A 115,343-nucleotide genomic window follows, 5' to 3' on the forward strand; every position below is an offset into this window, starting at 1 on the left:
TGTGTTTGACGCTTTGATTAAAGCCGGCAGCGACGTCGATGCGATTAACGACTTCGGGGAGCGACCGTTTATCACGGCCGTCTACAGTAACAATCAGGAACTCGTCGCCTTGTACTTGAAACAAGGTGAGAAAATTGATCAGCAAGATGAGGACGGCTATACGCCGCTCCACCATGCCGTTGAAGGTGAAGGCAAGCAGACCGTAAAGCTGTTGCTTGAGAAAGGGGCAGACCTGACGATTAAGAACGAGGAAGGCTATACACCGTTAATGCTTGCGGAAGAATATGAACTCGACGACATCATTCTTTTACTGAAACAAAATGTACCGCAAACGTTATGAAAAAAGACGCTCTCCCGGTAAAGGGAAAGCGTCTTTTCGTTGTGTCTTGTCTCTTATTTGAGCATCGTTGCTGTATCGACGATGCGTCCTTCAATTTTGTAATCGACTTCTTTAAGTGATGCTGTAAAGTCGCGGAGGTTCTCCCAGTCCGAGAGACCGAGATCCGTGACGCGTCCATCTGCATAAGCAGTTGCGAATGGTGTGAGACCGTCGCCGCCCTTCGCAGTGAAAGCATTCGTCGCGATGACGTACGTCTTCGCAGGATTGATTGCTTCAAGTGTCCCGTTGTTGTCGACTTCCATCTTCGTGACACGTTCGCCCTTAACATTTTTGCTGTTGTATTCGAATTTCATACCCGATACATGGAGGAACCCACCGTTTTCGACTGGAGCGACACCGATGCTGATTTCAAGGAGGTCCTTGATTTCTGCACCTGTCATTTTCGCAGTCGCGAGTGTGTTACCGAACGGGAGTGTCGTTAAGACTTCACCGACTGTGAGTGGTCCGGCATTGATTGCTGCCCGGATACCGCCACCGTTTTGCATCGCGATGACAGCATCTTTGTTGTATTCTTTAGCTTTTTTGAGCATGCCGTCTGTGATCAAGTTACCGAGTGCCGTCTCGCTGTTACGCACACTGACTTCGCCACGCGGGTTTGTGAGTTCATTGACGATGTTCGCCCCGACTTCTTCGTTTTTCAGTTCAGCGATTTGATCCGCATATGGTTTGAGGATTTCCGCAGCTTTCGCGTCTTCTGCTGCTTTAGAGACGTCGATCAGCGAACCGTTGTACTCTGTTAATTTCCCTTTGTAGTCGAACGTCAAATCGAGATTTCCGAGGAAATCACCGTATTGATACGCTTGCGCGATGATTGTCGGTTCTGTTTTACCTGGAACGTCTTTTTCGTCGACGACGACTGGCGCTTCAAGTTTCGAGTGCGAGTGTCCTCCGACGATGACGTCGATGCCGTCAACATTACGTGCGAGCAGTTGATCATTGTCGACTGCAGCATTGTCATCGAAACCGATGTGTGTCAACGCGACGATTTTATTGACGCCACGGTCTTCAAGTTTTTTGACGGCTGTTTTTGCGCTCTCGATGTAGTTCGCGAAAGCGACCGTACCCGGACTTGAAATTTCCGCAGTCTCTTCTGTCGTTAACCCGAAGAAGCCGATTTTTTGTCCTTTGTATTCTTTAATCACACCTTGGTAAATCCGTCCTTTGTCAGGACCGGCTGTGATTGTTTTCGATTGGAGTCCCGCAAGCAGTTCGTTTTTGCTGAAATCGACGTTCGCTGAGATGAACGGGAACTTCGCGTTCGTAACGAAATCCTGAAGGGCTTGATGGTTGTCCTGGTCCCCGAGATCGAACTCATGGTTACCGAACGTCATCAAATCGTATTTCATGTAGTTCATCAACTCGAGGTCAGCTTGACCACGGAATTTATTGAAGTAGAGTGAGCCTGAGAAGACATCTCCTGCGTCAAGTAAGAGTGACGGTTTGCCGGCTGCTTTGTAGCTCGCACGGAGCTCCTTGATGACAGTTGCACGTTTCGCTGCTTTGTCGAGGTTCGCGTGTGTGTCATTCGTGTGGAGTAAACCGATTGAGAAATCATCCTTGTTGACGTCGAGGACATTGATTTTTGCTTTGAGTGTGATTGTTTTACCGAGACGTGTGTATTTTGCGACCGCATATTTGACGCCTGCTTCATCTGTATCGACTTTTGTCCAATGGACCGGTTTGTCATAGACACGGCCTGTTGCATAAAGAACAGCCAGTGTTTTCGGTAAGACCGGTTTTTCACCGACGTAGATCGTCTGTTCTTTCACGCTCTCGACGAACTTGACGGCATAGTTTTGGATATAAATCTTCACTTCGATTGGTGATTTCTTCTTCCCGTATGTCCCTTTTACCGTTTGGAAACGGTTAAAGATGTGACGGTCATACTTCTTCCACGTGATTTTTTCGCCCTTGTATGTAGCAGGTAATTTAACCGGGGCACCTTTCTTGAAGACGAGTGACTTGAGTTTGACCGTTTTGACTTTGACATGGGTTGCAGCAGAGACAGTAGTTTGCGCAACCGGCACGATTGCCGATGTCGTCAAGGCGACAGCGACAGCTGCCGCGTAAAGCGGTTTTGATTTGTACATACGTAAAAATCCTCCTTCAAAGTGGGGTATATGAATGCAAGGTCAAAATGCGATCGTTGACCTCTTCTTCTACTATAAGTGTTTTAGAAAGCACTGTGCGGATAATGTTTTGTAAAAAACGTAAATTCTTAGGTCGGACGACGGGACAACCCATTGGAGAGGTTTGCTTGTTAGACTGCAGACACTGAAAAAGTGAGTGAAAATTAAATGATAACGCTTTCATTATATGTCGGATTGATTCAAAAGGAAATAAAAAACTGCGAGAAGTTTATGTGTCATTCCCATTTTTTGATAATTTGCTTGTAGTTTTTAGTGCCTCTCTCTTGTATCATATAAAGTAATGGACTAACGTGTGAAAGGATGATCAACTGAAAATGAATGAAGCGATTCGAGGAAGTTTAGTCGTTTTGATCCTCTGTTTGATGATTGCCTTACTCGGATGGGGATTATCTTCACCTCCGACGACGATTGGTAGTATGCATGTAATTGATTTTGAGCTGTCTCCGTGACGTGTCCTAGGACATCGATGAGGGCAGTTTTTTTGTCGTTTAGAAAGCTACAGTTTAGTGTCGGTTTCCTCAATACATTGACACGATTTTTAACGATGGCTAGAATTGACTAAGTGTATGGTCGTTATCGACGACTTTTAATATGAAAGATTTGTTCAAGCAGAGAGGGGGAATAATCGAATCGGGCAGGCGAGAGGCACTGCTAACGGATCGCATTCGTTTGATACGATCGCGAATCGAATCCGTCATTTTTGACTGGAAGTAACTGAACTAAAATACATGTACCTCTACGGATCGGAAGGAACTTAACTTATGTTGAAAGAAATGAAAAACATCATCCGCGAACAAGTGGAGAATTTTCCACTGATTCGGCGCCTGGCACGGTACGAAATCAAATCGGCGCATGCGGAGCAACGGCTCGGTCTGTTGTGGGAGCTGCTCAATCCCGGATTACAAATCTTTATTTACTGGTTCGTGTTTGGTGTCGGTCTGAAAGGCAACAAGAACGTTGATGGCGACACGCCGTTCATCGTCTGGCTTCTTTGCGGGATTGTCGTCTGGTTCTTCATCAATGACGCGTTACTCCGGGGTTCGAACTCGATCAACAACCGGCTCGCGATGGTGACGAAGATGCGTTTCCCGATGAGTGCGATTCCGTCATATGTCATCTTGTCGCGGATGTACCAGCATTTCGCGATGTTATTGATCGTCTTCGTCGTCATCTTGCTTAACGGAATCCCGATGACGTGGAAGCTGCTCCAGTTGCCGTACTACATGGCGGCGACGTACATCTTCGTCTACGCGTTCTCACTTTGTTTCTCGACATTGATTACGCTCGTCAAAGACATTCAACTCTTTTTACAATCGATGATGCGGATGCTCTTTTATTTAACACCGATTCTGTGGAACATTGAACGATTCCCGGACGTCTTACATGGTCTGCTTCGTCTCAACCCGGTCTTCTACCTAGTCGAAGGCTACCGGTCGAGTTTACTGGGCGGTGCCTGGGTCTGGCAGGAATGGCCGACGGGACTTTACTTCTGGAGCGTGACGCTTCTATTGTTCACAGCCGGAACTTACTTACACATTAAGTTCCGTAAATCATTCACCGAGCTTGTTTAAGGGAAGGAAATCGCTATGTCTATGATAAAACTCGAACATGTCACGAAACGGTTTGACATGGTTACGACGACGAAAGAAAAATTTAAGTTGTTATTCAAAAGTAAAAGCAAGAGCGTGAAGACGTTCACGGCACTCCGTGACGTCACGCTCGACATCGGATCAGGAGAAGTCGTCGGTCTCGTCGGCATCAATGGTTCCGGTAAGTCGACGCTATCGAACTTGATCTCCGGTATCATCTATGCGAACGAAGGTGACGTCGAAATCAATGGTGAAGTCGCGATCATCGCCGTCTCGCAAGGACTGAAGAGTGTCTTGACGGGGCGCGAGAACATCCGGCTCAAATGTTTGATGCTCGGGATGGACGACGCGGAAATCGACCGCCGGATGCCCGGCATCATCGATTTTGCGGACATCGGGGACTTCATCGACCAACCGATTAAAAAATATTCGAGCGGGATGAAGTCGCGTCTCGGCTTCGCGATCGCCGTCAACGTCGATGCCGATATCTTGATCGTCGATGAAGCATTATCGGTCGGGGACCAAACGTTCTATAACCGGTGTATCGATAAGATGAATGAATTCAAGAACGAAGGCAAGACAATCATCTTCGTCAGCCACTCATTGTCACAGATTCGCAACTTCTGTGAACGTGTCATCTGGCTCGAGTACGGTCAAGTCAAACTCGACGGGACGACAAAAGAAGTCGTGCCGCAGTATAAGCAGTTTTTGACGTCATACAAGAAACTGTCGAAAGACGAGCAACACCAGTACCGCAAAGATCGCTTAAAGGAACAAGCAGAAAACGCGACACCGCGTAAGCAGAACGTCGATGCTGAAGATACGGTCAAACATCCAGGCTGGATCTTGTCCGGACTCGGGCTGCTCGTACTCGCAGCCGGCAGTGTGATGGTCATCGATGAAACGCCATCATTTGCATCACTGACTGACGCAATCGCCAACTTATTTTAAACACCAACGACCAGTGATACGTTTTGTGTCACTGGTCTTTTTTGTCGAGGAAACAGGGAAACGCGAATCAAAAAAAGAAGTAGTACAACGGACAGTACAGCGTTAGACGATTCAGCATAAGGGAGGGCGCGGGATGCAGAAGATTCGAAAAGCCATCATTCCGGCAGCGGGACTCGGAACACGTTTCCTGCCGGCGACGAAAGCGATGCCAAAAGAAATGCTTCCGATTTTGACGAAGCCGACGATTCAGTACATCGTCGAGGAGGCCGTTGCTTCAGGAATCGAACAAATCATCATCGTCTCGGGACGAAACAAACGGGCGATCGAAGACCACTTCGATCATGCACCGGAACTCGAAAACATATTACGGCAAAAAGGGAAGCTCGAGCTATTGAAAGAAGTCGACGCCTCGACGACGATGGCAGAAATCCATTATATCCGGCAAAAGGAACCTAAAGGTCTTGGACATGCGATTTGGAGTGCCCGTCATTTCATTGGGAATGAACCATTCGCCGTCTTACTCGGTGATGATTTGATCGTCGCAGAACGTCCTGGTCTCAAACAATTGATTGATCAGTATGAGACGACAGCGTCCTCCGTCATCGGCGTCCAACAAGTCGCACCGGAGCATACACATCGCTACGGGATCATTGATCCGATTGAACAAATCGGGAATCGGTACCACGTCCGGCAATTCGTCGAAAAACCGCCGCAAGGTACGGCGCCGTCGAACATGGCGATCATCGGACGATACATTTTGACACCGGCGATCTTTACGTACTTGGAGACGCAACAGGCGGGTTCAGGGGGCGAGATTCAATTGACGGATGCGATTGAACGCTTGAATGGAATTGAGGACGTCTATGCGTATGACATCAAAGGAGAACGGTTTGATGTCGGCGAAAAGATGGGGTACGTCGAGACGACGCTTGCCTTCGCGTTGAAGGACGAAGAGATTCAAGAGGATGTCAAAGCATTACTGAAGAAGTACGTCGCGGAGTGGGAAACTTAAAAAAAGAGGGGAACCCCCTCTTTTAAACAGTGATTAAGATTGTTTACGTTTGATCCGTATTCAAGTAGGACTTGACGTGAGGGGCTTCGTATTGACGAAAACGCTCGAGTAACGCTTCAGGTGTCGACTCGACGAGCAGCATCGCTGCATGCTCGGGGATGATGAATCCTTGGGTTTCCATCTGCTTGAACAACGCGATGAGGGAATCGTAGTACCCGTCGATGTTCAAGATGCCGCACGGTTTTTCATGGAGACCGAGCTGGGCCCACGTGAAGACTTCGAAAAATTCTTCCATCGTTCCGGGACCGCCTGGTAAGATGATAAACCCGTCCGCAAGTTCCGCCATCTTTGCTTTTCGGTCATGCATCGAGTCGACGAGGTGGAGTTCTGTCAGGTTCGGATGAGCGATTTCTTTTTCCTGTAAAAAGTGTGGTAACACACCGATGGCTTGTCCGTTCGCGGATAAAATGGCATCTGCGACGGCACCCATCGTTCCGACACGCGAACCACCATACACGAGTCCGTAATCCTGTTTCGCAAGCACCGTGCCGAGCGTCGCGGCGGCTTCCTTGAAAAGCGGTGATGCTCCATCTTTTGAGCCACAAAACACAGCGAGTTTTTTCATGACAATCGTTCCTCCTTCAAGACTGGTCTTTTCTCAACATACCATATCGCCGCGGGAAATTGAAAAGCGACCTCGTCTTCTTAGCGGGAACTTTACATTGATGACGCCATTAGAATGGAGGGGACACCAGTGAGACCTAAAACAATTGTCTGGCTTGTACTGATCATTGCCGCAATTAATTTACTGCTCGGCATTTTTATACCGGAATCACCGACACGGACGACGATCAGTACGATTTTATTAGGCGTGATTCTGCTGTTAGGGGTAGGATATTTCATTACACTGCGTCGATCTTCTAAATGAACAAGCGATCTCCCTGGCTGGATGTTTCAGTCAGGGAGACCGCTTTTTTTTGATGGATCAAGAACACAATAGGTATGAAGGAATATTCTAAAAAATCTATTTTTATACATATTTCCGACACAAAGGTGGATTAAATGTAAAAATTGCACAACTTTCGGGACGTATGACCCGCGACTAAAGTAATGAGAAGTGTAAATAATGTGCAAAATACGCATAATATTCGTATTCGAATATTTGGAGGGGGCCTAAGGTTATATGATGATATCAATAAGCCATATAAAAATATTAGGAGGTCATTAATCATGAACTTGAAAAATAAATTAGGTCTTGTTGTTGGCGCACTTACTTTAACTGCTTCAATCGGATTAGGGTCAATTGGTTCTTTAAATAAAGTAGACGTAGCAGGAAACAACCTACCGACAGAATTCTCAGTGAAGCGTGACGTGGCAGGAAACAACCTACCGACAGAATTCTCAGTGAAGCGTGACGTGGCGGGAAACAACCTACCGACAGAATTCTCAGTGAAGCGTGACGTGGCAGGAAACAACCTACCGACAGAATTCTCAGTGAAGCGTGATGTGGCGGGAAACAACCTACCAACAGAATTCTCTTATAAATACACTGTTTAAAAGTTACCTATTAATTTGAATGTAGCTTAGTTTATTTAATAAAATAATTTCTTTGTACTCTTTCATTCCTAGTAAATCAAAAAGTAAATATGCTTTTGTATAAGCATCTTTTATTTCAGTAAGATCTGCATTGCTAAATTCCAGTGCAGATGCTTTCTGAAATAATAATTGACCTAATAAAGACATATCTTTGAATCTTAAACTATCGAATATACCTTCTTCTATATATGTTAAAGCTTTTGAGATTTGATTCATGTCTAACAACATTTTAGAAAAATTGTATAGAATCCTTATTCTGTCAATCATTAATTCATCGTTATCAAAATTTAGCATTAGTAAATCTTTATAAACTGCTATTCCTCGTTTGAAGTTTTTATTTTCATAATAAAGTGTTGCGATTGCAGATTTTAAACGAATGAGCATTTTAGGAGAATAATACATCGTTGAATATACTTCAGAAAGTTTTTGCAGTTCAACGATGCATGTTCGATAATCGATTTTTTCTAGTCTATAGGCACATAGGTGAAAGTAATATTTGTAAAGTAGCGTGACTTCTTCTGAAAGTGAGTACTTGTTTAGTTTTTCTTTCGATTCATTGAAAATAATTTCGTATTCGAGATTTCTAAACTTCATGAGTAATGAGTCATCTAGAGTTCTTAAAGAATTATATTGTTCGGTATGATCTAAAAAAACGGTAATCGGAACTTGTAATCTCCGAGATAACGCAAACAACAAATCAACCGTCGGTGAATGTGTGCCGCTCTCAATCTTACTGATTTCCGCTTGGCTACAAATCCCGTTCGCTAGATCCTTCTGCGTCAAGTTATGCTTCTTGCGAAGACGGCGAAGGGCGAGGCCAATCTGGGGTGACGTGAATTGATCCATGGGTTCGGTCCTTTCTATCAAGTGGATTCGACTACGTGTCTATCTCCTTATTATAGAAGTGATGCCCGGACAAAACCAACTTTTTACTGTGATAATTCGTCAACGATTTTGATTATCCATTCTAAACGGAAGAAAGGGGTATTTCCTATGAATCTCATTTTTAAAGAATCGCGACGTACGATTTCATCTTGTGGCTGGTGTTTAAACGCTTCTACGGTTACGGTCGCACCCTTGGCTAGTCGGGAGATGGAACGCGTCAAACCGGTGACGAAACGTCGCACTAAAACATCTTAAAAAAACGTCCATTAACGGCGTGGCTTCATTCCGTTCGTTACGGTTTGAAGCCATTTTTTTACACACTCAGATGAAAGGAGAATGAACATGATTGGACTTACTGTACTCGCTGAGAGTGAAGGCTGGCTCCACCAGCTTGAACCGACAGCGGACTTCATCGCTTTTTGTCAGTCGCATCGTTTTTCGTTCGATCATTACGATTACAATGTGCACACGTTTCTTGATTTACTGGATTATATGGATTTTCAAGAATTTGAACACTATTTGTTCATTCTTCGGGGGACCGGCGAACGGACGATGCGACTCGTCGCCTATCTTCAACAACGGATGCTGCATGTCCAGTTTCATTTGATTAATGACCGGGGGGACGTTTTGTTTGGGGATCCGTATTTTTTAGACGGCATCACGGTACCGTTCGAAGAACCGCTCGCTGACTCACAACCGATTGCCTTACAAGATGCCTTGATGTCTTTATTCACAGGTGTCTATCCGGACGCGACGTCCCGTCATCCGCAACCACTCCGGCATATTTACGCAGAAGAGACGAGTCTACTGAATTCCATCAATCCGGCACTATTCGATCAGATGACGATCAACAGCTTACTGTACATCGACCAACCAACACGGCACGATTTACCGGTCATTGAACTGATGAGCCGCGTTCCGGTCTTGGTCGCCTTCTCGGATACCCTGTCGTTCGACATCAAGGCACACCTTGCCGTCGTCAGTCGAACGGCAATAGAAGCTGCCTTCGAAACGTGGCAGACGACGAGCCGCGTACCGAACCCGGGACACTATATGGGGATTCTCGATTATGCGACACTCACCGGGATGACCGTGTCTCATCGGCTATTTATTTTTAAAGACGGCGTCTGTGCAGATTACGGAAAACAAATCTGCTTGAGCGGGCTTGAAGAGATTGATATTTGTCAGTTGCGTCATCGTCAACGGGAGACATTCGCACCGATCGCGCCACACCTTCAGCTCGCATTGTATCCTTTACTGTATCAGCTGGCCTCGGCCTTCTTGACCGAAAGTCAGTTTGTCACTCCATATACCCAGTTGGATTTACCTCGGACGCCCGGAAAGCTCGGTCCCTTGACGATGATTGGCATTCAAAATCGCGAAGGGGCATTCGTGTTCGAACTGACGACGAACCAGCTGTTTGAAACAGATGAAGTCTTTTTATGGATTTTAGAAGCCGATCAAAAAGACCGGTTCGATGTATTGCCGGAACGCCTCGGTTCTGATTATGAAACAGCCATTCAAGCCTATAAGGAGTTGATGTATCATGGGTGACGTACCACTCTTTGGACCATTTTCACGAAAAGGAAGTTATTCGAGAGTGACCGTGCTCGATGATTTCAACGCAGATAACCGTTTCATGCGTCTGCATCAGGAAACGATGCAACTGGCAGAAATCGATGAATTGACATTTTATCGCCGGTATTTAAATCGGAATGACCGTGTCCTCGTTTATGGAACGTTTGATCCGGGCTTGTTCAACACGTTATCTGAGGAAGGATATGATTTGTATCTCGTCGAACCGGAAGCCGGCCGATTGAATGGAATTTCTTCACGGTTTATGCATAAAGTATACGGTCTTAGTTATGATTTAATCGACGCTGTCGGGTATGAAGCATTTGAGAAGCTGATTTTGCCTGGGACGACGGTTGCCCGGTATTCACGCGGCGAATTACTGTTATTTTTCCGAAACATCCGCCAGCTTCTGACGACAGATGGTCAACTGTTAGTGAATGTTCATAATGCCAAGCATTTAAAGCAACAGACGCAACCGATCGCTTCAAAACGTGTAAAGGACTGTGCTCTATTCTATGGACAGAAGGTGGAGGGGGAGCGGTTGATACTAAATCTTTATCTGAAATCTGATCAGGATGAGAAAGTCAGTTATGCTGTCGAGCATCTCTATGAACCAACCACTCTCTTTGAATTCGCGAAACTATCGAAATATGCAGGACGTACTCTATATGCAGGGAAAACCGTACACATCTTAGAATTTGATAAATTAGGATGAATTTTAACAGGGGGCAGATTAATAATCTGCTCCCTTGTTTTTGTTTAAGGATTAAAGTACGGATTAGACTTTTTAATGAAGAATGATTAAAAAAATATTTTAAATATTAGTTTGAATGGGTCTAAAGTCAGGGTATTATTTAAACTAGTTCATCACTTAGGGGCAGCCATCATGAAATTCGGAGGATCAATACGTTATGGATAAAAAAATGGCACAATCACGGACTATACAAGCCAGCTGTTTTGAATTCATCTCTACCTTATTTCCGGAAGAAACGTTTCAATTCATGGAAGAGCAAACCTTTCCGGATGCATTCGGTCAAATCGGCACATATTTGACGTTTAAATCGAAGGAGCGGGAACTAAAATTTAGCTTCGTTGAACAAGCCCACCAAAAGTTCGAGCGGGTTTTTCTTGCGGAAAAGAGTAAAGAGTCTTCTTTTTTTAGTCGTTTGTTAGAAGCCACATATGAAGAGGAAACATTATACATTCATCATATCGTCAAACCGGATTGAACTAAAAAAACACGATGAGAAGTGCACGGGAATAGTTCCTGTCTACTTCTCATCGTGTTTTTTAGACTTCGATTGATTCGAGACCTTGCTGTAGGGCTTGATTGACCGAGACAGCCATCTCTTCACGGACTTCATGTGATAGTAACCGACCGTTAAAGTAAACTTCATTCGAGAGTGTAAGGTGAACGAGTATATCTTCGAGGACAAACTTAAAGTCGATTGGTTTCGATGGTTCGAGCGATTGGCTCATGAAATCACTAAGGGTCGGATGCTGGACGTGCTCTGGATCAACCAAATCAATCACAGTCGTGTTGAGGGCGATGGCGAGCCGTTCAAGTGATTGCGTGCTTGGCATCCGTTGTCCACGTTCATAGGCAGAAATCGAGGTCGTCGATTCACCGCATCGCTCAGCGAGATACTTTTGTGTATACTTATGCTGTTTTCGTAGTTGCATGATTTTTTTCCCGAGAGCTCGGTTCATGTTATAGGTTGTCAGACGCTCAAGACGTTAGTCAGGAGAGGGACATCCTTCACCTCCTTTTTTAGAATGTAATCGATTTATCGGTAGAGCAGCTAATGATAAAGCTTATGGTCTGTGAAGCTCAACTCCTACTTTTAACGGTACTGCTATAGTACTAAATAACCACTTCGACTATATCGCAAACCTATCAAATGTAAAAAAAAGTTTTTTAGTAATTCAAATTACATAATTATGTAACTGAAAGGGTCTCTAGACAGTAGTTGTTCCATTGATTCACTGAGAAATTCAAGAAGAACTCATGGTATTCTAGAAGCGTATTGAATAAGGAGGACGAGTTATATGCGTAAAATCCCTTGGTCCGGTTACATCACCTTGGCTATTCTAATTATTTTATTTATTTCGAGTTCGATGCCGTATGAAGAGCAATCTTTAAAGCCCGGGCTGTCCCGTTATTTTAATTTGGATTTTGTGGAGGCGTTTCGCTTCATCTCATTTGATTATCACGGAGAAGTCAGTGTTGAAGCGCTTGGTGCATCCGGTTTTGTCGAATTCTTTATTCGAAAAGCAGCGCACTTATCGATTTTCATGGTACTCGGATTTGCCTTGGTCGACTTGACCGTTCGCTTGTTGCGTCCTTATGTATTGGCGGGTTTATTCGCCTATACGTTGGCAATCACGATTGCTGTCTTTGATGAATTCCATCAAATTGTAACAGGCGGACGAACCGGGTTGATTCAGGATGTCTTATTAGATGGTACAGGTGCGTTAATTGGTATTGTATTGTATCGATTCATTCGGAGAAAACGTCGAGCGGAGCAACTGATTAGACTGTCTTGAGACTTTTGTCTCAGTTCAACGTTTTTTTGGAAGGAATCTTGTCTAGTAAAAGCGAATCCTTTGGGAACATCATACAAAAAGGAGGGGACAACATGAAGAGACCTCATCTGTTGATTACGAGTGCAGGTCGTCGTGCGAAGCTGGTCGAATACTTCGTTCAGGAGTTTCAGGAGGGGGCGGTCAGCGTCGCAGACTGTAATCCACTTGCACCGGCACTCTATATGGCACCGAACTACCATATCGTCCCGAAGATTGATCAGCCGGATTACATCGATCATTTATTAGAATTGTGTCAACGTGAGCAGGTGACGGCATTGTTGTCGTTAATCGACCCTGAACTCGAGTTGCTCGCGACAGCGACGGAACGGTTTGCAGCAATCGGTGTCACGGTCATCGTTTCTCCGCCATCGGCGTGTCTGCTTTGTTTTGATAAGTACGCGATGTTCGAGCACTGTACCTTACAAGGCATCCCGCATGCGAAAACGTATCATGCCCTCACGTCGTTTCGTGAAGCGGTCGCACTCAAGGAAGTTGGTTTTCCAGTCTTCGTCAAGCCACGCAATGGGAGTGCGAGTATCGCCGTAAGACGCGTCGAGACATTAGAAGAAGTCGAACGATTATTTGAACAGAGCCCCGGCTTAATCGTGCAGGAATTTCTTGATGGGCCTGAACTCGGCGTCGATGTCTACGTCGATCTACTGTCTCATGAAGTCACGTCCATCTTCATCAAAGAAAAATTGGCGATGCGAGCCGGAGAGACGGATAAAAGTCGCTCCGTCCTCCGGACCGATGTATTCGAACTCGTCGAGCACGTCCTCGCCGGTTCTGGACTGGTCGGTCCGCTCGATTTCGATATTTTCGATGTCGACGGAACGCTCTACTTATCGGAAATCAATCCCCGCTTCGGCGGCGGGTATCCCCATGCCTATGCATGTGGTGTCAACTTCCCCGCTCAAGTCTGGCGCAATTTATGCGGGCTCGTCAATCAACCGGATATCGGTCACTATCAGGAAAACCTCTACATGATGAAGCACGATACGCTGACGCTCGTATCGGCGGCACAGTTTGAACAAACGAAATACTAAAAAGACGGAGGATGGCTCCTACGTCGTTCCGAAATCTTAGTGATGGAAGCGCGAACTGATTGTATCTCGATATCGCATGTTCACGCGTCATAAGCGTGAGCATGCTGAAAGCGAATCTTTGAGCTGTGCCGTAAGGAAGAAAATTCATGCAGATATTTAAACGCGTGTTCCGTCCCGCATATAAAATAAAACGCCGATGTTTCCGTTTTTCCTACGGAGCCATCGGCGTTTTCGATGCGTCTTTTCTCGTTCCTGATGTCTTGATGCGTCTTTACGTTATACATACGAAAGCTTTGATTTCTTTTGAGCCAGCCCCGTTTTTAAATGGAATTATGAGAGCGAGACACGGGAACGCTTGAGGCACTGAACAGCGGACGTCCAGCTTCCGAAGAGGGCATTGATCGTCGAAGTGCTCGGGACAGATTTTCCTTCAGCCCACTTCCGGTAATGGATGATGTTGAAGGAAGGAAGTTCAGCTTGCGCTTGTTTTAAGGCGCTGAGAACATCTTCTTCGACCCATTTCCGGCGGGGAGGCGCGATATCAAGGCACGCGAGGGCATCGACCCACGAGCCGTATTTTCGGGCAATCGTCGCGACCGTCGGATGCCCATTTTCTTGCGCCCAAATCGAATAGGTTTGGGTCGTCAGACGCGGGAGGACGTCCGATGCTTCGAGGAGCGCATTGATGATGCGTTCTTCCGTCATGCAGACGGAGCGTGTCATCTCGATATGTGCTTCCTCAAGGGCCCGTGACCATGACCCGAAACGAAGGTTGATTAACGTTAAGGAAGGACCCTGTTTCGCTTTCGCCCATTCACGATAACTGTTGCTATGAAACGGATGAAGGCGGTTCGAGGCTTCTTTGATGAACGTCAAGATTTCTTCATCGGAAAAGTAGGGACGAATCGATGAAAGTCCTGCTGCATGCAACGCTTCGCGCCATGAACCGAAGACGTTGATGATCGTCGTGATCGAAGGTACTTCTTTAGTACTGGACCAGCGGGCATATGTTTTAGCGTCTAACGCAGGTGAAGCAAGACTTGCCTCGACCAAACTATCGATCACTTGTTGTTCTGTCCATTTCTTCATGATGTCATACCCCTTTCGTGTAGGTGTTCGTCTAGGTGTGGGTACTGTCTGTTGGTGTGTCGCGACGGAATGTCGCGTATGCGAGTAGACTGAGCCAGATGAAATAAAAGCCGCCCGGTCGAATCAGGATGCTTTCTGTAAACTGAAGCAACAACAACCAGAAGATGAGCAGTAGAAGTGTGAGCGACTCGACGTCGTCAAAACGATAATTCCGAATTAAACGAAACAAGATGAAACTAAAACATAACACGTAGAGGAGTAACCCGATGATGCCGAACTCATAGAGGAAAACGATCGGCGTACTGTGAAACGTGTAAAGGGTCTCTTCTCCCAATTGCTCAAATAAGCCGGTCGTTGCGGCGCCAAAACCATGACCGACCCAAAAGCGATCTGCTGAAGCTGCGAGTCCCGCCTGCCAAAGATCAAGGCGACCATTCAAACTGACTAAATGGAGGAGGAGTCCCGGCTTTAGCGACAGGGCGCCAAACACAATTGCGATTCCGGTGATGTAACAGGCGCTGACCTGAAGACGTAGTCGCCGCGAAGGTAACAATAGAACGGTCGTCAATAAAGTGAGTAGAAAAAAAGAATAAATGCCCGTTTGCGAAGCACTTGCCAACAGCCCTCCGCATATCAATGCCAGCGAAACGCCAAAGAAGAAGAGACGGCGCCAGGCACTCGTCGTGATGGAACGGAGGACCGCAATCCAAGCAATCAATCCACCAGGAACAAGCCAAGCAGCAAATGCGTTCGGATTGTTCGTCAAGCTGGCTAAGCGTAGAAAGCTACCTTGCTCCCCGACATAGAGTTGTGGAAGCGCGATCGGACCAATCCGTAACCACTGCAAGTTGTCGATTGGGATGTAGGATTGTCCAAACGAGACGAGCAGGGCGTAACTCGCTAAAAATAGTGCCTGATAAAAGAGGATGAGAAATAAGAACCGGTGCCAGTGAGTGAAAAGCGGAGAAGAGAGTGATAGGACGATGATCAGAAACATCCATGTCGTCAAAAGAAAGAAGAGTGAAAAAGGTGCATCCGTCGCGGGACGAGAGAAAAACAAGACAGTGTGTAATGTCAAATAACTCAAAAAGACGAGGATGAGTCGATGCGAACGAGACCGAAACGGAAAGTATAACGGACGGGACACGATATAAAAAATGAGAAAGAGTAACGGGTATAAAAAGACGGTCACGACGTTCCAATGCTCCGGTAAGACTTCATCCGTAAAGCGTAACGGACGCGTCCACAAATCAATCGTCACAAATAGCAATAGGATGAATAAGGCAATCGATTCAGGTATATTGACGGATTTTAACATCATTTCTAAAGTCTATCCACCCTTCATATAGGACTTATTACCGATTATGTGACTTCTTAATCATCAAATTGGTATTTACCCGTAAATAAACGATATTTATGCGGATAAGATGAATGTTTTTGAAGGAACGACGATTATTTTTCTGTGAATCGTCTTTTTTTCGTGAAACGATATTTTTCGATGATGTAATGATACGCATGCACAACGACTACTGAAAAAAAACTAATCATTTCCACCAAGCTCTAATTGTTTTGGTAGTCGTTTGGAAATAAGGTGAAGTCATAACCAATGACCCTCCGACGTTCAAGGTAAGAAAGAGGTGAACCATGTGAATACCATGCATCAAAAAAGAACATTCGCAGACCACTTGATGACATTGAAAAAGGGCTGGTGGATCCTCATCGTCTGTGCCATCTTGTTTGCGGGTGCCGGTTACCTGATCAGCACGTACGTCATTAAACCTACGTATGAAGCAACAGCTTACATCCTCGTCGTACCGCAAAAGAGTAGTGACACGACTTCCTCGACGTCACTCGTCAGTACCTATCAAGATATTCTTCGGAGTCCGGAAGTCGTCGATCAAGTCGCCCAAAAGATGGGTGTGACCGATAAACGGCTATTCGATTTAACCGATCGCTTGACGGTGTCGAGTAACCTTGATTCTCAAGTCATCGCCTTATCGATTACAGATGGATCAGCTGAACAAGCTGCCATCCAAGCGAACACGATGACAGAAGTGTTCCAAGATTACTTGCCTCAGTTGATTGATACGAGCAGTACGGAAGTTTTCTCGACGGCACGGATTCCGACGAAACCGATGTCTCCGAACATCTTGATGAACACGGCGATCGGCGGTGTACTCGGGTTGATGTTCGGCTTACTAATCGTCTATTCCCGTGTACTAGGAAAGAAGTCAGCAACTGAATCAACGAAAGATGATGCATCCTATCCACAAGCCGTCAGCCGTCCACACTCATGATTCGGGGAAGGAGGAGCAGTCATGCAAGCACCACCATTGCATCAGTATCGTCGCCATATGAAAATCGGACTTTTACGCGGAGTCGACGCACTGATTATCGCCGCCGCAACCGTCGTCACCTTCTACTTCTTCAATCCCCTTCACCTTACCGTTCAGTTCGATTTACGGAATGCGATTGAAATCGCATTGATTCAATGGGTCGCCCTAACACTCGTCGCCCACTGGATGCGCTTTTATCAAATCGTTTGGCGTTATGCGAGTTTGAGGGATTTAGGTGTCCTCCTGTTTGTCGTCGTCGCCAGCAGCTTTGTCTTACTCGGACTCGAGTATGCCTTGTTCGACTTCGCCGTCGAGCGCGCCGTCTTCCTGCAAACGGGACTTGTCCTGAACGGTATCTTATTTGTCCGCTTAGCGATTCGCGGACGGACGCTTCAACTGAAACGGGACCGGACGCTCGGTAAACGCACGTTAATCATCGGGGCCGGAGCTTCCGGACAGATGATTACGAAAGAGTTAAAGCAGAAAAAAGCGCACATCTTGAACGTCGTTGGTTTACTCGACGACCTCGCAGAACTCAAAGGGATGCGCATCCACGGCGTCCCCGTCATCGGAACGATCGAGCAACTCGAATTCATCATCGAAGAACAGAAAATCGAAGCGGTCGTGCTCGCGATTCCTTCCTTATCCTATACGGAGCGGGTCGCTTTACTCAATCGCATCAAACAGACGAAGGTCGAAGCCCACACGTTACCGATGCTCGTCGAACTGGCGTCAGGAAAAGTATCAATCAATCAAATCCGCGAAGTCTCCATCGCTGACTTGCTCGGTCGTGAACCGGTCGAACTCGACATCACGGAAATCGAACGAAGCGTCAGCGGGGCGACCGTCCTCGTGACTGGAGCCGGTGGATCGATTGGCTCAGAGATTTGTCGTCAGTTGATTAAATTTAAGCCCGACCGGCTCATCCTCCTCGGACATGGCGAGAACAGCATCTACTTGATTCGCCGGGAGCTCGAATGTATGACCGATGGTACGGTCCTTCATTCCGTCATCGCGGACGTTCAGGATTTAGAACGACTGAATGAAGTCATGGGACGGTTCGAACCGGATCTCGTCTATCATGCGGCAGCCCATAAGCACGTCCCGTTGATGGAAGATAATCCACGCGAAGCCGTCAAAAATAATATTTACGGGACACGCAACGTCGCGCTTGCGGCGGAAGCAGCACACGTCAAACGATTCGTCATGATCTCGACTGATAAGGCCGTCAATCCGACGAGCGTGATGGGGGCGACGAAACGGATTGCCGAGATGGTCATCCAGCAAATCGCCCGCAACAGTGAAACGACGTTCGCCGTCGTCCGTTTCGGAAATGTACTCGGCAGCCGTGGTTCCGTCATCCCGCTCTTCAAGGAACAAATCGCAAAAGGCGGACCGATCACCGTGACGGACCCGGCGATGACGCGGTACTTCATGACGATTCCGGAAGCGAGTCGGCTCGTCATCCAGGCAAGCGTCCTCGCAAGCGGAGGAGAGGTGTTCGTCCTCGACATGGGAAAACCGGTCAACATCACGACGCTTGCGAAAAATTTGATTCACTTGAGCGGTTTTACGGAAGAACAGATTCCGATCGTCTACAGCGGCATTCGAAAAGGCGAGAAGCTTTATGAGGAGTTGCTCGCAGAAGAAGAAGTCCATGACGAGCGGGTTTTCGAGAAAATTCTAGTTGGGAAGACCCGGCCCTTCGGCTCCGTCGAACCGTATCTTCGGGAAATCAATCGTTGCCTCGACGATGAAGAGGCGCTTCGGACGTACCTGCTCGGTGCGACGAATGATAGCCGCCCGGTCGCGATGCCAGAAGTCGTCCGGATCGCGCGAGAATGAGAGGTGAGATAAATGAAAGCACCGCGGCAGTTATCACGCTTTAACTTGATTTTCATTGCCGATACGGCCTATTCCTTACACCAATGGATGATTTTGACGCTCTTAATCAAATGGAGCACGCCACTCAACATCGGTTATTTCAATTACGCTCTCGCCTTGACGGCACCGATTGTCATGTTCTGTTGGCTCAATGCCAGCACGATTTTGACGGCGGAACGGGCTGGGCTGAAGAACTTCACGCTTTTCATCAAAACACGGTTCTTCCTCTTGACGCTCGGTGTGTTCGTCTTACTGATCGTCTATTATTTCTTCGGTGAAGCGGATATCTTACTGTTGACGTTACTCGTTTATCTCAATAAATACATGGAATCGTTCGCCGATCTCTCGTACGGCTTCCTCCAAGGACACATGGCGTTCAAAGAAGTCGCGTTATCGAAGATTTTCAGAAGTCTGATCAACGTCTCGGGTGCAGCCTTGATCCTCTTTACGACTCATTCGATTCACGGATTCGTCCTCGCGATGATTGCTGGGAACTTAATCATGCTGATCATCTACGATTTACCGACCGTCCGCCGGATTGGACAAGGGTTTGAAAATATCACGATGAGCGATCGCTACCAAACGGGCCGGCAATTGTTTTTCAAGGCCGTCCCGCTCGGATTTGTTGCCTTACTCGTTGCCTTGAATGCCAACATCCCGCGTCTCTTCGTCGGTCAAACCATCGGGACGGAAGAACTCGGTTACTACGCGAGTATCGCTTACTTACTCGTTTTAGGTAGCTTGTTCATCCACTCGCTCGTCGCCGTTCTCTTACCAAATTTTTCGTCAGAGACGGGCGAACGACAAAGTCTTCCGGCACTCCGGAAGCTGACACGCTCGATGTTGCTGATGACAAACGCGGTCGGTGCCCTGTTGATCATCGGGGCCATCTTCTTCGGAAAATGGGGGTTGACGATTTTCTACAATGCTTCATTCGTGCAGTACCATACGATTTTCGTCTTGATGATGGTCGCTTCGCTCTTTTTCTATAATTCGACCGTCATCCAAGCGTTACTAACGGGATTCCAGCAATTTCGTATCCAGACGCTTGCGATTTTCGGAAGTGTCGCCGTCAATCTGATTGCCTGCAGTTTCTTGATTCCACTGTATGGGTTATACGGTGCGACGACGGCTTATGCGTTATGCGCCGTCACACAAATCGTCTTGTTGGTGCCAGCGCTCTACCGGGCGCTCTATCCGCGGAACTTGCCGCTCGCGATTGAACAAAGTAGCTAAAGGAGGGAAAAAGATGCGGCCGATCCTCATTCTACTGATCATCGAAGCATTGCTCAGTCAACTGTTGCGGCCGCTCTTTTCGACACCGGAAAGTTATATCACGTTGATGCTAGTCGGCAATTCCATCTTGATGCTCTGGTATTTGCTCAAAAACTCGGAGACGACGCCATTATTTCTCGTCTTCGTCACCGCCTTCATCGTGCGTCTCGGATTGATGTTCGTCGATCTTGAGCTGTTTCGGCTCCCGCCACACAGTGGGGATGATACGGAGGCGTTCCATCTCGAAGGGCTGCAAATCTATCTCGATCCAGCGATGTTCAACGAAGTCGTTCGCGGAAGTTACTCGAAGTTCCTCGGCATCTTCTATCTTGCATTCGGACCTGAACGGATCTTGGCACAATACTTTAACGTCATCCTCGGCGTCGTCGCCGTCGTCATTCTCGCGAAAACGCTTCGGCTGCTCGGTCTGCCGATGCGGGTCGTGTTCCTGTCGACGCTGTTATTTGCCTTCTTCGCCCAAGGATTGTTGCTTTCGCCGATCCTGTTACGCGATCAACTCGTCGCACTCGGTATTGTCTATACGCTCTATTACATGGTGCGCTGGACGATGGATAAGTCGGGTACTTCCTTGGCACTGGCCTACCTCGCTTACTTCGTCAGTACAATTTTCCATTCCGGTCTCGCGATTGGAATCGTCGTCTTATTGGTTTATTTCTCCTTTTATAATCATGCGACCGGTCGGATGGATTTCGAAGCTTCCAAAGTACAGCGGTTGGTCATGCAAGTCCTGATCGTCGGCTTCATCGTCTACAGTTTTCAGGATGTCTTGTTCGCAAAATTCACACACGTCTCGGAAAACGGTCAATTGTTTAGCGGGATGAGTTATGACCGTGGTGGATCGGCTTACTTGAACGGGTTGACTGTCACGGGACCACTTGACATGATTCTCTATTCACCGCTTCGGATGATTTATTTCCTCTTCTCACCGTTCCCGTGGCAATGGTCCAGTGTGACGAACATCGCCATCTTCTTCTTCGACGCCGCCGTTTATCTCCTGCTGTTCGCACTGACAATCCGGCACTTCCGCTATTTGAAACACCATCCTTACGCTGCTGTTTTATTGTTCATGTTGCTCCTCTTCATCGTCAATGCACTCATCTTTGGTCTTGGGACAGGAAACGTCGGAACGGCAATCCGTCACCGCTACAAATTGTTTCCGATGCTCCTGATCGTCTACACATCGATTCATTATATTCGCTACCAGGCGCTTCACCACTTTGAGGAGGTCGAACAACGTGCAGAATAAAACGATTTTAATCACCGGTATCGCAGGGTTTATCGGGTTTCATGCCGCTCGTCGATTTTTAGCGGAAGGGTACCGTGTCATCGGACTCGACGAAGTCAACGATTACTACGACCCGGCGTTGAAAGAGGCGCGCTTAGTCGAACTCGATCCGAGACGCTATACCTTTTATCGTGTATCGCTCGAGGATACAGCAGCCGTCGACGCCATCTTCGCGAAGGAACAGATTGATCTCGTGCTTCATCTCGCAGCACAAGCGGGTGTCCGCTACAGCATCGATCGACCGGACGTCTATATCACATCGAACATCGTCGGCTTCCTGTCGATTCTCGAAGCTTGTCGCCATCATCCGGTCGAACAACTCGTCTATGCCTCTTCCAGTTCCGTTTACGGCTCGAACACGAAGATGCCTTTCGCCGTGACGGACGCGGTCGACCATCCGCTCAGTCTCTATGCCGCTTCCAAAAAAGCGAACGAGTTGATGGCCCACACCTACAGCAGTCTATACGGCATCAAAACGACGGGGCTTCGATTCTTCAGCGTCTATGGTCCGTGGGGACGCCCGGATATGGCGTTGTTCAAATTCACGGAAGCAATCGCGAACGGTCAACCGATCGATTTATACAACTACGGTGAGATGGGACGCGACTTCACCTATGTCGACGACATCATCGAGAGCATCTATCGGTTGTTACAGACAGAGCCGGTCGCTGATCCGTCCTTTGATAAAGCGGCGCCACAGCCAGACCGGAGCTTCGTTCCATACCGGGTCTTCAACATCGGCAGTCACAGTCCGATTCGCCTGAACGAATTCGTCGCCTTGATCGAACGGCGGCTCGGGAAGACGGCGATCAAACATGGTATGCCGCTCCAGGCAGGAGACGTCCCGGAAAGCTTCGCTGACGTCACGTCGTTATTCGAGACGATCGGTTACCGGCCACGGACGACGGTCGAAGCTGGCGTCAATGCATTCATCGATTGGTATGAACGTCATTACCAGCTGAAGGAGGAGGTCCAAGATGGCGCTTAAGGAAGATCTTTATTATAAGTCTCCGATATTTATTCAGAATATTTTGACATCCATTTATGGCAAAAAGCTGATGCATGAACGGTACGGGGCCCGTTATGAACAAAAACTGATGCAATTACGCGAAAAAGACCGGTCGCTTGACTATCGCGTCGAACAACTTGAACGTTTGAATGCGTTTCTCTTGTTCGTGCACCAGCATACCCCGTACTACCGGGAGCTGTTTCGACAGCTCGACATAAAACTTCCGCTGACGTCACTCGATCAGTTGGCGCTGATTCCGGTCCTTGAAAAAGAAACGTTACGGCAGCAAAACGACGAATTCATGTCAGAAGTCGACGCGCCTGTCCGAGGACGGACAGGCGGAACGAGCGGGAAGTCACTCCAGGTTGCTTTCATGCGCGAGGACATTCAAGAACGAATGGCACATCTCGATTACTTTAAGGAACAGCACGGGTTTTACGGCGGGATGCCACGGGCTAGTTTCACAGGACGGACCTTGACGGCAGTCGATCAGAAAAAGCCGATCTTTTGGCGGATGAATCGTCCGCTCAATCAATTGCTGCTCTCGATTTTTCATATGAAAGAAGAAAACTTTCCCGCCTATATCGAGGAATTGAATCGTTTCCGACCAGTCGCGTTAGACGGGACGCCGACGGCGATGGTCGAAATCGCCCGTTATTTACTCAAAAATAAGATTCGACTCGATTTCAAAATCGTTGCCATCTTTCCGACGTCAGAAACAGTGACAGAAGAAATGCGATCGATTCTTGAGGAGGCATTCGTCGCACCGGTCTTCGATCAATACGGTTCGTCAGAAGGCGCTCCGATCATTTCTGAATGCACGCACCGGAAGCTGCACCTGCACCACGAAACAGGCATCATCGAACCATACGGACCGGATGGTGAAGTCGTCGTGACGTGTTTTACGACACGCGGGACCCCGCTGATCCGTTACCGGATTGGTGACCGCATGACCCTCAGTCATGAGACGTGTGGATGTGGATTGAACGGACCGGTCATCGCCTCGATAGACGGACGGGGGACAAGTTTCATCGTCAGTGAGAAGCGGGGCAAAGTCTTTGAAGGTGATATTACGACGATTGCCCGCGAATTACCAAACTCGGTCTTACGACTTCAAGTCGAACAATACGCATTCAATCGTGTCACACTGCGTTACATTCCAGACAATCAGCGTTTCCAACCGAAACATGAAAAGATTTTATTGAACGAGATGCGCAAATTGCTTGGACCGGATATGTTGATTACGCTCGAGTCCGTCGAACAAGTTAAACAAGAACCGAATGGAAAAACATTGATCATCAAACAGTCGATGAAATAGGAGGAGTCCATCATGAATAAGGCAGTCAAACACATCACAGATACGACAGCAGCCGAAACACGATCACTTCCCATCGCCAACCGTTCAATTGCCGTCGTCGGCCTCGGCTACGTCGGTCTCCCGGTCGCCATCGCTTTCGGTGAAAAGACAGGTGTCGTCGGTTTTGACATTAAAGAACAGCGCATCCAGGAACTTCGTGAAGGAGTCGATGCGACGCTCGAACTGACACCGTTCACTTTAAAAAATGCGGACGTCAATTATGTAACGGATGCTGCGGCACTTCAAGCGAGTGACTTCATCATCGTCGCCGTACCGACACCGATTAATGCGCAAAATCAACCGGACTTGACGCCGCTCTTACGGGCGTCACAACTTGTCGGACGCCAGCTTAATAAAGGCGACATCGTCGTCTACGAGTCGACCGTCTATCCGGGGGCGACGGAAGAAGATTGTATCCCGGTCCTTGAAGAATCTTCGGGTCTTAAAGCAGGCGTCGACTTCTTCGTCGGTTACTCACCGGAACGGATCAATCCGGGGGATCATGAACATACGTTCAAGACCATTAAAAAAATCGTTTCAGCACAGGATAAAAAAACGCTCGATGTTGTCGCAGAAGTGTACGAAGCCGTCATCGAGGCGGGGGTCCACCGGGCATCATCGATCAAAGTCGCAGAAGCGGCAAAAATCATCGAAAACACGCAGCGTGACTTAAACATCGCCTTGATGAACGAACTTGCCATCATCTTCGACCGGATGGACATCGATACGCTCGAGGTCCTCGAAGCAGCAGGGACGAAGTGGAACTTCCTTCCGTTTCGACCAGGTCTCGTCGGAGGACACTGCATCGGGGTCGATCCGTTCTACTTGACGATGAAGGCTGAATCGCTCGGTTATCATCCGGAAGTCATCCTTGCCGGGCGACGCATCAACGATACGATGGGGCGCTTCATCGCGACGTCACTCGTCAAAAATCTAATCAAACAAAACATGCCGGTCCTCGGCGGACGCGTTACTGTCCTCGGTCTTTCATTCAAGGAGAACGTCAGTGACATCCGGAATTCGAAAGTCGCGAATTTAATCAAGGAGATCGAAGAATTCGGAATTGAAGTCCAAGTGACCGATCGCCTTGTCTCGAAGGATGAAGCGAAACGCGAATACGGAATCGATTTGCTCGACATGACAGAGCTTAAACCAGCCGACGTCATCATCTTCGCCGTCAGTCATGAAGAGTACGTTGAAGGAAACTGGCTACTCGCGAAACACTTACTCAAAGTGGGGCGTGGTGTCGTCGTCGACATCAAAGGGATGCTCGCACCAGCTGAAAAACCGGAAGGGGTGCACTTATGGCGTCTTTAAGAATTCTCCAAGTTTGCGCGCTTGATACGACAGCTGAAACGATGCTGCAACCGTTACTGCTTGCGCTGCGCGACGCAGGGCACGATGTCGGGATTGCCTGTGCCGACACGGGAGCCTCTGACAAGCTGGCAGCACAAGGCTTTGCGATGCATGATATTCCGATCGAACGGAAAATTGACTGGACGAGTAATTGGAAGACGGTCCGCTCGATCGTTCACATTTTAAAGACGGGTCGCTATGACGCCGTCCATGTCCACACACCGGTCGCGGCAGCGCTCGGACGGGTCGCAGCGAAACGAGCGGGGACGAAGCATATCGTCTACACGGCACACGGCTTTTACTTTCATGAAAAGATGGGACGGGTGACGTATCAATTGACCTATTCCGTCGAAAAATGGCTCGCCCGTTTCGCGACGGATTACCTCCTGCTCCAAAGCGGGGAAGATTATGAACTGGCAAACCGGAAACGTTTTAAGGCGACGAAACGGTTGATGCATTTAGGGAACGGTATCGATTTAACCCGATTCTATCCACAGGCGCGGCAAGGAAACGAAGCTTTCACCTTCCTGTTCATCGGACGGATCGTCGAGGAAAAAGGAGTGCTCGAACTTCTGAATGCTTTTGAAAACGTCGTGTCGCAAGACCCGGATGTCCGCTTGATCATCGCCGGTGAAATGATGGAGAGCGAACGGGATCAAACGACGAAACATCGTTTCCTCGAACGTCTACGCGAGATTCCGAATATCGAGTATCGAGGGTTCGTTGAAGATGTGCCACGACTTTTACAACAAGTCGATGCCTTCGTCCTGCCATCGCACCGAGAAGGGGTCCCGCGCTCAATCATCGAGGCGATGGCGACGGCGAAACCGGTCATCGCAACGAACATCCGCGGCTGCCGGGAAGAAGTCATCGATGGCACGACCGGTTATTTAGTCGAAGTCCATGATGAAACGCAGTTGGCAGCAAGAATGACCGATCTTGTCAAACACCCGCAACAGGCGTCAGAGATGGGCCGGGCCGGATTCGAACGGGCAATGAAACATTTTAACGAAGCTGATGTCATCAAACGACAACTCGATCTCTTTTCGACTATGTAAAAGGAGGAAGTCATCATGAAACGGACATTCGATTTCACAATCAGCCTAGTCGCGATTCTCATCTTACTCCCCGTTTACCTGTTCGTCGCCTTGTTCATTTATACGAAGCTCGGTCGACCGATCTTCTTCAATCAAGTTCGTCCTGGTTATCACGGACAGTTATTTAAAATTTATAAATTCCGGACGATGTCGAACGAGACGGATGCGGATGGCCTCTTACTCCCAGACGAACAACGGATCCCGCACGCGATGGAATGGATTCGGCGGCTCAGCCTGGATGAAATCCCACAATTTTTCAATATCGTCCGCGGTCAGATGAGTTTCGTCGGACCGCGTCCGCTCCTCGTCAGTTACTTGAACCACTATTCGAAAGAGCAGATGACGCGGCATGATGTGTTGCCTGGACTAACCGGTTGGGCGCAAATTCATGGGCGGAACGCGACGACGTGGCAAGAGCGGCTCGAACAAGATCAATGGTACGCGGCACATCAGACGTTTCGTCTCGATCTCTATATTCTCATGAAGACAGTAAAAATCGTCGTCTCCTCAGAAGGGAACTCGACGGAACATCAGACGGGGATGGGCGAGTTCAAAGGACTTGACGGAGGTGTTCCCCATGATGTCGCTAAGCGATGAACGACTCATCCATGATCCGACCGAATGGGACGCACTCGTCAGTCAGTATCGCCTCGATTGTTATTACGAACATGCCTACTTCGCACTTGAAGAAGTAGGAATCCCGGAAATGTTCTTCTATCCGACAGAATTCGGGACATTGATCTACCCTTATTTGAAACGACCAATCGATGGAACGTCATATCACGACATCACGACACCCTACGGATACGGGGGACCGATTTTCGTTGGGCTTTGGTCACTCGATCAAATCCGCGAAGTCCGTCAACGTTTTCTCGACTATTGTCGTGCGGAACAGATCATCACCGAAACGATTCGGTTCCATCCACTCTTGCAAAACGTCGAACTGGGAAAGCATTGGTGCCGTTCGACGCAGCGACTCCAAGCGACCGTGACGGTGGAGCTGACGGATTCATATGAAGCGATTCTCGGTGGCTTTTCAAAAATGACACGGCGCAATGTACGAAAAGCAGTCCGGGAAGGCGTCACGATCCGTGTCGCCGCACCGACAGATTACGAGAAATTTAAACACCTCTACCGCTTGACGATGGATAAGCACGAGGCAGCACCACGGTATTACTTTACGGATGAATACTTTAAACAGCTGTTATCAGGAACACTCGACGCCGAAGTATTGGTTGCAGAATTAAATGGTCACATCATCGCCGGGTGCATCGTCTTATATGGAAGTCGTTTCGCCCATTATCACCTCGGGGCGTCCGATCCGAGCCAGTTAAAGGTTCGGCCGAATCAGTTGTTATTCGCAGAGATGATGCGACGTGCAAAGGAGAAAGGTATGGTTGCGATGCATCTTGGTGGCGGCACTTCACAAGATGCATCAGACAGTCTTTTATTATATAAACGTTCCTTTAGTGAAGGAGCGCATACGTTCTTTTCGATCGGAACGTCGATTCTTGACGAAGTGGCGTATGAACAATTGAATCGGACGTTTTTAACGCAGTACCCGTCAGCGAACGATTGTAAGTGGTTTCCCGTCTATCGCACACCGATCCGTCACTTGTCATCAAGAGGGGAGGAAACATCATGAAGCAAATCCCACTATCGATCCCGCACCTCAGTGGCCAAGAAGCACGCTATGTCACGGAAGCACTCGAAACGAACTGGGTTGCACCACTCGGACCGAACGTTGAAGCCTTTGAAGCGGGGATGCGCGCATATACCAAAACAGAGGCCGCCCTCGCGACAAGTAGTGGAACGGCAGCGATTCACCTCGCCTTGGCGACACTCGGTGTGACGACGGGCGACGATGTTTTCTGTCAGTCGTTGACGTTCGTTGCTTCCGTCAATCCGATTCGTTACGTCGGTGCCCGTCCTGTCCTGATTGATTCGGAAGAGGAGACGTGGAATATGTCACCCGCGGCACTCCGGCGAGCCATGATTCAAGCCGCGACACGCGGACGCCTGCCGAAAGCCGTCATCGTCGTCCATTTATACGGGGTCGTCGCAAAGATTGAAGAGTTGAGTGCGATTTGCGCCGAGTATGACGTTCCGTTGATTGAGGATGCAGCCGAATCACTCGGTTCGACGATCAACGGTCGAATGACTGGGACATTCGGGACGTTCGGAATTTATTCGTTCAACGGTAACAAAATCATCACGACATCAAGTGGCGGAATGCTTGTCGCAAACGATCCGCATTTGATTGAACGGGCGTTTTATCTCTCGACGCAAGCTAGGCAACCGGTCCTTCATTATGAACATACAGAAGTCGGGTTTAATTACCGGATGAGTAATGTCTCAGCCGGCATCGGACGCGGACAACTCGAAGTCATCGAAGATCGCGTCGCGGCACGCCGGAAAATCTTTCAGCGATATACGCGGGCTTTCGACATGCTCGACGCCACACAGTACCAAGCAGAGGTTGAAGGGAGTCGCGCCAATCGCTGGTTGACGGCTTTGACATTACCGGGAGGAATGGAACAACGGGATCAATTGATCATCCGCTTACAACAGAATCACATCGAGTCACGACCGGTCTGGAAACCGATGCACTTGCAACCGGTCTACCGGGATGTCCCGTTCATTACAAGTGACGGGATTGATGTCAGCGGTCGCTTGTTTGCTGAAGGACTTTGTCTGCCGTCCGCCTCACAGATGACGTTTACGGAACAAGCACTCGTGATTCGCTCCGTTCGTCAAGGTATTGTTGAGGATGTTCGACGCAACGTTCGGCTATGAATGTGTGGGAGGGAGACATCGTGATGAGCGATCTGGAGGAAGCGATCGAAGCACTCCGTCTCGCTGCGAACGGGAAGAATGAACTGACGGCAAATACCTATTTTCGTTGGCAACTGAATACCCAGTATCCGACCGTCGCGGAAATCCTGATGTTATTTGGATCTTGGCAAATCGCGCTGGAACGCGCTGAAATCGGGCAAATCCGAGTGGTTTATACAAAATCCGACATCATCGAGGCATTACGAGCGGCGAAAGCGGAACTCGAACCATTCACGAGTGCGACATATCGTGAGTGGGCGCAACGGCATCAGGCGCCGAGCTTGACCGATATCGTCCATCAATTCAACTCGTGGCAGCAGGCATTATCAGAAGCAGACATTTTGAAGGAACGGGTCCAGGAGATGGAACGTCGGATCATCGAATCATTACTGGAAGCACAGGAAGCATTACCTACATTAACGAGTCAAGCCTATACGAAATGGGCGGTCGGAAAAAATCGGCCGACGGTAGCGACAATCGCACGACGGTACGGTTCATGGACGAATGCGCTAGAAATCATCGGCATCGAACTTCCGCGAAAACGGTGGACGGAAGAGGAAGTATTGCTCGTGTTAGGGCGAGCCAGATACGAGACGGAGCATTTGACGATTGCGAGCTACCAACGTTTTAGCGAAGGACAGGACGTACCGAGTATTGGTGTCATCACATCCCTGTTCGGGAGTTGGAGCAATGCAATCATGGTGCTTATGAACCAACAAGATTCGTAAATCGACTTGATTCGAAGGGGATGGAGATATGAAAAAATGGAAGTGGATTGTCTTGACCGTCATTGGCATCGGACTGCTCGTTCTCTTCGGATCAGGTGGGTATGTCTACCATCAAGCGAGTCAGACGCTCGAAGACGTCCAGTTGCCGGTCGAGGCAAGTGTCGAAGCGATTGAAGCGATCGAACAAGAACGAACGATTTCCTTTCTCTTGCTCGGGATCGACCAGCATGGAGATGAGGCGGGACGGAGCGATACAATCATCGTCGCAACGATTGATCCTGCGAGTGGGGAAAGTAAGATGCTCAGCATACCTCGTGACTTGAAAACAGAAATCATCGGAAATGGCTCACGCGATAAAATCAATCATGCCTATGCTTTCGGGGGGCCTGAAATGGCAATCGATACGGTCGAGAACCTACTCGATATCCGAATCGATTACTTTGCTGAAATCAATCTCGAGGGTTTTACAGATCTTGTTGACGCAGTTGACGGTGTCCGTGTTACGAACGACATCGATTTTTCGTATTACGAGATGCAGTTTCCGGTAGGGCAGCTCGACTTGAACGGAAAAGAAGCGTTGGCCTATGCACGGATGCGCTACGACGATCCTCGAGGAGACTTCGGTCGTCAAATCCGTCAACGTCAAGTCGTTCAGGCTGTCGCAGACAAATTGACGTCAGATTTTTCGCTCAGTCGCTTTAACGACGTACTCAGCGTGCTCGGTGAAAACGTCAAGACGAACGTTCCGTTTCCAGTCGTCCGGAAAATTGCGTTAGACTACCGTGATGCTTTGAAGAACGTCGAGACGTTATCGCTCGAGGGAAGTGGTGGAATCGAGTCGGATCAGATTTATTACTGGCATCCGACGGCGGAGTCACTGAAAGAGGTGCAAACGAGTTTGCAACAATCGTTGAGATAGAGCGGGGTTTTAAAGTGAACGGTGTCTGGGTTTTTGCTTGGGGTCAAGACATCTTCCGAATCGGAAAGTGGAGTTAAGTGGCGGGAGAAATCGTAGTAGATCGATGCAAGTGGTACAAAAGATCCTTGCTTCCCGTGCTTTCCTCGGGCGAGGCGCAAGCCGTTGCTCCTTTCCCTTACAGGTCAAGGGGCAGGGTCTCGCCTGCCTCTGACAGCGCAAGTCACCTTGCGCTTATGTCACGATGAAGCAAATCTTTTTAGCTTTCCGAATAAAAGGAGACCTTACGAACCAAAAAACGTAGTTGATCAATGTAAATGGTGCGAAAGATTTTTGCTTCCCGTGCTTTCCTCGGGTGAGGCGCAAGCCGTTGCCTCTTGCCCTTACAGGTCAAGGGGCAGGGTCTCGCCTGCCTCTGAAAGCACAAGTCACCTTGTGCTTTTTCCCGTAGGAGTCACGATGAAGCAAATCTTTTTAGCTTTTCTGATAGAAGGAAACACTAGAAAGACTGTGATGCGTCGCGTTTCCTGACACGAATCGCTTTCGAGCGAAAGAGCAAGAAGGAGCGACCCTGCAGTGAAACGAAGCGGCGCGAAAGCTTGCCGCTCGGAGACGATTCGGGAAGAGAATGCGCGACGAAAAACGCGAATACCTTACGAACCAAAAAACTTGCCGCTCGGAGATGATTCGGGAAGAGAACGCGCGACGAGAAACGCGGATATCTTACGAACCAAAAAACGCGCTATTCCCTGTAAGCGTCAAGGGAACAGCGCGTTTTGTAGTAGCATGTGTCGGACATCATGATTGGACAGGTCGGCGAAGCGGCGACAATTTCAAGGCCGAGTAAACAAAGTAGAGAACGGTCACGATGGCAGCTGCGCTCCATAACAGTTGGTAGCTGCTTCCTGCCGTACCGAAACGAAGTCCGACGAGTGCAGGTACGATCAACGTCAACCAGCTGAGGACGAGTGCGACGCGTGCCGTCAATGCATCGACATTGCGGTTCAGTCCCATTCCGATGAAGAACATCGACCATAAGAGTGTCCAGAACAACCACGTCGTTCCGCTCATCCAGTCGCCTGCGCTAAAGCTGACGCCGGCATAGAAAAATGCAGCGATGGCGACGAACAGGGAAAACCAGCCGACGCCGCTCCCGTCGAGTCCGAAGATGAACGTGATGCCGACATACAGATACGTAAAGGCAAACAAATAAATGCTCGCATAGCCGAACGTCAAGATCGGATCACCTGCTGCACCGATGACGAGCAACGTCGCAACGAACGTTTGTAGTAATCCTGTCAACAAACTGAAGACACCGGCACTCTTTAAATCAACTTTTCCAAACAAGGACAAACTATTTAAAAAGAGCGCAACGCCCCCAAATAATAAACTTACATTTCCCACGGTCATACCTCCATTGAGACGTCAGACGTCTGATTGTGCTTTAACCATATGATGAATTCGCTTCCAATGCAAGTGAAATTTTAAACGGAATCAGAACAAAAAAATCCCCTAGAAGCGTTTCCGAAGAAAGTCTCCTAGGGGACGGGCGATTAACGGTTTAAGACAGCGCGTAATGTCGTTTCCGTTTGTGGAAGTGTTCCTTTCAACGTAACGAGGCCGTAGCGCGTCGAACCTTTTTTAATGAAGAAGACACGTGTATAGGCAGATTCTGGTGTATACCCTGTCTTACTCGCATAGACACGCGATTCGTTTGGAAGCGACGTGTTCGTATGGTACCACGTCAACGTCCGGGCGTATGGTCCTTTGACGGTCGTTTTGTATGATTTTCGGCCACTGACGGTCATCAAGTAACTGTATTCAGCATACGTGTTAGCGAGTTTTTGCATGTCTGCTGCTGTCGTATAGTGACTCGCATGATAGAAGCCGTGCGGATTCATGAAGTGACTTGACGCCATACCGATTGTTTTGGCACGACTGTTCATCAACGAGACGAACTTCGATTCAGAACCTGCCGTACGGATGGCGATGGCTTTTGCTGCGTCGTTGCCGGAGCGAATCAACATCCCGTTCAACAGTTGACGGAGTGTGACTTTATCACCCGAACGGAATCCAGCCGTGCTGCTTCCGGCAGGAACGGCGAGCATAGAGTAGGTCAAAGTGAACGTTTGATCGAGCGTTCCTTTTTTGGCAGCGGCGTCATAAGCGACGAGGGCCGTCAACAGTTTTGTCGTGCTTGCCGGATAACGGCGTGTCGTACTGGCTTTTGACAGTTCATAACTTGAGGAGCCGAGTTTGAAATAACGCATCGAGGCGACGGGATAACTACTTGAAGTCGCAGGTGCACTTGTCGTGATTTTTTTCGCGACCTGACTTGAGACGTAATAATAGTTCACTTTCCCTTTTACTTTGTACCAACCATTCGAATAGGAAACGGCATTAAACTTCGAGTTGTATGTAGCGAGCCGTTTAATATTTTTAGAGGACGCGGTGCTTGGTGATGTACGGACGTTCGCACCATACTTCGAGTAGACGATGATTTTATACGTTTTCGTCGAACTTGCCGTGACTTTTTTCGCGACTTGATTCGAAAGGTAACGGTACGCACTACCATCTTTGATTTTGTACCAACCGTTTGAGTACGAGACTGCTGTGAACTTCGCTTTGTACGGAGCGCGACGCGTGATGGTCGCTGATGAACTCGTGCTCGGCTTCGTTCGGACGTTCGCCCCGATCGTCGAAGTGACGACGACCTGGTAACTGGCAGCTTGTGCGGGTAATGCCGGAAGACATAGGGCGACGAGCAGTAACAGTGTCAGTCCAATTCTGAGCGATACTTTCATAAAAATCTCATTCCCTCCTTGTTCAAATATGTCTCTAGCATAAAACAAAAAAAGGAAATTCTCTTTTTTTTCAAAAAACTAGAATTTTCTACACGCCAGGTATGAAACTACGTATCATAGGGAATGAGTAGAACAGAAAGAACTGAGGGGGATTTATTCATGAAAATTGCAGTCATTGGTCTTGGGGATATTGCACAAAAAGCGTACTTACCGGTCTACGCGGAGCGGTCCGACTTAGACATTTATCTTGTCTCGGAAAATCAAGACAAGGCGAAGCAACTGTGTGATGCGTATCGTTTTGCCGGGACACTGACATCGATTGATCAGTTAACGGAAGCAGGCATTGGCGTGGCGATGATTCATTCGGCGACGAAAGTGCACGCGATGCAAGCGAAACAACTGCTCGAAGCAGGCATCCATGTCTACATCGATAAGCCCGTTTCGATGGAAATCGAGGAAATTCGTGAGCTGACACGATTAGCAGGGGAGAAAGGCTTACACTTCATCACAGGATTCAATCGACGTTTCGCGTCGGCACACCGGACGTTATTAGAAGTCGAACAACCGAATCTAATCGTCATGCAAAAAAATCGGATTTCGTTCATTGAAGATGCGAAATCATTCATTTTTGACGACTTTGTCCATGTCGTCGATACGTTACGTTTTTTGACAGGGTGCGGTAAAATCGAAAACTTGAGTGTCCGCGGGAAAAAGGTCGACGACTTACTGCATCACGTGACGATCCAGTTCGAAGCGAACGGGATCACGGCAATCGGAATCATGAACCGGAATAATGGTGTGACAGAAGAACGTGTCGAAGTCATGGGACCACATGAAAAACGGATTGCGACGGACGTGACGTCGGTCGATCAATTAACGAAAGCAGGCACGCTCCGTCGTCCGCTTGACAACTGGGAAGCGACACTCAAGCGGCGCGGATTCGTCGAGATGGTCGATGCATTTATTGCGAGCGTTAATGGTGAACCGTCATCGTCCGTTACAGCGGAAGACAGCTTGGCGACCCATGAATTGTGTGCGGAAGTCGTCGCCAAGTTATAAAAAATCACACGACATTTCTTGTTCGCGTTATATTGGCAGACGAATGGGACTATTCCAGCTATCGGAATAGTCCCATTTTGTCATCTGTCTGTTTACGCATCATCTTTTAGTTGCTTCAAGTAATAAATCCGTTTTCCGCCGGGGCCTTCATATGTGATTTTTAAGGTCGTGCGGATGAAGCGGTAAGAGATGACACCTTCTGATAAAGGGACGCGGGCCGTCAAATCTGGTTCAAAACGGATTTCATCTGTTCCTTGCCGGGGTGCTTCTTTCATGCCGAAGTCATCATAGAGGAAGGTCGCAATCAGGGAGTGTTCGTCATCGAATCGAATTTCGATGTCACCTTGTCCGTCAAATTTTTCTTCGGACACTCCTGTATCCAACAGACTGCGATCGACTCGGTAGGTCGCTTCGAGGCGCGACAGGTCCTGTAACAACGCATCGACACCGAGACGGATTGAGACGGCCCGTTCACGAACGGTATGGTCATCCGGAAGATTAAGCTGTTCAATTTTTTTTGAGATGGTTACGACATCCTGCAAACGATAGCTGGCTAATGCCTGTTCGAGCTGCACCATCAAACGGGCGGGCTCGTTCATCTCGTCTTGATCGGTCGATAAATCGACCGCTTTTGTATATTGATTGTTGTCCAGCTCATCTTGAATCTGTGTTGTTGGATCTGATGTACAGCCGATCAAAAAGAAGGGCACCAATAAGAGCAATCGTTTCATGTGTTGACCTCCTTTCGCGTGATGGTCGTGATTTGAAGGTGGTCGGTATGCAGACGAACCGTATAGTGAACGTCATACGTCACGAACTGATTTTCCGGAACGGTAGCGATCTTATACGTTTCTGTCGTCTCGACTTCGAATGTCGTCCCTTTTGAATGGAACTGATTGAAATCAATCGTATGCGGGAGTGGCGTGATTGGATGATCGCTTACGGCGACGATTGCGCGAAGGGCATCGAACTCTGACTGGAATGCCTCAAGCGTTGTGAACTGAATCGCAGCAAACGTTTCAAGCGAATCATTTGCTGCGGAGTACGTCACGAGCTCCGGAATTGTTTGCGTATATTGGCGAACGAATTTTAGGACTTCATATGAAGTCGGTGGATTCTCTTTTGAATACGTTTGATTATAAGCACTGTCCTCATCTGTCCATTCAGATAAGGCGATTGGTTGGACGTTCGACGGATTGTCAATCTTCGTTGCCGTCGTCGGACCAAACCAAGACCAGGCACCGAAAGAGATGACGAAAACCGTCATGACAGCAATCGTCCAAAGCAGAGGATGTCGTTTCTTTGATACGTGTGACGATGAAGTGGATGACATATGTAATCGTTTTTTTTCAGTCACAGGATGCTGGCAATGGGAGCAAGCTGTATCCTGTGATTTTAAAGGTGTTCCACAAAGCGAACAGCGTTCCATGCGACAGACCTCCTGTAAGAAAATAATTTCTTCAAACAAATAAATATTATGAAAATTAAGTCCATAATAACATTAACTGGAAGCGGAATCAAAAAACGATGTCCGATTGAATCAAAAACGTCAGGAGGGATAACGGATGCATCATTTTATCAAAATCAGGCGAGAATACGCCCACTTCTAAACAATCAGGGTGAAGCTCGAGTGAAAGTGGGAGATGAATCGCCAGCCTGCTTTTCGGGTATATTCTTTTTGAAGGAGGTGAAAAATCTTGTTGACTCACAAGGCCTACAAATTCAGAATCTATCCGACAAAAGAGCAGGAAATCCTGATTGCGAAGACGATTGGTTGTTCGCGCTTCGTCTTCAATCACTTTTTGGCGAAGTGGGATGAGACATACAAAATGACAGGAAAAGGACTGTCTTACGGTTCTTGTTCGAAAGAAATTCCGATGTTGAAGCAGGCGTTCGACTGGCTGAAGGAAGTCGATAGCACGTCTGTGCAAACGAGCGTCAAACATCTTGCCGATGCCTTTGACCGCTTCTTCCAGAAGCAGAACGAACGACCCCGCTTCAAGTCAAAGTGCAACCCTGTTCAATCGTATAAGACGAACATTCAGGGCAAGTCTCAACTTCCAGAAGTCTCGATCGTCGGCGCCAAAATCAAAATTCCAAAGCTGAAGTGGGTGCGTTTCGCCAACTCGAGGCAGGTCGTCGGACGCATCTTGAACGCGACCATCCGGCGGAACGCTCCAGGAAAATACTTCGTCTCCCTGCTCGTCGAGCAGGAGAGCAATGAAATGCCGAAGACGGGTTCATCCGTCGGCGTCGATGTCGGGTTGAAGCACTTCGCCATCCTGTCGGACGGCACGGTGTACAAGAATGACCGTTACTTCCGTTCGCTTGAGAAAAAGCTGGCACGTGAACAACGTAAACTCTCTCGTCGTCAACGGTTGGCCTTGGACAAGAAAGGAACACTTTCCGAGGCGAAGAACTATCAGAAGCAGAAGCGGAAGGTCGCCCGCATCCACGAGAAGATCGCCAACAAGCGAACCGATTTCCTGCACAAGGTATCGACCGAGATCGTCAAAAACCACGGCGTCATCGGCATCGAGACCTTGCAGGTGAAGACCATGCAGAAGAATCGCAAGTTGAGCAAGTCCATCTCCGAGGTCAGTTGGTCGGAGTTCTTCCGCATGCTCGGATACAAGGCGGGATGGTACGGAAAGACCGTCGTGAAAGTCGGCAAGACCTTCGCCTCTAGTCAACTGTGTTCCAGTTGCGGACATCAACACAAAGACGTGAAACATCTTGGATTGCGTGAATGGACATGTCCGAGTTGCGGGATCCATCACGACCGGGATGTGAACGCAGGATTGAATCTTAAACAAGAAGCAGAACGCCTCTTAGCTTCTTCAACCGTCGGGACGACGGGGTTAGCCTGATCAATTTTCGACCGTTAGGTCGGATCACTCAGGAATCCTCCACCTCTAAGCGAAGCGTAGGTGGAGGTAGTTCAACATCAGCGATAGTTTCAAAGGCAGTTTGACATCGGAGGAAGTAGCGTTGGCCGTCCAAAACGGGATTTTACAAGGGGATCGAGAGGCGACGATTGACTGGAACCCGGGAGCAGATGGAGGAGAAGGAACACTTGAGATGCTGTTTGCAAACGGCTTTGTTCAAGCAGAAGCAGAAACAATCGATTTAGCAGGTCGTCCGATTCGGGCACAATATACCAGGAAAAATGAACAAGCCATCATCGAGGTGGCGAGAGTTTGTGGTCTTGGACAGAGGTCAGAGCAACCGATTTGCCGATCACTCTTCATACGAGAGGCGTCGGGCGACTCGTGCTCCGCGCGATGGAGGCAGGGGCAACAGAATTTTTTTTGGCACTCGGTGGGACAGGGACGACGGATGGAGGACTTGGATTTTTGTATGAACTCGGTGCAGTGTTGCTTGACGGACAAAGTCAACCGATTACTTGGACGGACAACCCTTTACTCGAGACGGAACACATCATCTTGCCAAAGCTTGCCGTCAAACTTCACGTGTTGGCAGATGTAACAGCTGCTTATGCCGGAAAGCATGGGGCAGCGAAAGTATTCGGACTACAAAAGGGATTGACGGCGCGAGAAATTGATGTGCTCGATGTTCATCTCGAACGAATCGGTAACATACTCGGTGTCAACGAAGTCGCAGGTGCTGGTGCTGCAGGCGGGTTAGGTGGAGCTGTTGCGGCATTAGGGGCGGATATCTTGTCCGGAGCACTCTTTTTGTTGAATCAGATTAAGTTTGATCAACGGCTCGAAGCGGCAGATTACGTCTGGACAGGGGAAGGGAAAGTGGATGCGCAAACGGCACTAGGGAAGTTACCCGCAATCGTCGCTGAGCAGGCGAACGAAGCTTTAGTACCATGCGTGATACTTGCTGGTCATGTCGAACGTCCATACGCGCCAGCTTTAATCTGTGAATCGATTCATGATGCTGACGAATGCGTCACGTTAGACAGCGAATTATCCCGTTTGCGTCTCGCTCGTCGTGCTGAGCAAATCACGCGTCGATTAAATACGTGAATTCGAAATCTTAGCACGATTTTCAAAGAATAGGAATGAAGCCTGTCTAAGCTGGGTAAAAGACTATATATTACCATATCATTTGGAAGGCAGGTCACATTCATGATCAATCAATCGATTCAACTGTCATTTCGTCAAGTGCGGGCACTCGTCGAACATACACTATTATTATTTAAAGAGCTGGACCAGCAGTTGGCGAATCGAGGGTACGAACCGATTCTTCCCGATCTTGTACAGACCGAGCATGGCTTAAGCATCCATCAGACAAAAGATAGTGCCGAGTCACTTGTCCCACATTTTTTGACGCGGTCGTACATCCGACAAAATGACAAGCATGTCCAACATGCGCTCGTCGTGTCTGTCCAATATACGCACCCGCTCCATGAGCGATTTGACCCCGTCGTACTGGTCGGCGACGTCGCGTTCAAACAACCGAAGCAGGTCGTGAAGTTGTTGACGGACAAACCGTGGTTATTAAAGTATGCCGCGTTTGAGTCGACGATCGCCAGTTCATTTGAACCGACGGGCGAACGTTTCAGCACGCAGCCGATCGAAGAAATCGAACGACTTGACGTCTGGGGACATTCGTTTACAGAAATGCGTGATATCGAGGACGTGACACGTCTCGCGGAAGAGATGATTAAAGGACACCTTGAGCCGGGCACACCTTAAATAGAAAAGACCACTGGTCAGATTCACTGAAGAATCCGGTCGGTGGTCTTTTCGTGTTCAGACACGAACGAGTAAGCGTTCGATGGCTGCTGTCAAATCAGTTGGGTTCGTCTTCGGTGAGAAGCGTGTCACTTCACCATCTCGCGTGACGAGGAACTTCGTGAAGTTCCATTCGACGTCGTCCGCACCGTCTGCGTTTGGTGCGGCTGCTTTTAGTTCGGCGAATAAGGGATGGGTCTGCGCGCAGTTGACTTCGACTTTTGAGAAGACCGGGAACGTGACACCGTAGTTGATTTGGCAAAATTCTTGGATTTCTTCATCCGTGCCCGGATCCTGCCCGGCAAATTGATTACACGGGAAACCGAGAACGACGAGACCCTGATCGCGATACGTTTGATGCAACTGTTCGAGTCCTTCGAATTGTGGCGTCAAGCCGCATTTACTGGCGGTATTGACGATCAGCCAAGCTTGTCCTTTGTAGTCGTCTAACGTCGCTGTCGTACCGTCGACGCGTGTGAATGAGTGTTCGTGTAACAAAAAAATTCCCCCTTAACCTGTCTTACCTAACAGTGTACCAAATGAATGTCTGAGGCGCCGAAAACGTAAACTTTCAGATGACAGTTCCGTCACAAAGCGTCGTCAATCCCGTGTCACTGCCCCACAAGCGACCTGATCTTTGTTAGAATAGTAAGCGAGTATGGAAGGAAAGGAGAGATGCCACATGAGAAAAATGTTGAAACAATCGCGTCATGTCATGATCGCGACGCTCTGTCTCGTACTGGTCGCAAGTTGTATTACGTTGTTGACCCTTGGATTCGAACGCGATATTGTGATTCTTGTTTCTGGAGTGGTTGCCCTGTGGGTAACGATGCTAGCTCCTTTGACGGTCCAAGCTAAAATGAATGAGCAATCATAATCATCGGTCAAAGAAAAAACGCTGTTTCCGCAATGACGGGAACAGCGTTTTTTTGTTGCGAAGCAAAGTCGTGTTTATCGTGCGAAAACTGGAATATCGAAGACGGCCGTATAACTGTCCATCTGTTGATAGAGGTTATAGAGTTGGTACGTCTGTTTAACGGCCCAGCCCATGTCTGTTGCATATTGATGGGAACCAGGGCGCGTCGGACTCCAGCGCATTTTGTAAAGCGTGTTTTGGTCGTAGGCATTATGGATGTACTTCGTGCTAATGAACTCCGCACCACCAATGATCGCTGCTTCCGGTGTGAACCAGCCTTGGCTGTACGCGTAAGCTGCGCCAGTATTGATCGCATCATAGTCATATGCACCGATTCCGTACATGTTGTAGACTTTACGTCCGTTCCATGTCACACCCATCGCGAGTGTCGACGTGCCGTTGCCTGTCTCAAGCATCGCATGCGAGATGAGGTATGCTTCATTGACTGCATATTTTGAACCTGCGTCGATGAAAGCTTGTCCGCAACTTCCTGTCGTACATTTTGCAAAGATGCCTTTTGAACCGATGACTTTATCGAGCGTCGCGGCAGAAGCACCCGTCGACTTCGATAAATCAAGGAATTGATAGAATGATTGTGAGTTACGGTCGACCTTCAATGGATCAGCGATATCACGGACGTCTGACTCGAGTGCATTTAACCACTGGATTGTCGAGTAGTTCGAAGATGAACTGTAGACGCGTGGATACGTCGTATAGAAACCGCTGACGTTTTGGTAGACCTTAATTAAATTGTTTGGTTTGAACTGACCATAGATGTGACTCGCTGTCGTCGCGCCTGAGCGGATGTTGAGCGGTGTCGTCGCTGTGACGGTTGCAAGCGTCCCGTAAACGGGGTCGAGTCCACCGCCGAGTCGGACGTAACCAGCACTGACATACATGATCTTATTTTTGTACAGATCCGTTTGTGGTGATGGATACAATTTCATTTGTGCACTGATGAAACTGTCGAACGTGTACGGTGTCGCAACTGAGTTGTAGACGTTCAATTTCGATGATGTCGTGACGAGTGTGCCATTATACGCATAGCCTGTTTTACCATCGTAGCTGACTTTATACCAGTTTCCGATTTGACCAGTGACGGTCAGGACGATGTTTGCAGGAATCGTCGTTAAGACGTTGTAAGAATCACCAACGTACGAGCGAAGTGACGTAGGCGCAGTTGCTCTTACATAAAGCTTGTCTTTTGCCGTGTAGCTGATTGGTGACGTCGCTTGACCGAGTTTGACGTACCCTGTTTTCCCATCGACCGTGATTTTATGCCACTGGCTGTTCGTGAATGTCGTGACGAGTGTCGTCGTGTAGTAAACATTTCCGAAACCTAACGTCGTGACAGTTGTTGCCGTATCATCCGGAGATGATTTGACGGCAATGGCACTGTTCAGCAAGAAGCGTGAACCTGTGATTTTTTTCGTTTCGAGATGCTCTTTCAGTGTAGCGCTCGAAGCATAACCCGTTTTGCCATTGTAAGTTACTTTGACCCATTCACCAATCTGTCCGCTTAGCGTCACGACTGTGTCAGTCGGAATCGTCGTGAGTGTTGCGTATGATGATCCAGCGTACGAGCGGATTGGCGTTGCAGCTGTCGCTTCATACTGGTGTGAAGGTAAGCTGTTATATAAGATCGGTGTTCCTTGATTGATCTTGACATAACCTGTTTGTCCGTCGATTGACATACGGTGCCACTTCTCATCGCGTCCATTCGTGACGAGCTGCGTCGTATAGTAGACGTTTCCAGCCGATAGTGTCTTGATCGTATCAGCAGTCGAATGATGACTTGCTTTGATTTCGACGGATTTCGATAAGATGAAGCGTGAAGAAGACAAGGATTGCTTCGTGATTAATTCCGTCATTGTAGCAGAGTCGGCATAACCCGTTTTTCCATCGAACGAGAGTTTGTACCACTCGTTGATTTTGCCTTTGATCGTTAAGATCGTTCCTGCCGGGATTGCTTTAATGACGTCGTAAGATCCGGCGTAAGAGCGGAGTGACGTCGTTGCAGTCGTCTTGACATTCAAGTCTTCTGACGCATAAGAGACGGGCGTTCCTTGATTGACAGGGATGTAACCTGTCTTACCGTCTTTTGTGACACGGTGCCATTTAGCTGAGCCGTTTGTGACGACTTCAGTCGTGTAATAAATGTCATCCTTGCTGAACGTCGCGACTGTCGTTGCTGACGATTTTGGTGAAGATTTGATGGCGACGTCAGTTGAAAGTTTGAAACGGACACCTGGTATTTTTTCAGTCGTGACATGATCGGCAAACGTCGAAGCTGCTGCATAACCTGATTTGCCATCATACGTGATTTTGTACCAGCTGCCGATTTGACCTTTAATTGCGATGACCGTACCCGTCGGAATCGTTTTGACGGTCGCATATGAAGGACCGGCATAGGAACGAAGTGCCGTCGGAGCAGTCGTTTTTAAGGAGAGATCCGTCAGTGCTTTATAAGCGATCGACGTTCCTTGATTGATTTTGACATACCCAGTCTGACCATCTTTTGATACTTTGTGCCATTGTTCGCCAATCGCGTTCGTCACCAAGTATTTTGTATAGTAGACATCACCTGAGTGGAATGTCGCTTTTGTAGAACTCGTACTGGATGGGGTCGCTTTAATTTCAAGCGACTTCGTCATCATGAAACGAGAAGAAGCGATTTTAGCAGTCGACGTATACTCAGTGAGTGCCGTCGTTAATACATAGCCTGTTTTTCCGTTGTATGTAACACGGTGATAGAGACCTGATTTGACGGTCGATTTGACGAGAGTACCGCTTGGGATCGTCAAAAGCGATTTTTTACTTAAGTCCGTCGCATCATAAAGCGACGTCGTGAGCTTTAATTTGAACGTTGTTTCTTGGATTGTCGTGACGTTTTGTTTAGAGGCGCCAAGGAATGCCTCTTTGTACATATAACCGGATTTTCCGGCATAGGATACTTTGAACCAATCCCCAATGCGACCTGTCGTCTTTAAGGACGTCCCGCTCGGAACGACGAGTTCACGCGGGAAGCCTGTTCCTGCGTATTGACGAAGGCTGTACGCATCGGTCGTCTCATACGTCGTATCCGTCAAACGTTGATAGCTGATCGGATTTGCGTTGAGCGCTTGAATGTAGCTTGTTTTTCCGTCGTACATGACGCGATACCACACTTCACCGTAAGGATTGATGACCTTTTGAGAAGTGTAGTAGACATCGTTTGCATCGAGTGTCGCGATTGTTTTCGCGGTCGTCATCGCAGATTGATGGAGCGTCATCGGTTTTGAAATGGCGAAGCGTTGCCCACTGATCGATTGTTTTTGATAGTAGGGTGTTAAATATTTTGACGCGACGTATCCCGTTTTTCCGCCGTACGTTACTCTTCTGAAATAGCCAGAAGTAGATTCATACGTGGATGAAACGATTGTTCCGGTCTTGATCGTCAACAAGCGTTTCCGGGAAGATGTCGTCCGGTCATACAGATAACTATCTGTAGACAGGCGATAAGTCGTCGCTTTCGTCGTGGCGGCCTCAGGTGCTTTAGTATACGTAAACAATACGCCGAGGACCATGATGAAGCTGACGAGCATCTTCAAGGTTTTCGTGAATAGTGTCGTGTTCAAAGAGCATTTCCTCCTAGTTAGAATTCGTCCGGGGACGTTTCAGGCTCTAGGGTGTCGATTCTAAGGTGTAAGATAAGTGTTCCTATCTCTACTATCGACAATAAAACATTTATCTAAAGTAAAATTAGAATTTTTTTGAAAATAGGGGTTTAGATTTTTGAAAAACCCTTCTGTTTGTAGAAAACAGAAGGGAATGATTGTTAGAGATCCAGTTGAGCGAGGAGTTCATCGAGGTTTGTCGTCGGTTGATCGCACGTAAAGTCGTGGCACAGATAGGCTGTCGGCTGACCCGCGATCAACTGGTAGTCTTCGATAAATGGAGCGATTTCGAGTAGTTCTGCTTTTCGGCCGACGAGAAGGGATAACTCCGGGTGACGGCGTTTGAAGAGGCGCCGGAGATACGGTTCGACCTTCGTCATGTCGTCTGCTAACACAATCAATTCTTGAGGCTTCATCATGATACGGCAATAAGCGCTCATTAATGAAGCATAACCGGTCGGTTGTTGCTTGATATCTTCCGCGACCGATTGAAGGATACGGTGCGCCGTCTCGAGATAACGCGAGTCTCCCGTCAATTGGGAGAGGCGGAATAAGTTCAAGGTCGCTGTGCTATTACCAGCCGGTGTCACACCGTCATAGACTTCCTTCGGTCGAATCAACAGGCGTTCTGCTTCTGACGCCGTGAAGAAAAAACTACCGGACGGATCGCCGAACGCTGAAAGCATGACATCCGTCAGGCGACGAGCCTGTTTAAGGTACGGTACTTCTTGTGTCGTAAGATGTAACTCGAGATAAGCTTCCGCGAGAAAACTGTAGTCGTCGAGAAATCCTCTGCCTTGAGCGTGTCCTTCTCGATAGCTGACGCGTAAGCGGCTACCATCGAATAAGTGGTGCTCGATGAAGGTGAGCGCGCGTTTGGCAACGGTCGTATAATGCGGGTTTCCTAAAATCCGTCCTGCTTTTGCAAAAGCGGAAATCATTAACGCGTTCCATGACGTCAAAATCTTATCATCCCGAAATGGTCGAGTTCGATGCGCACGGTGTGAAAAGAGTTGTTGCCGTTCGTGTTCAAGTTGGCGCACGACATCTGCGACGGGGCGTGCTACTTCAGCAGCGAATGCGTGGAGATCTTGATTTGAGCGGTGAAACACATTCCGTCCTTCGAAGTTCCCGTTTGGTGTTGCACCGTAATACCGCGGGAAGAAGGCTTCTTCACCTAGCAGTTGTATCAGCTCATCATAGGAGAAACTATAAAATAGTCCTTCGTGACCGTCACTATCCGCATCTTCTGCCGAGTAGAAAGCACCTTCGTTCGATAACAGGTCACGTTCGACATACGTGAAGATTTCTTCCGCGTACTGTTTGAAGCGGTCATTCCCGGAAGCTTGATACGTCTCGAGGCAAAGGGTCGCGAACAAGGCATTATCGTAGAGCATCTTTTCAAAATGGGGAATCACCCAAGCGGCATCCACGGTATAACGATAGAGGCCGAAGCCGACTTGATCGGTGATGCCGCCGTCACGCATCGCAGTCAGCGTCCGCATGACCATCTGGAGTGCCGTCTCGTCTTCCGCGTACTGGTAATAATCGAGCAGGAACGTCAACAGGGACGGAGACGGGAATTTCGGTGCACCGCCAAATCCGCCATGCGCGACATCGAATTGGCGCATCGCTTGGTCGAATGTTGTGTGTAACAGCTCCTCATCCAGCGTGCCGTGCTGCTTGACCGTGCTGACATCGAGCAACGCCTGTTCGATTTGTGTACCGACCCGTTTAATTTTTTGCGGATCCGTTTGATAGTGTTCGCTCAGCTGAAGCAGGACTTGCCGGAAACTCGGACGGTTGAACTGGGGTGTCTTCGGAAAATACGTTCCGATGTAAAACGGAACTTGTTCCGGGGACATGAAGACGCTGAGCGGCCACCCTCCTTGACCGGTCATGATTTGGGCTGCCGTCATGTAGATTTGGTCGATATCCGGTCGTTCCTCCCGGTCGACTTTAATCGAGATGAAACGTTCATTGAGCATCGTCGCCGTTTCGTCATCCTCGAAACTTTCATGGGCAAGGACGTGGCACCAGTGACAGGTCGAATAACCAATCGATAAAAAAATCGGTTTATTTGCTGTCCGGGCGGCAGTGAAGGCTTCTTCTCCCCACGGATACCAATCAACCGGATTGGAAGCATGTTGTTGCAGGTAAGGGCTTGTTTCGTGAATCAACCGGTTTGTCGGCATAATGTGTACCTCGTTTCTTCTATAGTATTTGTATCTTTACGATAGCGATTTCTAAGGTCTGTATCAACTTGATTTAGTCAAAGAAATCTAGAGATAAAAAAAGATTGACTTTGTAAAATATTTTGTGTTATATTAAGAAATGTCATGAATCGGGGATGATCACTCATGTGAGAATCTTTAACCCACAATACACAATTTAATAATCAGGTCAGGATTTTTAGACCTTAACTGACAATCGAGTCAGACATAAGTCATCGCTTTTATTTTGTCCTTCTTCTTTAGGGAAGAAGTTGACCCAGCAAGATAAACCTTCCATTCGATACTTTTCAGCTCATCCGAGCGAAACTCTAAAAATCCCAGTAAATGCGTAACCTAATACGCAACTTGATTCTTGCTAAAACGCTTGATTCAGCTGGCGCGGCCAAGGAGCCGTAACAACGAAAGAGAGGTAGGGCTTTCGTCGTTTCAGGTGTTTTGATCACCTGTGTCCTCGATTCCACTGACAACTAATGTAAAAGAAACCAACACGCTGAGAAGGCGTTTTTTTTATGCCCTTTTTTAACTTGCTAACGGTGGGAAGACATCTATTGATGAGAGTGACTCCAAAAGATAATTATAATAAAAGCGAACGATAAAAATTTGTAAGCGATACCATTATTATCATTTACGAAGGATAACATCTTTTTTTACGAAAAATATACACTTTTCCAAATTATTTCTGATATTATAAAGAAGTGTCAGAAAATTAAATAGGGGGTCAACATCATGAAATACGGAAGTACGTTTGGTAAGTGGGCATTGGTCGGAGCATTAACAGCAGGTATTCTTCCGCAGGCAGGCATCATCGTAGGGGCAGAGGGCGAAGGCGTCATCCTGTCAGAGTACATAGAAGGATCGAGCAATAACAAAGCGATCGAGATTTACAATGGTTCGGGACAAATCATCAATCTCGCTGACTACACACTCGTACAGTATACGAATGGTGGACCGTCTGAATCAAAAATCACGCTTTCCGGAACGATTGACCCGGGGAAAACATTCGTCATTGCAAACTCAAGTGCAAATGCTGACATTAAAGCAAAAGCACAACAAACGACAGGATCACTGAACTTCAACGGTAACGATCCCGTTGCCCTGAAAAAAGGAGATGTCGTCCTCGACATCATCGGACCAATCGGATCAAGTGCGGATTTCGCGAAAGATACGACGCTCGTCCGTAACACGAACGTGACGACCGGTTCAAAAACATATGAACCGTCACAATGGACAAGCTTCCCGGTCGATACATTAACAGATTTAGGATCACATAAAGCAGAAGCAGGCGATATTCTCGTTGCACCAACGGCTGACCCGGTCGGCGAAGTTGAGCGTGGTGATAAAGTAACGCTTACAGGGGAAGGGACGATTCACTATACAGTCGATGGATCAACACCGACAGTTGAAAGTCCGGTTTACTCAGAGCCGATCACAATTAATGAGGAACTGACGATTCAAGCAGTCGTCGTCAAGAATGGTAAAACGTCAGCCGTTTCAACGTTCAAATATTACATCGCACCACCCCTCACGAAAATCAGCAGTATCCAAGGAATTGCACATTTGTCTCCATACGCCGATCAACTCGTCCGGACGACAGGTGTCGTCACGTATATCGTGGATGCAAACAACTTCTACATGCAGGATCCGAATCCGGATAATAACAGTAAGACATCTGAAGGTATCTTAGTGTATTCGAAAAACCACGGAGCGGCAGTCGGACAAAAGGTCGCGACAACTGGATATGTGAAAGAATGGCTATTAGGTGGATATAGTGATAAAGCGGAGACAGACTTGCCTGTAACAGAGCTCAGTGCTGTCAACCTCGTTAAAGGAGCACTTAACGAAGGATTACCTGCAAGCATCGTCCTCGGTGGGGACGGCGTCTTGATTCCGACGGATGTCGTCGATAACGATGCGTTCGCGAACTTTGATCCGGAAGAAGATGCAATCGACCTGTATGAAAGTGTCGAAGGGATGCGTGTTGCACTTCCGAATGCCATCGTCACAGGTCCACAAGCAAACCGGACGATTCCGGTCCGGACGCAAACAGCAGACAAAGTCTACACGAAACGCGGTACACCAATCTTGACGGCAGACAACGTCAACCCGGAACGTCTCTTCGTCGAGATGGGCAGTTCGTCATACCGTGCGAAATCAGGTGACCGTTTTGAAGGAACGATTGAAGGCGTCATGAGCTACAACTACTCTGCTTATAAAGTCTTGTCAAAAGCAGCTGATCTTCCGAAACTCGTCACGAGTGAAATTGATCGTCAACCGACGAACATCGAAACAGGAGAGTCACGTTTGACGGTCGCATCGTATAACGTCGAAAACTTTGCTTCGACAGCAGACGCCGGGAAAGTTGATCGTGTCTCGGAAGGGATTGCGACGTTCCTCAAAACACCAGACATCGTCGGTTTGACAGAAATGCAAGATAACGATGGTGCAGTTGATAGCGGAACAGTCGATGCATCCAAATCATTTGAAACATTGATTGCAGCAATTGAAGCGAAAACTGGCGTTAAGTATGCGTATACAGACATCGCACCAGAAGATAAAAAAGATGGCGGACAGCCAGGCGGAAACATCCGTGTCGGCTTCTTGTATAATCCGGAGCGCGTCTCACTTGCACCAGGTAAAAAAGGAACGGCAACAGAAGCGGTTTCGGTCGAAAACGGCAAGTTGACGAGTAACCCGGGACGGATTCAACCGCTCGACCCGAACTTCGCAAGTTCACGGAAGCCACTCGTCGGGGAATTCCTCTTCAAAGGGGAGTCGTACCATGTCATCGTCAACCACTTTAACTCTAAAGGTGGCGACGGAGCAGACTTCGGTAAAAATCAACCGGTCGTACGTAAGAGCGAAGTACAGCGTCATGCGATTGCGACAATCGTCCAAGATTTCGTCAATGAACTCGAAACAGAAGTCAAAGACTCGAATGTCGTTGTTCTTGGTGACTTGAATGACTTCCAGTTCTCGAAAACACTCGATATTCTCAAAGGGAAAAATCTTTGGAACACGGTCGATGATCTTCCGAAATCAGAACGTTACTCGTACGTCTATAATGGTAACGCACAAGTACTCGATCACATCTTAATCTCGAAGAACTTAAAACGCTATACTTCATCTGATATTGTCAACATCAACTCGGATTACATGGAAGCAGACGGAAGCGCGAGCGACCACGATCCGGCAATCATTTCGATTCAAGGTGCGGAGAGTGCGATTCCTGTCAAAGGAAAAGCTGAAATCGGAAAATGGCGCGCTGTTCAAAAAGGAAAACACATCGTCATCGAACGAAAAATTGCAAAGCGTTGGTTGAAAGTGAGTGAAACACATGGTCAGCAACAAGGTGAATTACTCGAACTTCGTGTTTCGAAAGGCTTGCCGTATATTCTTGTGAAGACGAAAAAAGATGGACAGAACTGGCTTGAGCTTTCAAAACGCTACAAATTAACGACTTCTGATAAATTTCAATAAATAAAAAAAGCGGACTTAGCGGTCCGCTTTTTTGTGTGTTCGGATAAAAAGAGATAGGAAGGAAAGGCTACTGATTGAAAAGGTGAAGAGCAGGGCAGTTTCAAGAGGAAGGATCCGAAACATGTACATGAAGTGGATGATGATTAAGGTAATAATCGTGGCGAGACCGACGATAAAGTTCTTCCGTAATAAGTTTCCGACACCGGGGACGAGCAGTTCGAATCCGAAACGTTGGCTATAGTGAACTTCGTCATGTGCGTTCGCGAGACTAAAGGAGACCGTCAACACAACGAGAATCATCCAACCTGAAAACAAGTACTGCTGAATCGCGAGAAACGTAATCGATTCATAAATAAAATAGAGAAGAATCATGGCATACTCCTTTTGATGGATATTATATGGACAAACACGTATTTTTTTCCTTACGATTCCTAATATTAGCTAGGTGATGAAAGAACGGCAATAAGATTTGCAAAGAATGAAAATAAAAGAATGTTCACACATTTCAACAAGAGGGGAAAATAGTTCATTTTCTGTACGATAATGAAATGAGAATGGCTTCGGACTAAGTTGTCAGACCTTTAAAGGCGATGTTACTAAAATGTGTCTGTGTTGTGAACAAGTCGAATGAATCATGTGATTTTCTTAGAATGGATACTCTGACTGTTCGAACGGTTCAATTTCTTTTAAAATAAGGGTAATGCAAGAAAGAAGGAGGCGGACCAGCAGGATGAAAAAAGTATTAGTCCTCGGGGTAATAGCATTTGCTTTCTTTGGTTGCGAAAGCGTTCCAATCGAACAAGCGGAGGCGGAGTACCCGAAAAGTGGGGGAAAGCTGATTGATGCATATACAAGTGAGTACCCGGGATACAAGTGGGAAGTCAGACGGACAGCGACAGAGGAGTTTGTCGCACTGACGAAAGACGGGAAAGATTACGGGAAGTATCGTTTCCGGGACGGCGTGACGACGCAAGGCGCGACGTTAAATAAAGATACGGAAGCGACGCTTGCGAAAAAAGGCTGGAAGGTCGTCAAGTCCTATCGAAAGGGAAATACGAACTACATGCTGAACCTTGATCACGCAGCCGTCTATGAAAAGAACGATAACTACGTGACGTATTTCTTTGATCAATATGATAAAAATCGCGTCAAAGCAACACTGGCGATTCCGAAGGACGTCGAAGCGAAAAAAGAAGGGTTCTACGGTGCTGCTTCAAAAGCATTGCGGACGACGGATGAGAAATTGATGTTACGCCTGATGAACTGGGAACGTGCCGAGTACAAGAAACCTGCATTGTCGCCGTATACAGCATTAAAACCGGTCACGCGCGGACACAGTGAAAACATGGCGGAGAATAACTTTTTCTCGCATACGGATCCTGAAGGCCGTGACCCGTTCGCCCGGATGAAGGCAGAAGGCATTCGCTTCTCGATGGCGGGTGAAAACTTATCGATGGGGTATCCAAATGTCTTCGCTGCTCACTGGGGATTGATGAACTCAAAAGGGCATCGTGAGAACATCATGCAAAGCGGCTTCAAACAAGCGGATGTTGGAGTGGCGTTTAGAAAAGATGCACCGTACTTTACGATTAACTTTAGAACACCGTGAAAATAGCACGAACTAAAGTAAAGCCTAGGTTCTCGTCAATGGGAACCTAGGCTTTTTGGTTTGTCTTGAGTCCCGGGAAACGTGATATCTTACGAATCAAAAAACGTAGGTGGTTGATATAAGTGGTACGAAAGATTCTTACTTCCCGTGCTTTCCTCGGGCGAGGCGCAAGCCGTTGCCTCTTTCCATTACAGGTCAAGATGCAGGGTCTCGCCTTCCTCTGACAGCGCAAGCGAGCCTTGCGCTTTTTCCCGTAGGAGTCACGATGAAGTGAATCTTTTTAGCTTTTCTATATAGAAGGAAATACTAGAAAGTCTGTGATGCGTCGCGTTTCCTGACACGAATCGCTTTCGAGCGAAAGAGCAAGCAAGCGCAACCCTGCAGTGAAACGAAGCGGCGCGAAGGCTTGCCGCTCGGAGACGATTTGGGAAGGATAGGCGACGCATTCTACGAATCAGAAAATATGTGGTGTCAGTCGGTGGAAATGAATGCTAAGAGGCGAAAAGATTCATGCTTCTCGTGCTTTCCTCGGGCGAGGCGTAAGCCGTTGCCCCTTTCCCTTACAGGTCAAGGTGCAGGGTCTCGCCTGCCTCTGACAGCGCAAGCGAGCTTTGCGCTTTTTCCCGTAGGAGTCACGATGAAGTGAATCTTTTTTAGCTTTTCTATATAGAAGGAAATACTAGAAAGCCTGTGATGCGTCGCGTTTCCTGACACGAATCTCTTTCGAGCGAAAGAGCAAGCAAGCGCGACCCTGCAGTGAAACGAAGCGGCGTGAAGGCTTGCCGCTCGGAGACGATTTGGGAAGGATGGGCGACGCATTCTACGAATCAGAAAATATGTGGTGTCAGTCGGTGGAAATGAATGTTAAGAGGCGAAAAGATTCCTGCTTCCCGTGCTTTCCTCGGGCGAGGCGCAAGCCGTTGCCTCTTTCCATTACAGGTCAAGATGCAGGGTCTCGCCTGCCTCTGACAGCGCAAGCGAGCCTTGCGCTTTTTCCCGTAGGAGTCACGTGGAAGCAAATCTTTTTAGGCTTTCTAATGGAAGAAGACCTGAGAAAGGCTGCGATTCGGGAAGAGGGGAGCGACGAGTAACAGAGATACTATCGAAAAAACGGACGGCCCACCCCTGTTATTGAAAGGAGGTGGAGCCGTCCGGTTTTTTATGGCGTTTATTCTTTTGAGAAGTGGCGAGAATAAGGTCTTTCCGTAAAAGTGACACTTCTGCTCAATTCGCCCAGTCTGGTTTGCTGAATCCTTTGAATGATTTTTCGATCACTTCATTAAAATCATCCGATTTGACGACAGCGGTTAAGTCTTTGGCCAGTTGTTTGTCTTCGTCACTTGTCTTAACAGCGACTAAGTTGCGGTACTGCTCGTTCATCGTCTCGAGTGCGAGTGCATCGAGTAAGTCGAACTTCGCAGCAAGTGCGAAATTTCCGGGAACGGCTGAAATATCGACACTTTCGACAGCGCGTGGGAGCTGAGCGGCTTCAAGCGGTTTGATGACGAGTTTCTTTGGATTTTTGATGATGTCCTTTTCTGAGACGGTCAGTGGATCGGTATCTGCTTTTAGTTCAATCCAACCTTGATCCGCTAACAGGTTCAAAGCACGTGCCTGGTTCGTCGGGTCATTGGGTGTTGCGACTTCAGCGCCTTCTTTGACATCGTCCAACGTTTTATAGGACTTGCTGTATAATCCCATCGGTGCGGTTGGGACAGTGATCAGCCCTGTGAGATCGAGATTTTTTTCTTTCGCAAAGGTTTTTAAATAAATCGAGTGCTGGAACAGATTGGCATCGATATCACCGCTCCCGAGGGCAAGGTTCGGTTGAATGTAATCACTGAATTCGACGATTTCGACGTTGTAGCCTTTCTTTTCGAGTCCCGGTTGAATCGCTTCTTTGACCATATCGCTATACGGACCACTCGTCGCCCCGATTTTGATGGACTTCGTTTCTTCATTTGCACTGCTGTCACCGCATCCGGCTAAGATGCTTGCTCCTAATAATCCTGTTGCTAAAAAGGCATAGCGTTTTTTCATCGTAATCTCTCCCTTGCGTTCTCTATTTGTAAGTTATCGTTTATCGGCGACACGTGCGAACCGGTTGCCGAGTGCCTGAATGACTTGAATGATGACGACAAGCACGACGATCGTCATGATCATGACGACGTTATCGTACCGGTAATAACCGAACCGGATCGCGAGGTCACCAATTCCGCCGCCACCGACGATCCCTGCCATCGCTGAGAATCCAATCAGACTGATCAAGGTCAACGTCAAGCCTTGAATGATTCCGGGCAATGCTTCCGGAAGGAGAACACTGATAATGATGCGAAGCGGTTTCGCCCCGCACGCTTCTGCTGCTTCAATCAAGCCGGGTGGAATCTCACGGAGTGAGGTTTCGACGAGTCGGGCGAGAAACGGAATCGCGGCGACGCTCAAGCTGACCGAGGCGGCGGCGGGACCGATCGTCGTCTTCGTGATGAGTTGCGTCAATGGAATCAAAGCAACGAGTAGGATGATGAATGGTAACGAGCGGACGATGTTGATGGCGAAGTCCAACGTCGTTCGAATGAAAACGTTTTGGAAAAAGAGTCCGCGGTCGGTGATGAATAATAAAATCCCGAGTGGAATTCCGATGATGATGGCAAAGGCGAGTGAAATGCCGACCATAAAGGCCGTCTCTCCGAGTGCTTTCGTTAAGTCGGGAAGCATTGTCGTAAACCGGTCAAGCGACATCTTGAATCACCTCGATTGCGTGCAACTGTCCCTCGAGCCAGGTTAAGGCACGATTCACGTGCAGTGTCGGTCCCGTCAAACTGACGATTAAGACGCCAAACGCGACGTCCTGAATGTAGTCGACCTTCCCATGCAGGATGCTGACTGCGATATCGAATTGTTTGATGGCTTCAGATAAGGTACTCTCACCTGTTTTTTCACCCGTGAACTGAAGTCGAATGACTTTGCCGGGTGTCGTCCGTAAAATCCGTTCCGGCAATTCGATTTGGAGTGCCGTATCGACGTAATGTTTTGTGACCGGATGTTCGGCTTGACTAAATATGGCGTAAGTCGAAGCGACTTCGACGACTTCACCGTGCGCCATGACGGCAACGCGGTGACAAATTTGTTTGACGACATCGATTTCGTGGGTGATGAGGATGATCGTCAAACCGAGCCGGGCGTTCAAATCTTTCAGTAAATCGAGAATCTGGAGCGTCGTCACCGGATCGAGCGCTGATGTCGCTTCGTCACAGAGTAAGATGTTTGGATTGTTGGCGAGCGCTCGTGCGATGCCGACGCGTTGTTTTTGTCCACCACTGAGTTGGCTCGGATAGTTCGTCTCGAATCCTTCGAGTCCGACGAGTGCCGTTAATTCTTGAATCCGTTTCGGGAACTCACGCCGTTTGACACCGGCAGCCTTTAAGGCGAACGCGATATTGTCGGCAACGGTGCGGGACTGAATCAGTTGAAAGTGTTGAAAGATCATACCGACCCGGAGACGGAGTTTGCGGAGAGACGTTTTGGAGACACGTGATAGATTGGCTCCGTCTACTATGACCGTACCGCTCGTCGGTGTCTCGAGTCCGTTAATCAACCGTAAGAGTGTACTTTTTCCGGCGCCGGATTCACCGATGATGCCGAAAATTTCCCCTTGTTCAATCGTTAAGTTGACATCGTTTAATGCAAAAATCGGTGTACGGTCACGGACAAATTGTTTTGTGATGTGTGCGAACTCAATCATAATGTTTCCCTCCCGATACAAAAAAATCGCTTTTTTCCAGTTAGAGAGCAACCAGAAAAAAGCGACGAAGTGTAGAATTTCGTAACTTATCTCTCAGAACAAAAGAAGTTCTGTAGGATGTGGCACCGTTCCATTACTGGTGGTTGCCGGACGTCGTTGGGCCTAATCCCTCGGTCGCTCTCGATAAGTAGCTATGCTGTTGGGATTTACTTTAACGGAAATGATTCCCATCTGTCAAACGTTTTTTCAGAATTATTCGGCAACGGCGGTTTGGAAGAGCTGAAGGGTCCCGATTCGTTTGACAGCCTCGACGAGTCGGTCGACATCGGCAATCAGACTGATCCGGACGTAACCTTCACCGTATGTACCAAAGAAATGACCCGGTGTCACGGCGACGTGCGCTTCGTCGAGCAGGTGATCGGTGAAGCTTTGTGACGTGAAGCCGGACGGAACAGGGAGCCAGACGAAGAACGAACCACCCGGAACCGGTCCGTCCCAGCCGATTTCGTTTAATGCACCGAACAACGCATCGCGTCGCGTCTCATACAAGGCGCTCAGTTCACGGACACATGTCTGGTCGCTTGAAAGCGCGACCGTCGCTGCATGCTGGATCGGTGTGAAGGCACTGACGTAAAGGTGTTCCTGGTATGTTTCGATGCTCGCGATGACAGACGGATTACCGATTGCAAAGGCAATCCGGAAGCCGGACATGTTAAACCGTTTAGAGAGCGAAAATAACTCAATCCCGACATTCTTAGCGCCTTCCGTCTGGAGGAAACTCCGCGTCGGACCATCGAAACTGATCCCGCCGTACGCTAAGTCGTGAACCACACAAATGTCATGTGCATCAGCGAAAGCGACCGTCTGTTCAAAAGCCGCTGCCGTCGCTGTCGCACCGGTCGGATTACTCGGATAGTTGAGGAACAACATCCGGGCCCGTTCGACGTCGAGCGAATCGAGGAGGTCATAGTCAGGCAAAAAGCTATTTTCAGCGAGAAGCGGAAGCGTGATCGGATACGCACCGGCAAGTGCTGCGCCCGACAAGTAATCCGGGTAACCGGGATCTGGGACGATGACCCCTTCACCGGGATTGACGATCGTCTGCGGAAGGGCGACGATGCCGGCCTTGCTTCCGAGTAAAATCGCGACTTCTGTCGCCGGATCAACCGACACGCCAAATTCTGATTCATAAAAATTAGCGACGGCCTGTTTTAAGAAATCATGTCCGCGAAACGGGGGGTACTGGAGATTACTTGCATCATCGATGGCTTGTTTTAAAGCATCGAGAATATGTACGGGTGTCGTTTGGTCCGGCGTTCCTTGACCAAGCGTGATGACGTCGTGTCCTGCGGCTTTGACGGAACCGATCCGTTGGGCAAGTTCTGCGAAGACGGGATTGGGCAAGCGATCGATGGCGATCGATGGGGCGAAATGTTTCATCTCTGTTCCTCCTTCAGGTATTGTCGTCAAGAATAGCGAATTTTCAGTCAAAATGAAAGAGGTTTTTTAAAATTCCTTAAAAATTAGAAGAACATTCCAATTTCAGACGATGTTCTTGATACACTAGACAAGTAATCGATCGACTACTAGACGGGAGATGGAAAAGATGAATCGGACCTGGTGGAAAGAAGCCGTCGTTTATCAAGTGTACTGGCGGAGTTTTAACGACTCGAATGGAGACGGGATGGGGGACTTGCGGGGCGTGATCGAAAAGCTCGACTACATCGCCTCACTCGGGGTGGATGTCATTTGGCTTAACCCCTGTTATACATCACCTGATATCGACAACGGTTACGACATCGCTGACTATTACGGCATCATGGAGAAAGCCGGCACGATGGCAGATTTGGACCAGATGATTGAATCGGCGCATGCGCGCGGCTTAAAAATCATTCTCGATCTTGTCGTCAATCATACAAGTCATCAACATCACTGGTTTGAGGAGTCGCGCCGTGATCAAACGAATGATAAGTCAGATTGGTACATTTGGCATGACGGGGAAAAAGGAACACCACCAAACAATTGGCGGTCGTATTTTGCGCCGAGTCCCTGGACGTGGGATGAAGGACGGCAACAGTACTATTTTCATTCGTTTGCCTCAGAACAACCTGATTTGAACTGGGAACAGCCTGCCGTCCGTCAAGCTGTCTACGCGATGATGCGATGGTGGATCGACCGAGGCATCGATGGTTTCCGGATGGATGTCATTAACTTGATTAAAAAACGAGCGGCGTTTGACGATGTGGAGGATCCGTTTGACTTGTCCTACTTAGGCAATCAACCGGGAGTCCATGAATTTTTACAGGAGATGCATCAGGAAGTTCTTGCGGGGAAAAAATTGTTTACGGTCGGGGAGATTCCGTTTGTCGGTCCCGATGACGGGCTGTTATATGTTAGTGAAGAACGTCAGGAGTTACAGACGTTGTTTCATTTCGAAGTCGCCGATGACATGGAAGAAATGGACCTGTTGCGGTATAAACAGATTCAAAAACGGTGGTATGATGCGCTGTACCCGAAAGGCGTCACTTCACAATTTTTGAATAATCACGATCATACAAGACAAGTCACGCGCTTCGGTAGCGAGTGCTATCGTGTCGAGAGCGCCAAGTTACTCGGCTTGATGCTACACACGTTACCGGGTATCCCGTATGTCTATCAAGGAGAAGAAATCGGGATGACGGGTATTCGTTTCTCGGATGCTTCTCTGTACCAAGACGTCGCCTTCCGTAATCGTTACGAGGAGCGCGTCGCAGCGGGAGAGCCGAGCGGCACTGTCTTGTCATCGATGCAGCTACGGGCGCGGGATAATTCGCGGACACCGATGCAATGGGATGATAGCCGGGCAGGCGGATTTACGACAGGGACACCATGGATGACGGTCAATCCGAACTATAAAACAATCAACGTGCAGGCAGCTGAACAGGATCCGCAATCGGTTCTCGCGTTTTACCGGGAGTTGATTCAATTACGAAAAGAACATCCTGTCATGGTATATGGCGTGTATCGTGATTTGGCGATTCAGGATCCTTATCTTTACGTATATGAACGGGAATTCGAAGGGGTGACGTGGCGAATCGTCTTGAACGTCCACGATGAACAGGTCGAAACGACATTCGCCTTACCGAATGAACAGTTACTTCTCTCGAACTATGAAGAGAGTGCAAGTAAGATCTTGCAGCCCTATGAGGCACGTCTGTACCAAACGAGTCGGTGAAATAGTGAAGGGTCTCATCTTAGAAAAAATACAAGAAAGTGACACGCTAGAAAAAGTGCCGTGGTTTTGAGGAACATTCTGATCGAGGGTCATGACAAGAGTTAGGTCCCGCTGATTTCGAACGGGCTGATGAAAAAAGAAGGAGCTGACTCAAGAGTCGCTCCAACATCAATCAGAGTGACAGACGGTTTTGTCATCCTCACCGCGAATCGCGCTACCTTTTCCCACAGGGGTCGAGGATGAACGTTCCCGTCCTCCATTAAGTAAATGGCCGATGACCCACTTTTGACGGGATCATCGGCCATATCTATACAAATGTTTATTGTTTCAGATAGTTGAGTGTTTGACTGAGATACGTATGGAAAAGTCCTGATTCCTTTTAATCGAGAGTGGTTCCCGCTTTTGAGTCAGACCCTTTGAGCGTGTAGAAAAACGTGTGCGAGAAGTGAATACGCTATGTCTAGATGCGATCAGTTCCTCGTCTCGTCTTCAAAGCGACAGGGGCGCGAACGATTGCTTTTTTCGGTTTAATGCGATTCAAGACGGATTGCGCTCTAAATCGGCTGCATGAATTGTCTATACTTACGCTTTTACCTCCCGCACTTCCTGCTTTTTAAGCAATGTAAAGGGTTCGGTAGATTGTTGTGGGATCAGCGTTTTAACAATTGTTCAAACCGATCGACAGCTTCACGCATTTCATAGCTCGGTGCGAGAACGAGAGGACCATGTCCAGTCGCAAGGATGTCGGGCGTCAGTTCCGTCAATTGATGGGCGGACTTCAAGGCGACGTCTTTATCCCAAGTCGCGAGAGCAGGGAACGGGAACTGCCAGCGCGTATCGCCGGAAACAGCGATTCCGCCTTGTGTTTGGAAGGCATCTCCGGCAATCAACGTCCGACTGCCTTCATGCCATAAGGAAATCGAGCCCGGGGTGTGCCCGGGAGACGTAATGACGTTCAGGCTTCCGACTTGTTGGCCGCTTTCAAGCAGACGGTCTGGTCGTGTCTTGATGTTTTTCGGGATGCCCCCTTTTAAAGGTGTCGACTCTCCTTCACGAAGTGATTCATCACCGCTAAGAAGCGCTGCGTCGCGGTAACTGATTGCCACTTCGGCGAGTGGGAAGGCATTCGCTAAGAAGTCGAGTGAACCGACATGATCAGCGTGGGCATGCGTCAAGATGATGGAACGTAACGGTTTGTGATGGGACTTGATGACGCGATGGATTGCTTTGGCGTTCAGTGAAATCCCGGTATCAATCAAGGTCAGGCTGTCGGCTTCTTCAAAAAGGTAGCAGTTGACCGGGAAAAAAGAGGGTGTCGTCTGTAATTGATGGAGTCGTTCAATCGTTGAGATTCGCATAGCGTTTCACTCCCTCGTTAAAATAATCATCGATACTTTAGTATCACCTGTTTTAGTACAGGCGTCTACAAAAAAACTCCTCGACTGGACCGAGGAGTAAATAAAAATTAATACGTGACTTCGAAGACGGCACCAGCATGCGCAGAGTCGTCTCCATCTGCCGCTGTCGTGACGAGCAGACGATCTTCATAAGCGATTGGGCACGTCGGATTTGCAACCGGGAAATCGATGTGTGCGAGCTTCTCGCCCGTTTCAAGATTCCAACGTGTAATGCAAGAACCGGCGTAATGCGCGATGAAAACATGTCCATCCCGGTCTTTCGTCATGCCGTCCGGAAAACCATCTTCTTCTTCTAAATCGATTGCTACGCGACGATTCGTCAAGGGTTGATCGGGTGCATAGTCAAAGGCGTAGACTTTTTTAGTCGGTGTGTCGATATGGTACAGAGTCGTTCCATCCTCTGACCAGACGAGACCATTTGAATTCGTGAGTCCATCATGCAAAACATCGATTGAGCCATCGTGACGCAAACGGTAGAGACTGGCCGTTTCCCCGTCCTCTTCATTGATGCTACCGGCTACATACTGTCCAGATGGATCGAGTTTACCGTCGTTCATCCGGTCCGAGTCGGGCATCGTCAACTTCGTTTCGAGTGAGAGATGACCTTCTTTCAGATCGAATGTTCCGAAACCATGTTCTGAAGTCACCCGGAGAAAATCAGGGGCATCAGTTAAAGCGATTGAAGTGATCGCGCTCGGTACCTGGAACGGCTTCAAGGCCTCAGTCGTCAAATCATATGAAAAGAACAGTTTGTTTGGAATGTCAACGAAATAAAAGCGTTTCGTTTTGGCGTCATAGACAGGCGATTCGCCTGTTTTACATGCTACATCAATAAAAAGTGAGACTGTCATATATGTTCCTCCTACGTATGGTCTTGCTTGAATCAATCAAGTAAAGACAAATTACCACTGCTATCTTAATGAAGAGAGCGATATGAGTCGTTTGTGTCGTGATCTAAAATGAATCATAGTATCCACAGTAAATGTACCTGTTTTACTTTAATCTAAAACGTCCGCTCGAAAATTCAATCGATTCTATTAAAAAAAGGTCTTCAGCTCGGAAGTTTACCGAAATGAAGACCATCCTTTAAATTAACGGCTTTTGACAAGAAGACTGACAGCTTCCTTAACTAAGTCTTCTGTTTGTCCCTCACCACTGGCTTCAGCCTCTTTGACACATTCAATCAAGTTTGAGCTAACGACGACACCAATCGTCCGGTCCATTGCTGACCGTGCAGCGGATAACTGAGTGATGACGTCACGACAATCTTGACCTTCTTCCATCATCCGTAAAATACCGCGCAGTTGTCCTTCAATCCGACTGACCCGATTTTTCATCTTTTGATCGTAATCCATTCATTTTCCTCCATTCTAAGGTGCAACACGTATTCTCGATACCTTCATGCTATGCCCATCATGGTATTTCTGTCAATTCAATCGATTTTTCAGCTATATTTTTTGATAGAACAGGGAATATGGATGTGATGGAGAAAAATAATCAAAATAACGAAAGAAAACTAAAACGATTTTGCGTCAGCTTGCGTATACTATATGATAAGGCTGACTAATCACAAGGGGGAGAAGGATGCATACTCAATCCGATGAATCGCTTTATCATCAGATGCGTGGAGGAGATGAACAGGCTCTTGAAACGTTATATGATAAATACGAGAGGCTGTTGTTTTCATTCGCACATCGCTTTACGAACAACGATCGATTATCTGAAGAAGTTATTCAAGAAGTCTGGATGAAGATATGGAATGGACGTGTTGACTTCAATACGGAGAAAGGAAAGTTTTCTTCGTGGGTGTTGACGATTACCCGAAATGCTGCGCTTGATTGTTTACGGCGTGAAAAGCGACAACCGACAATTGAAATTGAAGAACGAGACGGTGGGTTTGATGAACCGGTCGAACGAACGGTCGTCGAACGGGAAACCGCTTCTGAAGTACGTGAAGCGGTCCAAGCATTGAAACCGGAGCAACAAGAATTAATTGAGCTTGTCTATTTTAAAGGGTTAACGCAACAACAAATCTCAGATCAGCTCGAATTGCCCCTCGGAACGGTGAAGACGAGGATAAGGAGTGCGATTCAAGCGTTACGAAAATTATTGGAAGGGAGGGAACGTTGATGGAAGAACGTTGTCATGATTTAATTGATTACTTTAATGGAACGTTATCTGCAGCCGATCGAGACGCGTTCGAAGCACATCTTGCGACTTGTGACGACTGCAAGCAGGCGCTACAAGAAATGGAAGAATTGATGCTTCCCATCGCGGAATCACTTCCAGAACGACCGGTACCGGCTGGGATGAAATCAAGAATCTTAGGAGAAGTCCTTGCTTCGTCAAACGAGACGGATCAAGAAGCGCCTAACATTGTGAAAACAACACAGCCGACACCGGAACATGCCTCGGAACTCGAGACAAAACGTGCGAAAAAGCAAACGAGACGAAAAGTCCCACTCGGTTGGTTAATGAGCATTGCAGCGGTTCTCTTATTATCGCTTGGAGCGAACGCCTATTTCTTAGCGCAAGATGAACCAGAACAAACAGAAGCGTTAGCGCTGGATGAAGTGAACGGCATGGGAAACTTCGAGAGTACGGCTTCGATTCAAGGATCGAGCATGATCTTTACGAAAGACGATAAAGAATACATGCTCGTTCAATTGAAAGACTTGCCACCGCTTAAAGAAGGCGAGTTGTATCAGATGTGGACGATTCAAGGCGATCAAGTACAGGCGAACGGAGTCATCGAACAAGATGGTCAAGCAGCAGCAGTCTTTGCACTCAAAGGCAGTGGAAAGATTGATGCCGTCGCGATTACGGTCGAACCTGAACCAGATTTAGAACAACCAACCGGAGCAGTCATTGCATCCGCTACACTATAAGAGAAGAAATGTCGAGGGATCCACAAATGTGGGTCTCTTTTTTGTATATTTCGTACAAAATAGTCGAAAAACACATCAAACTGTATAAAAATTCGAAACAGTACTGAAAGAAATGACGAATTAAGACGATACTAATAGGAATGTCAGTCAAAAAGAGAGGCACTTACACAATGAATGAATGGATCATACTACCGAAACACTATGAAGAGGCACTGGTCATCCTATCGGTTATCGTCGCCATTGTCGGATCCTACGCCTCGCTTGAACTCAATCGACGCTTGGCTAAAGCGACATCCTTAAGAAAACGAACACTGCTTCTTTCATCATTGACGATGGGGTTATCGATTTGGGGCATGCACTTTATTGGAATGGGTGCATTCGAATTATCGGTCGCGGTCAATTATGACTGGGTCCTGATGTTACTCTCGGTCGTACCCGCGATCACGGCTGCATGGATTGCCTTTTATTTATTATATTATTCTGCGATTACGCGTAAAAAAGTCGTGCTTGCAGGTTCACTCATCGGGATTGGAATTACAATAATGCATTACCTGGGGATGGCCGCGATGCAGTTTGGGGGAGATATCCGTTATGACACCGGCATCTTCACTCTTTCAGTGTTGATTGCCGTGACGGTTGCCTATGTGGCGCTATTATTGCTTTATATGACGCGCCATGTCGACAAAAAACGCATTTTAATCCCTGTCGCGACATTGATGGGCTTAGCCGTATCAGCGATGCATTACGTAGGCATGCTCGGAACGACATTTTGTATCCCGGCTGATTCCACTACCGTTTTATCAAATGACCCGATCACGTCGAACATCTTGAGTGAAGTGGCGATTCCAATCTTTATTTTAATCATCTTGATCACGGGACTCTACATCCACTTGGAACGACGTGCACTTCAAATGATGGCCTATACGGACCATTTGACGGGGCTGCACAATCGGCGCTGGCTTGACCATCACATGATGAAGGTGGATGGACAATACAACCGCTCGAAACAAACGATGGCGATGGCGTTGATTGATTTAGACGGCTATAAGTGGATTAACGACACATTCGGTTTTGATCAAGGGGATACGATCATTCGTCAGTTTGCAGATCGGATTAAAGAAATCCTCGGCGAAGAAGAAGCCTGTATCCGCTACAACGGAACACAATTTTTCTTGATTAAACAAGTCGATACGGAACAACTTGAGGCTTCATTTAATCAGGTGCTCGAGCAAATCCGTCAACCGATGCTCCTTGAAAATCAAGAGATTCATTTAACTGCGACGATTGGTGTCATCTTGCCGAATCCGGAAGAAACGTTAGAGATTCGGATTGGTCAGATGGAGAGTGCCTTACGGGCTGGAAAAAATGAAGGGCGCGATCGGTTTGTTTTATATGATGAATTGATTCACTCGGATCGACGGGAACAGTTGATTGTCGGTTCACTCCGAAAGGCGATGACCGATTACAAAGAATTTAATCTCGTCTATCAGCCGAAGATTGCGTTAGCGACAGGGAAGGTCGAACAAGCAGAGGTCCTGATTCGGTGGAACCATCCGAAACTCGGCTTCATCTCACCGGCCGAGTTCATTCCGATTGCTGAAAAGTACAGTTTGATCCATAGACTGACGGAATGGGTCTTGAAGGAGACGGTCCACCAGATGGAGTTGTGGAAAAAGGAAGATCATTTCATTCGTCAAGTGTCGGTCAACTTATCAGCGATGCACTTCCGGTCCGAGTCTCATAATTCAATGATTAAAGAGATTGTCCATCACTCACTTGAACGCGGGGGAGAGCTTCATCTTCAACTCGAAATTACGGAAACCTCTGTCATGGAGAACTTGGAACGGGCCCTGATGATGCTTGGTGAACTGAAACAGTTGAGTCTGACGATTGCTTTGGATGACTTCGGGACAGGGTTGTCTTCATTGACCCACTTGAAGCACTTACCAATCGATATCTTAAAGATTGATAAATCGTTCATCGATGAGGTTCCGCATGACGAGCGGGGCACGGCCATCACGGAAATGATCATTCAATTAGCGAAAAGTCTCGGAATTGAGGTCGTGGCGGAAGGTGTCGAAACACTCGAACAACACGAATTTTTAAAACGCCTCGGCTGTGATTATGGACAAGGGTATTATTATAGCCGTCCGATGAACGTCAAGGACTTGGATCAGCAGACGATTGAGCGCACAGTACGTGATGTCGGCTAAAAAAATGTTGTTTTTTAAATCCAATCACGGATTGGTTACGTAAGCTAGATAAGCACGCCGGCATGATGCGTGCGAAGATATGGGGGACGAAAAACGTATTGGTAGTAGGTTGATCGGGCGGAAAAACCTACTCGACTCGTGTACGATGCAGACAGAACTCTAGTACATTTTATAGATGACCGTGACTCTGTAATCAACGCAGCCTCTGTCTGTCCAACTATTACAAAAGGCAGCTTCCACAAGGGAGGCTGCCTTTTTTGTACTTACCGATTCGGTGTCAACTGACAGCCGGTATGATCGGTCACAAGAACATTCGTATTGAAGTATTGTCCGTCGCTTTTTAAAATCAGTGATTTTGATTCTTCTTTATAATCGAGTGTCATGTCTTGATCGAGAAAGTGACTCGACCAACGTTTGACGAGGACGGGACCGACATTTGAATCAATCGTCATATCTTCGTCAGTCGCCGACTCGACGAAACGGATACTGAAGATACCGGAGTTTCCACAACCGCATCCTTCTGTGTCGTAATAAAGATGAAGCTGTCCTTTAATGTCACCGCGCAATTGTTCAATCCGGTCAAGTGCGGGACGTGTAAATGTGATGTTCATGACAATCACTCCTTTGTCTCCAGTATACGCGTGTTTCAAACAGAAATAACGTTACTTGCTCACATGGATTTGCCGACGCATCCGGACGAGTAAGAAGACGTATCCTGCAAGAAGGACGACGACGCTACCGAGGACGACCGTATCAACGAGACCGTCATCTGATTTAAAGTTGATCGCGATATAGGCCCAAACGAAGACGAGCGGATAAATCGGATCGCGGTTCGCAAACATAAAGATGAGTGCGACAATGACACCTACCGGAAGCATGATCATCGTCCAACCGGCGTCACCGATGCCGAGCAACTTCGTGATGCCTTGCGTCTGCATGACGATGAAGACGTTAACGATTGTCGCGACCGAGACCCAGCCGATGTAAAGGGAGAACGGGACTTTAAAACGAAGGGCTTTTGTTTCGCGATCGACCTTCGAGTAGATGACCATCAAAGAAGCGAGTAGACCAATCATGACGACGAGCGTCAATGGGAAAAGTTTGTAAGCGAATGTGACGATCCAAGCGGCATTAAAGAGACAACTAATCAAAAACCAAGGACCGATTTTTTTTGCGATTTCATGTTCTTTGAATTTCGGGATGGTCTGTAAAATTAACCAAACAAGTAAAACACCATAAATGAGTCCCCAAATCGAGAACGCGTACCCGGCAGGTTTGAACAACGTTGGAATCGTGTCGGAAATACGACCGGTTTTCCCACCGTCGAGTGCGTTAACTGTTACAGCAAAGATGAAACCAAGCCAGTTCAACCAAATCCATTTATTTTTCAATAGAAAAACCTCCTTTAATCTCTAAAGAAGGTTTACCCTGAATCTTTCAGTTTTAGACATTAGTGTCGGCTTGTCGGATTCAAGAATGACATGCCAATCGCCGGATTCCCGGTGTGTGAGCCGAGGACAGGCGTAAGATCGTCAATACGAATCGAGACATTGAAGCGCGCCTCAAGTTTTACCTTCCATTCCCGTGCTAAGTCGTACGCTGTGGCATGAAACAGTGAAATATCCGTTACGTCACCACGTTCAAGGATTTCGACGAGATGATCATAAATTTTGGAGTGTGCTTTCTTGAAGGTCCGAACCGTCTGGTAAGGAACGATTTTGCCCTCCTCGAAGTGGAAGAGCGGGCGTAATTGAAGTAAATTACCGACGAAAGCTTTCGTCGATGAAATGCGACCGCCAGCTTGCAACTGTTTTAAGTTTTCGACGGTAAATTCGATGTGATGATCGAACCGTCGTTTTAAAATCATCTGTTCGATTTGTTCAATCGCAACTCCTTGTTCTGCTAACTGGATCGCTTCCGCAAGTAATTGTCCTGCTGGATAGATACCGCAACGGGAATCAATCGCAATCAGACGAAAACCAGCAATTTCTGCTCCTTGAATGGAAGCATTATACGTACCGCTCAGTTCGCTTGATAAATGAACGGCAAATCCGAAGTCATAGTCTGCTTTTAGTTTTTCATAGTGTTCCGTAAAAGTCCCAATCGAAGGTTGGCTCGTCGTGACCTTATGACCGGCATCGATCCAGCTATAGACAGTCTCAGCATTGACATCGACACCGTCGATAAAACTTTCACCATCCTTCATGACAAGTAACGGGACGATCGTTAAGTCTTGATGGTCGACGATTGAGTTTGGCACAATCGTCGTACTGTCTGTAATCCAAGCAATGCGCATCGTGAATTCCTCCTCATTTTAGTACCTGATATTAATTGTAGGTGTAAGCGTTATCGGTGTCAAACCCTCCTGAAAAAAGTGAGTAATTTCCCTTGCTAAAAAAAGTCAGTACGCTATAATCGGTACGTGATTAGTAAACTTTCAGTCGTCTTATACTAAACTCAAGAACAGTATGGGAGAGGAGGGCGTAAAGTGCGTACGATTGGCAATAAAATTAAAAACCTGCGTCTTCAAAAAGGATTGACACAAGAAGAGCTCGGGGAAAGAACCGATTTAAGTAAAGGATATATTTCGCAAATCGAGCGAGAGATCAGTTCTCCCTCGATTGAGACGTTATTTAGCCTCCTTGAAGTATTAGGCATCTCAGCAAGAGACTTTTTCGATGAGGAGGCGCTGAATCAGAAAGTCGTTTATACACGAGACGATGTCACGAGTTATGCCGATGAGGAACGAGGGTACCACGTCACCTGGTTGATTCCGGAGTCGAATGAAAAAGAAATGGAGCCGGTCCTGTTGACGCTTGCTGCGAACAGTTCATTTAAAGCTTATGAACCGTCCGGATCGGAAACATTCGTTTATGTCCTCAAGGGTAACGTGACACTCGCACTCGGTCGACAAATATTCCGGGCGAAACAAGGTGAGACGTTCTACTATAAAGCGTCAGAAATCCATCAACTACGAAACGAGTCAGCGACGGAGGCGAAACTTCTCGTCACAGCAACCGACTCGTATCTTTAAGGAGGAACTAAAGTGACAACGAATACGATCATTCAATTCAAAGAAGTATCAAAACAGTTTGACGACCAAACCGTCCTCGACGGTGTCAGCTTCGAAATCGAGCGGGGGAAGTTCTACACATTGCTCGGCCCATCCGGATGCGGTAAAACGACAGTCCTGCGCTTGATTGCCGGTTTTACGGAAGCGACAGCGGGTGAAATCATCTTCAATGGAAAACGGATTAACGATGTTCCGGCGAACAAACGTCAAGTCAATACGGTTTTCCAGGATTATGCCTTGTTCCCGCACTTAAACGTCTTCGAGAACATCGCCTTCGGCCTCCGAATCAAAAAGGTCAAAGAAGCAGACATTAAGCAACGTGTCCTTGATGCGTTGAAGTTCGTTAACTTATCGGGCTATGAAAAACGGGAAATCACAGAGATGTCGGGTGGACAACGTCAACGTGTCGCGATTGCCCGGGCAATCGTTAATGAACCGGAAGTGATTTTACTGGACGAACCCTTGTCAGCACTCGATTTGAAGTTGCGGACGGAGATGCAATACGAGCTGCGCGACTTACAGCGTCGTCTTGGGATTACGTTCATCTTCGTCACGCATGATCAAGAAGAAGCGCTTGCGATGTCGGATGAAATTTTTGTCTTAAATCATGGTTCAATCCAACAATCGGGGACACCGACCGACATTTATGATGAACCGATCAACCGCTTCGTCGCCGACTTCATCGGTGAATCGAACATCATTCCGGGACGGATGTTAAACGATTACCTCGTTTCGTTCGCTGAAAAAGAATTCGAATGTGTCGACCGGGGACTTGAATTGAATGAGCCAGTCGAAATCGTCATCCGTCCGGAAGACTTAGAAATCACGAATGTCGCCCAAGGGAAGTTACAGGTGACGGTCGATTCACAACTCTTCCGCGGCGTCCATTATGAAATCGCCTGTATCGATGAAGTCGGAAATGAGTGGCTCGTCCACAGTACGAAAAAAGCGACAGTCGGTGAGCATATCGGTCTGACATTTGATCCGGAAGCGATTCACGTCATGCGTCTGAATGAGACGGAAGAGGACTTTGATAAACGGCTTGAATCGTACGATGGGGTGTTATGATGCAAAAAACACGTAACTGGTACCTGATTCCCTATACATTTTGGATTGCCTTGTTCGTCATCGCACCAATCGTGCTTGTCATCTATTATTCGTTCCTTGATTTAGATGGAAACTTCTCGTTCGTCAACTATCAGAATTTCTTTACCTCGACGTATTTGACGATGACGCTCAGTTCATTTTGGTATGCTTTTTTAATCACGTTGTTTTCGCTTGCGATCGGTTATCCGACGGCCTATTTATTGACGAAAACGAAGCATAAACAACTTTGGTTGCTCTTGATCATCTTGCCGACCTGGATCAACCTGTTGCTGAAAGCCTATGCTTTCATCGGATTGTTCAGTACGTATGGGCTTGCGAACCAAACGCTTGAAGCGATTGGCATCGGGCGCAAACAAATCCTGTTCACGGACTTCAGCTTCGTGTTCGTGTCGGTCTACATCTTCATCCCGTTCATGATTTTGCCGATTTTTAATGCCATCGAAAAGTTAAGTCCGTCGCTCGTCTTTGCGGCACGTGACTTAGGGGCATCGAACTTTACGACATTTCGTCGTGTCGTCTTCCCATTGACGATTGATGGTGTGAAGTCAGGCTGTCAACTTGTCTTCATCCCGGCGTTATCACTCTTCATGATTACCCGCCTGATTGCCGGGAACCGTGTCATCACGCTCGGTACAGCAATTGAACAACAATTTCTTGTCACCCAAAACTGGGGGATGGGTGCGACGATCGCCGTCTTCTTGATCATCGCGATGGCCATCATTCTCGCCTTGACGAGTACAAAACGGAAGAAAGGAGCGACGACATGATGAAACGGTTTAAACTGGCAAACCTATATTTGATTGGTGTCTTCATCGTCTTGTATGCTCCAATCTTCTATCTCGCATTCTATTCGTTCAACAGTGCAGATAACATGACGAACTTTGATTCCTTCACGTGGGATTGGTATAAGGAAGTCTTTCAAGATTCACGCCTCTTGATCATCGTCTTGAATACACTCGTCATCGCCTTGCTCTCAGCAGCAATCTCGACGATTGTCGGTGTGTTCGGTGCAATCGGGATTCAAGCAGTTCGGAAAAAGCGGATTGAAACGTCGCTCCTGACACTTAATAGTATTTTGATTGTCAGTCCGGATGTCATCATCGGAGCATCGTTCTTAATCTTCTTTACGATGCTTGGGATTCAACTTGGCTTTACATCCGTCTTACTGTCGCACATCGCGTTTTCTGTCCCGATCGTCGTCATCCTCGTCTTGCCGAAACTGCAAGAAATGAGCCCGACGCTCGTTGATGCGGCACGTGATTTAGGGGCAAGTCGTTTGGACGTCCTGACGAAAGTCATCTTGCCGTACATCACACCGGGAATCTTTGCCGGATTCTTTACGGCACTGACGTACTCACTTGATGATTTTGCCGTGACATTTTTCGTGACGGGGAATGGGTTTACGACCTTATCCGTTGAAATCTATTCATTGGCACGCCAAGGGATTTCGATGAAAATCAATGCCTTGTCGACCGTCATCTTCTTATTTACGTTCTTACTTGTCATCGGCTACTATTTCTTGAACCAACGTTCTGTAGCGAAGTTGTCACGACCGGAGGTGAAATGACCGTTGAAAAAATTAATCCAATTGTTCGTAACGATTTTTCTAATCTCGGGTGTCATCCTGTTTGCTTTGAACCGCTTAAACGCGACACAAGGCTATTCCGGGGGAAATGTCTTGAATATTTACAACTGGGGGGATTACATCGACCCGGACTTAATCGATCAGTTTGAAGAAGAGTCAGGAATTAAAGTCGTCTATCAGACATTCGACTCGAACGAAGCGATGTTGACGAAGATTGAGCAAGGAGGGACGACGTATGATATCGCCGTTCCTTCAGATTATGCGATTGCGAAGATGATTGAAGAAGATCTCGTCATCCCGATTGATCAATCGAAAATTCCGAATCTCAAGCATATCGATGATCGTTTCCTTGATTTGCCGTTCGACCCGGGCAATCAGTATTCAATCCCGTATTTTTGGGGGACGGTCGGCATCGTCTACAATCAAAAACTGCTTGATGGAAAAGAACCAACGAGTTGGAAAGATTTATGGGACCCTGCCTTTAAAAATCAAATCTTATTAGCGGACGGAGCCCGTGAAGTGATGGGGATGAGTCTAAACAGTCTCGGTTATTCCTTGAACGAAACGGACGAAGATAAGCTCCAGGAAGCAAAAGCGAACTTGATGGACTTGACGCCGAACGTCAAAGCGATCGTTGGAGATGAAATCAAGCTACTGCTCGCAAACGAAGAAGCCGGGATCGGGGTCGTCTGGTCCGGTGATGCCAATGAAATCATGAGTGAAAATGAAGACTTGAACTACGTCATCCCGTCAGAAGGATCGAACGTTTGGTTTGATAATGTCGTCATTCCAAAAACGGCGGAAAACGTCGAAGGGGCACATGCGTTCATCAACTTCATGTTGCGCCCGGACATCGCTGCGAAGAATACGGATTATGTCGGCTACTCGACACCGAACAAAGATGCTTTAAAACTCCTCGACGCAGAGGTACGGGAAGACGAACGGTTCTATCCGGATAAAGCTGTGACGGATACACTCGAAGTCTACAAAAACTTGGGGAAAAAGATGCTTGCCCATTACAATGAATTATTCTTAGAGTTTAAAATGCATAAAAAATAACAAAGGACTGGTATCCCACGGATACCAGCCTTTTTTAAAATATTTTTCTAAAAAATGTATGGAAGATGAGTATTTTTTGAGAAATGGGGGAATGAGTTATTTAACAAAGCATTTTTAGGAGGTAACACCATGAAACGAATCTTAGGACTTATCTTAACAGCAGCTCTTGCCGTCAGCGTCGTGTCAGGCACTTCATATAATCAATCAGCAGAAGCAACGAAACCAACGGATGTCAATTGGCTTCAACATATTAAGAAGAACGCCGGTTATGCTAAGTCACTCGACAAAAACGTTAAACTTAACCGAACGACACTCGCACAGGTACATAGTGCATATAAAGGTGAAAAAAATTCGAACTGGTGCCAAAGTGGTAATGGGCTTATGACACCCGATCGTTCCGTTCATTATTGTTCGACGTATGGAGTAAAGGACAGTAAAGCAAAAGTTTCAGCAATCGTATATGATCCGAAAATGGTCAAACGTACGATTTCTGTCAAGGAAGTAAAAAAAGCGTATCCAACTGCTAAGCTTGATCCAATGTTCAACACGATGACCGTTTCAGCGAAAAAGGTCAACATTTATCTAAATTTAAATTCTGACCGTACACAAGTCATGTCAATTCTAGTAAAATATAACTAATGAGAAAAAGGATGACCTTATAGGCCATCCTTTTTATTTAACCTTTTTATAGACCGGCACGAGATGGTCGTAGGTATTTCGAATCAATTCAAGTAATGCATCATGGGACATTGTGCTGACTTTTTGGGCGGAAACATGCCGTCCGATTAAAAATTCAGCTTTTTTTACATCACGAAAACGAACTAATCCTTGTTCAAGGTTTGCATCAGTCACACGAACTGCTTCTTTTTTCATGTGATCGTAGGAAATGACGAAGTCCTCCGGTAAGTCCTGTAACAAATTTTGTTGCTCGAGAAGTTGCGTCGCGTATTGTTGTTTATTAGGAAGCTCGTAGATATAAGCGAGCCAAATGAACAAATGATCATCAAAGAGTCCGACTTGGAAATGCGGATGTTTTTTATAACCACGTTTGTTTGGAGAAAACGCCATCCACGTATCATTAGGCGGGTTTACCTTGCGTCTTGCATGTTGTGCGATGTGCACATACATATCCTCTGCGAGATTGACTGTCAAATCGGGTGAGACTTCAGCGCCGATCTGCCGGAAAACAGGTTGTATCCGTTCCCGGATCGCTTCCATCCGGTTTTCTAACCCTTCGATTTCAAACGCTTCGAAGGCTTCCTTTGTAAATTGAGTACTCATGTATTCATCACCTCTGCTTATAGTGTAACAAATGAGCCGCTGAAAAAGATGATTGAAGTTTTTTTAGATGCAATGCAGTGCCCGTAAAAATAAAAAATATTTTAGGAAGGGGAACTCAACATGCGTCGTTTTCAACAATATCTCCTTCGAAGCTGGGTCGTGTTCTTTATCGTCGTGATTGTCATTGATCTTATCGCAAGAGAGAACGGATACAGCCTCAGCATCGATTACTTTACATTCTTTTTGGTAGTAGCGTTATCGACGATTTTTGTCGTCGACCCGGTTCGTCGAAGACATATGAGTTTTACGTTCCACTTTGGTTTTGTCCTGTATACCTTTTTAACATACGGATTGTTATCAGCGATTTGTGTCGGACAATTGACGATGCTGATTTACCAATTGCGTTCATTTCATACGGCAATCGGACGACGGCGTATGCTGCACAATTATCCATTCAACGTCACGCTTGAACTCTTATTGATTTTGCCGGCAGGTTTAGCCTACAATGCGCTCGGTGGAACACACGGTCCGGATTTTTCACTCATCGGGAATATCGTACCGCTCGTGACGATGGTCGTCATCATGTGGGTCGTCCTCTTGTTCCAATATACATTGTCGAACTTCTTACTCGGAGAGAATATCCCGAGCAGCGTCATGATTCCGTTGCTACGTTTTGAAGCAGTCGTCATTACGGCAGAACTGTTATTTGGAGTCTTTAGTACCTTGATGGCCCAAAACAATGGAATCAGTGCGTTGGTCATGACGGCATTTGCATTATTCATCATCAAACGTGCGCTCGGCAGTTCGGTTCATGCGAGTGACCGGATTGAACACTGGGAACAGATTGAGCGTCTAAAAGAAGCAGCGTGGCAGGACGGGGATTCCCAGTTCATCATCGAACGCTACTTAAAACAACTCAATCAATTCGTTAAACCTGACATCGCCTGGATAAAGTTTGATTTTGGAGAAGGAAAGACAGTCTATTATTCGCTGAAAGATGGACGGAAATTAAAAGCGGATCACGTCGAAGGAATCATCATCGAAGAATTGATTGAAAAAGAGGAGGTTCTCCTTTACGGCATGCAACAGGAGTGGGACATTCGCCTCTACGATTGTCTTCCTGAAGAAACACAATCGATTCTGTTCATCAAACCGGAAGCGACGGAAACCATCAATTGCTCGTTATTTTTAGCATCGGAAGCAAGTGGTGAATTCACGACAGATTTTGGTTATGAGCTGTATCGTGCATTACGTGTGTTGTCCTGGGCCGTTGAACGGGCCCAAGAACGACAACATCTTTTAATCGATAGCCGGACAGACGCCATGACAAAATTACCGAACTACCGTGCCTTGCAAGAGTGGGGCGATCGACGAATCAAGCAAAAGGATTTATATCCGTTCTCGGCATTGATGATTGATTTGGATCACTTTAAGCAAATCAATGATACCCATGGTCACGAAATCGGAGATGTTGTATTGTTCGAGGTCGCTAAACTCTTGATGCAGGCGACACGCATCACAGACCTTGTCGCGCGGTACGGCGGAGAAGAGTTCGTCGTGTTATTACCGAATACGGACATCGAATCGGCACGAATCGTTGCAGAGCGCATCCGTGAGACGCTACACGCCAATCCAATCGAAGTATCCGGTCATTCGTTAGAAATCACCGCAAGCATCGGAATCGATACGCTGAAAGAGTTAGGCGATCTTGCGAGCCTGATTCGAAATGCAGACCGTGCGATGTACGTAGGGGCTAAATTCCAGGGGCGTGACCGCGTTGCGTCATACCAAGAATGGAAAGAAAAAGTGATTTAATATAACGGTGCTGACTCATAAGTGTAGCCCAAACAATCTTTTTGACAGACGTTTTCGTCCTACATCAAATCAAGTGGCCGATGCTTCCATCTTTTCACGGAAGCATCGGCCACTACTATTAAACATGAAACAGACCAGTCGAGGTTTCGACTGGTCTGTTTAGCGTGTGAACTATAAAATAGGAAGAAAATGAATGCACTAGACTGATTATTGCGCTTGTTGGTTACTCATACGGATTTCACTCTCGATCGCATGAATAGCGGCTGACCATGAACCATAGCGATGGAGCAATGCTTTTGTAGAGGGTTTGTTGTTTCGCTTCGCCCACTCACGGTAAGCTTCAAAAGACAATGAGAATCCGACTTCTTCAATTGCTTGTCGAAGTGATGCCGCAAGCTCAGCTTTCGAATACGTGACGCTTGCTTCGAGTCCTGCTGCTGTACAGGCATCATGCCAAGAACCAAACATCTTCACAATATGATAGTGGCTCGGTGCATGGTGGACCGACTTCCGCCAAATTTGGTACTTCTTCAAGGTAATCGTCGAACCGACATCTTTCGCATACCGGTGGAAAGAATTCAGAATTTCATCTTTCGTATATTTCGGTGCCCGCTCCAGCTCTTCCGGTTGCTGATCGATATGCCATTCAAAACCTGCGGCAGATAAAGCTTCCGGCCACGAACCGAATTGACGGATGATGTTTTCAGGTAATGGCCAACCATGTATAACGGCATAGCGGCGGTAGATCGTCCGGCGTGGCCGGTCTTGAATCAGTTCGCCGACTGCACGGATGGCTTCAATCATCTCGATTTGTTCTTCTGTGAATGTTTGTTGACTCGTCAGTACACGTTGCTTCAAAGATGAGTCCTCCTTCCTAAATAATCGTAGTGTTGAGGCAAAAGTCCTCTATATAGAATGTATCGGCACTTTTTCATTAAATCTGAAGAATTACCGCGAATTATTGTAAAAAAAAGTGAATTTAGTTTCTTCTGCATAAGTATAAATGGAAGTAATACAAATGAAAACAGAATGTTATCACTTTTTAATCAATATCTAAAAAACAGTACATTCGCCCCATATGGAAAAAAAGACCAGACCCGCGTAAAGCGAGGCTGATCTTTAAAGATCTTGTATCCTTATCTTCCTTCGATGTATGTCCATTTGAACGAAGTATCCGCTCCGACTTTATGGTTGACGATCCCTTTAACGTAAGGTTTACGTAAGAGGGAAGCACCGCGTTGGTACATGACAGAGATTGCTTGATCGTCTTCGAGTAAGATTTTTTCAGCATCCTTCAGTGACTGCCAGCGTGTTTCGGCATTCGCGTCTTTCATTGCAGATTTGATGAGTGAATCGTACTTTTCGCTTGAGTACTTACCACGGTTGTACGGTCCACCAGTCATCCACATATCGAGGAACGTCATCGGATCCTGGTAGTCAGGTCCCCAACCAGCGAATGAAAGTTCGAATTCACCTTTCGATTCAAGATCTAATTTGTTTTTGAATGGCTGCTGCTTGATTGTTACTTCAAGACCAGGAAGGTTTTTCTCCCATTCACCTTTGAGGTATTCAGAGATTTTTTTCGAGTTGTCATCATCATATGAGAGAAGCTCGAGTTTAACTTTGTCTTTGCCTTCTGCTTTTAGACCTTTCTCGAATGATGCTTTTGCAGATGAAGCATCGAATGAACCGAAGCCTTCGTTGCCGTCGCGGAAGTCTTTTCCGTCCGGACCATTTGCGAATTCTTGCGGGACATAGTAGTATGCCGGGATTGAACCGTTGTTTAAGAGGACTTTCGCCATTTGTTCTTTGTCATATCCTGAGTCGATCGCTTTACGGATATCTTTATTTTTGAGCAATTCGTTTTTGAAGTTCATTTGGATATAGTACATCGATGCATCGAGACGTGTTTGGAAATCTTCATCATCTTTATATTGATCGACGAATTCGCTTGTCAAACCGACTGTATCGATGTCACCTTTTTCGTACAGGTTGACAGCCGTTGAAACTTCTTTAACGACTTTGTAGTTAACTTCTTCAAGTTTAACTGCGTCAGCATCCCAATACTGATCGTTCTTTTTGTATGACCAACCGACTTCTGTTTTCCAGTCCGTTAGTTGGAATGGACCGTTGTAAAGGAAGTTTTCAGGATCTTTCGCGAAATCTTTACCTTTTTCTTCGACGAATTCCTGCTTAAGCGGCATGAATGAACCGAATCCAGTCAAGGCTTTGAAGTAGTCTGCAGGTTGTGTCAACTTAACTTCGAGTGTCTTGTCATCGACTGCTTTGACACCGACATCTTCCGCTTTCCCTTTACCAGTGTTGTAGCCTTCCGCTCCATCGATGACATACATGATATAAGCATATTGCGAACCGCTATCAGGATCGAGGACACGTTTCCAAGCATATTCGAAGTCTTTTGCTGTGACATCGCTGCCGTCAGACCATTTTGAATCGCGTAATTTGAATGTGTATGTAAGTCCATCTTCCGAGACGTCAACACTTTCTGCAACACCTGGTGTCGGCTCTTGGTTTTCATCAAGACGGAAGAGACCTTCTTGAACGTTGTTTAAAACTGTGAAAGAAACAGAGTCTGTCGCGACTGTCGGGCTAAGTGCCGGGATGTCTGATCCGCTTGTTAAATTCAAGACTTGCTTGTCATCTGATTTTGCAGTGTCTGTCGAGCCGGATGTGTCCTTCGAGTCATCTGTTGATGAACAAGCTGCCAAGCTTGATCCTGCGATTGTTAGTGCACCAACGAGTGCGAGTGTTTTTTTCTTCTTCATAATGATAAGTTCCCTCCCAAGAATAAATATATATGATGATAAAATGAGTACCCGGTAGTTAGAGCGATCCGGTGTCCTATGAAAAAAATAAGAGGGGTCATCGCCTTTTACTTTTGTTGAAGGAAAGCACCGGATCAACTTGTTTCTAATAATAAATACAATATTCAGAAAAATCAATAGAATATTTTCAGATTATTTCAAAAACATTAAAAATATGAGTAATGCCAAGGTTTTTTATGTGAAAAAAATTTTTGAAAGGATAAAATTGGTAGCGATAAAATGATTGTAAAATTAAAAAACACGCTACATCCGTAACGTGGTCAGCGTGTAGACAAAGTGATAGCGGAAGATGAAAGCGTCTTTTTTCGTTGCTTTCCTCGGGCGGGGCGCAAGCCGTTGCTCCTTGATCCTAACGGACAACGAGCAGGGGCTTGTCTGCCTCTGCAAGTCGCGTTAAAAATGCACTTTTTCCCGTAGGAGTCAACGAAACGTGACGCTTTTTAGGTAATACCATGACAGAAATCCGGGCATGGAGACGGTTTAGAGCGCAATCCGTCTCGGATCGCTTAGAACCGTGAAAAGCAATCGGTCGCGCCGCTTTGAAGACGAGGCGAGACAGGGAAGCGCGAACTTTGCCTCTCGTTATAGCATATTCACTCTTCATAAGAGTTTGTCTACATTGAAACAGGCTACATCAGTAACGTGTTTTTCTTTTTAATCAAGTGATTTTACGTAGTTTAAGGCTTCAGAAACATGATCTTTAACTTTAACGCTCCGCCATTCTTGGATTAATTCACCCGCCTCATCAACTAAAAACGTTGAACGGACGATCCCGTAATATTCCTTACCGTAGTTCTTTTTGAGTTGCCAGACCCCATACTGTTCGCAGACCGTATGATCGACATCAGAGAGAAGCTGAAACGGAAGTTCATATTTTGAGATAAAGTTTTGATGCCGTTTTTGACTGTCAGCGGAGATGCCGAGAATGACGGTATTTTCAGCCGCGAAGGCGTCCGTCGCGTCACGGAAGTCACAGGCTTCCGTCGTACAACCCGGTGTCGAGTCCTTCGGATAGAAGTAGAGAATGACTTTCTTACCACGATAATCGGCGAGTGAAATGTCTTCGCCTGTAGCGTTCGGTAACGTAAATGTCGGTGCGTTCATAAAAGAGTCCTCCTTTAACCTAGTTCCATGTTCAGTTGATCAGCGTACTTTCCGAGTTTCTTTTGTAAGCTTTCCTTTAATGGGTCAAGTGCAATTAAATATTTTTCGTAGTCTGTTCCGGCCTTCGCAGTTTTGAGTAATAGATCTTGTTCATCGACATACCAGTCCGCGTAATCGGAATAGTAATCGACTAATACTTCGGGATTGCCTTCGTTGCCGAGTGCCATACCGTAAATCATTAAGATGTTACTGTTCATTTCGAGTGCCATATAGTCGGTTTGGGCATTGACGCGTGTGAACACTTTATCCTGTTCATCTTCCGGTGTGTTCCCGACGGCTTCCGCTGCTTTAGCATTGACGCCGTATTCGTCTGCATTAAATGAATCAAACATCTCAGCGAGCGTCGTGAAGACGGCTGGTTCAAAGGTCGTTGGTGCGATGACAGCTTTCCATTCCCCATCTTTTTTCAGGAATAACTTCGACGCACGGTTCGGGAGCGGTGACCCATCCGCATCATTGAACTCATGGATGATGTAGGCGACGTCGCCTTGTTGGAAGCTTTTAACGACCTTGCCAGGCGTGACGTTCAGGTTTTTAGCACCAATCGCTGGTGCGCGTAACGGTTCGGACTCACCCGTGTACTCAATCTTAGCGAGTGCTTTCGCATCAGCTGATCCCGTTTTCCCTAACGTATCTTGATAGGCTTGATAGACATCAAGAACGGCTTGATCGGCTTGCGCGACTTGTTTCGTTTCCGTCGTCTTCGGGGATTCAGTATCTGTAGAGGAAGTGGAATCGTTCCCACATCCGATTAACAGAATGCTCGTTGATAGTAGAGCTGTGATTAATCGTTTCATATAGGACCTCCTAAATCAGAATCAACAGGAATGATGGAATGAAGTGTTTACTGTCTTCACCATACAGGATATTCGCTTTTTTGAGTAGGAAATAGGTACACTAGTCTAAAGGGGAGTGGATAAAACATGAAAATTCACGTAACGGATGAAGCATTACAATACTTTAAAGATGAGATGGAAGCGAAGGAAGGCGACACGATTCGCTTTTTCGCGAAATACGGCGGATCGACGGATTTGACACAAGGATTTTCGGTCGGTGTCCATATGGAAGAAGTCGAACGGGCAGCTGTTGAAGAAGTCGTGGACGGGATTCATTTCGTCGTCTCCGATCAAGATGAGTGGTTGTTCCAGGAGCAGGACGTCAAGGTCTCAATCCAAAACGAAGAGATCGTCTTTTCCCAAGCAACTGAATAATTCGAGCGAAACGTGAGCGGGAGAACGCAGCCTGCTCATTTTTTTTGACTAGAATAATTGTAAGCGGCGTCATGCTTCTGTACAATGGAGAATGTAAGCGATTAAAAGTATGTATAAAGGGGGAATAGAGATGATTCCGTACAAACACGAACCATTCACGGACTTCTCACAAGAAGCGAACAAGAAAGCGTTCGAGGAGGCACTTGCACTCGTATCGCAAGAGCTAGGAAAAGATTATCCGCTCGTCATCGGGGGCAAACATGTGACGACGGAAGATAAAATCGTTTCGGTCAATCCGGCAAACAAAGAAGAGATCGTCGGACGTGTCTCAAAAGCGACACAAGCACACGCAGAGGATGCGATGCAGGCAGCTGTCACAGCATTCGAAACGTGGAAATTCGTCAATCCGAGTGTTCGTGCGGACGTCCTGTTCAAAGCGGCGAACATCATCCGTAAACGCAAACATGAATTCTCGGCTTACCTCGTCAAAGAAGCTGGGAAACCATGGAACGAAGCAGATGCGGATACAGCAGAAGCAATCGATTTCCTTGAATATTATGCACGTCAGATGCTCGTCTTAAAAGACGGCAAAAAAGTCGAGAGTCGTCCGGGTGAATACAACCGTTACGATTACATCCCACTCGGTGTCGGGGTCATCATCTCACCATGGAACTTCCCACTCGCGATCATGGCAGGGACTGCGGTTGCGGCAATCGTCGCCGGAAACCCGATTCTCTTGAAACCGGCATCGACGACACCAGTCGTCGCTGCTAAATTCGTTGAAGTCATGGAGCAGGCAGGTCTTCCGGCTGGCGTCTTGAACTTCATCCCGGGACCAGGGGCAGAAGTCGGGGATTACCTCGTCGACCACCCGAAAACACGTTTCATCAGCTTCACAGGCTCACGTGATGTCGGTCTCCGGATTAACGAACGTGCTTCGAAATTAAATGACGGTCAAATCTGGCTCAAACGTGTCATCGCAGAGATGGGCGGAAAAGACACGATGGTCATCGATGAGTCAGCCGATCTTGATTACGCGGCAGACATGATCACAAAAGCAGCATTCGGCTTCTCAGGTCAAAAATGTTCAGCATGTTCACGTGTCGTCGCACTCGACTCTGTCTACGACGAGTTACTCGAAAAAGTTGTTGCGAATACAGCAAAACTGAGCATCGGGAACCCGGTCGACGTGACGAACAACGTCGGTCCTGTCATCGATGCAGCGGCATTCAAAAAAATCACGTCGTACTTCGATATCGCAAAACAAGAAGGACGGATTGCAGCAGGCGGAACGGCTGACGATTCAACAGGCTTCTTCGTCTCACCAACGGTCGTCGCGGACGTTCAACCGACGGATCGTTTGATGCAAGAAGAAATCTTCGGACCGGTCGTTGCGTTCACGAAAGCGAAAGACTTTAAAGAAGCAATCGCGATCGCGAACAACACGGAGTACGGTTTGACAGGGGCAGTCATCACACAAGACCGGACAAACCAAGAGTACGCACGGGCGAACTTCCATGTCGGGAACCTCTATTTCAACCGTGGTTGTACAGGCGCAATCGTCGGGTACCAACCGTTTGGTGGATTCAACATGTCAGGAACGGATTCAAAAGCCGGTGGACCGGATTATTTAACACTCCACTTGCAAGCAAAAACGACTTCAGAAATGTTCTGAATTAGTGTTTAATAGATGAAACGGGTATGCGACCTGCATATCCGTTTTTTTATACACCATAGAAAAGGGGGAGCAAGGATGAACGGAATGTGGTTAGCGATTTTACTGTATCTCGGTCTGATGGTGACGCTTGGCGTGATGGCGTATTACCGGACGAAAAACATGAATGATTATATGCTTGGAGGACGTACGATCGGGCCCGTCGTCACTGCACTCTCAGCCGGAGCAAGCGATATGAGCGGGTGGTTGTTGATGGGATTGCCGGGTGCGATGTTTGCAACTGGTCTGTCCAGTGGATGGATCGTGATCGGCCTATTGCTCGGAGCTTATGCAAACTGGGTGCTTGTTGCGCCACGTCTGCGGGCGTATACGGCGCATGCGGGCGACGCCATCACGATTCCCGACTATTTCGAAAAACGATTCCATGACAAAAGTGGTGTGTTGCGTACAGTTTCAGCTGGAGTTATCTTAATATTCTTTATAATGTACGCATCGAGCGGGTTTGTCGCCGGCGGTCGGCTGTTTGAAGCGGTCTTCGGTTTAGAGTACACGACGGGTCTTTGGATTTTAGCAGGCGTCGTCATCGCCTACGTGTTCCTTGGCGGATTCCTCGCCGTCAGTTGGACGGATGTCGTCCAAGGGATGATCATGGTCATCGCACTCTTGATTGTTCCGGGTGTCGCCCTTTCACTGAGCGGCGGGATCAATGAGACGCTCGAGACGATTCGGACGACGGATGGTTCAAAACTTGAACTGTTTAAAGGAACGACGATTATCGGCATCATCTCCTTACTCGCTTGGGGACTCGGCTACTTTGGTCAGCCGCACATCATCGTCCGTTTCATGGCGATACGTAACTTGAGTGAAATGAAGTCGGCCCGCCGGATTGGGATGGTTTGGATGACCTTCTCCATCATCGGCGCGATGGTGACAGGATTATTCGGTTATGCGTACTTTACGCAACAGGCGATTGAGCTGAACAACCCGGAGAACGTCTTCATTCAGCTTTCGCGTGATCTATTCCCGGGCTTCATTACCGGTCTCTTACTCGCAGCGTTACTCGCTGCCATCATGTCGACGATTTCGACACAGCTACTCGTCTCTTCGAGTGCTGCGACCAATGACTTTTATCAACGCTTCATGAAGCGGACGCCTTCAGACAAAGAGTTGATGCTCGTCGGTCGTATCATGGTGCTGGCGGTTGCCTTACTTGCCATTGCGTTATCGTTCGGCGCACAAAAATCGATTTTGACACTCGTCGGGTACGCGTGGGCAGGATTCGGTTCTGCTTTTGGTCCGGTCGTCTTGTTCAGCTTACTGTGGCGCCGGATGAACAAAGCGGGAGCACTCGCTTCGATGCTGACGGGATCCGTCGTCGTCATCGCCTGGATTTTAGTCAAACTGTACGTGAAGGATTTACCGTTCTATATTTCGGAGATGTATGAAATGATTCCTGCATTCCTCGCGTCGACGATTGCACTCGTTGTCGTCAGTCTGGCGACGGCTGAACCAAGTGAAGCGGTCTACCGTGAGTTTGATGAAGTAAAGGCGCAGTTGAAAGGTGTCGAACCAGAGCGGAAAATCGTGTAAGTGAACAGCAGGTCATGTAAGGACTGAACTCAGACTGTAGACAACGTGCTATCGGGAGATCAAGCGTCTTTTCCCGTAGGAGTCAACGAAACGTGATGCTTTTTAGGTGATACCGTGACGGAAAGCCGGGTATGCAGGCAGTTTAGGGCGCAATTCGTCTTGAATTGCCGTGAAGACGAGTCAAGACGGGGAAGCGCAGTAAGACAGTATGCGAATAGATAAGCTTCAATCTTCATCAGCGTTTGTCTACAATCTGATCGAAGTTCACTTGAATGTGAACTTCGATTTTTTTTGTGGTTAGAATGCGCGGTCAAAAAGAATGGTAGATGGCTTGATTTCAGGACTGAATGATTCAGTTTACTTTGTTAATAAGTATTTCCGTGAAGCATGTATGTTGCCTGAAGGAAAGAAAAGCGTATACTTGCAACTAAAGAGAGGTGTTCAATATGGTCAGTCAACCGGTAGCACCGGTCGAACGATTGAAAAAAAGACAATTTATCGGTCCGGCCTTTGTTGCCGCCGTCGCGTACCTCGACCCGGGGAACTTTGCGACGAACATGACGGCCGGCGCCCAGTACGGATTTTTATTACTTTGGATCATCGTCGCAGCGAACTTGATGGCGGTCGTCATCCAAACGTTGTCAGCAAAACTTGGACTCGTCAGTAATATGAGCTTGGCGGAAGTCATCCGGGACGAGCTATCGCCCGTTGCCCGACTGTTTTACTGGGCACAGGCAGAACTCGTCGCCATGGCGACGGATCTCGCGGAATTCGTTGGTGCCGCACTCGGATTTCATTTGTTATTTAATATTGATATGAAAATCGCTGCGCTGTTAACAGCCATCGCGTCGTTCGTCATTCTCGGCTTTGAACGGAAGGGCTTACGCCATTTCGAAGCCGTCATCGCTGGACTGGTCCTCGTCATTGCCGTTGCATTCGCGATCCAAGTCATTCAAATCGAGCCGAACGTGCGGGACATGGCAGGGGGCTTGATTCCCGGATTCGAGGGAACACCGAGTATCGTCCTTGCTGCCGGGATGTTAGGGGCAACGGTCATGCCGCACGCGATTTATTTGCACTCGGATTTGACGAAACGCCGGATGGGGAAAATTGCGGATAAACGAGGATTGATGAAAATTCAGACGCTCGATATTTGGGCAGCGATGTTAATCGCAGGGGCGGTCAATGGGGCGATGCTCGTCATCGCGGCGACAGTCTTCTTCGGAACCGATCAAAAAGCAGCGACACTTGAAAGTATTTTTTCAGGACTCGGGACATCGCTCGGTGGAACAGCACCGTACTTGTTCGGGGTCGCCTTACTCGTCTCCGGTCTTGCATCATCAAGTGTCGGGACAATGTCCGGCGATGCGATTATGCGTGGGTTCCTAAAGATTGAGATTCCGATTTTCCTTCGTCGGAGCATCACGATGGCACCAGCCATTGTATTGTTGTTATCGGGATTTGATCCGACGCGTGCTTTAATCTGGAGTCAGGTCGCCTTATCGTTCGGGATTCCGTTCGCGCTGATTCCATTGATTCGGGCAACGTCGAGTGGGCGAATCATGGGTGACTTCAAGAACGGGATGAAGATGAAACTCCTTGCCTGGAGTATCGTGACGATCGTCATCATCTTCAATGTCTATTTACTGGTTGATCTCTTAGTTTGAATATTCTGTTATTTTGTTTTGTAAAACAGTCGCACGGGTAATGAATTACTAGAAGCTTTCCGCCCGAAAGCTTTGCTACCCCTATAAGGACGATGGTGCGGACCTCCCCCCGATGCACCATCGTCTTTTTTGTCTGACTAAAAAGTGCTATGATTAGAAATAGTGTAAAATATACTGAAAAAGTTCCGGAGGTGGAATGACATGGCAAATATTAATGAAGAGCAAGTCCGCCACGTGGCGCATTTGGCACGCCTTGCCGTGACAGATGAAGAAGTACAACAATTTACGGTTCAGCTCGAAAAAATTCTCGGTTTTGCTGAGCAATTAAATGAACTTGATACGACAGGTGTCGAACCTACGACGCATGTCCTTGATTTAAAGAACGTCTTACGAAAAGACGAAGTACGTCCATCGCTTCCGCGCACGGAAGTAGAACGACTCGCGCCTGATTGGGAAGCCGGACAAGTCCGCGTCCCAGCAGTGTTCGAATAAGGAGGAGAAAACAGGAATGTCACTTTTTGAGCATGGTGTCAAAAAACTGCATACACTCGTCAAGGATGGCGAAGTGAAAGTATCGGATCTCGTTCAAGAATCGTTTGATCAAATCGATCGTATTGACGGGAAGGTCGGCGCCTTTTTGTCCTTGAATGAAGACGCATTCGAACAAGCAAAACGGATGGATGAGCTCGCAAAACATGAAGCAAACCCATTGTTCGGCTTACCAATCGGTGTGAAAGATAATATCGTCACGAAGGGAATGACGACGACATGCGGCTCGAAATTCCTCGAGAACTTCGTCCCCGCCCACGACGCGACTGTCGTCGAACGTTTACATGAAGCAGGTGCCATCACGATCGGTAAACTGAACATGGATGAATTCGCGATGGGGTCTTCCAATGAGAATTCAGCGTACAAACCGGTCCGTAACCCATGGAATACAAAACACGTTCCAGGCGGATCTTCAGGTGGATCAGCCGCTGCTGTTGCGGCAGGAGAAGTCTTGTTCAGTCTCGGTTCTGATACAGGGGGTTCGATTCGTCAACCGGCTGCCTATTGTGGTGTCGTCGGTTTAAAACCGACGTACGGTCTCGTTTCACGTTTCGGTCTCGTCGCATTCGCGTCATCGCTCGACCAAATCGGTCCATTGACACGGACGGTCGAAGACAACGCCTATTTGCTTAGCGCGATCGCAGGACATTGTGACATGGATTCGACGTCAGCGAACGTCGACCGGATCGATTATACGAAAGCGTTGACAGGTGATATCAAAGGCTTAAAAATCGCCGTTCCAAAAGAATACTTCGGTGAAGGTGTCAGTGAATCTGTGAAAGACAACATTCGTGCAGCCATCAAAAAACTCGAGTCCCTCGGAGCGACGGTCGACGAAGTATCCCTTCCGAACTCGAAGTACGCGCTTGCGACGTATTACTTACTCGCTTCATCAGAAGCCTCATCAAACTTAGCCCGCTTTGACGGGATCCGTTACGGTGTCCGTGCTGAAGCAGATGCACTCGAAGATGTCTTCAAGTATTCACGGGCCCAAGGATTCGGCGACGAAGTAAAACGGCGCATCATGCTTGGAACGTATGCGTTAAGTTCAGGTTATTACGACGCGTATTATAAAAAAGCCCAACAAGCACGGACATTGATTAAAAAAGATTTTGATGACGTCCTCGCGAACTATGATGTCATCATCGGACCGACGGCACCTACACCTGCATTCGAACTCGGTGCACAAAACGATGATCCTGTGACGATGTATGCGAATGATATCTTGACGATTCCAATCAACTTAGCGGGTGTTCCGGCGATTTCGGTCCCGGCAGGTCTCGTCGACGGATTACCAGTCGGTCTACAAATCATCGGAAAACACTTTGACGAGGCGACGATCTATCGTGCGGCGCATGCTTTCGAGCTTGCGACGGGCGGATTCGCGCTTCCGAAGTTATAAGGAGAGTGCGTTATGAACTTTGAAACGGTTATCGGCATCGAGGTCCACGCCGAACTAAATACAAATACAAAAATGTTTTGTGGCTGTGCCCGTGAGTACGGTGCGGAAACAAATACGAAAACTTGTCCGATTTGTCTCGGACACCCGGGTGTCCTTCCGATGGTCAACGAAAAAGCAGTCGAACTCGCGGTTCGTGCGGCAATGGCGCTCAACTGCCACGTCGCCGATCAAACAAAATTCGACCGGAAGAATTACTTCTATCCGGATACGCCGAAAGCCTACCAAATCTCACAATTCGATCAGCCAATCGGGTTTGACGGATTCATCGACGCGGAAGTCGATGGCGAAACAAAACGCTTCCGGATTGAACGGGTCCACTTAGAAGAAGATGCCGGGAAGATGAACCATACGGGTGCCAATCACTCTGTCGTCGACTTTAACCGGACGGGCGCACCTTTGATTGAAATCGTCAGTGAAGCCGACATGCGTTCACCAAAAGAAGCGGTCGCCTACCTCGAACGTTTGAAAGAAGTCCTGCAATACGCAGGCGTCTCGGACGTGAAGATGGAAGAGGGGTCACTACGTTGCGACTGTAACATCTCGGTCCGTCCATACGGGCAAGAGAAGTTCGGAACAAAAACCGAACTGAAGAACCTCAACTCGTTCGGTAACGTCTTAAAAGGACTCGAATTCGAAGAAGACCGTCACCGTAAACTTTTACTGGCGGGTGGCGTCATGCGTCAAGAAACACTTCGGTTTGACGAAGCGAAAAAACAGACTGTCTTGATGCGTGTGAAAGAAGGCGCGTCCGATTACCGGTACTTCCCAGAACCGGATCTCGTCAAGCTCGTCCTCGACGAAGACTGGAAAGAAGCGATTCGTGCCGCGATTCCGGAACTTCCGGATGCACGTCGTGTCCGCTATCAAGAAACGCTCGGTTTATCCGCGTATGACGCGAAACAATTAACCGTCACACGCGAGATGGCTGAGTACTTCGAAGCGACGATTGCTGCCGGTGCAGAACCGAAAGCGGCAGCGAACTGGACAGTCGGTGAAGTACAAGGACACTTGAACAAGTCGAGTGAAACGTTCGAAACAATCAAACTGACACCGGCACGTCTCGCCGAGATGATCGAATTGATTGCCGGCGGAACGATTTCTTCGAAAATCGCGAAACAAGTTTTCGCGGCGACGATCGAACAGGGTGTCGAACCGCGTCAGTATGTCGAAGAACAAGGACTCGCTCAAATTTCTGACGAGGGTCTCTTACGAGGACTGATCGTCGAGATGTTCGAAGCAAATCCGGCTGTCGTCGAAGAACTCGTGGGTGGACGAGACCGGAAAAAAGGTTTCGTCATCGGTCAAATCATGAAGAAAACGAAAGGGATGGCGAATCCGGCCCTCCTCGATCAACTCTTCCATGAAGAACTCGAAAAATTAAAATAATCCTTTAAATCGTAGTAGATGTCCCCATTTTCCGTCTCGTAATCAGGCGGAAAACGGGAACATCTTTTTTTTCGGCTTTGTAATGTAGCAAAACTTCATGTAAAATAAAACAGTTATGTATCAAATGGACCGGTTGATTAAAAAGGAGAAAAACTTATGAGACCTAGAGCGCGAGTGATTTATAACCCGACTTCCGGGAAAGAGATGGTAAAGCGAAATCTGCCGTATATCTTAGACCGGCTTGAAGCAGCGGGTTATGAGACTTCCGTCTATTCGACGAAAGCGGTCGGTGACGCAACACATGAAGCAGCACGGGCCTGTGAAGCTGAATTTGACCTCGTCGTGGCTGCGGGTGGAGATGGAACGTTAAACGAAGTCATCAGTGGGATGGCTGCCTACAAGGTTCGCCCTAAACTGGGTGTCTTGCCTGTCGGGACGACGAATGATTTTGGACGAGCGATGCGGATTCCGTTGACGATTGAAGGCGCGATGGATGTCATCTGCACCGGCTATACGATGCCTGTCGACATTGGGAAGATTGAAGGAACGACGGGTGTTCATTATTTCATCAACATCGCAGGTGGCGGCATCATGACGGAGTTGTCTTACGAGGTTCCGTCAAAACTCAAAACGGCACTCGGACAACTCGCTTATTACGTCAAAGGGATGGAGAAGTTACCACAAATCCGTCCGACGTATGTCGAACTCGAACATGAAAAAGGGACGTTCAAAGGCGAAGTCATGTTGTTTTTGACTTCGAATACGAACTCCGTTGGTGGCTTTGAGAAGCTATCTCCGAATGCGTCACTCAATGATGGACGGTTTGATTTATTCATCTTAAAAAAATGTAATCTTGTCGAACTGATTCGCGTCATGCGTCTCGCCTTAAAAGGGGATCACTTCTCGGATCCTTGTGTCGAGCATGTCACGACTTCATTCGTCCGGATGAAAAATACTTCTGAGATGAGCTTGAACATCGACGGTGAGTTCGGTGGCACCTGTGAAGGGGAGATGACGAATTTACAGTCGCATTTCGATGTCATGACACCGAAGTTCCGGATCGATGAGATGGAACTGATTAATACACAACTACAAGAAACAGAAACAAACCTCGCGTAAGGCGCGGGGTTTTCTAGGAGGAACCCAATTATGATCCCAGTACAAAAAAATGACGAGCACGTCGTCGATATCGTTGATTTGACGCACGACGGTTCAGGTGTCGCACGAATCGATGGTTATACGGTCTTCATTCCAGGAGCTTTACCGACGGAACAAGTCAAAATCAGAATTACGAAAACAACGAAATCATATGGTTTCGGACGAATTATCCGTCAAAAGACGAAGAGTGTTGACCGTGTCGAGCCGCCATGTCCTGTCTACAACCAATGTGGGGGCTGCCAACTGCAACACTTATCATATGATGCAGAACTCGTCTTTAAGCACAACCGTGTTCGTGATGCATTTGCCCGCCTCGCAGGACTCGAAATTCCGGTCCATGAAACAATCGGGATGGAAGATCCATGGGGCTACCGCAATAAAGCACAAGTCCCGGTCGCTTTCCAGTCGAACAAGTTGATGGCCGGTTTTTACCAAAAACGGAGCCACCGCATCATCGATATGGATTACTGCTTGATTCAAAACAAGGAAAATGATGAAGCAATCCAAGCGGTCCGTAAAGTCCTCGCTGACTTAAAAGTCCCAGCTTACGATGAAAAGAAACAAACGGGTGTCATCCGTCACATCATGGCACGTCACGGGTACCATACGAATGAATTGATGATCGTCCTCGTGACGAAGGTCAAACAATTGCGTGGTATCGATAAAATCGTCGCCGGCATCTTAAAAGCCGTCCCGAACGTGACATCGATTCAACACAACATCAACCCAGAGGATACGAACGTCATCTTAGGGAAAAAGAACATCGTCCTGCACGGACCAGCTGTCATCCGCGATCAAATCGCCGGATTGACGTATGAAATCTCGCCACATTCATTCTTCCAAGTCAATCCGTTGCAAACGGAGAAACTATACGGTAAAGCACTGGAGTATGCACAATTGACAGGTGAAGAAATCGTCGTCGACGCGTATTGCGGTATCGGCTCGATTTCATTATCACTTGCACAACAAGCGAAACATGTCTACGGGATTGAAATGGTTCCTCAAGCAATCGACGACGCACGTCGCAACGCAGCTGCGAACGGTATCGACAACGTATCATTCGAGTATGGAACGGCTGAATCCGTCATGCCGGCACTCGTCAAAGCTGGAATCAAACCGGACGTCATCGTCGTTGACCCGCCGCGTAAAGGCTGTGACGAAGAATTCCTGCGTGCTGCGGCTGAAGTGGCACCAAAACGAATCGTCTATGTCTCATGTAACGCGTCAACTCAAGCACGTGACGCGAAGTTGCTTGCTGAACTTGGTTACAAGCTGATGGAAGTCACACCTGTCGATATGTTCCCGCATACGACACACGTCGAGAGTGTAGCTCTTTTCGTAAAAATGTAAGAGCAACTTTCTAACTAAAGGAAAAGCGGGGTTGGAGCATGCTGATCGAATGTACAAAAAAACTAGCAGATGCGATGAAAATCAACTTAACTCCGTATGAGACAACTCACGCAGGTTCTTTTTATGAATGGCATGCGAATGTGTTCACGTTTGATCGAAGAAAATGTGTTGTCTTGATGAATAACAAAACAAGATATAGTATCGTCTTCTACGGCATGAAAATGAAAGAATTCAAACAATTTGATGTCATTGCCTTGAAGGCAATCAAGGACACATTTTTAGCAGAAGGATTTTCTAATGCGGTCGTGGATCGTTATCTGGAACGGTGCGGTGACGTCCAGTACTCGAAGACACATGATCGAAGTATCATCGGACAATTGAATGATGCCATCATTAGTATTTCGTGGAAGCTTGAGGACTTTTTACCGACAGAACAAGTGCATATGATGGATTTAAGTATGTGGATCGGAGAAAATTTATTGTGTGGTCCAATCGGCTATGCAGCGCCGGTCGATCTTTTAAAAAAAGAGTTCGACTCGTCCTTTTAACTAAATCAGGCGATTCAAAAAACAGGCCCCCTTCGTGTAAACGGAGGGGGCCTGTTGTCGGTTAAAAAACTAAATCGTCAGCTGCGTTTTACAGGTAGTGCCGTTGTCGATAATGGGTGGGTGTCTCACCAGTCGTCTGTTTAAACGCTTGACTGAAGTGACTTTGGCTCGAAAAATGCAGTTTGTTTGATATCGTCAGCAACGAATCATCAGACGAACGGAGCAAGCGTTTCGCCTCCCGGATTCGCTCCCGGATGACATACCGGGCAAGCGGTAGACCAGTTTCGTCCTTGAACAGGACGGATAGGTAATTGGAGGAGACGTGAATCGCATGACTGATTGAAGAGACGGACAACGGATCGTAAAGATGCTGTTGAATGTAACGGATGGCAGCTAAGACGTGTGGCGAGTGTCGTAACTCTTGGATTTGCTTGACGGCTTCTGCAAAACTGACAGTAATCCGGACGTGACGATTACGAAGTTCAGAGATACTGTTTGCTGCTTCAATCGAATCAATCATCCGGTCGCTGAGTGAGAAGGCTTCGTCCGGTTCAAGTCCACCGATAATGGCAGCACGTGCGCTGAGCAGGACCGTTCCAAGTAGGAGATTCTTTTCTGCCCGAAGTGGTTGATGGCGTGCGAGCGAGCCGAATTCACCATAAGCAGGTAAGGAATAAGTCGTCGCCAATCGCTCGCTTTGACCGGAGGAAATCCAGTCGATGATTTGCTGTTCGCGTTGCCAAGCTTTGCGGTAGGCTGTCGTTCCTGTATGGGCAGGTACGTCTGCGACGAGCGGGATTTCTTCTTCGACGATTTCAGACTCCGTCCGGATTGCGCGGGACGGGAGCTGTCGTCCGTTCAATAACCGATAGACGAGGTGAGCGCAGTCGATTAATCGATTTTCAGTCGTCCGAGGTAACGATTTATAAAATTGGTGATAAGACTCATCCTGAATATGCGCGCGAAACAAGGCGGATTGTAACAGGACGGGACCAATTCGGTATTGCCCTTGATCTGCGACGGCAATGAATAAATACGCCGTTCCATCTTTTAGCGTGTAGAGGAGTGGGACCGATTCAGCAGTCGGCCACTCGGCTTCAAGCGTCAATTGATCGGGATGGACAGGCGCGGTTGGTCGTACATGAAGTGAATCGTTTTCATGTGATTGGTACGATACAAAAAAACCGGTCGTCCCATAAATACTTTCAGCAATCTGGATTAAATCGTCTGTTTGTAGCGGCTTCATGGGTCTACTCCTCTCGGTAGAAATCATTAAGTCTAGTCTAAGGGGTGTACAAGAAATTGTATAGGGAGGAACGAAAAGAAGGAACCTGCGCGTGGCAGGTTCCTTTTTTAATAAGGCTTATCAACGATTGTCTGATTCCTGCTGATTAGTCGAATCATCGAGCACTTCTTCAGCATCAAGTTCAAACAAGTCGCTATCGCTTGTCTGTTCCAATTCGGTCACGGCTGCTTCGTCCGCAACTTCATCAGACGCATCGGCATGAGGCAGTTCGTCAGCTTCGGTTCTTTCTTCAGGTGGCAGTGTATCGTCTAATTGGAAGTCGAACGTCAATTGATGAAGTTCACTTGCGATATGAGCCAAGTGCGTCGCTGCCGTCGTGACGGCTTCGATTGTCGCATTCGTTTCCTGGATACTTGCGGCACTCGTTTCGATACCGGCTGCGTTCTCTTCTGTCAACGCGAGAATGGTTCCCATCGCGTCAGACACTTCTTCTGTCGCAGTCGTCAAAGCGCTGATATCACCGGTTAGCGATTCAGTCCGTTGTGAGACATGATGGACGGAACCGGCGATCTGTTCGAAGTCGACGCCTGTCGTTTTGACGGACTCAAGGGAAATTTTCAAATCATCCATAACATGGTTCATCGCACTCATCGCAGTGTGCGTCTCTTTTTGAATGTTATCGAGGAGCTGTTTAATTTGTTTTGCAGAATGATCGCTTTCCTCTGCAAGCTTCCGGACTTCACTTGCGACGACGGCAAAACCTCGACCTTGTTCACCGACACGCGCCGCTTCGATGGCGGCATTCAAAGCCAGGAGATTCGTCTGGCTTGAAATTGCTTGAAGCGTCCCGAGAATCTTTCCGATTTCGCCTGAACGTTTACCGAGGAATTCGGACGTGTTCTGAATTTCCTGTTCGAGTGAATCGGAGTGTTGTAGTAAGTCGGTAATCGTTTGTTTCGTCAGTGAGCTACCGCGCGTTGCGGCATCGGCGACGGATGCGACTTCAGACAACGTCGTAGCGGCCGCTTGTTGCATCGCGACGGAGCGTTCCTTGACACCGTAAACGGCATGCGAAGATCGTTCCGCCTGTTTCGTTTGCGTTTCACCGGCGGCTGCAATTTCTTCCATCGTTTGACCGATTTGTTGTGACGCATTTTGGACGTGGGTCGCATTTGCTGATAAGTCCTGTGACGCATCACGAACGGTTCCGGCTGATTGTGTCATGGCCGTAATCGTTTGACGCAACTTTTGACGCATCGCATCGAAATTCTCATTGAGGTCAGAAAGTTCATCGCGAATAAAGCGTTTTGGACGTTTTGTCGTCCGTAAATCACCGCTTGCGATCGCGAGGGCTTCCGTCCGAAGTGTCGAGAGGGGACGGTTGATTGAGCGTCCAATTAACCAGGCAATCAATGTCGCTAGCGCAATCGCGACGACAAAGTTGATGAGCGACTGTTCGAGCATGGCATCTTTAGGAGCATACAGAGACGCATAATCTAGTACGACTGCTAGCTTGAAACCTGTTTTAGAAGAGAGTTGCCAGATGACGACTGATTTTTTCCCCGCAACATCCATGATGGCGGAACCGGATTCTTGGTCAATCATCTGTTTCGGTGCACTGAAATAAGACTTTCCTTCTTCACGGAGTTGGTCGAGACTTTTAAAGAAGTAATTTTTATTCGGGTGCGTGACGACTTTTCCGTCTTTTGTATAGCTGAATACGAAACCTTCCTGTCCGATTTCGATTCGCTTCATGTCTTCTGAGAGGCGGTTGATGCTTTTATAGACGGACAAGACACCCTTGATGTTTGCTTGATCATCAAGTGTCGCTTTTGAGAAACTGATGATGGATAGTTTCGTCGCTTCGTCATAATACGGTTCGCTCATGGCGACCGTACTTGAATTTTCAAGTGCTTGTTTATACCAAAGGTCGCTTCGTGGATCATAGCCGGCAGGGACGTCTTGCTTCGGCCAGTTCAAGTAGCCGCCTGACGTATCAGCGTATTGGAGAAAAGAATTTTCGATTTTCGATGAACCGTATTTTTCGAGGACGCTGTAAATGTCTTTTGCTTTTTGAGACGGTTCGTCCGTCAGATCAGGAAGGTCTTTTGGATCAGTATAGTTCGGCAGTGAGCCACTCGCCCGCGTGAACGGGAGTCCGGCGAGTAAAGACGTATCTTTTTTTGTATCGTCGATGATCCGCGAGAAGGATTGCTCGAGTTGCTTTAATGCCGTTTGAGACGTTGAATCGACAAGATTTTCAACAGTTTGACTTGTCTGGTTGTATGAGAACCAGGTTGAGACACCTAACGTAAGCGCAGGTAATAGAATGAGACCGATGAAAAGACGGCGTGTGATGGGAAGGCGCATATGTAATTCTCCTATCTAAATAATCTATAAAATCTGTCTATTCTGATTATCGGACGGGTAATGTTAAATATGAAGGAATTATAGTGAGATTTTCATGATTTGAGAAATGAATCGAACGGAAGTTCATGATAAAATAAAGTGGATGTCACAGAGTGACTAGGGAGGAACTTAGAAATGAATATTGCTTTTTTCTTATTGCCAAAAGATGAAGTGAAATACTTAGATCCTGAGTCGACGGTCAGGCAAGCACTTGAAAAGATGAAACATCATCGGTTCACGTCAGTCCCGCTCGTTGATGATAAAGGAAAATATGCAGGAACGCTCACGGAAGGTGATGTGCTTTGGGCACTTGAAAAAAACCTGGAACATGCGGATTATGATCATGTACTTCAAACACGTCTGACAGACATTAAACAACGTGTTCGTTATAAACCCGTTTCGATCACAGCACAAATGGAAGAAATGATTGAGGTCATCACTGATCAAAACTTCGTGCCCGTCATTGATGACGGCAAACACTTCATTGGAATCATTCGTCGACGCGACATCATCGACTATTTCGCTAAAAAGGTAGAGCGAGAGAATGTCCAATATTGAAGAATGGATCAAAAACGCTTTTGTCCCGAAAATAAACGGGCGAAAGCGTTTTTATTGACCTCTTTCCGCTTCACAAATCGCTTCTTTTAGACGATATATAGACATAATGACAATTTAGGGAGGACGATGTGTTGCGACTTTTACCACCAGTCTTCATCGTAGAAGCATTTCGGAAACGCTCCTACTATAAAACGTTCTCATGGATGATTTCGATTATCGGGTTGTTAGCCGTGTTAATTGCGACGCAGCAACTCTTAAAAAATGTAGAAGAAGGTTACAGTTATAAACGTGCGAGCGGCGTGATGGATGTATTTGAACAAGTCAATCAGGCGGAACGCGATCTTACATACTATTATTACTTATCATTGAGTTCACGGGTCGATGACTCGTTGACGGAACGAATCGAGTGGTCGAAAAAGGTCGATGACGAGCTCGTGGCGCTGAGCAAACGTTTAGAGACAATGCCGACGACAAGTTCTTTGAAAGAGGACGTACTAACCGAAATCGACGAGGTTCGAAAAAACGGTTATGTCGCGAGCAATCGATTTTTTACGGCCGTAGCAAATTATAAAAGTGAAATTTTATTTAATCAGCTATCGCTCAGTCAAGATACCGGGAAATATTATTCCTTGTTTTCTAACCTGTTCTTAATGGAACGGGATTTCGGAAAAGCAGGACAGAGCCTGCTTAGTGCAGATCAAGACAAACAATTGGATGCATACGAGTTATCAAGAATACGACAAATACGTCAAGATTTGGCAGTGAGAAATGATACGGTGACGAAAACGCTTTCGGCAACGATTGATGCTGAAGACGGAGCGTCGAGACTTGATATTAATACGATGAAAAGTGAGATGGCGGCATATTTTGGTGTGATCGATACGACGTTGAGTGAACCCGCACTTCGCGAATACGAAACGTTAGAACGTATTTCAGATCGCTATCAAGGCAGCATGTACCGTTTGTTTAATCGAGCAATTTCAGACGTACAAACGGAAATGACGGACCGGGGAAATGATGTCATTCGAAATGCGTGGTTGATGTTCGTTGCGACGTGCTTCATCATTTTCGCTTTACTCTTACTGACGCTCTCGCTGTTACGTGCTTTCCGAAAAGACTTAGTCATGTTACAGGAAGAAGCAAACGTATTTGCTGAAGGACAGCAACAATCGTTTTATCAAGTGCCGGAACGCAATGATTTTCAACCTGTCGTCCATGCTTTTCGGACGATGACGGCGATTATCTCAGGACTACTGGATTACAATGACCAAAAAACGCTCGAAATCAAACAGAGAAAAGCAGAAATCGAATCCCTGTTTTCACAAAATACAGATCCAATCATTGCCTTAGCAGCAGACTTCAAGTTATTGCATGGGAATGATCAGTTCCAGAAGCTCGTCGAGACGACAGAGTTCGTGACGATTGAAGAACTGATTCACCCGGCTGATTTGAACCGGGTGCGTCGTGCCTTAAATGGGGCAATCGAAGGGCATAGTCAAACGATTCGTTGTAAGATGATTTTCGAAGCGGACATTCGGAATATGTTCGTCAACATCATTTATGTGCCGACGAAAAGCGAGAACGGGATTGCACTTTATTTAACGTGTCACGATGAAACGGATCAATACAGACGAGAAGAGCGGATTACGCAACTGGCACTGTATGACGTCTTGACAACGCTATTGAATCGAAATGGTTTCGAACAAAAGATGACGGAAGCATTGGCAGGGTTACAGCCCGGCGAACTCGTCACAGTCAGTGTACGCCAGTTTAGACGCATCAATGATGCGTATGGGCATAGCGCGGGTGATTTGATTCTAAAAGAAGTAGCGAACCGTTTACGCCGTCACTTCATCGGGACAGGTTCACCGGCACGAATCGGTGGAGATGAATTTGCTGTCTTGATTTCGCAGCAAGGCATCGTCGATTACCACGAATTAAAACGAGTCATGGAACTTCCGTATTATGTCGAAGGTGAAGAAATCCATGTCAGCATCAGTATGAGTATGGTCCGTTATCCGAACGATGCAGTTGCCGTGACCTCGCTCTTGTCATCTGTTGATATCGCGATGCAACATGCGAAACGGGATCAAGCAGGGGAGCCGGTTTGGTTCGAATCATGGATGAGTGAAGAGTACCGTGAATCGGTCGTTCTCGAAGCAGAGTTGCGCGAAGCGATCGTCAAAAATGAGCTTCAGTTATTTTATCAGCCACAAATTAACTTAAAGACAGGACAGGTCGAAGGCTGTGAAGCGTTACTCCGTTGGTTCCATCCTGAACGAGGCATGATTAGCCCGGCCGTCTTCATTCCGATTGCCGAGCGCTCGATGCTGATTGAAGAAGTCGGCATGTGGGTCGTTCAGGAAACGGTCAACCAAATTAGACGCTGGGAGCAGACGCCACTTGCGATGCTTGGTGTTTCAGCTAACTTATCAGTGAAAGAACTTGCTTCCGGTCGCATCGTCGACTATTTGGCGGATATCAGAAATGAACATCCGGGAATTGAACGGCGGATGGAGTTAGAAATCACGGAATCGTTTGGTGTCTTTTCCGATAAACGCGTCTTTGATGCCCTCGAGTCGCTACATGCAATGGGTTATCAATTGGCAATCGATGATTTTGGAACCGGCTATTCTTCTTTGTCTTATTTAAGTCGCCTTCCGATCCAACGTCTGAAAATCGACCGCTCCTTCATTAGCGGGGAAGATGCATGTTCGAATGCACCATTGATCGAGACAATCATCAAGCTTGCGCATACGTTGAAGTACGACGTAGTCGCAGAGGGAATTGAACAGTTGGAACAAAGCGAGAGTTTACGAAAGCTCGACTGTGAATATGGACAAGGGTTCTACTATTCCCGTCCGATTCCGGCAGATGAATTTGAAGTTTGGTTCATGCAGCATCAGGAAACATTGAAATCTTCATGAGACAACCGAAGCGGAGAGTGGGTACTTCGTTCGTTTCGGCTGGGATTAACGTAAACTACGCGTACACAAAAAAAGCTCCGTTTTCCTGTCCATTGAACTGACAGGAAAACGGGGCTTATGTTTTTTGCTTGAGGACAGCACACTTGCGAACGAGTGATTCCTGTTGCTGCCAGGCATGTTTTAGTTAGACACGATCGAGTGCTAAGTCGTCTGCTTGTTCGAGATAGGCTTTGATTGGTGCGACCGCTTCGTCGACTGTTCCGTCAGCGAAAGGTGACTTCAAGCCGGCGCGTTCGACAAGTGCAAGGAAACTTTCTGATCCACCTGCTTTACAGAGCGCGAGGTACGATTTCCAAGCGGCTTCGCGGTCCTTCTCCATCCACGCATAGAACTGGAAGGCGCAGACTTGAGCGAGTGTGTAATCAATGTAATAGAACGGGCTGCCGAAGACATGTCCTTGCTGATGCCACCAAGCACCTGAATCGAGGTAGTCATTCTCCTCGTAGTTGCGATGCGGGAGGTATTTCTTCTCGATCGTCCGCCACGCTTGACGACGTTCAGCCGGTGTGAGCTCCGGTTTGCTGTAGATGACGTGTTGGAACTCGTCGACTGCGACTCCATATGGTAAGAAGGTAACACCGCCAGCCAAGTGACTGAATTTATACTTCGATGTTTCTTCACCGAAGAATTCTTCCATCCATGGGTACGCGAAGTATTCCATCGACATCGAATGGATTTCGCATGCCTCATATGTCGGGAACCCGTACTCCGGTGTCGTGAAGTGACGGCTCTCATAAACTTGGAAAGCATGACCGACTTCATGCGTCAAGACGTCGATATCTCCCGACGTCCCGTTGAAGTTCGAGAAGATGAACGGCAGTTTTTCGTCAGCGATGTAGGTACAATACCCACCGCCTGCTTTACCTGGCTTCGCCGTCAAATCAAGGGCACCACGCTCGATCATGTAATCAAAGAACTCATTTGTTTCAGGCGACATCTCGCGGTACATTTTTTTTCCGCCTTCGATGATGAAAGTTTCCTCGCCTTGCGGTGTCGCGTTTCCTGATTTGAAAGCGAATCCTTCATCGTAGTAGTAGAGTGAATCGACACCAATCCGGCGTTGTTGACGTTCTTTTAGTGACGTCGCAATCGGAACGATCGTGTCAAGGATTTGCTGGCGGTAATCCTCGACCATCGACTGGTTATAGTCGACGCGAAGCATCCGGGCATAACCGAGTTCGACAAATGATGGGAATCCGAGCGTCGTGGCGATTTCAGTCCGGACATGGACGAGTTTGTCGTAAATCGTATCAATCGCTTCGCCGTGTTCTGCTAAATAACCGTAACGTGCTTCTGAAGCCGCTTTACGAACCGCGCGGTCAGGTGACTGCAAGTAAGGACCGAACTGAGACAAGTTCAACGTTTTGCCATCAAATTCGATTTCTGCTGAAGACATCAACTTCGTGTATTCACTCGAGAGACGATTTTCTTCTTGAAGCTTCGGAATGATTGCTTCTGAAAAAGTTTTTAAGCTGGCTTCTGCTAAGAGGAAGAGTTGTTTGCCCCAAGTCGTTTCGAGCTGTTCACGGAGCGCATGCGCCGTCAACACATGATAATAACTCGAGACGTAGCCCTGATAGACGGGGCCTGCTTCATCAAAAAAACCTTGTTCCGTTTCGTAAAATGCGTCGCGCGTATCAATCGTATGACGAATCTCGACGATTTGGCTCGCTGTTTCGAATTGGTTTCTAAGGGTATTAATCTCAGTGATGGCTGCGTTTGCCTGTTCGACTTGTGTGGCTTCTTTTAAACGAGAAATTGCGTTTTGCATGGTGGTTTCTAAAACATTCAGATCAGGACGGACATATGTAAGTTCTGAAAATGGTAACATGTAAGCGCCTCCTTTTGATTTCTAACTATTATCACACAAAAATACTTGCAAAACTAGAGGGACAAACGTATGCTTTTTGTGAGAACGTGAGCGAGTCGTTCATAAACACGCTCCTATAAAAAAATCGAATCTTCTTCAATGAAGAAAAACGATCAAGAAAGTAGAGGGATAGTATCATGGGATTCTTTAAAAAATTGTTTGGTGGCAACGAAGCAGGAAACGCAAAAATCACTTCTGCACTTACAGGTAAAATCGTCAGCATCGAGAACGTACCCGATCAAGTCTTCTCACAAAAAATGATGGGAGACGGAGTCGCAATCGAACCGACTGAAGGTAAAGTGGTCGCACCGATTAACGCAACAGTCGAAACGATTTTCCCAACAAAACATGCAATCGGTCTTAAAGGTGAAGATGGTCTCGAACTATTAATTCACGTTGGTTTAGATACAGTTAACCTTAAAGGTGAAGGTTTCACAGCACATGTTCAATCTGGTGATAAAGTCAAAGCGGGCGATGTCCTCGTTGAGTTCGATTTAGATTACATCCGTGCGAATGCACCATCGACGGTTACACCAATCATCGTCACGAACCACGACCAATTCACACTTTCTGCTGTTCCTGCTGAAGGTACTTCAGTAGTGGCAGGCGAAACAGAATTGTTCAAGGCAACACATAAATAATCTGATTACGCGCGAAATTTTGCGCTTCTCCTGAAACTCCCTCATCTTACGAGATGAGGGAGTTTCAGACTGTAGACAACGTGCTATCGGGAGAGCAAGCGTCTTTTTTCGTTGCTTTCCTCGGGCGAGGCGCAAGCCGTTGCTCCTTGGATCCTAGCGGCCAATGAGCAGGGTCTTGCCTGCCTCTGAAAGTGCGTTATAAACGCACTTTTCCCCGTAGGAGTCAACGAAACGTGACGCTTTTTAGGTAATACCGTGAGGGAAATCAAGGCATGCAGACGGTTTAGAACCCAATCCGTCTCGATATAGCATATTCACGCTTCATAAGAGTTTGTTTACACGACTCCCTCATCTTACGAGATGAGGGAGTTTTTTGTTCTCCACCCAAACCTTACTGTTTTGTAAGTGAATTGAAAGTCAACTCCATCCCTTGAAGTACGATTGCTCGGTAGACTGAAGGTAACGAATCGACTTCAGGAGGAACAGAATATGAAAGCAATTTTGAATGCAGAAAATATCACGAAGGTATACCAAACGAAGATGGCGCGGCATGAAGCACTAAAACCGACATCATTGACGGTACATGAAGCGGAGTTTGTCAGCATCATGGGTCCTTCAGGAGCTGGTAAATCAACACTGTTGAATCTTTTATCGACGATTGATCAACCGAGTGAAGGTATGATTTCGATTAATGGTGAAGATGTCACGAGCATGACTGAAAAACAGTTGGCACGGTTTCGTCGGGAACGACTGGGTTTCATCTTCCAAGACTTTAACTTACTCGACACGATGACGGTCGAAGAAAACATTGCCTTTCCGCTTGCGCTGGCACGTGTCGAGAAAGCGATGATTGTGTTGCGTGTTGAACAAGTGGCGCGGCAACTTGGAGTCGAAGATTTATTGAAGAAACGTCCGGTCGAACTTTCAGGTGGTCAAAAACAACGCGTCGCAGCAGCACGTGCAATCATCCACCAACCATCACTCCTCTTAGCCGATGAGCCAACGGGAGCACTCGATTCAAAGTCAGCGACAGGGTTACTCGAAGCCCTCGAGACGCTGAATGAACAAGGGGCAACGATTTTGATGGTGACCCATGATCCTGTCACGGCGTCATACGCGGAACGCATTGTCTTTGTCAAAGATGGAGAGCTGTTCCGAGAAATCCATCGGTTTGGGACGCAAAAGGAATTTTTCGAACAAATCATGGAAGTCCAACGCGAACTCGGGGGTGCAGCACGTGAGTTTGTCTAAATTAGCTTTTCGTAATTTAAAGAACATCCGGCACAATATGATGTATCTAGGTGCCGTCACATTCGCAATTTTGATTTATTACACGTTTTTAGGGATTCGTTCGAACGAAGCGATGCTGAACGCAAATGAGATGTACGGTAAGCTCGGGACGGTCTTTACGGGATCGAGTATCATCTTGGCCGTGTTCTCGACGATTTTCATTTGGTATTCGGGTGACTTTTTCTTACGACGTCGTAAACAAGAACTTGGTTTATATGCGTTACTTGGACTCGAGCGAAAACAAATCGCTCAACTGATCTTTATTGAAACGATGGGATATGGAATGGTCGGATTGATCATCGGGACCGCTCTAGGGACGGTTGCTTCAAAATACTTTGTTCAACTGCTTGCGCATGTCATGGCAATCGATATCGAAGCGACGTTTACGATCAGCCTCGCTGCAATGGGTCAGACGATTGCCGTGTTCTTGGTCATTTTTTTATTGATTGCTCTGCAATCGGCACGAACAATTTATCGCTTCACCTTGATTGAACTATTCAAAGCAAACCAACAAGTCGAAGTGATTCCGAAAGTCCATCCGATTCTCGCAGTCCTTTCTCTTCTATTGATGGGATTCGGTTATTACCTGACGGGGCAGCCGCTGCTCGATCACTTTACTGTAGTCGCGCCACTCTTGATAGTTTGTATCATCGTCGGAACATTCGGGACGATGAGTTACTTTACAATTTTCTTGTTGCGTGTTCTCAGTAAGCAGGCACGTCACTTCGAAGGAACGAATTTGATTTTACATGGTCAATTGCTGTCACGCGTCAAGTCGAATGCTGTCATGTTATCAACGATTACTGTCATCACGGCAGTCACACTGACGACGGTCGGAACAGCGACATCGATTTACTATTTCATCGATCGAACGGTCGAGCAACAAATGCCATACAGTTTATCGGTTGCGAGTAAACGACCGGAGGCAGAGCAATTGATTAAGGAATCGAATCAAACCATTGAACAGCGGACGATGGTCAACGTCAAAAATGTCGACCATCAGATGAAAGAGTTACCAAATCCGTTATATTTGACGAAGTACTACCGGACATATGCGATGGACGGTTCAAAAGGACAATTCAGCTACATCAATTATTCAGACTACCGCAGACTAGCGAAGGCGAACGGAAAACGTGTTTTACCTGAGCCGCAACAAGGTGAGGCGATTGTCCTCGAGACATTCAAAGGAAACGACTTGTTGCAGGAACGAGTCAAGTCACCCGTTGGAATCAAGATAAACGACATCCATTCGTCCTTTCGCATCACGGGTGAAACGGATTTACCGATCGCTCAACTCTATGAGAAACAACGATTGGCGTTCGTCGTTTCGGACGATGCCTTCGCGATGATGCCGGAGCGTGCATGGATGCTGACGAATTATCAATTTTCAGATGAACGAACGGATGACGGGTTGATGAAGAAACTCGAGGCACTTTACGGAAAGCAGGCGGAAACGGACATGGCGGCCTATTATCCGGTCTACGCGATAACGACGGCGACGACAGGGCTGCTCGCATTTGCTGCCGGGTTCCTCGGACTCGTCTTCCTGCTCGCGACAGGTTCAATCATCTACTTCAAGATGCTTGCGGAAGCAGAAGAATCAAAGCACCGTTTTGCGATCATTCAAAAGGTTGGGGTGGCGCAAGGCGAACAGGTGAGTATCATTCGTCGCCTCGTCGGATTTGTCTTCTCCCTACCGTACCTCCTTGGACTCATTCACAGCATCTTTGCGATGCAAGTCCTTCAAAAACTACTCAACTACAACATCGTCATGCCGACAGTCCTTGCGATTGGCTGTTATACGGTCGTCTACCTTGTGTATTACATCATGACGGTCCGAGCGTACCGGCGGATTGTGATGTGACGACGGTGACTGGAAACGAATAATCGTTTCCAGTCCTTTTTTTGTTCGGTATGATAGATAACGAAGGAGATGAATCATTCGATGGAAACAATTTTATTAGTGGAAGATGATCAAAAAATCGCGGAGTTACTTCAAGAGTTGCTCGAACGTTATGATTTCCGTGTCATTCACGAAGATGGATTTGGTGATGTCGCGGCACGTTTTGAAGAGACGAAGCCGGATGTCATCTTGCTTGATGTGAACCTTCCGAAGTTCGACGGCTTTTATTGGTGCCGGCAGCTTCGCTTAAAAACACGTGCCCCGATTTTGTTCATTTCGGCGCGAGTCGGAGAAATGGATCAAGTCATGGCACTTGAATATGGGGCGGATGACTACATCGTTAAACCGTTCCAAGGAGCCGTTGTCATCGCGAAAATCAAAAGTCAGATTCGGCGGGCGTACGGGACGTTATCAAGTGAGAATGATGAACGGACCGTCGTGAAGGCGGGCATCACGTTGTATTTAGATCGGTATATCGTCGAACATGGTGATCAATCGATTGAACTATCGAAAAAAGAGGGTTTGATTTTAGAAATGTTACTGACGGCTAGCCCGCGGATTGTCAGCCGGGGAGACCTGCTCGAACGAATTTGGGATGATGAAGCCTTCGTCGATGAAAATACATTGAACGTCAATATTACGCGTGTTCGTAAACGTTTGACAGAAATCGGCGTGTCAGGGCTTGAGACGGTCCGGGGAGTCGGGTATTGCCTGGTGCTTGAAAAATGAAACTGTTTTTTCGTTATACGATTCCAGGACTGCTGTTTTTCATCGTTCAACTGGTCGGCTTATTTCTCGTCTTATGGTTATACGATCTTTATCAACCCGCAGCGTTTTTCTATATCATCTTACTTGATACAATCGCGCTCATCATTTATTTAAGCTATCGCTTTTTTAGTATGTTGCCACTGCTTAAACGATTACAAAATCCGATTACCTCGGTTGCAGAACCGATTCGCCCCGGCAGTGAGGAACCAATCGCTGCAGCAGTCGAACAATTTTTAGAACGGCAACAAACGATTTTTCGAAACAGTTTGTTTGCCGAACGGCGGAAAGAAAAAGAACGGCACCGGTACGTCGATCAGTGGATTCATCAAATGAAGACGCCGCTCTCGGTCATCGAACTGATTCTTGAACATCCGGGTGAAGATTACCGGACAGATCTGCGGCACGAAGTCGAACGACTACGGACAGGTCTTGATCAAATGTTGTATTCGTCACGCCTCGAAGCAATCGAGACGGATTTGAAGGCGGAGCAACTTAATCTCCGTGTTCTCGTCATGGACATCATCAATCAAGAAAAACGACTGTTTGTCAAAAATAAAGTCTATCCGAAGCTTGAAATCGAACCGTCCATATACGTGTATACAGATGCTAAATGGTTCCGCTTTTTGTTACTTCAACTGTTGACGAACGCCGTCAAATACACGACGGGACATGGTAAAGAAGTTCTGATTCGGGCGATGGAACGCGACGGACAAGTCGTGCTGACATTGATTGATGATGGAGTCGGCATTCCGAAGCGTGACTTGCCGCGTGTCTTCAACGCCTTCTTCACGGGTGAAAATGGACGGCGTTACGGAGAGTCGACCGGAATGGGACTTTATTTCGTCTGGCAGGTCTGTACGAAGCTCGGGCATGAAATTGAATTGAATAGTCTGGAAGGCCAAGGGACGACGTGTCGATTGAAGCTTGTAGGAGGACGAACGGATGATTGAAGTCAAACAGCTTGGGAAAGTATATGCAGGAAAAGTAACGGAACAACCGCTGACGGATTTGAATTTCCGTGTCGAGGAAGGCGAGATGGTCGCGGTGATGGGGCCGTCCGGAAGTGGCAAGTCGACACTGATCAACTTACTGGCGACGCTCGATCAACCGAGCTGGGGTTCGATTTTGATGGAGGGCATTGATACATCGACCTTCAAGCGAAAAGAAACGACGCGCTTTCGGCGTGAGACACTCGGAATCATTTTTCAAGAGTTCAATCTACTCGATTCGTTGACGCTTGGTGAAAACATGCTCGTTCCGTTGATGCTGTCTGGGAAAAAGACGAAGCTCGCGCGAGAGGAGATGCTGCATCTCGCAAAACGGCTTCAAATCGATGAGCTACTCGACAAACAGGTGGATGAAGTATCCGGTGGACAGCGCCAACGCGCTGCGATTGGGCGTGCTTTAATCCATGCTCCGCGTTTGATGTTGGCTGACGAGCCGACCGGTGCACTCGATTTCCAAGCGACAAAACATGTAATGGAATTACTTGCTGAGTTAAATGCAGCCGGGATGACGATGGTCATCGTCACCCATGACCCGACGGTCGCCTCGTATTGTAACCATGTCTTATTTTTGAAGGATGGTAATATTCAAACCGAGTTGTTTCGTGACGAACCCCGTCGTGTCTTCTTTCAACGCGTCATCGAGTCGCTGTCGTTATTAGGAGGGGACGAACATCAACTATCTACAATACGCCCTACGTAACATTAAACGCTATCAGCGTCTGTACTATGGGTACGCCCTGACGATTGTCATCGCGATGACGATTTCGACGAGCTACTGGAACTTAGTGACGAGTGCTTCGTTCCAAAATGTCGCAAAAGTCTTAAGTCAATTGAATCAAGTCATCGAACTGACGATGATTTTTGTTTTTATCGCGGAACTGATTATTTTGTTTTTCAGTATCCTGTTCATCTATGCGACGACGTATACGATGCTTGAACACCGTAAAAATGATTTACGTGTCATGCGGACGCTCGGGAGCGGATTTTCGCACTTTTTAAAGTACTTCCTCATTGAGGTTCTCCTTGTCGGCGGACTAGCGATTTCGGCGGGGTTGTTGCTTGGAGTCGTCTTGACGAAACTGATGTTGCTGGCAATCGAAAAAGTGATGTTTTTACCACAACTCGATATTGAGATCTCTGCACTGTCGTTTTTAGTACTCATCGCCGGGGCGCTCCTCGTTCTCTTAACGGCGACAGTACTCGCAATCTATCGATTCCGTCCGGATCGCCCCATTCGGACACGCTCAAAATGGAAACGCCGCTTTCGTATATCGCTGCGATTTATGGCGATTCTTCTGCTGTTCTACGGGTATGTATTAGCATTCGTCCAACAAACCGGATTTGTTTTGTTGTTTCCATTCGTCATTTTTATCGGTTCCTTTCTCATTTGCCGTAATGTGTTACCGACGTTGATGAAATTGTATCGTCCCCGGACGTTATCGTTACGTAAACTCATCCTTTCTGAAATTGCGACACAGCTCCGGACGAATAGCACCCTCGTTGCCCTTGGGACGATTTTGACGTCATGTGCACTAACGGCAGTCGGGCTCGTCTTCATCTTTCAAGTAGTCGGGTTAGACTTATCTTCACAAAATCATTTTGGACTCGTCTATTATGAAGAGTCGAAAGAGCAGTCCGAACGCTTGCAAAAGATTGAAGAGACGATGGAAGAGACGTTCCCGGACAAATATCAGCAGGAAGTTCGTCTGAAAAAGAAGGGGACACGTTACGTGTTGCCTTTATCCGACTACAATCAATTATTAAACGAGCTGGGACAGAAACGACGCGAGCTGAACGACCGTGAGGCGCTTCAAATTCCAGCCCGTCCCGTTCAGTTAAAAGAACAGACACCGACGATGGAAAAAGCGCGACAGGCGATGGAACAAGCTGGATACAGATTAGTAACCCCGGCTAAACACCGCCTCTTTTTCGGTTATAACTATCGCATCGAAACGCTGTTTGTCATCAGTGATCAGCGCTTCAACGAACTGGCACAACCCCTCGCCCGGATTCGTGTTTTTGAAACGCCAGCCTATCGGGATTACGGGACAGGGGCTTGGGATGACTGGATGTCAATCGTCCGGGAAATTCAGTCGAAATCGAAGATGACGAACGAAGCGGCGGCGCCGTATCAATTAATCAATGAAACAGAAGATGAACTCGATGGGATTCGGATTGTCCGTCTCGTCTCATTCGTCGTCATTTTACTGACGGTCTGGCTCTTCGTCATCAACGCGAGTTTCCTCCACGTCTGGATGCAGATGACGGCTGAACAAGAACAAAAACGATTGAAGACGCTGTTTGCCCTCGGTTTTGATCGTCAAAGTGTCCGAACGTTTTTACTTGTGAAATATGGAGCGGTCTTGATGATTCCATACTTGATTTCCGTATTTCATGCCTGGTTGTTGTTCCAAGCCATCATTTCCGAGGCGGGTCTTAAGATGGGTCCCCTGTTCGGTGTTTCCTTGATGTGGATTGGAATCGTCACGTTTTGTTATATCGGAAGCATCTTCCCGCTCTGGGTTCAGTATCCACGACACCTGCTTCAAAAATCAGGCGAAAGTTCGATGTATCCGATACCGGATTCAAGGGTATGATAAGAGCATAGCGAGGAGGGAGAATATGCTGGATCATTCACCATATCGAGGGTACGGGGACCGGATTCGGATTTTGCGGGAACGCGCCGGAATCTCGATTGATCAGTTAGCAGATAACCTGGGTGTCGCACCTTATTTCATTCGACGAACAGAATTAAGTGAGGTCTACCCGACGAAAGCCTACATCGAGTCGTTAGCAGAAGTTTTACAAATTGATTCGAGTTATTTGGCGCGGCATATTTGGACAGGGGAATCGTTGAAGTTCGTCATGCAGGACAGCACACCGCTCGAGGAATTGCGTTTAGCGTACGAGCAGACACTGGGTCAGGATGAGTCCGTCATCGAAGAACAACTCGAAGAACGGATGCGGATGTTTGACTTGATGTATGATGATGACGTGAAGCGAATTGAACAGACGATGAGTACGACGGAACAGCGAATCTTTCACGAGCTGGTCGAGTCGGTCATGGAGGCCGGAGAGCTTCGTCGGGAAGAAGCGCGGGGGACGTTTGAGATGTTCGAGGATAAACTCCCCTCGATGATTCAACTCGACGAGTATTTAGATCGTTTGACTGAGGGAGAGACGACCGAGCGAACGACGTGTTACACCCAGTATAGTAATCAGATTGAACGAATGCGCTATCATCGAAAGTAATGCGAATTCGTTTTATTAAAAATGCCGCCCCTTCCTGAAGAAGAGGCGGCATTTGTTTTATGATCGTCGTGGAACTTGGTGATGAGAGACTCGGCTTTTTTGACGTGTCCGCCCGATGATGAAGCCGATGATTGCGTTCGCGATGACGAGAACCCATCCGACGTATCCAAAGTTAAGCGTCAAGCTACCAAGCATAGCTTGCCATTTGAAGACCATCATGAAATCTCCACGGATCACAAACCGAGCGATACAAACGAGTAACACCGTCGTGCCGGCGATGAAGATTCCCATCCAACTTCCGAAGAGGCGGGATGATTGAATGCGGATAGCGACGAACGACCAGAAAAATAGACTGACGACAAACGTCATGCCACCATAGGCAAGGACGAGCTTCCACGTCTCGCTCGCTTGTGGAAATTTCGTAAACATGACAAGAGACGAGACGATGGCGGCAGCGGTGAATAAAATAGCTGCCCAAAAACGAGACCGCATAACGTAGTTCCTCCTAAAGTTTTTCTCACTTAACGATAGCGGAAACGTCTCATCTTGTAAACCACTACTGACGACCACTTAAAATACGTCGCAGTTGCTTGAGCGGGTTCGATCCATAGAACAGCACACCGCCTCGATAAAATTTCGTTCCGACGAACAGGGCAAGGGCGATGCTTACCCCCATTAAGCCGATGGATAAAAGGATTTGCCACATCGGGACGTCCGTCAGCATGACCCGTAAGAACATCAACATCGGGGTGAAGAACGGAATGAATGATAAGACGACGACCGCTTGATTTGTTGGAGCGTTTAAACTAAAAATGGAAATCATGAACGCGGCTACAATCAGCATGATAACGGGTATCGTTACTTGCTGTGCATCTTCGACCCGACTGACGAGTGAACCGAGTGCGGCGAGCAACGTTGCATAAAGGAAGTAGCCGAGTAAGAAGAATACAAATAAGTAGACAACTGTTTGAATGCTTAAAGAGTCGAGTGATAGTTGGTCAAACAAGCTGCTTTTTTGTCCACTGTAGTAACCAACGCCAACAAGCAAAGAAAGTTGAATGATGCTGACCGTTGCAATGGATAAAATTTTTGCAAGCATATGTTGAATCGGACTGGCAGCAGAGATTAACAGCTCCATGACACGTGATGATTTTTCATTGGCAATCTCGGTTACAATCATTCCGCCATAAATTACAATCGTAAAATACATTAAGAACAGCAAAACATACACGAGGGCAGAAGCGGCAAACAGTTCGTCCTCATTTTTTCCGCCAGTGGATGTTAACTCTTGTTTTGTTGTAATAGGAGCAGCCAATGCGGCGAGAATCGCAGGATCAACATTTGATTCAGAAATGATTTTTTGATCACGAACCAGTTTTAGTGCCGTTGACAGTTGAGTTTTCAGGGATTGTTCCGGACTCTCACTAATTAATGTGACAGCGTAAGGATCGCTCGTCATCAACGCAACCACTTCATATGTGCCGTCTTTAACGGCATCTCGTGCTTCCTGTAATGAATAATCTTTCTGATCGATTTCGGATTTTATCCCACTTTCTTTTAGAACAGGAACGATGTCCGCATCCAGTGAACTGACAACAGCGATTTTAGGTTCGTCTCCTGCAAACCAGTCAATGATTCGTTCGATATTCGAAAATCCAATCAAAAAAACAATCATTAAAGCGGTTGAGATAAGAAAACTTTTTGCCCGCAATTTTTGTAATAAACTAAAGCGATACAGGGTCATAAATTTACGGTTCATAACGTTTTCCGACCTCCTCGATGAAAATATCCTGTAGGGAGAGTTGATCCCAGACGAAACGTTCGACGTGGAACCCTTCTGTAATCAAATGGCGAAGTAATCCGTCGGCGGCTTCTTTTGATTCGACTTGGAGCGTGTAGCCGGTGCCTTCCGTTTCGACCTGTAAAATACCAGGCAGTGCATCCCATAACAATGGTGGGGCATCGGTTGCTAACAAAACACGCGTTTTTCCGTAGCCTGCTTTGATGTCTGGTAAGTAACCGGCGACAACAGGTTTTCCGTGATCTAAAATCGCGACATGTTCGCATAATTCTTCGACATGATCCATCCGGTGACTTGAGAAGACAATCGTCGTCCCGTCCGTCGTCAGTTTCCGGACCGCTTTTTTAAGTTGTTCGACGTTGACAGGGTCAAGTCCGCTGAACGGTTCATCGAGAATCAACAGATCCGGCTTGTGCAGGACGGCAGAAATCAATTGGATTTTTTGCTGATTCCCTTTTGAAAGCTGTTCGACACGCATCTTTTCATATTGAGGAATTTGAAAGTAATCCAACCACGCCACTAGAGATGCTTTAGCCTCTTTACGCCGCATCCCACGAAGCTCGGCTAAAAAGATTAATTGCTCGTCCACCCGAATCTTTGGATAAAGACCGCGTTCTTCTGGTAAATAGCCGATTTGCGAGAGGGGGATGGCTTTTCCTTTCCAGGTGATTGATCCTGTCGTCGGCTGTAAGATACCGAGCAACATCCGGAACGTCGTCGTCTTTCCGGCACCATTCGCGCCAAGTAATCCGAAAATCTGTCCTTCCGGAACTTGAAACGATAGCTCATCGACGGCTGTAAACTCGCCGAACTGTTTTGTGATGTTCTGTAGTTCTAGCATATGAACCTCCTTGGCAGACTAAGTAGTCACTTCTCTTTACATTGTACCCTTACGTTAAAACTGGTTAAAGGTTCCATTTTTAAAATTTATATAATTGAGCATTTTTGTTTACTTTTAGTAATTTAGTTACTATTATTATATTAAGGATAAAAGGGAGTAACTAGGTAATCGTCATGAAAGCGCAACGGACAATCCTGGTTTTGCCGTTGATGAAGCATTCGAAGCACTCGGTGAAGACTTAAAGTTGCCGGAGCAATTTGAGGCGCACCGGACGAAAATCGCGCAACATGCCGCACCAATCACAGTCAAGAAGGGGAGACTCGTATGATACATCTTTTTGAACAACCTAAAAAACAAGGCGCACCGATTTTCTTGCTTCTCCATGGCACGGGTGGATCGGAACAAGATTTAATCGGACTCGTCCAATTGCTTCATCCAGATGCCGGTTATCTCTCCGTTCGTGGAGCAGTCACGGAAAATGGGATGCCGCGTTTCTTTAAACGCTTGGCAGAAGGCGTCTTTGACGAAGCCGACTTAGCCTTACGGACAAAAGAATTGATGGCATTCATCAAAGAAAAAAGTGAGACGTATCAATTTTCCGTTCAGGAATTAATTCCCGTCGGTTACTCGAACGGCGCGAATATCGCAGCGAACATGATGTTTGAAGAAGCGCTGTTCGCACAAGCGATTTTGCTCCATCCGATGGTACCGCGTCGTGGCATCCCGTTGCCAAATAGTGAAGGCGTCAACGTCTTCATCGGAGCGGGGGCAAATGATCCGATTTGTGCCGCAAGTGAGACGGAAGAACTAAAAGCACTATTTGAAGGTGCCGGAGCGCATGTCGACGTGACATGGTCAAACCACGGACATCAGCTCGTCATGCCGACGATTGAAAGCGCGGCATCCTGGTTAAACAATCAATTGACACAATAAAAAAGCATTGAGAACTCAAGGGGCAGAATCCTGAGTTCTCAATGCTTTTTTCTTAAGCTGGATGGTCACTTTTCGGACGAGAATAAACAATCAAGATTCCTCGCTCAACGAGTTGCATTGCGAGTGTCTCTTTTGCTTCTTCAGAAATTTTCGTCTGTGTGATATGTTTGTACAGGTGCCGTAGTTCGCGACGCATCGGTTTGCGGACGAGCCACATGCTGTCGATGATCGAACACCACGTCAGGACGGTTTCTTGACCGATATAGAATTGCTTTTGCCGATTGAGATAACGAATCCACCATTCATCGCGAAGCATTTTTAAAGTAACGCCGGTAACAAAGACGATCAGAAATGTCAGTGGAATTGTTTCATACAAAGGAAGACTTGTCAGGACATCGCGAAGTCCTGTGACTAAGCTGAGCATCATCCAACCAATGAGCCCGATGACGAGCCAATAACCAAAGTTGAGTGTACTTCGTCGTTGCATCATGAGTTTCGGTTTCAAGAGTGGAGTGGCCATCAGAATCACCTCCTTGTGAAATAATCGAATTTTCTGACAATTTATAGTTGTCCTTCTACTATAGTTACTTTTTCCCTAAACGTCCAGTCATTAGACATGGAAAATGTGTTTCTTTCTTGACGATTTTCGTGTACGCTAAAAAAAGAAAGTGAGCGGTTACATTAAAGGAGGAAAACAAATGGTGGATCAAGTCGTTTGGATCGCGGTTGGTATCGTCGCAATCGCTGTGTTCACAGCTTCAAGCGTTGCTGCGTACATGGGCGTTAAAAATCAAGAAGACTAAGAATTGGTCAGGCATCAGCCTCACCGAATCTTTACAAGCTCAAAGGACGATTCCGCTGTCGGAATCGTCCTTTTTAGATTTTTGAATACAATCAAAGCCAACCGAATGACAAGCGCATCATTCGGGTCGGCCGAGTAGAGCTTATTTATTTTCCGTCACATCTATCTTTTCTGCATACGGTTTTAAGGCATCGCTCCACCGCAAGTAACCGCCACCGACGAGGTGCAACCCATCATACGTCATCCGATTTTGGAGGTATCCTTGATCGTTCGTCAAGACCGGCCGTAAATCGACGAAGTCGGCATCGACCGATTCTGCGAGCTGCTTCAAATTACGGTTCAACGCTTCGACTTCACGGTTGACCCGGACGGAGTCGGAATATTTCGGTGCGACGGGGACCGTTGACTGGATGACGACGTCGATGTTATTTTTTCGGAGTGTCGTCACGATCGTCGTCATATTCTCTGTAATCTTAGAGACGGGTGTGAAGTGCCGGATGTCATTGATACCACCCATCACGAAAACTTGTTTTGGTTCTAACTCAAGAATTAGGTCAAGTCGTGTCAAAAATCCTTCCGTCGTATCACCGGGAATCCCGAAATTAACGATCGATGAATCATTCATCAAAATCCGCCAGTCACCAAAATGTGTCATCGAATCACCTAACATGACAGCATTCGGAGATTTTGGGTATTGATAAGTATGGAAGAGACTATTCAATCGGACATAGTTGGAGTTTTTTGTGTATTGGAATGTCGTAACCGGTTTCGAACTCATTGCAGGGAAGACGTCTTCGATTAAATCAAGTGGTTTACGTCCGAACAGTAGTGCAAGGAGAACGATGTTTATGACAACCGAGAGAATCAATAGTGCTTTTTTCATAAAACAATCGTTCCTTTCAGAGGAGTATAAGGGGTAGTGTAACATGAATCGAAATCCATGGTTCGACAATATTAAAGGATTTCTTGTCATTTTCGTTGTCATCGGTCATATGCTGACTGATATTCGGTTCGACTATGATGGCAAGGTACTCGAGACGGTCTATTTAATTATTTATTCGTTCCACATGCCATTGTTCATCATTTTGAGTGGCTACTTCTTTCGCGAAAACAAGTACTTACGGGTGATTCAATTATTTGCCGTCTATTGTGTCTGGCAAATTTTAATCGGGTCGTGGGCAACCTTTGGAGAAGGGTTACCCTTATTTTCCGGTCAAAATATCGGGACGCACTTGTTGCGTCCGTACTGGGCGCTTTGGTATTTGTTCGTCATGGTCGTTTGGTACATTGTCACACCATACGTCGTGCACTTGAGAGGATATATCTGGTTCGGTTTAGCGTTCGCCCTGTTATACGGCTTCGAACTTGAGAATACAGGATTCCTGGCATTACGGAAGTTAATCATGTTCTATCCGTATTTCTTATTAGGGAACTATCTCTCGGAACACGAGTTTATCCGGATTTTCGAGATGCCGAAAAATTTCAAACGCCGGATGAACGTCCGCTTACTGGGCGGACTCGCGTTTACTTCCGTCGTCGGTTTTTTATTGTTTCAAGCCTGGCGGGATACACCGCAAGAAGTCGTCGATCTT

At 47.3% G+C, this 115,343-nt stretch carries 102 protein-coding genes, 1 pseudogene and 1 riboswitch (2 of these 104 cut by a window edge); of the genes and pseudogenes, 66 read left to right on the plus strand and 37 right to left on the minus strand.

Annotated elements, in window-relative coordinates; all coding sequences use genetic code 11:
- A protein-coding gene (locus KNQ05_RS00270) for an ankyrin repeat domain-containing protein (protein WP_251132460.1) crosses the window boundary here: on the plus strand, positions 1-340 show its end. 1,082 nt of this gene lie to the left of the window's left edge; only the last 340 of its 1,422 coding nucleotides appear in the window; its start codon lies beyond the left edge, outside the window; its stop codon occupies positions 338-340.
- A gap of 53 nt (positions 341-393) precedes the next feature.
- Here KNQ05_RS00270 and KNQ05_RS00275 read toward each other — a convergent pair whose 3' ends face one another.
- Positions 394-2,490 carry a 5'-nucleotidase C-terminal domain-containing protein gene (locus tag KNQ05_RS00275; RefSeq protein WP_214804259.1) on the minus strand — a complete coding sequence of 699 codons (2,097 nt, stop codon included), beginning with the start codon at positions 2,488-2,490 and terminating at the stop codon, positions 394-396.
- 374 nt (positions 2,491-2,864) lie between these two features.
- Here KNQ05_RS00275 and KNQ05_RS15740 point away from each other — a divergent pair, with 374 nt between their 5' ends.
- The 4 genes from KNQ05_RS15740 (at position 2,865) to galU (ending at position 6,102) form a co-directional block, all read left to right on the plus strand.
- Positions 2,865-2,999, plus strand: coding sequence for a hypothetical protein (locus KNQ05_RS15740; protein WP_255407413.1), 135 nt, complete (start codon positions 2,865-2,867; stop codon positions 2,997-2,999).
- A gap of 312 nt (positions 3,000-3,311) precedes the next feature.
- On the plus strand, positions 3,312-4,121 hold the full coding sequence (locus tag KNQ05_RS00280) for an ABC transporter permease (protein ID WP_088837901.1): 810 nt from the start codon (positions 3,312-3,314) through the stop codon (positions 4,119-4,121).
- A 15-nt stretch (positions 4,122-4,136) separates the two neighbouring features.
- Positions 4,137-5,090 (plus strand): ABC transporter ATP-binding protein, encoded by a 954-nt coding sequence (locus KNQ05_RS00285; RefSeq protein WP_088837900.1) that lies wholly within the window; start codon positions 4,137-4,139, stop codon positions 5,088-5,090.
- 133 nt (positions 5,091-5,223) lie between these two features.
- A complete protein-coding gene (gene galU, locus KNQ05_RS00290; protein ID WP_088837899.1) occupies positions 5,224-6,102 on the plus strand; it encodes a UTP--glucose-1-phosphate uridylyltransferase GalU in 879 nt (292 codons plus the stop codon).
- A gap of 43 nt (positions 6,103-6,145) precedes the next feature.
- Here the strand turns inward: galU and KNQ05_RS00295 are convergent, their stop codons facing one another.
- Positions 6,146-6,727, minus strand: coding sequence for an LOG family protein (locus KNQ05_RS00295; protein WP_088837898.1), 582 nt, complete (start codon positions 6,725-6,727; stop codon positions 6,146-6,148).
- A 129-nt stretch (positions 6,728-6,856) separates the two neighbouring features.
- Between KNQ05_RS00295 and KNQ05_RS00300 the strand changes: the two genes are divergently transcribed.
- Both KNQ05_RS00300 and KNQ05_RS00305 read left to right on the plus strand, forming a co-directional pair.
- Positions 6,857-7,030, plus strand: a complete 174-nt coding sequence (locus tag KNQ05_RS00300; protein ID WP_167331091.1) for a hypothetical protein — start codon at positions 6,857-6,859, stop codon at positions 7,028-7,030.
- A 302-nt stretch (positions 7,031-7,332) separates the two neighbouring features.
- Positions 7,333-7,659, plus strand: a complete 327-nt coding sequence (locus KNQ05_RS00305; protein ID WP_214804260.1) for a hypothetical protein — start codon at positions 7,333-7,335, stop codon at positions 7,657-7,659.
- Between the two features lie 3 nt (positions 7,660-7,662).
- On the opposite strand, the gene KNQ05_RS00310 is transcribed toward KNQ05_RS00305, so the two are convergent.
- A complete protein-coding gene (locus KNQ05_RS00310) occupies positions 7,663-8,544 on the minus strand; it encodes a helix-turn-helix domain-containing protein (RefSeq protein ID WP_214804261.1) in 882 nt (293 codons plus the stop codon).
- Between the two features lie 381 nt (positions 8,545-8,925).
- Between KNQ05_RS00310 and KNQ05_RS00315 the strand changes: the two genes are divergently transcribed.
- The 3 genes from KNQ05_RS00315 to KNQ05_RS00325 all read left to right on the plus strand — a co-directional run bounded on the left by KNQ05_RS00315 (position 8,926) and on the right by KNQ05_RS00325 (position 11,387).
- Positions 8,926-10,137: a hypothetical protein gene (locus KNQ05_RS00315; RefSeq protein WP_214768964.1), complete on the plus strand. Its 1,212-nt coding sequence runs from the start codon at positions 8,926-8,928 to the stop codon at positions 10,135-10,137.
- On the plus strand, positions 10,130-10,873 hold the full coding sequence (locus KNQ05_RS00320; protein ID WP_088837894.1) for a hypothetical protein: 744 nt from the start codon (positions 10,130-10,132) through the stop codon (positions 10,871-10,873). Before KNQ05_RS00315 ends, KNQ05_RS00320 begins: the two co-directional genes overlap by 8 nt.
- A gap of 196 nt (positions 10,874-11,069) precedes the next feature.
- Entirely contained in the window at positions 11,070-11,387 is a 318-nt protein-coding gene (locus tag KNQ05_RS00325) for a hypothetical protein (RefSeq protein ID WP_088837893.1), read from the plus strand.
- Positions 11,388-11,448: 61 nt separating this feature from the next.
- Here the strand turns inward: KNQ05_RS00325 and KNQ05_RS00330 are convergent, their stop codons facing one another.
- Positions 11,449-11,868, minus strand: a complete 420-nt coding sequence (locus KNQ05_RS00330) for a helix-turn-helix domain-containing protein (protein WP_214804262.1) — start codon at positions 11,866-11,868, stop codon at positions 11,449-11,451.
- A 339-nt stretch (positions 11,869-12,207) separates the two neighbouring features.
- On the opposite strand from KNQ05_RS00330, the gene KNQ05_RS00335 reads away from it, so the two are divergent.
- Together KNQ05_RS00335 and KNQ05_RS00340 are read left to right on the plus strand one after the other, a co-directional pair.
- A complete protein-coding gene (locus KNQ05_RS00335; protein WP_214767039.1) occupies positions 12,208-12,705 on the plus strand; it encodes a VanZ family protein in 498 nt (165 codons plus the stop codon).
- Between the two features lie 92 nt (positions 12,706-12,797).
- Positions 12,798-13,790 (plus strand): ATP-grasp domain-containing protein, encoded by a 993-nt coding sequence (locus tag KNQ05_RS00340; protein WP_214804263.1) that lies wholly within the window; start codon positions 12,798-12,800, stop codon positions 13,788-13,790.
- 330 nt (positions 13,791-14,120) lie between these two features.
- Here KNQ05_RS00340 and KNQ05_RS00345 read toward each other — a convergent pair whose 3' ends face one another.
- Both KNQ05_RS00345 and KNQ05_RS00350 read right to left on the minus strand, forming a co-directional pair.
- Positions 14,121-14,879, minus strand: a complete 759-nt coding sequence (locus tag KNQ05_RS00345) for a homing endonuclease associated repeat-containing protein (protein WP_214804264.1) — start codon at positions 14,877-14,879, stop codon at positions 14,121-14,123.
- Between the two features lie 31 nt (positions 14,880-14,910).
- Positions 14,911-16,200 carry an O-antigen ligase family protein gene (locus KNQ05_RS00350; protein ID WP_251132054.1) on the minus strand — a complete coding sequence of 430 codons (1,290 nt, stop codon included), beginning with the start codon at positions 16,198-16,200 and terminating at the stop codon, positions 14,911-14,913.
- Positions 16,201-16,534: 334 nt separating this feature from the next.
- On the opposite strand from KNQ05_RS00350, the gene KNQ05_RS00355 reads away from it, so the two are divergent.
- Genes KNQ05_RS00355 through KNQ05_RS00415 form a run of 13 tightly spaced genes read left to right on the plus strand, consistent with a single transcriptional unit; the run spans position 16,535 to position 30,981 of the window.
- Positions 16,535-17,176, plus strand: coding sequence for a YveK family protein (locus tag KNQ05_RS00355; protein WP_251132218.1), 642 nt, complete (start codon positions 16,535-16,537; stop codon positions 17,174-17,176).
- 21 nt (positions 17,177-17,197) lie between these two features.
- The gene (locus KNQ05_RS00360; protein WP_214804265.1) at positions 17,198-19,060 is read left to right on the plus strand and encodes a polysaccharide biosynthesis protein; all 1,863 of its coding nucleotides are present in this window, start codon (positions 17,198-17,200) and stop codon (positions 19,058-19,060) included.
- A 12-nt stretch (positions 19,061-19,072) separates the two neighbouring features.
- On the plus strand, positions 19,073-20,335 hold the full coding sequence (locus tag KNQ05_RS00365) for an oligosaccharide flippase family protein (protein ID WP_214804266.1): 1,263 nt from the start codon (positions 19,073-19,075) through the stop codon (positions 20,333-20,335).
- A 13-nt stretch (positions 20,336-20,348) separates the two neighbouring features.
- Positions 20,349-21,641 (plus strand): hypothetical protein, encoded by a 1,293-nt coding sequence (locus KNQ05_RS00370; RefSeq protein ID WP_088837885.1) that lies wholly within the window; start codon positions 20,349-20,351, stop codon positions 21,639-21,641.
- Positions 21,631-22,668, plus strand: a complete 1,038-nt coding sequence (locus KNQ05_RS00375) for an NAD-dependent epimerase (protein ID WP_214804267.1) — start codon at positions 21,631-21,633, stop codon at positions 22,666-22,668. Before KNQ05_RS00370 ends, KNQ05_RS00375 begins: the two co-directional genes overlap by 11 nt.
- Positions 22,658-24,007, plus strand: coding sequence for a phenylacetate--CoA ligase family protein (locus tag KNQ05_RS00380; protein ID WP_214767053.1), 1,350 nt, complete (start codon positions 22,658-22,660; stop codon positions 24,005-24,007). The genes KNQ05_RS00375 and KNQ05_RS00380 overlap by 11 nt, the downstream gene beginning before the upstream one ends.
- A gap of 12 nt (positions 24,008-24,019) precedes the next feature.
- On the plus strand, positions 24,020-25,363 hold the full coding sequence (locus KNQ05_RS00385) for a nucleotide sugar dehydrogenase (RefSeq protein ID WP_251132458.1): 1,344 nt from the start codon (positions 24,020-24,022) through the stop codon (positions 25,361-25,363).
- Complete coding sequence (locus KNQ05_RS00390) at positions 25,351-26,460, plus strand: glycosyltransferase family 4 protein (RefSeq protein WP_088837881.1); 1,110 nt, start codon at positions 25,351-25,353, stop codon at positions 26,458-26,460. Before KNQ05_RS00385 ends, KNQ05_RS00390 begins: the two co-directional genes overlap by 13 nt.
- A 15-nt stretch (positions 26,461-26,475) precedes the next feature.
- Positions 26,476-27,096, plus strand: a complete 621-nt coding sequence (locus tag KNQ05_RS00395) for a sugar transferase (RefSeq protein WP_088837880.1) — start codon at positions 26,476-26,478, stop codon at positions 27,094-27,096.
- Positions 27,077-28,144, plus strand: coding sequence for a lipid II:glycine glycyltransferase FemX (locus KNQ05_RS00400; protein ID WP_214804268.1), 1,068 nt, complete (start codon positions 27,077-27,079; stop codon positions 28,142-28,144). Before KNQ05_RS00395 ends, KNQ05_RS00400 begins: the two co-directional genes overlap by 20 nt.
- Positions 28,141-29,295, plus strand: a complete 1,155-nt coding sequence (locus KNQ05_RS00405) for an aminotransferase class I/II-fold pyridoxal phosphate-dependent enzyme (protein ID WP_251132457.1) — start codon at positions 28,141-28,143, stop codon at positions 29,293-29,295. Before KNQ05_RS00400 ends, KNQ05_RS00405 begins: the two co-directional genes overlap by 4 nt.
- A gap of 23 nt (positions 29,296-29,318) precedes the next feature.
- Positions 29,319-30,062: a hypothetical protein gene (locus KNQ05_RS00410; protein ID WP_088837877.1), complete on the plus strand. Its 744-nt coding sequence runs from the start codon at positions 29,319-29,321 to the stop codon at positions 30,060-30,062.
- 28 nt (positions 30,063-30,090) lie between these two features.
- Complete coding sequence (locus tag KNQ05_RS00415) at positions 30,091-30,981, plus strand: LCP family glycopolymer transferase (protein ID WP_214804269.1); 891 nt, start codon at positions 30,091-30,093, stop codon at positions 30,979-30,981.
- Between the two features lie 795 nt (positions 30,982-31,776).
- On the opposite strand, the gene KNQ05_RS00420 is transcribed toward KNQ05_RS00415, so the two are convergent.
- A complete protein-coding gene (locus KNQ05_RS00420) occupies positions 31,777-32,388 on the minus strand; it encodes an AmiS/UreI family transporter (protein ID WP_251132058.1) in 612 nt (203 codons plus the stop codon).
- Between the two features lie 143 nt (positions 32,389-32,531).
- Positions 32,532-33,782 (minus strand): SH3 domain-containing protein, encoded by a 1,251-nt coding sequence (locus KNQ05_RS00425; RefSeq protein WP_214768936.1) that lies wholly within the window; start codon positions 33,780-33,782, stop codon positions 32,532-32,534.
- A 159-nt stretch (positions 33,783-33,941) separates the two neighbouring features.
- Here KNQ05_RS00425 and KNQ05_RS00430 point away from each other — a divergent pair, with 159 nt between their 5' ends.
- A complete protein-coding gene (locus tag KNQ05_RS00430; RefSeq protein WP_214768933.1) occupies positions 33,942-34,841 on the plus strand; it encodes a Gfo/Idh/MocA family protein in 900 nt (299 codons plus the stop codon).
- Positions 34,842-34,933: 92 nt separating this feature from the next.
- On the opposite strand, the gene KNQ05_RS00435 is transcribed toward KNQ05_RS00430, so the two are convergent.
- Complete coding sequence (locus KNQ05_RS00435; RefSeq protein WP_088837872.1) at positions 34,934-35,572, minus strand: hypothetical protein; 639 nt, start codon at positions 35,570-35,572, stop codon at positions 34,934-34,936.
- Entirely contained in the window at positions 35,569-36,270 is a 702-nt protein-coding gene (locus KNQ05_RS00440; protein ID WP_088837871.1) for a zinc ribbon domain-containing protein, read from the minus strand. The genes KNQ05_RS00435 and KNQ05_RS00440 overlap by 4 nt, the downstream gene beginning before the upstream one ends.
- Positions 36,271-36,538: 268 nt before the next feature.
- On the opposite strand from KNQ05_RS00440, the gene tnpB reads away from it, so the two are divergent.
- The 4 genes and pseudogenes from tnpB (at position 36,539) to KNQ05_RS00455 (ending at position 39,511) form a co-directional block, all read left to right on the plus strand.
- A complete protein-coding gene (tnpB, locus tag KNQ05_RS00445) occupies positions 36,539-37,711 on the plus strand; it encodes an IS200/IS605 family element RNA-guided endonuclease TnpB (protein WP_214804270.1) in 1,173 nt (390 codons plus the stop codon).
- 121 nt (positions 37,712-37,832) lie between these two features.
- Positions 37,833-38,000: pseudogene (locus KNQ05_RS15625) on the plus strand (glycerate kinase); the annotation flags it as partial.
- A 41-nt stretch (positions 38,001-38,041) separates the two neighbouring features.
- Positions 38,042-38,839, plus strand: coding sequence for a glycerate kinase (locus KNQ05_RS00450; protein WP_251132456.1), 798 nt, complete (start codon positions 38,042-38,044; stop codon positions 38,837-38,839).
- Between the two features lie 102 nt (positions 38,840-38,941).
- On the plus strand, positions 38,942-39,511 hold the full coding sequence (locus KNQ05_RS00455) for a hypothetical protein (RefSeq protein WP_214804271.1): 570 nt from the start codon (positions 38,942-38,944) through the stop codon (positions 39,509-39,511).
- A gap of 57 nt (positions 39,512-39,568) precedes the next feature.
- On the opposite strand, the gene KNQ05_RS00460 is transcribed toward KNQ05_RS00455, so the two are convergent.
- Complete coding sequence (locus KNQ05_RS00460) at positions 39,569-40,048, minus strand: glutathione peroxidase (RefSeq protein ID WP_214804272.1); 480 nt, start codon at positions 40,046-40,048, stop codon at positions 39,569-39,571.
- A gap of 184 nt (positions 40,049-40,232) precedes the next feature.
- Here KNQ05_RS00460 and KNQ05_RS00465 point away from each other — a divergent pair, with 184 nt between their 5' ends.
- Positions 40,233-40,427, plus strand: coding sequence for a hypothetical protein (locus KNQ05_RS00465; protein WP_088837867.1), 195 nt, complete (start codon positions 40,233-40,235; stop codon positions 40,425-40,427).
- 74 nt (positions 40,428-40,501) lie between these two features.
- Here the strand turns inward: KNQ05_RS00465 and KNQ05_RS00470 are convergent, their stop codons facing one another.
- Positions 40,502-44,083, minus strand: coding sequence for an SH3 domain-containing protein (locus KNQ05_RS00470; protein ID WP_214804273.1), 3,582 nt, complete (start codon positions 44,081-44,083; stop codon positions 40,502-40,504).
- Between the two features lie 200 nt (positions 44,084-44,283).
- Positions 44,284-46,317, minus strand: coding sequence for a thioredoxin domain-containing protein (locus tag KNQ05_RS00475; protein WP_214767074.1), 2,034 nt, complete (start codon positions 46,315-46,317; stop codon positions 44,284-44,286).
- A gap of 765 nt (positions 46,318-47,082) precedes the next feature.
- Here KNQ05_RS00475 and KNQ05_RS00480 point away from each other — a divergent pair.
- Positions 47,083-49,833 (plus strand): FN3 associated domain-containing protein, encoded by a 2,751-nt coding sequence (locus KNQ05_RS00480; protein ID WP_214804274.1) that lies wholly within the window; start codon positions 47,083-47,085, stop codon positions 49,831-49,833.
- A 15-nt stretch (positions 49,834-49,848) separates the two neighbouring features.
- Here KNQ05_RS00480 and KNQ05_RS00485 read toward each other — a convergent pair whose 3' ends face one another.
- Positions 49,849-50,205, minus strand: a complete 357-nt coding sequence (locus KNQ05_RS00485) for a hypothetical protein (RefSeq protein WP_214768919.1) — start codon at positions 50,203-50,205, stop codon at positions 49,849-49,851.
- Positions 50,206-50,563: 358 nt separating this feature from the next.
- Between KNQ05_RS00485 and KNQ05_RS00490 the strand changes: the two genes are divergently transcribed.
- Positions 50,564-51,442 carry a CAP domain-containing protein gene (locus tag KNQ05_RS00490; protein ID WP_214767081.1) on the plus strand — a complete coding sequence of 293 codons (879 nt, stop codon included), beginning with the start codon at positions 50,564-50,566 and terminating at the stop codon, positions 51,440-51,442.
- A 1,224-nt stretch (positions 51,443-52,666) separates the two neighbouring features.
- Here KNQ05_RS00490 and KNQ05_RS00495 read toward each other — a convergent pair.
- The 4 genes from KNQ05_RS00495 to KNQ05_RS00510 all read right to left on the minus strand — a co-directional run bounded on the left by KNQ05_RS00495 (position 52,667) and on the right by KNQ05_RS00510 (position 56,624).
- Positions 52,667-53,482: a MetQ/NlpA family ABC transporter substrate-binding protein gene (locus KNQ05_RS00495; protein ID WP_088837861.1), complete on the minus strand. Its 816-nt coding sequence runs from the start codon at positions 53,480-53,482 to the stop codon at positions 52,667-52,669.
- A gap of 33 nt (positions 53,483-53,515) precedes the next feature.
- Positions 53,516-54,181: a methionine ABC transporter permease gene (locus KNQ05_RS00500; protein WP_214767083.1), complete on the minus strand. Its 666-nt coding sequence runs from the start codon at positions 54,179-54,181 to the stop codon at positions 53,516-53,518.
- Positions 54,171-55,184: a methionine ABC transporter ATP-binding protein gene (locus tag KNQ05_RS00505; RefSeq protein ID WP_214768915.1), complete on the minus strand. Its 1,014-nt coding sequence runs from the start codon at positions 55,182-55,184 to the stop codon at positions 54,171-54,173. Before KNQ05_RS00505 ends, KNQ05_RS00500 begins: the two co-directional genes overlap by 11 nt.
- A gap of 83 nt (positions 55,185-55,267) precedes the next feature.
- Positions 55,268-55,374, minus strand: a riboswitch (SAM riboswitch).
- Between the two features lie 62 nt (positions 55,375-55,436).
- Positions 55,437-56,624, minus strand: coding sequence for an aminotransferase class I/II-fold pyridoxal phosphate-dependent enzyme (locus KNQ05_RS00510; RefSeq protein WP_214804275.1), 1,188 nt, complete (start codon positions 56,622-56,624; stop codon positions 55,437-55,439).
- Between the two features lie 166 nt (positions 56,625-56,790).
- On the opposite strand from KNQ05_RS00510, the gene KNQ05_RS00515 reads away from it, so the two are divergent.
- The gene (locus tag KNQ05_RS00515) at positions 56,791-58,398 is read left to right on the plus strand and encodes an alpha-glucosidase (RefSeq protein WP_214804276.1); all 1,608 of its coding nucleotides are present in this window, start codon (positions 56,791-56,793) and stop codon (positions 58,396-58,398) included.
- A 650-nt stretch (positions 58,399-59,048) separates the two neighbouring features.
- On the opposite strand, the gene KNQ05_RS00520 is transcribed toward KNQ05_RS00515, so the two are convergent.
- The 3 genes from KNQ05_RS00520 to KNQ05_RS00530 form a co-directional block, all read right to left on the minus strand.
- Positions 59,049-59,756, minus strand: coding sequence for an MBL fold metallo-hydrolase (locus tag KNQ05_RS00520; RefSeq protein ID WP_214767088.1), 708 nt, complete (start codon positions 59,754-59,756; stop codon positions 59,049-59,051).
- 107 nt (positions 59,757-59,863) lie between these two features.
- The gene (locus KNQ05_RS00525) at positions 59,864-60,667 is read right to left on the minus strand and encodes an SMP-30/gluconolactonase/LRE family protein (RefSeq protein WP_214767090.1); all 804 of its coding nucleotides are present in this window, start codon (positions 60,665-60,667) and stop codon (positions 59,864-59,866) included.
- Positions 60,668-60,907: 240 nt separating this feature from the next.
- Positions 60,908-61,171, minus strand: coding sequence for a metal-sensitive transcriptional regulator (locus tag KNQ05_RS00530; RefSeq protein ID WP_088837854.1), 264 nt, complete (start codon positions 61,169-61,171; stop codon positions 60,908-60,910).
- Positions 61,172-61,400: 229 nt separating this feature from the next.
- Here KNQ05_RS00530 and KNQ05_RS00535 point away from each other — a divergent pair, with 229 nt between their 5' ends.
- The 3 genes from KNQ05_RS00535 (at position 61,401) to KNQ05_RS00545 (ending at position 64,917) form a co-directional block, all read left to right on the plus strand.
- Positions 61,401-61,946, plus strand: a complete 546-nt coding sequence (locus KNQ05_RS00535) for an RNA polymerase sigma factor (RefSeq protein WP_088837853.1) — start codon at positions 61,401-61,403, stop codon at positions 61,944-61,946.
- Positions 61,946-62,704 (plus strand): anti-sigma factor, encoded by a 759-nt coding sequence (locus KNQ05_RS00540; RefSeq protein WP_214767092.1) that lies wholly within the window; start codon positions 61,946-61,948, stop codon positions 62,702-62,704. The genes KNQ05_RS00535 and KNQ05_RS00540 overlap by 1 nt, the downstream gene beginning before the upstream one ends.
- A 170-nt stretch (positions 62,705-62,874) precedes the next feature.
- Positions 62,875-64,917: a putative bifunctional diguanylate cyclase/phosphodiesterase gene (locus tag KNQ05_RS00545; protein ID WP_214804277.1), complete on the plus strand. Its 2,043-nt coding sequence runs from the start codon at positions 62,875-62,877 to the stop codon at positions 64,915-64,917.
- 263 nt (positions 64,918-65,180) lie between these two features.
- Here the strand turns inward: KNQ05_RS00545 and KNQ05_RS00550 are convergent, their stop codons facing one another.
- The 3 genes from KNQ05_RS00550 to KNQ05_RS00560 are packed head-to-tail and all read right to left on the minus strand — an operon-like array spanning position 65,181 to position 67,213.
- Positions 65,181-65,528, minus strand: coding sequence for an iron-sulfur cluster biosynthesis family protein (locus KNQ05_RS00550; protein ID WP_088837850.1), 348 nt, complete (start codon positions 65,526-65,528; stop codon positions 65,181-65,183).
- 51 nt (positions 65,529-65,579) lie between these two features.
- Positions 65,580-66,308, minus strand: a complete 729-nt coding sequence (locus tag KNQ05_RS00555; RefSeq protein WP_214767096.1) for a tryptophan-rich sensory protein — start codon at positions 66,306-66,308, stop codon at positions 65,580-65,582.
- Positions 66,309-66,367: 59 nt separating this feature from the next.
- A complete protein-coding gene (locus KNQ05_RS00560) occupies positions 66,368-67,213 on the minus strand; it encodes a DegV family protein (protein ID WP_088837848.1) in 846 nt (281 codons plus the stop codon).
- A gap of 192 nt (positions 67,214-67,405) precedes the next feature.
- Here KNQ05_RS00560 and KNQ05_RS00565 point away from each other — a divergent pair, with 192 nt between their 5' ends.
- From KNQ05_RS00565 to KNQ05_RS00590, 6 genes are all read left to right on the plus strand, one after another.
- Positions 67,406-67,951: a helix-turn-helix domain-containing protein gene (locus tag KNQ05_RS00565; RefSeq protein WP_088837847.1), complete on the plus strand. Its 546-nt coding sequence runs from the start codon at positions 67,406-67,408 to the stop codon at positions 67,949-67,951.
- A gap of 12 nt (positions 67,952-67,963) precedes the next feature.
- Positions 67,964-69,058, plus strand: a complete 1,095-nt coding sequence (locus KNQ05_RS00570; RefSeq protein WP_088837846.1) for an ABC transporter ATP-binding protein — start codon at positions 67,964-67,966, stop codon at positions 69,056-69,058.
- Complete coding sequence (locus KNQ05_RS00575) at positions 69,055-69,864, plus strand: ABC transporter permease (RefSeq protein WP_204251404.1); 810 nt, start codon at positions 69,055-69,057, stop codon at positions 69,862-69,864. Before KNQ05_RS00570 ends, KNQ05_RS00575 begins: the two co-directional genes overlap by 4 nt.
- Complete coding sequence (locus tag KNQ05_RS00580; protein ID WP_088837844.1) at positions 69,861-70,664, plus strand: ABC transporter permease; 804 nt, start codon at positions 69,861-69,863, stop codon at positions 70,662-70,664. The genes KNQ05_RS00575 and KNQ05_RS00580 overlap by 4 nt, the downstream gene beginning before the upstream one ends.
- Before the next feature lie 15 nt (positions 70,665-70,679).
- The gene (locus KNQ05_RS00585; protein WP_371816049.1) at positions 70,680-71,741 is read left to right on the plus strand and encodes an ABC transporter substrate-binding protein; all 1,062 of its coding nucleotides are present in this window, start codon (positions 70,680-70,682) and stop codon (positions 71,739-71,741) included.
- Positions 71,742-71,870: 129 nt separating this feature from the next.
- A complete protein-coding gene (locus KNQ05_RS00590; protein WP_029331533.1) occupies positions 71,871-72,380 on the plus strand; it encodes a hypothetical protein in 510 nt (169 codons plus the stop codon).
- A gap of 33 nt (positions 72,381-72,413) precedes the next feature.
- Here KNQ05_RS00590 and KNQ05_RS00595 read toward each other — a convergent pair whose 3' ends face one another.
- On the minus strand, positions 72,414-73,022 hold the full coding sequence (locus KNQ05_RS00595; RefSeq protein ID WP_029331532.1) for a YktB family protein: 609 nt from the start codon (positions 73,020-73,022) through the stop codon (positions 72,414-72,416).
- A gap of 120 nt (positions 73,023-73,142) precedes the next feature.
- On the opposite strand from KNQ05_RS00595, the gene KNQ05_RS00600 reads away from it, so the two are divergent.
- Entirely contained in the window at positions 73,143-74,837 is a 1,695-nt protein-coding gene (locus KNQ05_RS00600; protein WP_214767102.1) for a GGDEF domain-containing protein, read from the plus strand.
- A 207-nt stretch (positions 74,838-75,044) separates the two neighbouring features.
- Here KNQ05_RS00600 and KNQ05_RS00605 read toward each other — a convergent pair whose 3' ends face one another.
- The 4 genes from KNQ05_RS00605 to KNQ05_RS00620 form a co-directional block, all read right to left on the minus strand.
- The gene (locus tag KNQ05_RS00605) at positions 75,045-75,695 is read right to left on the minus strand and encodes a homing endonuclease associated repeat-containing protein (protein ID WP_088837840.1); all 651 of its coding nucleotides are present in this window, start codon (positions 75,693-75,695) and stop codon (positions 75,045-75,047) included.
- 278 nt (positions 75,696-75,973) lie between these two features.
- On the minus strand, positions 75,974-77,623 hold the full coding sequence (locus KNQ05_RS00610; protein WP_214767104.1) for a peptide ABC transporter substrate-binding protein: 1,650 nt from the start codon (positions 77,621-77,623) through the stop codon (positions 75,974-75,976).
- Positions 77,624-78,337: 714 nt separating this feature from the next.
- Entirely contained in the window at positions 78,338-78,787 is a 450-nt protein-coding gene (bcp, locus tag KNQ05_RS00615; RefSeq protein WP_088837838.1) for a thioredoxin-dependent thiol peroxidase, read from the minus strand.
- Positions 78,788-78,801: 14 nt separating this feature from the next.
- The gene (locus KNQ05_RS00620; protein ID WP_214804278.1) at positions 78,802-79,644 is read right to left on the minus strand and encodes a hypothetical protein; all 843 of its coding nucleotides are present in this window, start codon (positions 79,642-79,644) and stop codon (positions 78,802-78,804) included.
- A gap of 126 nt (positions 79,645-79,770) precedes the next feature.
- Between KNQ05_RS00620 and KNQ05_RS00625 the strand changes: the two genes are divergently transcribed.
- The 10 genes from KNQ05_RS00625 (at position 79,771) to KNQ05_RS00670 (ending at position 91,443) form a co-directional block, all read left to right on the plus strand.
- Positions 79,771-80,058 carry a HesB/YadR/YfhF family protein gene (locus tag KNQ05_RS00625; RefSeq protein WP_088837836.1) on the plus strand — a complete coding sequence of 96 codons (288 nt, stop codon included), beginning with the start codon at positions 79,771-79,773 and terminating at the stop codon, positions 80,056-80,058.
- Between the two features lie 130 nt (positions 80,059-80,188).
- Complete coding sequence (gene pruA, locus KNQ05_RS00630; protein WP_029331525.1) at positions 80,189-81,733, plus strand: L-glutamate gamma-semialdehyde dehydrogenase; 1,545 nt, start codon at positions 80,189-80,191, stop codon at positions 81,731-81,733.
- Between the two features lie 78 nt (positions 81,734-81,811).
- Entirely contained in the window at positions 81,812-83,323 is a 1,512-nt protein-coding gene (putP, locus tag KNQ05_RS00635) for a sodium/proline symporter PutP (protein ID WP_088837835.1), read from the plus strand.
- A gap of 446 nt (positions 83,324-83,769) precedes the next feature.
- Positions 83,770-84,990 carry an Nramp family divalent metal transporter gene (locus KNQ05_RS00640; RefSeq protein ID WP_214804279.1) on the plus strand — a complete coding sequence of 407 codons (1,221 nt, stop codon included), beginning with the start codon at positions 83,770-83,772 and terminating at the stop codon, positions 84,988-84,990.
- 201 nt (positions 84,991-85,191) lie between these two features.
- Positions 85,192-85,482, plus strand: a complete 291-nt coding sequence (gene gatC, locus KNQ05_RS00645) for an Asp-tRNA(Asn)/Glu-tRNA(Gln) amidotransferase subunit GatC (protein WP_088837833.1) — start codon at positions 85,192-85,194, stop codon at positions 85,480-85,482.
- Between the two features lie 16 nt (positions 85,483-85,498).
- The gene (gene gatA / locus KNQ05_RS00650; protein WP_088837832.1) at positions 85,499-86,941 is read left to right on the plus strand and encodes an Asp-tRNA(Asn)/Glu-tRNA(Gln) amidotransferase subunit GatA; all 1,443 of its coding nucleotides are present in this window, start codon (positions 85,499-85,501) and stop codon (positions 86,939-86,941) included.
- A 12-nt stretch (positions 86,942-86,953) separates the two neighbouring features.
- Positions 86,954-88,387 (plus strand): Asp-tRNA(Asn)/Glu-tRNA(Gln) amidotransferase subunit GatB, encoded by a 1,434-nt coding sequence (gatB, locus tag KNQ05_RS00655; protein WP_088837831.1) that lies wholly within the window; start codon positions 86,954-86,956, stop codon positions 88,385-88,387.
- 156 nt (positions 88,388-88,543) lie between these two features.
- Positions 88,544-89,506 carry a diacylglycerol kinase gene (locus KNQ05_RS00660; protein ID WP_029331519.1) on the plus strand — a complete coding sequence of 321 codons (963 nt, stop codon included), beginning with the start codon at positions 88,544-88,546 and terminating at the stop codon, positions 89,504-89,506.
- 30 nt (positions 89,507-89,536) lie between these two features.
- The gene (gene rlmD / locus KNQ05_RS00665; protein ID WP_029331518.1) at positions 89,537-90,895 is read left to right on the plus strand and encodes a 23S rRNA (uracil(1939)-C(5))-methyltransferase RlmD; all 1,359 of its coding nucleotides are present in this window, start codon (positions 89,537-89,539) and stop codon (positions 90,893-90,895) included.
- A gap of 38 nt (positions 90,896-90,933) precedes the next feature.
- The gene (locus tag KNQ05_RS00670) at positions 90,934-91,443 is read left to right on the plus strand and encodes a DUF6933 domain-containing protein (RefSeq protein ID WP_214768885.1); all 510 of its coding nucleotides are present in this window, start codon (positions 90,934-90,936) and stop codon (positions 91,441-91,443) included.
- 88 nt (positions 91,444-91,531) lie between these two features.
- Here KNQ05_RS00670 and KNQ05_RS00675 read toward each other — a convergent pair whose 3' ends face one another.
- Both KNQ05_RS00675 and KNQ05_RS00680 read right to left on the minus strand, forming a co-directional pair.
- Positions 91,532-92,689: a helix-turn-helix domain-containing protein gene (locus KNQ05_RS00675; RefSeq protein WP_214768883.1), complete on the minus strand. Its 1,158-nt coding sequence runs from the start codon at positions 92,687-92,689 to the stop codon at positions 91,532-91,534.
- A gap of 120 nt (positions 92,690-92,809) precedes the next feature.
- Positions 92,810-95,059, minus strand: a complete 2,250-nt coding sequence (locus tag KNQ05_RS00680) for a methyl-accepting chemotaxis protein (protein ID WP_214768880.1) — start codon at positions 95,057-95,059, stop codon at positions 92,810-92,812.
- A gap of 174 nt (positions 95,060-95,233) precedes the next feature.
- Here KNQ05_RS00680 and KNQ05_RS00685 point away from each other — a divergent pair, with 174 nt between their 5' ends.
- Entirely contained in the window at positions 95,234-95,656 is a 423-nt protein-coding gene (locus tag KNQ05_RS00685) for a CBS domain-containing protein (protein ID WP_029331512.1), read from the plus strand.
- 128 nt (positions 95,657-95,784) lie between these two features.
- On the plus strand, positions 95,785-98,583 hold the full coding sequence (locus KNQ05_RS00690) for a putative bifunctional diguanylate cyclase/phosphodiesterase (RefSeq protein WP_214767115.1): 2,799 nt from the start codon (positions 95,785-95,787) through the stop codon (positions 98,581-98,583).
- 184 nt (positions 98,584-98,767) lie between these two features.
- Here the strand turns inward: KNQ05_RS00690 and KNQ05_RS00695 are convergent, their stop codons facing one another.
- Positions 98,768-100,474: a M3 family oligoendopeptidase gene (locus KNQ05_RS00695; RefSeq protein ID WP_214804280.1), complete on the minus strand. Its 1,707-nt coding sequence runs from the start codon at positions 100,472-100,474 to the stop codon at positions 98,768-98,770.
- A 176-nt stretch (positions 100,475-100,650) separates the two neighbouring features.
- Here KNQ05_RS00695 and KNQ05_RS00700 point away from each other — a divergent pair, with 176 nt between their 5' ends.
- The 8 genes from KNQ05_RS00700 (at position 100,651) to KNQ05_RS00735 (ending at position 109,374) form a co-directional block, all read left to right on the plus strand.
- The gene (locus KNQ05_RS00700; protein WP_088837825.1) at positions 100,651-101,154 is read left to right on the plus strand and encodes a PTS sugar transporter subunit IIA; all 504 of its coding nucleotides are present in this window, start codon (positions 100,651-100,653) and stop codon (positions 101,152-101,154) included.
- A 489-nt stretch (positions 101,155-101,643) separates the two neighbouring features.
- Entirely contained in the window at positions 101,644-102,405 is a 762-nt protein-coding gene (locus tag KNQ05_RS00705) for an ABC transporter ATP-binding protein (protein ID WP_214804281.1), read from the plus strand.
- Entirely contained in the window at positions 102,392-104,308 is a 1,917-nt protein-coding gene (locus KNQ05_RS00710) for an ABC transporter permease (protein WP_214804282.1), read from the plus strand. The genes KNQ05_RS00705 and KNQ05_RS00710 overlap by 14 nt, the downstream gene beginning before the upstream one ends.
- Before the next feature lie 81 nt (positions 104,309-104,389).
- Positions 104,390-105,076 (plus strand): response regulator transcription factor, encoded by a 687-nt coding sequence (locus KNQ05_RS00715; RefSeq protein ID WP_214767123.1) that lies wholly within the window; start codon positions 104,390-104,392, stop codon positions 105,074-105,076.
- On the plus strand, positions 105,073-106,065 hold the full coding sequence (locus KNQ05_RS00720; protein ID WP_214804283.1) for a sensor histidine kinase: 993 nt from the start codon (positions 105,073-105,075) through the stop codon (positions 106,063-106,065). Before KNQ05_RS00715 ends, KNQ05_RS00720 begins: the two co-directional genes overlap by 4 nt.
- Positions 106,058-106,822: an ABC transporter ATP-binding protein gene (locus tag KNQ05_RS00725; RefSeq protein ID WP_088837820.1), complete on the plus strand. Its 765-nt coding sequence runs from the start codon at positions 106,058-106,060 to the stop codon at positions 106,820-106,822. The genes KNQ05_RS00720 and KNQ05_RS00725 overlap by 8 nt, the downstream gene beginning before the upstream one ends.
- Positions 106,823-106,877: 55 nt before the next feature.
- Positions 106,878-108,719, plus strand: a complete 1,842-nt coding sequence (locus KNQ05_RS00730; protein ID WP_251132455.1) for an ABC transporter permease — start codon at positions 106,878-106,880, stop codon at positions 108,717-108,719.
- A gap of 25 nt (positions 108,720-108,744) precedes the next feature.
- Entirely contained in the window at positions 108,745-109,374 is a 630-nt protein-coding gene (locus KNQ05_RS00735; protein WP_214804284.1) for a helix-turn-helix domain-containing protein, read from the plus strand.
- A gap of 57 nt (positions 109,375-109,431) precedes the next feature.
- Here the strand turns inward: KNQ05_RS00735 and KNQ05_RS00740 are convergent, their stop codons facing one another.
- The 3 genes from KNQ05_RS00740 to KNQ05_RS00750 form a co-directional block, all read right to left on the minus strand.
- The gene (locus KNQ05_RS00740) at positions 109,432-109,866 is read right to left on the minus strand and encodes a hypothetical protein (protein WP_088837818.1); all 435 of its coding nucleotides are present in this window, start codon (positions 109,864-109,866) and stop codon (positions 109,432-109,434) included.
- Between the two features lie 64 nt (positions 109,867-109,930).
- On the minus strand, positions 109,931-111,133 hold the full coding sequence (locus tag KNQ05_RS00745) for an ABC transporter permease (RefSeq protein WP_088837817.1): 1,203 nt from the start codon (positions 111,131-111,133) through the stop codon (positions 109,931-109,933).
- Entirely contained in the window at positions 111,123-112,016 is an 894-nt protein-coding gene (locus KNQ05_RS00750) for an ABC transporter ATP-binding protein (protein WP_214767129.1), read from the minus strand. Before KNQ05_RS00750 ends, KNQ05_RS00745 begins: the two co-directional genes overlap by 11 nt.
- A gap of 324 nt (positions 112,017-112,340) precedes the next feature.
- On the opposite strand from KNQ05_RS00750, the gene KNQ05_RS00755 reads away from it, so the two are divergent.
- Complete coding sequence (locus KNQ05_RS00755) at positions 112,341-112,949, plus strand: alpha/beta hydrolase (protein ID WP_088837815.1); 609 nt, start codon at positions 112,341-112,343, stop codon at positions 112,947-112,949.
- A gap of 52 nt (positions 112,950-113,001) precedes the next feature.
- On the opposite strand, the gene KNQ05_RS00760 is transcribed toward KNQ05_RS00755, so the two are convergent.
- Both KNQ05_RS00760 and KNQ05_RS00765 read right to left on the minus strand, forming a co-directional pair.
- Positions 113,002-113,469 carry a hypothetical protein gene (locus KNQ05_RS00760; RefSeq protein WP_088837814.1) on the minus strand — a complete coding sequence of 156 codons (468 nt, stop codon included), beginning with the start codon at positions 113,467-113,469 and terminating at the stop codon, positions 113,002-113,004.
- A gap of 424 nt (positions 113,470-113,893) precedes the next feature.
- Positions 113,894-114,634 (minus strand): SGNH/GDSL hydrolase family protein, encoded by a 741-nt coding sequence (locus KNQ05_RS00765; protein WP_088837813.1) that lies wholly within the window; start codon positions 114,632-114,634, stop codon positions 113,894-113,896.
- A gap of 43 nt (positions 114,635-114,677) precedes the next feature.
- Between KNQ05_RS00765 and KNQ05_RS00770 the strand changes: the two genes are divergently transcribed.
- Positions 114,678-115,343 carry the 5' portion of an acyltransferase family protein gene (locus KNQ05_RS00770; protein ID WP_088837812.1) on the plus strand. The gene runs 402 nt beyond the window's last position, so only the first 666 of its 1,068 coding nucleotides appear in the window; it begins with the start codon at positions 114,678-114,680; its stop codon lies off the right edge, out of view.

The organism is Exiguobacterium sp. s125 (genome assembly GCF_018618605.1).
Classification (GTDB): domain Bacteria; phylum Bacillota; class Bacilli; order Exiguobacteriales; family Exiguobacteriaceae; genus Exiguobacterium_A; species Exiguobacterium_A oxidotolerans.

What these genes read in the sequence shown, in the direction of transcription:
- KNQ05_RS00350 (WP_251132054.1), bottom strand. Translation starts at nt 16,200, where the DNA reads ATGATGTTAAAATCCGTCAATATACCTGAATCGATTGCCTTATTCATC.
- KNQ05_RS00390 (WP_088837881.1), top strand. Translation starts at nt 25,351, where the DNA reads ATGGCGTCTTTAAGAATTCTCCAAGTTTGCGCGCTTGATACGACAGCT.
- KNQ05_RS00455 (WP_214804271.1), top strand. Translation starts at nt 38,942, where the DNA reads ATGATCAATCAATCGATTCAACTGTCATTTCGTCAAGTGCGGGCACTC.
- gatA (WP_088837832.1), top strand. Translation starts at nt 85,499, where the DNA reads ATGTCACTTTTTGAGCATGGTGTCAAAAAACTGCATACACTCGTCAAG.
- KNQ05_RS00595 (WP_029331532.1), bottom strand. Translation starts at nt 73,022, where the DNA reads ATGAGTACTCAATTTACAAAGGAAGCCTTCGAAGCGTTTGAAATCGAA.
- KNQ05_RS00620 (WP_214804278.1), bottom strand. Translation starts at nt 79,644, where the DNA reads ATGAAACGATTAATCACAGCTCTACTATCAACGAGCATTCTGTTAATC.
- gatC (WP_088837833.1), top strand. Translation starts at nt 85,192, where the DNA reads ATGGCAAATATTAATGAAGAGCAAGTCCGCCACGTGGCGCATTTGGCA.
- KNQ05_RS00700 (WP_088837825.1), top strand. Translation starts at nt 100,651, where the DNA reads ATGGGATTCTTTAAAAAATTGTTTGGTGGCAACGAAGCAGGAAACGCA.
- KNQ05_RS00715 (WP_214767123.1), top strand. Translation starts at nt 104,390, where the DNA reads ATGGAAACAATTTTATTAGTGGAAGATGATCAAAAAATCGCGGAGTTA.
- bcp (WP_088837838.1), bottom strand. Translation starts at nt 78,787, where the DNA reads ATGAACGCACCGACATTTACGTTACCGAACGCTACAGGCGAAGACATT.
- KNQ05_RS00685 (WP_029331512.1), top strand. Translation starts at nt 95,234, where the DNA reads ATGAATATTGCTTTTTTCTTATTGCCAAAAGATGAAGTGAAATACTTA.
- KNQ05_RS00420 (WP_251132058.1), bottom strand. Translation starts at nt 32,388, where the DNA reads ATGACCGTGGGAAATGTAAGTTTATTATTTGGGGGCGTTGCGCTCTTT.
- KNQ05_RS15740 (WP_255407413.1), top strand. Translation starts at nt 2,865, where the DNA reads ATGAATGAAGCGATTCGAGGAAGTTTAGTCGTTTTGATCCTCTGTTTG.
- KNQ05_RS00705 (WP_214804281.1), top strand. Translation starts at nt 101,644, where the DNA reads ATGAAAGCAATTTTGAATGCAGAAAATATCACGAAGGTATACCAAACG.
- KNQ05_RS00385 (WP_251132458.1), top strand. Translation starts at nt 24,020, where the DNA reads ATGAATAAGGCAGTCAAACACATCACAGATACGACAGCAGCCGAAACA.
- KNQ05_RS00695 (WP_214804280.1), bottom strand. Translation starts at nt 100,474, where the DNA reads ATGTTACCATTTTCAGAACTTACATATGTCCGTCCTGATCTGAATGTT.
- KNQ05_RS00735 (WP_214804284.1), top strand. Translation starts at nt 108,745, where the DNA reads ATGCTGGATCATTCACCATATCGAGGGTACGGGGACCGGATTCGGATT.
- KNQ05_RS00575 (WP_204251404.1), top strand. Translation starts at nt 69,055, where the DNA reads ATGATGCAAAAAACACGTAACTGGTACCTGATTCCCTATACATTTTGG.
- KNQ05_RS00750 (WP_214767129.1), bottom strand. Translation starts at nt 112,016, where the DNA reads ATGCTAGAACTACAGAACATCACAAAACAGTTCGGCGAGTTTACAGCC.
- KNQ05_RS00295 (WP_088837898.1), bottom strand. Translation starts at nt 6,727, where the DNA reads ATGAAAAAACTCGCTGTGTTTTGTGGCTCAAAAGATGGAGCATCACCG.
- KNQ05_RS00355 (WP_251132218.1), top strand. Translation starts at nt 16,535, where the DNA reads ATGCATCAAAAAAGAACATTCGCAGACCACTTGATGACATTGAAAAAG.
- KNQ05_RS00760 (WP_088837814.1), bottom strand. Translation starts at nt 113,469, where the DNA reads ATGGCCACTCCACTCTTGAAACCGAAACTCATGATGCAACGACGAAGT.
- KNQ05_RS00320 (WP_088837894.1), top strand. Translation starts at nt 10,130, where the DNA reads ATGGGTGACGTACCACTCTTTGGACCATTTTCACGAAAAGGAAGTTAT.
- KNQ05_RS00475 (WP_214767074.1), bottom strand. Translation starts at nt 46,317, where the DNA reads ATGCCGACAAACCGGTTGATTCACGAAACAAGCCCTTACCTGCAACAA.
- KNQ05_RS00520 (WP_214767088.1), bottom strand. Translation starts at nt 59,756, where the DNA reads ATGCGAATCTCAACGATTGAACGACTCCATCAATTACAGACGACACCC.
- KNQ05_RS00515 (WP_214804276.1), top strand. Translation starts at nt 56,791, where the DNA reads ATGAATCGGACCTGGTGGAAAGAAGCCGTCGTTTATCAAGTGTACTGG.
- KNQ05_RS00745 (WP_088837817.1), bottom strand. Translation starts at nt 111,133, where the DNA reads ATGAACCGTAAATTTATGACCCTGTATCGCTTTAGTTTATTACAAAAA.
- KNQ05_RS00670 (WP_214768885.1), top strand. Translation starts at nt 90,934, where the DNA reads ATGCTGATCGAATGTACAAAAAAACTAGCAGATGCGATGAAAATCAAC.
- KNQ05_RS00345 (WP_214804264.1), bottom strand. Translation starts at nt 14,879, where the DNA reads ATGAAGAAATGGACAGAACAACAAGTGATCGATAGTTTGGTCGAGGCA.
- KNQ05_RS00465 (WP_088837867.1), top strand. Translation starts at nt 40,233, where the DNA reads ATGAGAAAAATGTTGAAACAATCGCGTCATGTCATGATCGCGACGCTC.
- KNQ05_RS00395 (WP_088837880.1), top strand. Translation starts at nt 26,476, where the DNA reads ATGAAACGGACATTCGATTTCACAATCAGCCTAGTCGCGATTCTCATC.
- KNQ05_RS00280 (WP_088837901.1), top strand. Translation starts at nt 3,312, where the DNA reads ATGTTGAAAGAAATGAAAAACATCATCCGCGAACAAGTGGAGAATTTT.
- KNQ05_RS00360 (WP_214804265.1), top strand. Translation starts at nt 17,198, where the DNA reads ATGCAAGCACCACCATTGCATCAGTATCGTCGCCATATGAAAATCGGA.
- KNQ05_RS00530 (WP_088837854.1), bottom strand. Translation starts at nt 61,171, where the DNA reads ATGGATTACGATCAAAAGATGAAAAATCGGGTCAGTCGGATTGAAGGA.
- KNQ05_RS00305 (WP_214804260.1), top strand. Translation starts at nt 7,333, where the DNA reads ATGAACTTGAAAAATAAATTAGGTCTTGTTGTTGGCGCACTTACTTTA.
- KNQ05_RS00580 (WP_088837844.1), top strand. Translation starts at nt 69,861, where the DNA reads ATGATGAAACGGTTTAAACTGGCAAACCTATATTTGATTGGTGTCTTC.
- KNQ05_RS00545 (WP_214804277.1), top strand. Translation starts at nt 62,875, where the DNA reads ATGAATGAATGGATCATACTACCGAAACACTATGAAGAGGCACTGGTC.
- KNQ05_RS00535 (WP_088837853.1), top strand. Translation starts at nt 61,401, where the DNA reads ATGCATACTCAATCCGATGAATCGCTTTATCATCAGATGCGTGGAGGA.
- putP (WP_088837835.1), top strand. Translation starts at nt 81,812, where the DNA reads ATGAACGGAATGTGGTTAGCGATTTTACTGTATCTCGGTCTGATGGTG.
- KNQ05_RS00500 (WP_214767083.1), bottom strand. Translation starts at nt 54,181, where the DNA reads ATGTCGCTTGACCGGTTTACGACAATGCTTCCCGACTTAACGAAAGCA.
- KNQ05_RS00415 (WP_214804269.1), top strand. Translation starts at nt 30,091, where the DNA reads ATGAAAAAATGGAAGTGGATTGTCTTGACCGTCATTGGCATCGGACTG.
- KNQ05_RS00490 (WP_214767081.1), top strand. Translation starts at nt 50,564, where the DNA reads ATGAAAAAAGTATTAGTCCTCGGGGTAATAGCATTTGCTTTCTTTGGT.
- KNQ05_RS00315 (WP_214768964.1), top strand. Translation starts at nt 8,926, where the DNA reads ATGATTGGACTTACTGTACTCGCTGAGAGTGAAGGCTGGCTCCACCAG.
- KNQ05_RS00560 (WP_088837848.1), bottom strand. Translation starts at nt 67,213, where the DNA reads ATGCGCATTGCTTGGATTACAGACAGTACGACGATTGTGCCAAACTCA.
- KNQ05_RS00640 (WP_214804279.1), top strand. Translation starts at nt 83,770, where the DNA reads ATGGTCAGTCAACCGGTAGCACCGGTCGAACGATTGAAAAAAAGACAA.
- KNQ05_RS00625 (WP_088837836.1), top strand. Translation starts at nt 79,771, where the DNA reads ATGAAAATTCACGTAACGGATGAAGCATTACAATACTTTAAAGATGAG.
- KNQ05_RS00505 (WP_214768915.1), bottom strand. Translation starts at nt 55,184, where the DNA reads ATGATTGAGTTCGCACACATCACAAAACAATTTGTCCGTGACCGTACA.
- KNQ05_RS00590 (WP_029331533.1), top strand. Translation starts at nt 71,871, where the DNA reads ATGAAACGAATCTTAGGACTTATCTTAACAGCAGCTCTTGCCGTCAGC.
- pruA (WP_029331525.1), top strand. Translation starts at nt 80,189, where the DNA reads ATGATTCCGTACAAACACGAACCATTCACGGACTTCTCACAAGAAGCG.
- KNQ05_RS00755 (WP_088837815.1), top strand. Translation starts at nt 112,341, where the DNA reads ATGATACATCTTTTTGAACAACCTAAAAAACAAGGCGCACCGATTTTC.
- KNQ05_RS00765 (WP_088837813.1), bottom strand. Translation starts at nt 114,634, where the DNA reads ATGAAAAAAGCACTATTGATTCTCTCGGTTGTCATAAACATCGTTCTC.
- KNQ05_RS00600 (WP_214767102.1), top strand. Translation starts at nt 73,143, where the DNA reads ATGCGTCGTTTTCAACAATATCTCCTTCGAAGCTGGGTCGTGTTCTTT.
- KNQ05_RS00425 (WP_214768936.1), bottom strand. Translation starts at nt 33,782, where the DNA reads ATGAAAGTATCGCTCAGAATTGGACTGACACTGTTACTGCTCGTCGCC.
- KNQ05_RS00325 (WP_088837893.1), top strand. Translation starts at nt 11,070, where the DNA reads ATGGATAAAAAAATGGCACAATCACGGACTATACAAGCCAGCTGTTTT.
- KNQ05_RS00275 (WP_214804259.1), bottom strand. Translation starts at nt 2,490, where the DNA reads ATGTACAAATCAAAACCGCTTTACGCGGCAGCTGTCGCTGTCGCCTTG.
- KNQ05_RS00405 (WP_251132457.1), top strand. Translation starts at nt 28,141, where the DNA reads ATGAAGCAAATCCCACTATCGATCCCGCACCTCAGTGGCCAAGAAGCA.
- rlmD (WP_029331518.1), top strand. Translation starts at nt 89,537, where the DNA reads ATGATCCCAGTACAAAAAAATGACGAGCACGTCGTCGATATCGTTGAT.
- KNQ05_RS00510 (WP_214804275.1), bottom strand. Translation starts at nt 56,624, where the DNA reads ATGAAACATTTCGCCCCATCGATCGCCATCGATCGCTTGCCCAATCCC.
- KNQ05_RS00365 (WP_214804266.1), top strand. Translation starts at nt 19,073, where the DNA reads ATGAAAGCACCGCGGCAGTTATCACGCTTTAACTTGATTTTCATTGCC.
- KNQ05_RS00480 (WP_214804274.1), top strand. Translation starts at nt 47,083, where the DNA reads ATGAAATACGGAAGTACGTTTGGTAAGTGGGCATTGGTCGGAGCATTA.
- KNQ05_RS00730 (WP_251132455.1), top strand. Translation starts at nt 106,878, where the DNA reads ATGACGATTTCGACGAGCTACTGGAACTTAGTGACGAGTGCTTCGTTC.
- KNQ05_RS00340 (WP_214804263.1), top strand. Translation starts at nt 12,798, where the DNA reads ATGAAGAGACCTCATCTGTTGATTACGAGTGCAGGTCGTCGTGCGAAG.
- KNQ05_RS00610 (WP_214767104.1), bottom strand. Translation starts at nt 77,623, where the DNA reads ATGAAGAAGAAAAAAACACTCGCACTCGTTGGTGCACTAACAATCGCA.
- KNQ05_RS00380 (WP_214767053.1), top strand. Translation starts at nt 22,658, where the DNA reads ATGGCGCTTAAGGAAGATCTTTATTATAAGTCTCCGATATTTATTCAG.
- KNQ05_RS00725 (WP_088837820.1), top strand. Translation starts at nt 106,058, where the DNA reads ATGATTGAAGTCAAACAGCTTGGGAAAGTATATGCAGGAAAAGTAACG.
- KNQ05_RS00330 (WP_214804262.1), bottom strand. Translation starts at nt 11,868, where the DNA reads ATGAACCGAGCTCTCGGGAAAAAAATCATGCAACTACGAAAACAGCAT.
- KNQ05_RS00400 (WP_214804268.1), top strand. Translation starts at nt 27,077, where the DNA reads ATGATGTCGCTAAGCGATGAACGACTCATCCATGATCCGACCGAATGG.
- KNQ05_RS00335 (WP_214767039.1), top strand. Translation starts at nt 12,208, where the DNA reads ATGCGTAAAATCCCTTGGTCCGGTTACATCACCTTGGCTATTCTAATT.
- KNQ05_RS00485 (WP_214768919.1), bottom strand. Translation starts at nt 50,205, where the DNA reads ATGATTCTTCTCTATTTTATTTATGAATCGATTACGTTTCTCGCGATT.
- KNQ05_RS00525 (WP_214767090.1), bottom strand. Translation starts at nt 60,667, where the DNA reads ATGACAGTCTCACTTTTTATTGATGTAGCATGTAAAACAGGCGAATCG.
- KNQ05_RS00720 (WP_214804283.1), top strand. Translation starts at nt 105,073, where the DNA reads ATGAAACTGTTTTTTCGTTATACGATTCCAGGACTGCTGTTTTTCATC.
- KNQ05_RS00680 (WP_214768880.1), bottom strand. Translation starts at nt 95,059, where the DNA reads ATGCGCCTTCCCATCACACGCCGTCTTTTCATCGGTCTCATTCTATTA.
- KNQ05_RS00410 (WP_088837877.1), top strand. Translation starts at nt 29,319, where the DNA reads ATGAGCGATCTGGAGGAAGCGATCGAAGCACTCCGTCTCGCTGCGAAC.
- KNQ05_RS00430 (WP_214768933.1), top strand. Translation starts at nt 33,942, where the DNA reads ATGAAAATTGCAGTCATTGGTCTTGGGGATATTGCACAAAAAGCGTAC.
- gatB (WP_088837831.1), top strand. Translation starts at nt 86,954, where the DNA reads ATGAACTTTGAAACGGTTATCGGCATCGAGGTCCACGCCGAACTAAAT.
- KNQ05_RS00550 (WP_088837850.1), bottom strand. Translation starts at nt 65,528, where the DNA reads ATGAACATCACATTTACACGTCCCGCACTTGACCGGATTGAACAATTG.
- KNQ05_RS00285 (WP_088837900.1), top strand. Translation starts at nt 4,137, where the DNA reads ATGTCTATGATAAAACTCGAACATGTCACGAAACGGTTTGACATGGTT.
- KNQ05_RS00495 (WP_088837861.1), bottom strand. Translation starts at nt 53,482, where the DNA reads ATGAAAAAACGCTATGCCTTTTTAGCAACAGGATTATTAGGAGCAAGC.
- KNQ05_RS00740 (WP_088837818.1), bottom strand. Translation starts at nt 109,866, where the DNA reads ATGCGGTCTCGTTTTTGGGCAGCTATTTTATTCACCGCTGCCGCCATC.
- KNQ05_RS00440 (WP_088837871.1), bottom strand. Translation starts at nt 36,270, where the DNA reads ATGGAACGCTGTTCGCTTTGTGGAACACCTTTAAAATCACAGGATACA.
- KNQ05_RS00675 (WP_214768883.1), bottom strand. Translation starts at nt 92,689, where the DNA reads ATGAAGCCGCTACAAACAGACGATTTAATCCAGATTGCTGAAAGTATT.
- KNQ05_RS00540 (WP_214767092.1), top strand. Translation starts at nt 61,946, where the DNA reads ATGGAAGAACGTTGTCATGATTTAATTGATTACTTTAATGGAACGTTA.
- KNQ05_RS00370 (WP_088837885.1), top strand. Translation starts at nt 20,349, where the DNA reads ATGCGGCCGATCCTCATTCTACTGATCATCGAAGCATTGCTCAGTCAA.
- KNQ05_RS00310 (WP_214804261.1), bottom strand. Translation starts at nt 8,544, where the DNA reads ATGGATCAATTCACGTCACCCCAGATTGGCCTCGCCCTTCGCCGTCTT.
- KNQ05_RS00435 (WP_088837872.1), bottom strand. Translation starts at nt 35,572, where the DNA reads ATGAAACGATTGCTCTTATTGGTGCCCTTCTTTTTGATCGGCTGTACA.
- galU (WP_088837899.1), top strand. Translation starts at nt 5,224, where the DNA reads ATGCAGAAGATTCGAAAAGCCATCATTCCGGCAGCGGGACTCGGAACA.
- KNQ05_RS00660 (WP_029331519.1), top strand. Translation starts at nt 88,544, where the DNA reads ATGAGACCTAGAGCGCGAGTGATTTATAACCCGACTTCCGGGAAAGAG.